Source organism: Ruegeria sp. HKCCD7303, from assembly GCF_013111185.1.
Taxonomy (GTDB): Bacteria; Pseudomonadota; Alphaproteobacteria; order Rhodobacterales; family Rhodobacteraceae; genus Ruegeria.
The window spans coordinates 1-113,534 of record NZ_WVRE01000004.1 but is presented as its reverse complement, the minus strand read 5'-3'; the positions used below and the strand labels follow the sequence as shown (position 1 = coordinate 113,534).

The following is a 113,534-nucleotide window of genomic DNA, read 5'->3' as shown; positions in this document are numbered from 1 at the left end:
TTACTGGGAAACCGCCCCGCACTCTCGGGGCGACTAAGATATTCGACAAGGGAGACCCTTTGATGGCACAATTCGACACGATCCGGACGGTATCCGGCGCGCGCGCCGCCGAGATTGACGAGGGCCTGCGCGCCCACATGAACAAAGTCTACGGCACAATGTCCGTAGGCATGCTGATTACAGCACTGGCGGCCTGGGCGATTGCAGGTCTGGCAGTAACCAGCGATCCGTCCAATGCCGTAGCACAGATCGGCGCTGATCGATATCTGACCAGCCTCGGTGGTGCGCTGTTCCTGTCGCCACTAAAGTGGGTTGTAATGTTCGCCCCTCTGGCCTTCATCTTCTTTGGCTGGGGCGCTTTGATGCGTCGTGGCTCGGCCGCAACCGTACAGCTGGGCTTCTTCGCCTTCGCAGCGGTCATGGGCGTATCCATGAGCTCGATCTTCATGGTCTTCACGCCCTACTCGATTGCGCAGACCTTCCTGGTGACTGCAATCGCCTTTGCCGGCCTCAGCCTTTACGGTTACACCACGAAGCGTAACCTCAGCGGTATGGGCACCTTCCTGATGATGGGTGTGATCGGTCTGCTGGTTGCAATGATCATCAACTTGTTCCTGCAGTCTGGCGTCATGATGCTGGCTATTTCCGCCATCGGCATCCTGATTTTTGCTGGTCTGACCGCGTTCTACACGCAGGACATCAAGAACACCTACGTCGCACATGCTGCGCATGGCGACCAGGAGTGGCTGGACAAGGCGGCCTTTGACGGCGCGCTGAGCTTGTACATCTCGTTCCTGAACATGTTCCAGTTCCTGCTCATGTTCATGGGCCAACAGGAATAACAGCTGCGAAAAGACAATGATTACAGGGCCGGTTTTCACCGGCCCTTTTCTTTGCTTCAACAAACAACTTCGGGTCGCAAGAAAACGAAAAACCCCGCCGGACCGGCGGGGTTTTATTAGTCGAGTCGAAACGTGATCAGCTACAGTTCAGCGGAACGGCGAAACCTGAACTCCGCTCGGAAGTTCCTTTGCGGAATACATTGCCAGAGGGAAGGCATCCGGTGAATCGTTCAGTCTCTTCCGCAAAGCCGACCCCTATCGAGTTATCGACTTTTACGCTGTTCGTAGATGTACGCAAAACGCCGAACAAAGTGCCGTTGACATTGACTGTACTGAGGAACAGGTCTGTGTCGCTGCCCTCTAGCTGAACAGCTGTATTTGGCGTCTGCCCACCGTTGTCGATTGCCACTGACGCGACTTTGGATGGGTCGGTCTCATCGACCCGCAGCGTTACAGTTGGAAGTTTCGCCAGCTCTGCAGGCACGTTGGTCGCATCTGGAAGAAAGGCAACGGCGCCCGGTACATCGGAGATCGTGCGTGGCTCCCCATCGATTCCGGTAAATCCGACACCTTCGCGGTTAAACGGATCTTCACAAGCCGCTAGGGTCAGGACGGCGATTGTGGACAACAAGATTTTTTTCATGGCGCTCAACATTTTGTGGCGGTTTGCTGAAGCGTACTTGCAGGTCGCCTAAAAAAGCAAGCCGCAGCCGATGCGATTGCATCACGCGCTGATGCGCCTCTGCAACGGACCCAGATCGATCTGGTCCAATCTACTCAGCAGAAGACGGCGATGCAGAATAGAAAAAGGGCTCTGCCTGACAGAGCCCTTTTAAAAAATGTCCACGTGGAACGGCAGATTACTTGATCTTGCCTTCCTTGTACTCGACATGCTTGCGAACGACCGGATCGTATTTACGAATGGTCATTTTCTCGGTCATGGTACGCGCGTTTTTCTTGGTCACGTAGAAGTGGCCCGTGCCCGCGGTCGAGTTCAGGCGGATCTTGATTGTCGTCGGCTTCGCCATGGTTGTCTCCTGCGTCCGAAAAGGCAGGGGCCTTTCGGTTGAATTCCTATGAGCGTGCGCTTTTACGCGCTGCACCGTCTATGTCAAGGCCAATCGGCCGATGCAGTCACAGGAATCCCACTCGGCGTTAGTCCGGCAGAGTTGGTGCGCCCATAAAGGTGTGAATCTGGTCCCGTTCCGCGTCTGAAAGACCCAGCGCAGTGGACAATTGCCGCAGGTATGACGCTTCACGCGCGTTATCCAGACGAATAGCCGCCAAAGACGTGGCGTAAATCTGCGCTCTCAGCGGCGCGCCAGAATCAGCCGCCAATCCCATGACATCAATCGGTGCGTTCAACTGCTCTTGTACAAACGCCCGTTCCTCGTCGCTGATGTCGTCGCCCAATTCACCCAGAATGATTTCTTTTTCGTGATCATCCAGCTCGCCATCTGCCTTGGCCGCCTGAATCATGGCGCGCAGCATCAGTTTGGCTTGTGCTTCCATCGCTGCGCCTGCAGGTGTGCCGCTGAACACCGTTTCCATCATATCACCGGCCTGCTGGTTGGCGGTTTTGGCAGCCCCTTGCATGGCGTTCAACAAGCCGCCCAAACCGGCGGCTCCGGCGGCACTGCCACCAAGTCCCATCTTGCCCATCATGTCCTGAAGTCCCGCTGCCCCCCCGGGCAAGCCAAACTGCTCGGCCATTTTGCCCAGCTGGTCCATGCCAAATCCTCCACCAGAGCCCTGCATCATGTCTTGCAAGCCCGCCATGCCGCCCATCTTCTGATACTTGTCCATACCCTTGGCCGCAGCAAACCCAATGGCCACAGACGCCAGCGTTTTCATAAAGCTCATAACCAACCTCCCGGATCAAAAAACTGCACCTCAAATCTAACATCTGAATGTAGTGACGAATACAGTGTTCAACCCCAACGCGACTAAGGCCTGCGATAAAGCCTAAAATGCACGACTAAACCGCCATCAAGTTTGTCCATATCACGGATTCGTGATACGGTCTCGCATCCAAGAAGCCGAATTCAGGCTCATAGCCGAGGCAGCATCAACAGGACCGGCCTGTGTTGAGCAGAGTTCTTTAATGCGACTTTTCTTGGGGGGCTATCATGACAGAATGGGTTATCCAGGCCGAGGAACTGGCCAATTGCAATTGCAACTTCGGCTGTCCTTGCCAGTTCAGCGTTCTGCCGTCTCATGGCAATTGCGAAGCGGTTGTGGTCTTTGACATCCATAGCGGCCACTATGGTGACACCGATCTGGGCGGCCTTCGGGCGGCAGGTGTTTATCATTGGCCAGGCCCGATTCATGAAGGCAACGGTCAGATGCAACTGATCATTGATGAAAGCGCCTCAGCCGGTCAGCGGGCCGCGTTGCAGGCGATCATGACCGGAGAAGACACCGACGAAATGGCCACGTTCTGGTACGTCTTCAGCGCGATGGCTCCGACCAAGCATGAAACCTTATTCGTACCGATCGAACTGGACTGGAGCCGGGAAGATCGCACTGGATATGCAAAAGTCACCGGTGTTTTCGACGTCGAGGTCAACCCGATACCCCACATCGTCTCTGGGGCGCCCCATCGGGCATCGATCCACTTGCCAAACGGATTTGAGTACCGCCACGCCGAGGCTGCCTCGGGCACGGCAAAAACCACCGGCAGCGAGATCAGCCTGACTTTAGATGCCACCCATGCCCACCTGGCACATCTGAACATCTCGGGTCACGGCGTATTGGGCGCATAGCTTTGGATGTCTCATGACCAAGCAGAAATCGTCAGGCCAAGCCGGGGCAGTTGAGCGGCTGTTGCGGCAGGACACTGTGATCGTTTTGAGCAGTGTTTTTCTGATCATTCTGTGTGCCGCATGGTACACGGTCGCCGGGGTTGGGATGAACATGTCCGCAATCGAGATGACGCGGATGGCTGGCCCGATAGGTGAGCCCATGACCATGGGCTCTGCCACGCCTTGGAGTACCGGTTATGCCCTGCTGATCTTTCTCATGTGGTGGGTCATGATGATCGCGATGATGACCCCAAGCGCTGCCCCTGCAGTGCTTTTGTTCACCGCGCTCAAACGCGTTGGTCCAGACAAAGAGCGCACCGCGACTTACAGCCTAAGCTTTCTGTCGGGCTATCTCGTGGCGTGGGGGGCTTTCAGTCTTGCCGCTACCGCTTTGCAATGGGGTTTAGAACTCATCGGCCTGTCTGACGGACCGATGATGACAATCCGATCCTGCATTTTTGCGGGGACCGTTCTGCTGGCCTCAGGCATCTACCAGTTTTCAGAATTGAAGACCGCGTGTCTGCGTCATTGCCAAAGCCCTGCCCGATTTTTGGCTGACCACAACCATCCCGGTCTTTTGGGGGCGTTCAGAACAGGCGGCCTGCACGGAACCTATTGCTTGGGATGCTGCTGGGCGCTGATGCTGCTTCTGTTCGTCGGCGGTATCATGAACCTCTACTGGATCGCCGGGATCGCCGCTTATGTGGCGCTTGAAAAATTGCTGCCCACTGCCCGCTGGCTGGTTCCGGTCTCGGGTGTGGCGCTGATTGGCGCAGGTGTTTGGTTGATCACTTCCACGTTTCTTAGCGGCAGCTGACACCAATCGGCCCCTGGGGCCAGCCGATGCAATGGCCCCAAATGATTATCACGAAACGGAGGTTTCAATGCCAATTTTCATTACTTATGCATCTTACTCGCAAGCTGGCGTCAAAGGCATGTTGCAGAAGCCCGAGAACCGCACCGGCCCAGTAAAAACCTTGCTCGAGAAAGTCGGCGGCAGGCTGTTGTCTTTTTACATGACAACGGGCGGCAACGACGTTGTTGTGATCAGCGAAGCCCCCGACGGAACCGACGCTGTGGCCGTAGGCATGGCTGTTGCGGCGTCGGGTGCGGTGACAAATGTCGAAACGGTCCGCGCCTGGACAGCTGACGAGTTTGTTTCAATTACTGAAAAAGCGGCCAGGCTGACCGGAGCGTACACACCGCCCGGAGGGTAAAGGAATACGCGCGGAGGGCCTGTAAGCCGGATCTTGTTCCAGGGTTGCCCCCTTCGATGACCATTCCTCTAGGCCGTGCATTGCTGCGCGGCTCAAGCTGCCAACCCGGTCCCTCTCGGCCAAGACGCGCTTAGCGGTGGTATCGGCAGACGCCGACCATCCCGCGCGGGGACCCTATTTGGCATTGCTCCCGGTGGGGCTTGCCGTGCCGCCCCTGTTGCCAGTGGCGCGGTGGGCTCTTACCCCACCGTTTCACCCTTACCACACACGTGTGGCGGTCTGATTTCTGTGGCGCTTTCCGTCGGGTTGCCCCGCCCGGGCGTTACCCGGCACCGTTGTCTTGTGGAGTCCGGACTTTCCTCTCGGGCCTTGCGACCCCAGCGGCCATCCGGCCCTCCGCGCCGGGGATGGGTAGGCTTTGCGCCCTGCGACGTCAAGAGTGGAAAGCGGGCAAAGGGGCCAGCCCCTTCTTGGCCTATGGCCAATTCAACCCCGAGGTATTTTTAGCCAGATGAAGAGCGGATCAGGTTACTGTGTCCGGCGGGGCGAGCACCTTCATATCCGCGGTTTCAAGCGAGCCACTTGCCCAGGGGCGAAATCGCAGCCGAACTGCCGCCAATAGTTCAACATCATCCACCGGGGCAGTGAAACCTGCCCGTCGCGCGGCGGCGCGGAATTCCCCCGGACTTGGTGAGGCTGACGCGATGTCTGGACCGCGTGGCTTTGCCAAAGCTTGCCGCTCTAGCCGTTGCCAATCAAAATGTGGACCGGGGTCTGATTTGCGGCCCGGAGCCATGTCGGAATGGCCGATCACACCCGATGCAGTGATCGACCAATTTTTCATAATCCGAGGCAGCAGGGCTTCGAGCGTCGTCATTTGTGGTTCGGAAAAGGGATGTGATCCTGTGTTGTCCAATTCGATCCCGATCGATCGCGAATTTATGTCGTCCTTGCCATCCCACTCCCCTGCCCCGGCGTGCCACGCGCGGTGCTCTTCGCGCACCATCTGCCAAAGCGTTCCATCATTGCCGATCAGGTAATGGGCTGAAACCTCGGCCTTCGGGTCACAGAGACGCTCCAGAGCTGCCTGCGCGCTGCCCATGGCTGTGTAATGAATCACGATCAAAGACGGCGTTAGACCGTCTCGGCGTTCGCCGAAGTTAGGCGACGGGTGCCAAATGGGTGAGAGTTCAGTTGTTGACGGCACTGCGGAACGGGCTTGGGTCCCAACCGCAGGCGTAGCCGTCCCCGTCGGGATCCAGCCCTTTGCGATCACGCTGTGGCCCGCCATTTGACAGGAACTCGATCTGTGCCTGATCGGGGGATGGGAATTGCGCGCAGTTCCTTTGAGCTTTTGCCTGCAGGTTAAAGCCTGCGCGGCTGTAGAGCTGCGTACCGACCGGGTTTGAGGTGCTAAGGGCGTATTGTACGATGTTGGGCTGACCGCTTGCGCTGCGCTCTGGCACGGCGGTCGGGGCCACAACTTGGTAGGTCTGGCGGTTTTGCTCGATCCGCGCGGCGTCGGATTCGATGCTGCGCCGTTCGGACACCGCCGCAAAGTCCTGCTCGTCGGAAATTGCGCTGTTGTTTGACGCTGGTGCCGCAGGCACAACGCCAGAGCCCTGCCCTGACGTGCTGGCCAAAGCTGCAGCGGCCTGATTGGCAATATCAGCGTTTTCACCGGTTGCGAAGCCTGCCGAACCGGGCGCGCCCAGCGGCTGCTGGGACACATCGACAGGAGCCAGCAGCGGGTTGCCTGCTGCGCCTTGCCCAGCCAACTGCGCCTCGCGCTGTGCCTGGTATTCGGGCGTATTGAACCCGGTGCTGGTCAGCGGCGCGACATCCGTACAGGCCGCAGCCAGTGTCAGGGCGGGGACCAAAAGCAAAACGCGCATCACTTGGCTCCGTATCTCGTGCTTCAGATGCCCGAGGCTTACCACCATTTCCCGGGCTTGGCCACAAAACCAACCGCGTTTTCCAGCGCATAGGCGGTGTTGAGCAGATCACCCTCTTCCCACGGGCGTCCGATCAGCTGCAGACCCAACGGAAGACCTTGTTTGTCGAGCCCTGCAGGCACTGAAATACCGGGCAAACCGGCCAGGTTCACGGTCACTGTAAAGACGTCGTTCAAATACATTTGAACGGGATCCGCCTCGGTCATTTCTCCCAGGCCAAAGGCCGCCGAGGGGGTTGCCGGGGTCAGGATGGCATCAACGCCTGCGGCGAATACATCCTCGAAGTCCTTTTTGATCAGGGTGCGTACGCGACGCGCACGGTTGTAGTAAGCATCGTAGAAACCTGCCGACAACACATAGGTACCGACCATCACACGACGCTGCACCTCGTGACCGAAACCTTCGGCGCGGGTTTTTTCGTACATCTCGGTGATGCCGTCGCCCTGTGCCAGCTGCGCGCGGTGACCATAGCGAACACCGTCATAGCGGGCCAGGTTCGAGGACGCCTCGGCCGGGGCAATCACATAATACGCAGGCAGTGCGTATTTGGTGTGCGGCAGCGAGATATCGACGATCTCGGCCCCAGCAGCTTTCAGCATCTCAGCCCCTTCGGCCCAGAGCTTTTCAATCTCGGTCGGCATGCCGTCCATGCGGTATTCCTTGGGGATACCGATCTTCTTTCCTTTGATATCGCCAGTCAGCATCGCCTCGAAATTCGGCACGGCCAACTCGGCGCTGGTGGAATCCTTGGGATCATGTCCGCACATCGCCTCAAGCATGATGGCCGCATCGCGCACATCTTTGGTCATCGGACCTGCCTGATCCAGCGAGGATGCAAACGCAACGATGCCCCAGCGCGAACAACGGCCATAGGTGGGTTTGATACCCGTGATGCCCACAAACGCGGCAGGCTGGCGGATCGAACCGCCCGTGTCGGTGCCGGTCGCGGCCAGACACAGATCTGCCGCAACGGCAGAGGCTGACCCGCCCGACGAACCACCGGGTGTCAGTTGTGCATCATCATTGCCACGGCGCCACGGGCTGACCGCATTGCCATAGACAGAGGTTTCGTTGGACGAGCCCATGGCGAATTCGTCCATGTTCAGCTTACCCAGCATCACCGCACCAGCATCAGCCAATTGCTGCGACACGGTAGATTCGTATTCAGGCTTGAAGCCTTCAAGAATACCCGACGCGGCTTGTGACGGCACGCCCTTGGTGCAGAACAGATCCTTGATACCAATCGGCAGGCCGCACATGGACGGCGCATCGCCACCCTTGATCCGCTGGTCCGCTGCTTTGGCACGCTCCAGCGCGATTTCAGGCGTCTTATGGACAAAAGCGTTCAGCGCGTCGGCCTCATCAATGGCCCTCAGGCAGGATTCGGTCAGCTCGACCGAGGTTACGTCACCTTTGCGCAGCGCGTCGCGGGCCTCGGCCAGGCCCAGTTTGTTCAGATCGCTCATGTCTTACTCCACCACTTTGGGGACTGCGAAGAACCCTTCGCGCGCGTCGGGGGCATTGGCCAGAACCTTGTCTTGCTGGTTGCCGTCGGTCACTTCGTCCTGACGGCGCTTAAGGCGCATCGGCGTGACCGAAACCATCGGCTCAACCCCTTCGACATCCACTTCGTTGAGTTGCTCGATGAAACCCAGGATAGTGTTGAATTCGGATGCCAGCGCCGGCAGGGCGTCATCCTCGACCTTGATCCGGGCCAGTTTGGCCACTTTGGCGGCGGTGCTTTGGTCAATCGACATCGGCTTCCCTCATCTACGTTATGGGGCGTTTACCCGTCTGTTGCGGCAGTCGCAAGACCGCTGCGCCACGGGCAGGTCAGAGTTTCAAATTCCCGGTCTTTCACCTGCCATTCAAAATTGAATGAGGGATATGCAAAAAAGTAAACTGATTAGTTCATTTTCGAGCTTGAAAACTAAACTATACTGTTCATTTTGAATTATGCGACACAACGCGAACCGGAGAAACCAAATGAAATCCCTGATCACAGCCGCAGTCTTGTCCGCCACGTTTTTGGCCGCACCGGCCATGGCTTTGGGTATCGACACAAGCAACCTGACACGCACGTTGACCTTCCCGTCCCCTGTCGCGGAACCCGTCACACAGGATCTGGTTAAACCTGCCAAATAAAGCGCAGGTCACGGCCGGGTTAGATTTCCCCTTGTCTGACCCGGCCCTTTGCATTTTCGAGGATGCATCTCCCATGGCGAGCCGTTAGCATGAGCGACACGACCAAAACGGCCGCGGGACTCTCGTGGTGCAGCTAAGCCAGTGGAGCTAGAAATGAGCGCGCAAAAACAAGCGGTTCTGGACGCAATCGATGCAGCCAATGCACATGACCCCAACCTCGACGACGGCCGGCCCGAAGCGCAGCTTTACGGCGAACGCATGACCGCCGAGCTGGACCGTTTGTTTCCGAACGCCTCTGACGCCTTACAGATTGCGGCGCGTGGCCAACATGTAGAGCGCTGGAAACTGGCTCGCAGCGAATACCCCGAAGGCCGCGCAGGTTATCTGGCCTGGCGCAAGGCGCAGGCGGTGCACCACGCCGAGGTGGTCATGGGTTTGATGACGCGTGAAGGTTATGACGCTGAACAGGTCGAGGCCGCAGGACGCATGTTGCGCAAGCAAGGCATCAAGCGCGATGAAGAGGTGCAAGCGCTGGAAGATGTAATCTGCTTTGTGTTCCTGAAATGGTATTTCCAACCCTTTGCCGCAAAACACTCGGCTGAGAAAATACAGAGCATCGTTGAAAAGACTGCCCGCAAGATGTCATCCGAGGGCCGTGCGCGGGTTTTGGCTGAGTTCGACCTGCCCGACCATCTGGCCGCCGCCTTTCAGGATTGAGTCAGGACCGACCTAAATACGGGGGCTGATACTCCTTGATTAGAGGATAGTTAAAAGGGATCGCCCCGCCCGGCTCTCAGGCTTTAAGACCTGCTGAAAAGCGGCCCCGTATCAGGGCCGCGCGATATACTTCGATCATCCAGCCCAGCATGATGGCGTTCAGGATGTGCCACATGAAATGCGTACCCAGTGGCCAGTGCCCGCAAACCGGCAAATCAAGTGCGCGGAACGTGATCGACAGGATCAAGATCAACGCTCCGATTGCCAACCCTTTGGCCAGGATTGGATCACGGCCCCGCAACAGGATCGCATAGATCAGAATCAACAACGGGACCGGCGCATAGGCCGCCGATCCGCCGAGCCCTGGAAAAAGCTGAAACAGTGGAACGGTCGCGGCAGCATAGGGAAAAAAGAGCATTGTTCCCCCAAGCGCGAACGGCGAAGACATCCGCCAGATGTCCCTGTTCACTGCAAAGATATAGACCAGAATGAACAGAAGGATCGGCACTATATCTGCCAACGCTGCCCAGACCTGCGCATGCGTGTGAAACAGATAGCTGCCGATTCCGATCATCGCCAAAAGCGCGACCAGAATCATGGCCAGCGGCATGTCCTGATTGCGCACCCGCCGCCCCATAAGCCAAGCAGAAATCAGAAAGGCGGCGTTTGTAATCGCATTGATTGGCTCGGCCCAATACTCCGGTGACAAACGTTCACAATAGCCATCAATTTCTCGAATCCAGTCCATGGAATTTTACATAGCCGATGCTAGGCTACTGCCAAGACACCATTTGGGAGGAAATTGGGAATGAATATTGTTTGGCTGGGACATGGCAGTTTTCGCATTGAAACGCAGGGGCAGGTTCTATTGATCGATCCCTGGCTGACCGGCAATCCGGTCTTGCCCGAAGATCAGCACGATGCCGCGCTGGACGGTGCGACTCATATCCTTCTGACTCATACACATTTTGATCATGTGGCTGATGTACTGCCCCTGGCCAAACATCTGAAAATCCCCGTTGTCGGGCAATATGACCTGATGGGGTATTGGAGCGAAGCCGAAGGAATAGAAACGATAGGCTTCAACAAGGGCGGCACAGTCAACCTGAACGGGGTCATGGTGACAATGGTCCCGGCCTCTCATAGTTCTACCTTTTCAACGCCCGACGGTTTGCGCACCGGCGGTAGTGAGGTCGGCTTTATGATCGCTGCTGAGGAAAAAATGCTCTATGCCTCCGGCGACACAGACATCATGGCTGACATGGATTGGATGGGGGATTACTACAAACCCGATATCGGGATCCTTTCAGCTGGCGGGCATTTTACCATGGACATGAAGGCCACCGCCTATGCCGCCAAGCGATACTTCAATTTCAAGACGGTTATTCCGTGCCACTACAAGACCTTCCCGATCCTCGAACAGTCTGCACAGGTGCTGGTCGACGAGCTTCCGGGTGTCGATGTGATCGAGCCAGAGGTGATGCAGCCCATCAAACTGTAGGCTGGGCTTCAGTCCGGCACGTCCTTGCGGCGGGATGCAAAGAAGTCTTTCAAAAGCGCCGCTGCGTCTTCACTGGCGATCCCGTCATAGACTTCGGGCACATGATGCGCCTGCGGGTGCGAAAACACGCGCGCGCCGTGGGCCACTCCGCCCGACTTGGGGTCAGCCGCGCCGTAGTAGATTCGCCGGATGCGCGCGGCCGCCAAGGCCGCGGCGCACATCGCACAGGGTTCCAGCGTCACGTATAGATCATGTTCTGGCAGCCGCTCAGACCCCGCCTTTGCACAGGCCTCGCGCAGAGCCAAGATTTCTGCATGGGCCGTTGGATCATTCAACTCGCGCGTCCGGTTCCCAGCCGCAGCCACGACCTTTCCGTCTGGACCAACCAGAACTGCCCCCACGGGCACCTCGCCGCGATCTGCTGCTGCGCGCGCCTCGGCCAGGGCTTGCTCCATATGCGATTTGAACACCATGCCCCTGACTGCATCAGAAACCTGCCTTTCGCAAGCGCGCCGGATGGGTTATGGGCCTGACATGAACAAGACCCCTCCTCCCGGCGACCGGATCGCCAAAGTCCTGGCCCGTGCTGGCATCGCATCGCGGCGTGAGGCTGAGCGCATGATCGAAGCAGGTCGTGTGGCCGTGAATGGCAAGACCATCAACAGCCCTGCCCTGAACGTCACGGCAAAAGACAAGATCGTTGTTGATGGCAAGCCCGTCTCGGAACCGGAACCCTCGCGCCTGTGGCTGTATCACAAGCCTGCGGGATTGGTGACAACCACGCGCGACGAAAAAGGCCGCGAAACGATTTTCGACAAGCTACCCGAAGACATGCCACGGGTGATGAGCGTCGGGCGACTGGACCTGAACTCCGAAGGCTTGCTGTTGCTGACCAATGATGGCGGGATCAAGCGCAAGCTTGAACTGCCCTCGACCGGTTGGCTGCGCAAATATCGCGTGCGGGTGAATGGCCGACCGAAAGATGAAGATTTCGAGCCACTGCGCAAAGGGCTGGTGATCGAAGGAGAGCGGTTTCAGCCGATGACCGTTACACTTGACCGCCAGCAAGGGGCTAATGCCTGGCTGACCATTGGCCTTCGGGAAGGCAAGAACCGCGAAATCCGCCGTGCGATGGAAGATATCGGGTTCACAGTAAACCGCCTTTTGCGCGTGTCTTACGGTCCGTTCCAGTTGGGCGATCTGAAACAGGGTGAAGTGGAAGAGGTGCGTCGCCGAGTGATGCGTGAACAACTTGGGCTGGACGCAGACGCGAAACCAGATGCTGCACCCAAGCGCCCGGCGCGACCGCAAAGAAAACGGGCACCGATCGGCAAGAAACCTCGCAAGTGATGCAGGTTCGTCAACCTTCCCCCTAGCGCTAAGCCCGCGCATCCCCTAAATTTTCAGGGAATGGTGCTGTTTGGGGGGCGTGATGTCCGGAAGCGGAGTGCAAAAACTCGCCTACGCTGTTTTGTTGCTGCTATTGCTTGGTGTCTGCACCGGCCTGCTCGGGGGGCTGTAGTCCATGGCAAAGCGGTTTGGCGGCAAGTACAGCCCGCAGGGCGATACCTCAGACGATACACCTGTGCCACGTGGACAGTTTGACGGTGCACGGGTCGAGCCCGCTGGTGCCCGTGCCAATCTTCTGTTTCTTCCGGCCATTCCTTTGGTGTTTTTGTCGCTGAACGATGGCGCGATCGGCATGACCATCGGTCTGATCGCAGCTGGTATCCTGACAGCTGCCGCGTTCCTGCTGCGCGAAGGTTTGCGGGCCGAAGCCGCGTATAACGCCCGAAAGACCGCCCGACGGCCTGCTTTTCCGCGCAAGATATTTGCCAGCATTCTAACGGGCCTGGGTGCAGGGCTAGCCACATACAGGACCGAGTTTCTGGATGCAGAAACTGCGGCACAAGCCAGCTTGTTGGCCCCGGTGCTTTTTGGAGTGGCGGCTACCGTTTTGCACTCGGTCTCATTCGGCATTGATCCGATGAAGGATAAGGGCATGGAAGGGATCGACACCTTTCAGCAGGATCGCGTGGCCCGCGTCGTCGACGATGCCGAGAAACATCTGTCTGAGATGACGGACGCCATCAAACGCGCGGGTGACCGCAGGGTCGAAGCCCGCGTCGAACGGTTTCAGGACACTGCGCGGGACTTGTTCCGCACAGTCGAAGAAGACCCCCGCGATCTGGCCGGTGCCAGAAAGTACCTGACCGTGTATTTGCAGGGCGCACGGGACGCGACCGTCAAGTTTGCTGACGTCTACGCCCGAACCCGCGATGCGCAGGCGCTTGCGGATTACTCTGCTTTGCTGGACGATCTGGAACAGAATTTCGCCGCGCGTACGCGCAAAATGCTATTGGATGACCGCAGTGATCTGACGGTTGAAATTGACGTGTTGCGCGAAAGACTGCAGCGCGAAGGCGTCCGGTTGGACTGACCGGCCATTATTTGAGCGAGGAACATACCCATGTCCGATGAGATCAAGAACAAGGCAGTTCAGGCTGAAACTCTGGTGCAGGAAGTCACCGCCGTTGCCTTGCCTGAACCGCAGGCCGAGGTCGTGTCGCTGGAAGACGCCGACGAACCCGTCAGTGCCGAAATCCGCAAGCGGATGGATGAAATCGACATTGGCAATACCAACTCGATCGTGTCTTTTGGGTCATCTGCACAGGCCGAGTTGCAGGAAATCAGTCAGGCGATGCTGGCGGATGTGCGCAACAAGGATGTGGGCCCCGCCGGAGACAGCCTGCGCAATATCGTCACCACGATCCGTGGCTTCTCGGTCAGTGAACTGGACGTGCGCCGCGAACGCAGCTGGTGGGAAAAACTGCTGGGCAAGGCCGCGCCTTTTGCCAAATTCACCGCTCAGTACGAAGAAGTTCAGGGCCAGATCGACCGTATCACCGACGATCTTCTGGGCCATGAGCATACCCTGCTGAAAGACATCAAATCGCTTGATCTGCTGTATGAAAAGACGTTGGACTTCTACGACGAACTGGCGCTTTACATCGCTGCAGGCGAGGAAAAGCTGACCGAACTGGACAGCCACGACATTCCGGAAAAAGAGGCCGAGGTAGAGGCCGCGCCCGAAGATCAACAGGTCATGAAAGCGCAAGAGCTGCGCGACATGCGCGCCGCACGGGACGATCTGGAACGCCGTGTTCATGATCTGAAACTGACCCGCCAGGTTACGATGCAGTCGCTGCCATCGATCCGTTTGGTACAGGAAAACGACAAGTCGCTGGTGACCAAGATCAACTCGACCCTGGTCAACACAGTTCCTCTGTGGGAAACCCAGCTGGCGCAAGCTGTCACCATCCAGCGCAGCGCCGAAGCTGCCGCCGCCGTGCGTGACGCCAACGATCTGACAAACGAACTGCTGACCTCGAACGCGGCGAATCTTCGCGAATCCAACAAGATGATCCGCGAGGAAATGGAGCGCGGCGTGTTCGACATTGAAGCCGTCAAGCAGGCCAATGCTGACCTGATCGGGACCATCAACGAAAGTCTTGCAATTGCAGATGAAGGCAAGGCCAAACGCGCTGCGGCCGAAGTTGAACTGCAAAAGATGGAAGCCGAACTACGCGACACTTTGGCCTCTGCCAAAGCGCGCCAGGACGGTGTTGGTGACAATGCCGGCACTGCAGTTCCCGGCTAAAGGCAGGATCGGTGTGCGGCACTTCAATTCTCTGAAACTTGCGTTGGGTGTGACTTCGGTTTTGGCGTTGGCCAATTGCGATGAAACCCTTACATCTACTGTTGCGCCGCAGCCTCGCCCGGAACCCGCGCCGACCGCGGCGAATGCGTATGTACCGCCTTCTGCGGCAAGTCAGGATCTGGCGCGGTTTTACCAGCGCGTTGAACGTGACCTTCTGGTTCGGGGGCTGTTGCGTACAGACGGCGGCGGACCGGACACGCCCTATGACGCCGACGATCTGGCCCGGAACTTCGAAACAATCGCGTTCTACAGCGAATATCCGACGCAGAGTGTTTCGATTGGTTCACGCCAGACGGACGGGCAGCTGAGCCGTTGGTCGGGGCCCGTTCGTATCCAGACCGAGTTTGGCCCCTCGGTTTTGCCCGAAACACGGACACAGGATGCGGAACAGGTTCGGGTGTTTGTGGGTCGTCTGGCCGGATTGACCCAGCACCCGATATCGGTTGTATCGCGAAACGCCAACTTCCATGTCTTTTTCGCAGGCAAGGACGACAGCGCCTATGTCGCGTCCCGCCTGAAGCAATTGATCCCAAATATCAGCCAGGCTTCGCTGGATCTGGTCGCCAACCCACGCGCCAATTTCGACTGTCTGGTCTTTGCGTCTGCGACCAAGGCGTCACCCTACAAATATGTGCGCGCGGTTGCATTGATCCGCGCTGAACTGACGGACCTGGTGCGCCGCAGCTGCATTCACGAGGAAATCGCCCAGGGGCTTGGCCTGTCCAATGACAGCCCGGCGGCGCGGCCTTCGATTTTTAACGATGATGATGAGTTTGCATTGCTGACCAGCCATGACGAGAAACTGCTGACGATGCTGTATGACCAGCGATTGCAGCCCGGTGTGGGCGTGGATGAAGCACGCCCTGTCGTACGTATTATTGCGCGTGAATTGATGGGGCAGCCGCTCTGACCCCAAGGACAGGAGAACCCAAATGGGAATTTTTGATTTTCTGACCGGAGAATTCATTGATGTCATTCATTGGGTGGATGACACCCGTGACACGATGGTCTGGCGGTTTGAGCGTGAAGGGCACGAAATTAAGTACGGTGCCAAACTGACCGTGCGCGAAGGTCAGGCAGCAGTATTTGTGCATGAAGGGCAATTGGCCGACGTATTCACGCCGGGTCTCTATATGCTTGAGACCAACAACATGCCGATCATGACCACCCTTCAGCATTGGGATCACGGTTTTCAGTCGCCGTTCAAGTCCGAGATCTATTTCGTCAACACAACTCGGTTCAACGACCTGAAATGGGGCACCAAGAACCCCATCATGCTGCGCGATCCCGAGTTCGGGCCAACCCGTATCCGGGCCTATGGCACCTACACGGTGCGTGTTAAGGACCCCGCGAAGTTCCTCGTGGAAATCGTCGGAACAGATGGCGAATTCACCATGGACGAAATCAGTTTCCAGGTGCGCAATATCATCGTACAGGAGTTCAGCCGCGTCATCTCGGGCTCTGGTATTCCTGTTCTGGACATGGCCGCAAACACCGCCGATCTGGGCAAGCTGATCGCTGCCGAAGTTTCGCCGGTCTTGGACAGCTATGGGCTGGAAATGCCGGAGTTTTACATCGAGAACATCTCGCTGCCCCCGGCGGTTGAGGCAGCTCTGGATAAGCGGACTTCGATGGGTTTGGCGGGCGATCTGGGCAACTTCACTCAATATTCGGCAGCAGAGGCGATGACGGCCGCGGCCAATAATCCGGGTCAAGGCGGTGGCATGGGCGCCGGTCTTGGCATGGGTATGGGGATGGCAATGGCGCATCAGATGTCGAACATGGCAGCGGGCCAGCCGAGCGGCCCTTGGGGATCGCCCGCCCCCGCTGCCCCGCAAGCGGCAGCACACGCGGCACCGCCTCCTCCGCTACCTGTCGAGCATGTGTGGCATATCGCTGTGGATGGTCAGACAAGCGGGCCGTTTTCCAAAGCCAAGATGGGGCGCATGGCCAGCGAAGGCGAACTGACACGTGACACATATGTCTGGACTGCGGGACAGGACGGCTGGAAAAAGGCAGGCGACGTGCAGGAACTGGCGCAGTTGTTCACGATCTTGCCTCCGCCGCCGCCCGGGACGTGAACAAACACGGTCTTCCTTCATATTCATCGTGACCACCGGGTAAATCATGACACACGTCACTGCTCCTGATATTGCAGAACATCGTTTCCCCTGTGACCAATGCGGCGCGGACTACCGGTTCAATCCGGGTGATGGTAACTTAACCTGCGATCATTGTGGACATTCCGAACCGATCAGTGCCGGACCGTGGGGCGGTGCAAGTCTGCGAGAACTGGACTTTGACGCCGCCATCGCTGACCGCCTGCCGGACAGCGAGATCGAGGAAACCCGCGTTCTGTCGTGCCCAAACTGTGCCGCGCAGGTAGAGTTTGACCCAAACACCCATGCAGCAGAATGCCCGTTCTGTGCCACGCCGGTCGTGACCGATACCGGGATCAACCGGCATATCAAACCAAAGGGCGTATTGCCTTTTGCGTTTGACGAACGCTCGGCCCACCAGGCGATGGGCGATTGGTTGGGACGACTATGGTTCGCGCCAAACGGGTTGAAGGAATATGCCCGCAAAGGGCGCAAGATGCAGGGCATTTACGTGCCTTACTGGACTTTCGATGCCGACACCAAGTCTTCGTATCGCGGCGAACGCGGTACTGTCTATTATGAAACCCGCACCGTGATGCGAGACGGCAAGCGGGTTCAGCAACAAGTGCCAAAGGTACGCTGGACCCCCAAGTCCGGCCGCGTCGCGCGGTTTTTTGACGACGTGCTGGTGTTGGCATCGAAGTCGCTTCCCAAAAGCTACACCGACGCGTTGGAACCCTGGGATCTGCCCGCGCTGGAGCCCTATCAGCCCGAATACCTCGCAGGCTTCCGGGCTGAAGCCTACAGCGTTGAACTGCGGGAAGGGTACGTCGAAGCGCGCGCGCATATGGCACGCGTGATCGAGCGGGATGTTCGTTTTGACATCGGCGGCGACCGGCAGCGCATTCATGCGGTCGATACAGACGTGCGCGATGTCACGTTCAAGCATATCCTGCTGCCGGTTTGGATGGCCGCTTACAAATACCGCGGCCAGACGTATCGGTTTGTGGTCAATGGCAGAACCGGGCGGGTTCAGGGCGAACGCCCGTGGTCAGCCATCAAGATAACCATCGCTGTTGTGCTGGGATTGCTGCTGGCTGCGGGTGTCGGCTATTTGGCGGCCACCGGGCAATAGGCAGACCTGCAGACAGGCTTGTGCATCCGACGAAGCGCGGCCATGTTCAGTTCGGAAAACAAAGGGATGAGCCTGTTGTGTCGTTTGCTGAACTGAATACCCTTCTGAGAGACCGCCATTCCTGCCGGGCGTTTCTGCCTGATCCTGTCCCCCGCGCGCAGATCGAGCAGATCGTCGCCAGCGCATCTCGCGTTCCCAGCTGGTGCAATGCGCAACCCTGGCAGTTGGCAATCACCAGCGCAGACGAAACGGATACTTTCCGTGAAGCGATGCAAAACGAGGCTGTCAGCGGAACGCCCGCTCCCGATCTTCCGTTTCCAACATCTTATTCTGGCGTGTACCAAGACCGCCGCCGCGCCTGTGGCTGGGCGCTTTACGAAGCTGTTGGAGTGGAACGCGGGGATCGCGCCGGGTCGGCGCAGCAGATGATGCAGAACTTTTCCCTGTTCGGCGCGCCACACTGCGCCATCCTATCAAGTCCGGCAGAACTTGGACCCTATGGCGCGATGGATTGCGGTGGTTTTGTCACGGCCTTCACGCTGGCCGCGCAGGCTTTGGGTGTGGCGACAATACCCCAAGCGGCCCTGGCCACTTACGGCCCCTTTCTGCATCGGTATTTTCAAATCCCTAAGGATCGCCTGATCCTTTGCGCAATTTCGTTTGGCTTTGCCGATCCGGATCATCCGGCAAATAACTTTCGAACAGATCGCGCCGCACCGAGTGACTTTGTGCAATGGCGCGGTTAAACGGGCGCAAGGGCAGTCCTATCGCGTTTAGGGAGGAACCACGTGCGCGCAGTATTGCAGAGGGTGTCATACGCCAAAGTGTCGGTTGATGATGCAGCCATAGGTTCGTCAGGGCCGGGCCTTATGATTCTTGTTTGCGCGATGCAGGGTGATGACGACATGAAGGCCCGGAAGCTTGCGGAAAAAGCCGCGAAACTACGTATCTTCAAGGATGACGCAGGCAAAATGAACCGCTCGTTGCTGGATGTTGGCGGATCAGCGTTGGTGATCAGCCAGTTCACGCTGGCCGCCGATACAACAAGCGGCAACCGACCAGGGTTTTCAAACGCAGCACCACCGGATCAGGGCGAGCACCTGTACAAGGAATTTGCAGCTCACCTTGGCGCACAGGGCGTTGCGGTGGAAACCGGACAGTTTGGGGCTGACATGGCCGTTGAACTTGTGAATGACGGCCCTGTCACGATCTGGATCGAGAACTGATGGACATATCAAAACAAGCGGTAGATTTTTGGCAGGCCGGGGTTGATGCGGTTGACGGATATACCGCCACCAAAGCCGCACTGCCTGGTGTTCCCAAGCCGGACCGGATACTGGCCGTCGGCAAACCCGCGGCTGCGATGGCGCGTGCAGCGCTGGCGCAATTTGGCTCGGTCCCCACGCTTGTCGTGACCAAGGACGATCACGGCCGCGACCTGCCAGACGCGGTCGAGGTAATCGAAGCCTCGCACCCGGTGCCAGACGACCGCAGCCTTGCCGGTGGGCGGGCGCTGCGCCTGGCGATGGAGCAGATGCACCCCGGGTCACATGTCCTGTTGCTGGTTTCGGGCGGGGCATCCTCATTGGCCGAGGATCTGTTGCCAGGAACATCTGTGGGTGATCTTGAGGCGTTGAATCGCAAGCTGCTGTCGGAAGGTTTGGACATCCGCGCCATGAACGCCGAGCGGCGCAAGCTGTCTCGTATCAAAGGCGGCGGATTGCTGTCTCATTTCAAAGGCGCGCGTGCCACTGTGCTGGCGATTTCCGATGTGCCAGGGGATGATCTGAATGTCATTGGCTCGGGCATCGGCGCGTTGCCGGACAACTACACCTTTACCGCCACCACGCAGATAGTGGCTTCCAATGCCCATGCGCGGAATGCGGCGGTCGCGGCTGCGGATATGGCAGGCCTTGCGGTTCTTGCAAATGAAGAAGCCCTGCATGACGACTATTTGCAAGTCGCCGCGAAACTGGGGCCAATGCTGCGCGGCATGGACAAAGGCGTTATGATCTTTGGCGGTGAACCAACTGTAGTCCTGCCGGAAAAACCCGGTCGTGGGGGTCGTAATCAGGCACTGGCGCTTGCTTTGGCCAAAGAAATCTCGGGGCAGTCTGGCCTGGCAATTGTTGTTGGCGGCACGGATGGAACCGACGGCCCAACAAACGCAGCCGGAGGAATCGTTTGCGGCACCACCTGGGCCGATGGGGCCGAAACCTATCTTCAAAATGCTGACAGTGGATCGTTTCTGGACAAAGTTGACGCGTTGCTGACGACCGGACCAACCGGGACCAACGTCATGGATCTGGTCGTCGCAATACGAGGGTAATTAGACGCCTTGCCCACATTGTGATCCACAAGCGTCTGGAAATATCAAAAATTGCCAGTTTTCTTTTAGACAGATCACGGACACTGCGTTCGTGACATCCCTTCGTGTCGTCCATGTGCAGACGATCGTTTTTGATATCGGCACGAAATATCCTTGCCCGACTAGCAGAAATAAGCCAACGTTGACTCAAGCGTCAATAAAAAGTCCGAAAAGGGCTAATACCACTCAATAGGGAGAAGATTAAATGAACGAACAAATCACACATATGGCCGGTCAGGTCACAGCAGGGAAAATGACCCGCCGCGAATTCATGGGGAAAGCAGCTGCATTGGGTGTTTCGGCTGCCATGGCCAGCACTATGTTTGCCGACGCCGCTCGTGCGGCGGGTCCAGTGAAGGGTGGAACCTTCAAAATGGGCGTTCAAGGGGGCGAAAGCACAAATACGCAGGATCCGGCGTTGTGGTCGTCCGATGTTCCGATTGCTGGTGGCCAGCAGTGGGGCGAGACGCTGGTCGAAGTAAATGGCAAGGGCGAACTTGAAGGGTTGGTTGCCGAAAGCTGGGAAGGGTCTGCGGATGCAAAGACTTGGCGCTTCAAAGTCCGACAGGGTATCGAATTCTCCAATGGTAAAACAGTCACCCCAGAAGACATCATGCGCACGATGGAGCGCCACACAAATGAAGATTCTCAGTCTGGTGCACTAGGTATCGTGCAGGGCATTGAATCGATGCGGGTCGACGGGGACACCTTTGAAGTCACAATGGAAATCGGCAATGCCGATCTACCCTACTTGCTTGCCGACTATCACTTGAAAATCCAGCCAGACGGTGGCTTTGATGATCCGAACTCGGCCGTCGGCACCGGACCTTATGTTCTGGAGAGCGACGAGCCAGGCGTGCGTATGCAGTTTGTCCGCAATCCGAATTACTGGGGCGGCGACGCTTTTGCCCATTACGACAGTGTCGAAGTAATCACGCTGAACGATGCAACAGCCCGGACCGCCGCACTTCAGTCAGGTCAGGTAGACATCATCAACCGGGTTGAGCCCAAGATTGCCCAACTGCTGGACCGGGCGCCAAATCTGTCGGTTCAGAATGTCTCGGGGCGGGGCCACTACGTGTTCATCATGCATGTGGATACTGCACCATTTGATGCAAACGAACTGAGGTTGGCATTGAAATATGCCATCAACCGCGAGGAAATGGTTGATAAAATCCTGCGCGGGTATGGCGGTATCGGCAACGACATGCCAATCAACGCTGCCTATCCGCTGTTTGACGATAGTATTCCGCAGCGTGAGTACGACCCAGCAAAAGCTGCTGAGCATTACAAGAAATCCGGGCATGACGGCTCACCGATCATCCTTCGCACGGCCGATGGAGCCTTCCCCGGTGCCGTGGACGCAGCCGCATTGTTCCAGCAAACGGCACAGGCTGCGGGGATTCCTTTGGAGGTCAAACGCGAACCAAATGACGGGTACTGGTCCGAAGTCTGGAATGTGCAACCATTCTGCGCGTCGTACTGGAGCGGGCGCCCGGTTCAGGATCAGATGTACGCGACCGCGTATCTGTCAACTGCTGACTGGAACGACACACGCTTCAAGCGCCCCGAGTTTGACGAAATGCTGCTGGCGGCACGCAGCGAACTGGATGACGCGAAGCGCAAGGAAATCTACTCGAAAATGGGCATGATGGTGCGTGACGAAGGCGGCCTGATCCTGCCAATGTTCAACGACTTCATTGACGCAGTCAGCAACGAAGTCCAAGGATATGTTCCTGACCCGAACGGCGCCATGATGTATTGGTACGCGTCGAAATTCACCTGGAAAGCCTAAGGTTCCAGGTCAATGCATCCCATCATAATACTGGTTGCTCAGCGCCTTGCGCTGAGTACCCTTCTCCTTATCGCGGCGTCAGCACTGATTTTTGCAGGGACAATGATTTTGCCCGGCGATGTGGCACAATCGATCCTGGGGCAATCCGCTACGCCGGAGTCGCTGGCCAACCTTCGTGAAGAGCTCGGGCTGAATGATCCGCCGCTCACCCGCTATTTCGACTGGCTGTTTGGGGCCCTGCAAGGCGATCTGGGGACCGCTTTGACCAACGGCCGTGACATTGCTGAAAGCATCGGACAGCGGATGTCGAACACCCTTTTTCTGGCCTTCTGGGCTGCGATCATTTCGGTGCCTCTGGCCATCATGTTGGGCCTGATTGCCGTACGCTATAAGGACCGGTGGCCTGACAAGCTGATTTCGGCAGTGACACTGGCCTCAATCTCGATCCCGGAATTCCTGATCGGCTACCTGCTTATGTATTTCATCGCGGTAAAACTGGGCTGGTTCCCATCGGTCGCAATGATTGGTGACCATATGAGCCTTTTGCAAAAGCTTCAGGCTATCGCCCTGCCCGTAATGGTTCTGACGCTCGTGGTTTTGGCGCATATGATGCGTATGACCCGTGCGGCGATTTTGAACGTCATGCAATCGGCTTATATCGAAACCGCCGAGCTTAAAGGCCTGACCGGGTTTCAGGTGATTGCACGCCATGCCTTCCCGAACGCCATCGCCCCGATCGTAAACGTCGTGATGCTGAATCTGGCCTATCTTGTGGTCGGTGTCGTGGTGATCGAGGTGGTCTTTGTCTACCCTGGAATGGGCCAATACCTGGTCGATCATGTTGCGAAACGTGATGTTCCGGTGGTGCAGGCCTGTGGTCTGATCTTCGCGGCCGTCTACATCGGCCTCAATATGGTCGCGGACATCGTCTCGATCCTGGCCAACCCGCGTCTGAGGCACCCGAAATGAAGAACATCCCTATTTCCGCACTGATCGGGTTGTTCCTGACGGCCCTCTACTTTCTCATGGCGCTGTTCGCGCCGCTCATCGCCCCCTACGGCATGGCCCAAGTGGTCGGCGATGTATGGGAACCCTCAAAGATCGAGATCATGCTTGGGATCGCTCCCGCAGGTTTCACCGAGTCAAACTTCTGGCTGGGCACCGACAATATCGGTCGCGATCTGCTTAGCCGCATGATCTATGGCGGTCGCACGACAATCTTCATCGCAACGGCTGCGACCATCCTGTCCTTCGTGACCGGCTCGGTCCTGGGCTTCTTTGCGGCTGTGATGGGGGGCTGGGTCGACCAGGTGCTGTCGCGCTTTGTCGATCTGATCATGTCGATACCGACCTTGATCTTTGCCCTTGTGGTACTGTCGGTGATGCCTGTGACAGTTCCGATTTTGATCGTCGTTATGGGCTTGTTGGACTCGACGCGGGTCTATCGTCTGGCCCGTGCTGTCGCTGTCGACATTACAGTCATGGATTATGTCGAAGCCGCCCGTCTTCGGGGCGAGAAAAACGGTTGGATCATCTTCCGGGAAATCCTGCCCAACGCGCTTTCACCGCTGGTTGCCGAGATGGGCTTGCGTTTCATCTTTGCCGTACTTTTCGTCTCAACCCTGTCCTTCCTGGGTCTTGGTGTACAACCGCCCGAGGCTGACTGGGGTGGCATCGTGAAGGAGAACAAGGAAGGCATCGTGTATGGCATTCCCGCCGCCTTGTTGCCCGCCGTTGCCATCGCGACGCTGGCGATTTCGGTCAACCTTGTGGCCGACTGGGTCTTGAACCGAACCACATCACTGAAAGGAGGCCGGGGATGAGTGATCCACTTCTCAAGGTCCGCGACCTCAAAATCGGCGCAACCGTCTACCCACCGGGTGAAAAACCCCATGACATTGAGATTGTGCATGGGGTCAGCTTCGACCTGGCACCTGGTAAGGTGCTCGGTCTGATCGGTGAATCCGGGGCCGGTAAATCCACGATCGGTCTAGCGTCCATGGCCTATGGCCGGGGTGGCGTGAAGATCACAGGCGGAGAGGTTTGGGTCAACGGGCGCGATATTCTAAAAACTTCACATCGGGATATTCGCAAGCTGCGCGGGGGCGAGGTGACTTATGTGTCTCAGTCCGCTGCTGCGTCCTTTAACCCTGCCAAAAAAATCATGGATCAGGTGGTCGAGGCTGCGGTTGAACAGAAAAAGTTCAGCCGCAAAGAAGCCGAAAGTCGCGCGCGTGAGCTGTTCGCCAAGCTGGGTCTGCCCGATCCGGACAATATCGGCGATCGTTACCCGCACCAGGTCTCTGGGGGTCAGTTGCAGCGCTGCATGACGGCGCTGGCGCTGTGTCCCGAACCTGATCTGGTGGTGTTCGACGAACCAACCACCGCGCTGGACGTGACCACCCAGATCGACGTGTTGATGGCGATTAAAGAGGCCATTGCCGACACTGGTGTTGCCGCGCTGTATATCACCCACGACCTTGCGGTTGTGGCGCAAGTGAGCGACGACATCATGGTCCTGAAAATGGGCAATACCGTTGAATACGGGAACACGGATCAGATCATCAACAATCCGCAGGAAGAGTATACGCAAGCTTTGGTCTCGGTACGCTCGATCGAGCATGAAGAGAAACAGCCAACGGCGGACCCCGTGCTCAGCGTTGATGGGATCACTGCGCGTTATAAGGGCCTGAATTTCGACGTGTTGCACAACGTCAATGTCGAGCTTCATCCGGGGCAGACATTGGCTGTTGTCGGCGAGTCTGGCTCGGGCAAGTCCACGCTGGCGCGCGTGATCACTGGCCTGCTGCCACCGCGCGAAGGAGAGATTACCTTTGCCGGGCGCAAGCTCTCGTCGGACCTCAAAGGCCGAACCCGCGAAGACCTGCGCGAATTGCAGATGATCTATCAGATGGCCGACGTGGCGATGAACCCGCGTCAGACGGTTGGTACAATCATTGGCCGCCCGCTGGAGTTCTACTTCAACATGCGCGGAGCGGAAAAGCGCAAGCGGATCATCGAATTGCTGGATGAAATCGAACTGGGCGAAAAGTTCATCGACCGATATCCGGCCGAGCTGTCTGGTGGTCAGAAACAGCGTGTTTGCATCGCGCGATCCCTGGCTGCGAAACCCAAGATGATCATCTGTGATGAGGTGACATCGGCGCTCGACCCACTTGTGGCGGATGGTATTCTCAAGCTGCTTCTAGACCTGCAGAAGATCGAGAATGTGGCCTATCTGTTCATCACCCACGATCTGGCAACTGTCCGTGCAATCAGCGACAGTATTGCGGTGATGTATCAGGGACGAGTTGTGCGGTACGGTCCAAAATCGCAGGTGCTCAGCCCGCCATTCGACGACTATACCGACCTTTTGCTCAGTTCCGTGCCCGAAATGCATCTGGGCTGGCTGGAAGAGGTTGTCGCCCATCGCAAGATGGAGAGCGCGGGGAACTGATCCACGCTTGTGACAGTTCCATGAAATCTGAAAATCCCGGCGCTTTGTCCAATGACAGGTGTCGGGATTTTGCTATTGGGGGCGTGAACAGTCGTGTTTTGAGCCGCGAATCTCCTAGGCTCGGCTGAAGAAATTACTGAAAGGCTCGGGCATGGACCGCAAACTTCTGCTCATCATTCTGGACGGCGTCCCCTACCGCAATTTTCGCCGCCTGTTTGGCAATCTGGAAGGCTGGGTCGACAGCGGCGACGCGCGGGTTTGGAAGCTGCGCGCAGTGCTGCCCTCTACTTCGGCCAGCTGCTATGCATCGATCCATACAGGTGTGACACCGCAGGAACATGGCTGCACCGGCAACGGCAATGTTTTTCGGCTGAGCCACAAGGATGTGTTCAGCCAGGTCCGCGAAGGCGGCGGTGTAACCGGAGCGGTCACCCACAGCTATTGGTCGCAGTTTTTCAACCGCCACCCCTTCGACTATGTCCGTGACATCGAATATGACGAACCCGAAAGCCAGACCATCAACCACGGTCGTTTCCACACCATGACCGGCTATGGCAAAGACAATCAGATGACACCGTCCGATGTCGATCTGTACGGAACCCTCACGAATCTCTGCCTGCGCTTCGGGCTGGATTATGGCATCCTGCACGCCTGCACGTTGGACAGCATGGGTCACCGGTTCTTCCACGATTGCGAGGAAATGGACCACGCATGCTTTGTCGCGGACGAGATGCTGGCGCCCTTCATTCCCCGTTGGCGGCAACTGGGCTACGAAGTTATCGTGACCGCTGATCACGGTCAGGATGAACGCGGTCATCACGGTGGGCGAGGACCGCTGCAGCAGGAAACGGCGCTGTATTACTTCGGCAACGCGGACGGCCCCGACGCAGATACTATAATCTACCAATTGCAGTTGGCCCCCACGATCCTGCATCGCATGGGCGCGCCCGTCGCAGAAACGATGAAGGGCGAAGTTTTCTTGCGATAACGTTCATCCGCTTTTTAGGCGGTAAAGGACTTAGTCGTAAGACCAGATCCCCTGCCCCAGCGCTTCGATAGCGACCGAGATACGCTCAAAGCTTTCTGCTGCGCGTTTCACCGAGGTACGAGCGCGCAAATAGCCATGAACCAGGCCGGACTCATTGATCCAATGGGCCTTACCTCCTGTCGCCGCTATCTTCTCGCAGTAGTTCGGCCCATCATCCCGTAGCGGATCGCAATCTGCAGTCACCACTACTGTGGGCGGCAGGTTCGAAAAATCACTGTCCTGCAAAGGTAAATAGGTTGGGTCACCTTCGGGCTGATCCCCGGCGTATCGGACGGATTCATAGAACTTTATATCGTCCAAAGTCAGCAACGGGGCGTGGGCGTGTTCCAGGTAGGAGCCATTGGTTCGGTCCCCACCAAGCAGGGGAAAAATCAGCACTTGGCCCAAAATGCCTTCCAATCGGCCCCGCGCGTGATGGGACACCGCAGCGGCAAGGTTTCCTCCGGCACTGTCACCCGCCAAGATCAACGGGTCACCATATTCACGCGCTGCCCAGTTCACTGCTGTCCAACAATCATCGAACTGCGCGGGGTGCACATGTTCAGGGCACAGCCTGTAGTCAACTGCGACCACACGATACCCTGTTTGCGCGCAAAGTTCAGCGCAGACGTCATCGTGGCTGTCCAGCCCACCCAACACAAATCCACCGCCATGGAAATAAACGACGGATCGGGTGGGCTGACCAGCGGTGTAGATGCGGACAGGAACTCCATCGGCTGTCAGATCCTGTGTTTCCACCCCGACAGGTCGCGGTTGGCGGAAATCCTGACACATGGTGTCATAGACGCGGCGCTGATCTTCGATTGAAAGATCAACCGCATCATCAGGATAGCTTTCAGCCGTGCGACGTATGAACGCCCAGGTTTCCTCGTCAATCAGGCGTTCATAATCCATTGTCCCTCCGGCTTACTCAGACCACTCCCACGGCTGGGTATATGCGCCCAGCACTTTCGAGACATCGTCTTCCGAAGATCCATTCGCGTCAAGCTGCGCGACAAGGCCACGCTTTTTATCATCGATCACCGAAACAACACGCGCCGATACCTCAGCTGTCTCAAGCGCACCATTATAGATACGTGTGATAGCCTGTTTACGCAGATCGGGCTTAAAGACCTTACCAACCGCAGTTTTGGGCAATTCGTCCAGAATGGTCATATGTTTGGGCTGCGCCGCACGTTCATGCACATGAACCTTGCAGTAGTCCATAAGCTCTTTTTCCGTGACCGAGGCGCCTTCGACCAGTTCTACAAACGCACATGGCACTTCACCGGAATGCGCGTCGGGCTGGCCAATGGCGCCGGCAAACGCGACTGCGTCATGGCCCAATAGCGCTTCTTCGATTTCGGCTGGGTCAATGTTATGGCCACCGCGAATGATCAGATCCTTGGCGCGGCCTGTGATCCAAAGGTATCCGTCTTCGTCAAACCGTCCCAAATCACCCGTACGCAGGTATTTGTCATAATAATAGAGATCTACGTTCTTATCGGCCTCGGTATAGGTGTTGCCCGCATAGACACCCGGGTTCGAGATACAGATTTCTCCGATTTGATCGGTATCGCATTCGACCGGTCCCTCCGGCCCGCTTTGCAGGATTTTCACATCCGTATAGGGGAACGGAATACCGATCGATCCGATCTTTTTTTCACCATCCACAGGGTTACACGACACCAGGCACGTGGCCTCGGTCAGGCCATAGCCTTCGACGATCTTCACACCCGTAGCTTCTTCAAAGCGACGGAACAACTCAACCGGCAGCGGGGCCGAGCCAGAGAAAGCTGTCTTCACGCTTGAGATATCGGCATCAACCGGGCGCTGCATTTTGGCCGAGATGGCAGTGGGTACAGTGATAATGAAAGACACCTTCCAGCGTTCGATCAGCTTCCAGAAGTTGTCGAAAACGCCGTCTCCGCGATACCCGGCTGGTGTCGGGAAGATCACATGCGCGCCCGAGGACACGGCTGCCATCATAATCACGTGGACAGCAAAGACGTGGAACATAGGCAGCGGGCACATGATGACGTCGTTTTCGTCAAACAGCAGCGTATGTCCCAACCAGCCGTTATAGACGAGACCAGAATACTTGTGTTGCGCCACTTTTGGCATGCCGGTCGTGCCGCCCGTATGGAAATAGCACGCAACACGGTCTTCCTTGCTGTCTTCAAATGTCAGCGTCGTCGGCTGTTTGACCAACTCTTTATTAAAGTTCTTGTAATTCGCATGGGCGAGTTTTTCCCTGTCACCCATCTTGGGGCGCAGGAAAGGCACCAACCAGGACTTGGGCGGTGTCAGATAGCGGTTCAGGTCGATTTCCAGAATGGTGCTGACCTTGGGCGCGTGGCGGACCGCTTCCTCCACTTTCTGGGCCACATCCGTTTTTGGGAAAGACTTCAGCGTCACCACAACCTTGGCGCCGGTCTCGCGCAGGATGGCCGCAATCTGTTCCGGCTCAAGCAGCGGATTGATTGGGTTCACGATCCCGGCTACCGCGCCGCCCATCATGGTGATCAGAGTCTCGTTACAGTTGGGCAGCACATAGGCCACCACATCTTTTTCGCCCACACCCAGTGAACGGAAGAGGTTCGCAGCCTGATTAACCTTGCCCTGCAATTGTGACCAGGTCAGGGTCTCGGCTTTGTCGGTTGGTCCCGACAACAGTTGAAAACTGATGGCATTGTGGTTGGGAAACTTCTCTGCCGTGCGCGACAAGAGCTGATGGAAGGTGACGGGCAGATCCCGATCCTCCCACGGCATTTCCTGTTCCATGCGCGTTTTGTCTTCCAATCCCACAAAGGCCATGTGGTTCCTCCCGTTATTTTCTCCCGCATTTTGCGCAGGCTTGTTGTTCGCCTCCAAGATGGGATCAAAAACGAGCCCGCGCAAGCGAGGGCTTAGCTGTGACAGTGAGTAAAATGTAGAATGACGCTACGGCGGAAAGGGAAATGCCCGTGCGTCACCCTTATTCCGCGGCGACACCGTCGGTGAATTGCAACCGGGCCAGACGCGCATAGAGCCCGTCCTGAGAAACCAGATCGTCATGGCTGCCTTGCGCCACGATACGGCCTTCTTCCAGCACAACAATGCGGTCGGCTTTCTTCACAGTTGCCAAGCGGTGTGCAACGATCAGGGTTGTGCGTCCGGCCCGCATCTGGTCCACCGCGCCCTGTACCGCGCGTTCGCTTTCCGCATCCAGAGCCGAAGTTGCCTCGTCCAGCAACAGAACCGGCGCGTCGCGCAGAATGGCCCGCGCAATGGCGATACGCTGCTTCTGACCGCCTGACAGCATCACGCCGCGTTCGCCAACAAAGCTGTCATACCCTTCCGGCAAGGCAGCAATAAAGTCATGCGCGGCAGCGGCACGGGCCGCGGCTTCAACTTCGGCATCGGTTGCATCTAGACGCCCGAAGCGGATGTTTTCACGGGCCGAGGCAGCAAAGATCACAGGGTCCTGAGGAACCAGAGCCATATGCGTACGGAAATCTGCCCGATCCAGTTCTCTCAGGTCGTGGCCATCCAACGTGACCCGGCCCGAATTGGGGTCATAGAACCGCTGGATCAACTGAATGACTGTCGTCTTGCCCGCGCCGGAAGGTCCGACAAAGGCAACCGTTTCACCCGGATTGACCTGAAGCGAAAGATGATCCAGCGCAACGGTGTCGGGACGCGACGGATAACGGAAGCTGACATCTTCGAAGCGGATTTCACCTTGAACATCCTTGGGCAGGATCATGGGCTTGGCAGGATCGGTCACGGTGTCTTGCGCATTGAGAAGTTCGACCAGACGCTCTGTTGCCCCGGCAGCGCGTTGAAGTTCGCTCCAGATTTCGGACAGGGCCGCGACCGAGCCGGCCATAATGACCGAATAGATCACGAACTGCACCAGTACGCCTTCGGTCATCACGCCGTTGCGCACATCATTTGCACCCATCCACAAGACGCCGACGATGCCCGAAAAGACCAGAAAGATCACAATTACCGTCAGTACCGCACGGGTTTGAATGCGGCGCAGCGATACCACGTAGGACGTTTCGGTCATCTCTCCGAATTGCTTGCGGCTTTCCTGTTCGTGGGTAAAGGCCTGCACCGTCTGAACAGCGCCCAGAGCTTCACCTGCGTTTCCGGACGAGGCTGCAATCCAATCCTGATTCTCGCGGCTGATCACACGCAGACGGCGACCCAAAACCAATATCGGAACAATGACAATCGGGATCAGTAACAGAACCAAACCCGTCAATTTGGCCGAGGTCAGCAACATCAGCACCAGCCCGCCGAAAAACATCAACATGTTACGCAATGCGATCGACACCGAAGACCCAAGAACCGACTGAATCAGGGTCGTGTCCGTTGTGATCCGGCTGAGCACCTCACCCGTCATGATGCGTTCATAGAATTCCGGGCTCATCGCGATCACGCGATCGAACACGGCCTTGCGAATATCGGCGACAACGCGTTCGCCCAAGCGCGTGACCAGCGCGTATCGGATGCCGGTGCCCACGGCCAAAACAGCGGCAATGCCCAACGCGGCCAGAAAATACCAATCCAGCAGCTCGCCGTCCTGGATGCGAAAGTTGTCGATCACGCGCCGAACCGCCAGTGGCAGAGTCAGCGTCATGCTTGCGGTCAGAATCAACGCCAATGTCGCGCCAATCATCAAAAACTTATAGGGCTTCATGAATGGCCAGAGCGAGGCCAGCACCCCAATTTTCTTTGAGCGGGCCCGCTCTTCACTGGCACCGGGTGCAGCGGCTGGCGCTGGTTTACTGGCGGTTTGTCTTGCCATGTCGGGCCCTTATGGATTGAACTCTAGGAAGTGACCGCTTTCTTGGCCTCAGCCGCCCTTTTGGTCAAGCATGACAACAAGGATCAGCACCCCGAAAGGGCCATTTGACGCAGAAAAGGTTGGGATCTTGGAGCGGGTAGACGGAATCGAACCGACATAGCCTGCTTGGAAGGCAGGGGCTTTACCATTAAGCTATACCCGCAAATGGTTTGCGTTGGTTAAGTCATGCACCCGGGCGCGTCAAGCAGGAAGTCGCAAATTTTGCGCCTCAGTTTTAGAACCACAGCGCCCCGTCGTATTCGCCCCTTCAATCCTGGTTGCGGAATATTCGTGTCGAAGAAAAAAACTGCTCCAGTTCTTCGATCCGCTCTTTGCTTTCCTCCCACCGTGCTTCCTGTACTTCGGCAATCAGAGTCTCGGAAATCAGTTGCAGTGCTATCGTCGAATCCCAGCTCGAGGGAGCCTCGACCAAGGCGTGGAATGTGTAGTTGGCGGTCTTACCGATTGGTGAACCCCACTGGTCCGTAAACAAAACAACCGTTACGCCCCGGCTTGAAGCAACTTGCGCAAGTTTCTCCAAATGCGCTTCGTATCGCCGAATGTCGAAGATCACCAGGACCGAGGACGCATCCATGTCCAAAAGGTATTGCGGCCAGACATTCGCTGAATTGCCCAGCATAGTTACGTTGGGCCGGATGATCTGCATGTGATTGAACAGATAATCCGCGTTGGATCGGGTGATGCGGCCACCCACCACATAAAGATGCCGGTCCGTTTCAGCCAATAGCTGGGCGACGGTGTCGAACATCTCTTTGTCCAGACGCTCCAGCGTGTGGCGCATGTTTGTCCAGACGGCCTGCGCAAAGCGCGTTGTCGGGTGTTCGGCATCGTCATCGACAACCCAGGCATCTCGTTTCGAGATCGGTTTCTTGATCTGCGCTGCCACTTCTTCGCGCAGGGCATCCTGCAGGTCCGGAAACCCATCGAACCCAAGCTTGCGGGCCATGCGAATAACAGTTGGCGTCGAGACCTGAGCCGCAGCCGCCAGCTTGGTGATCGATTGCAGCCCTGCCATCGGATAGTCCTGCAATAGGACAGACGCCAACTGACGTTCTGATCGGGTCAAATCGTCCAATTCGTCCTGAATCCGCTGTTTGACCAGCTTTACAACGGCGGCCATCGACACCCTCGATTTTTAAATTTGTTACAGAATATTCCTGCCTGTAGTTTTGTCTACAGTAATTTTCTTGACAGGTACGAAGTTGCTGTAACAAATGCTACCTATGCGACAAGAAACCGAGTCATCCCTGCTGCAATCTGCCGAAGCCCCGGCAGCCCGTGTGCTGAATGCACGGGGCCGCGCGCCTGCAGTGTTGGTGTGCGAACATGCCAGTCGCTTCATACCTGCGGCTTTGCAGAATTTGGGTCTGGATGACGATGCGGCCCGGTCGCATGTCGCATGGGATATCGGTGCGATGGAGCTATCGATTGAGCTGATGGGGGCGCTGGATGCACCGTTGGTGTATTCGCGCGTCAGTCGCCTTGTCTATGACTGCAATCGCCCACCGGAACGCGAAGATTCCATGCCGTGCCTCAGCGAAGTGTTCTCAGTCCCCGGCAATATAAACCTGACCGCGGCCCAGCGCGCCCAACGGCTTCACGAGGTGTACGAACCGTTCCGACAGCTGTTGTCTTCAACACTGGACGCAAGACATGAACGACCGGTTGTCATCACGATCCACAGCTTCACGCCAGTCTACAAGGGACAAAAAAGGACGGTGGAGCTGGGCATTTTACATGATGAAGATGATCGGGCAGCCCAGATCATGCTGCAACAGGCGCAAGGATCAGGGCTGAGCGTTGCGCTTAACCAACCTTATTCGGCCACCGATGGCGTCACGCACACCTTGCGGGAACATGCGATCAAACGCGGTCTTCCAAATGTCATGATCGAAGTGCGGAACGACCTGATCGACACTCCAAAAGGTGTGAACCTCATGGCAGGTTTGCTAACGCCAGTCCTGCAATCGGTCATCACGGCGTTTTCGCGCACGGAGGCCAAATTATGAAAACAGAGGTATCGAGATGAAGTTTATGCGGGGATATGTGGCGGTAATCGACCGCACGAACCGCTGGGTCGGGCGCGTGATCATGTATGGCATTTTCGTCATGATGGGCATTCTGCTCTGGTCTTCGATCTCGAAAACTTTCTTTCTGCCATCACTCTGGACACTGGAAATGGCCCAGTTCGCAATGGTGGCCTACTACATGCTTGGTGGTCCGTATTCGATTCAGATGGGGTCGAATGTACGAATGGACTTGCTGTATGGTGAATGGTCTCATCGCCGCAAGGCCTGGACCGATGCGTTTACTGTCCTGTTTCTGATCGTCTACCTTATCGTTCTGCTGTGGGGTGGTTGGGACAGTCTGATGTACTCGTTCCAATATGGCGGCGAGCGCAGCGCGACGATTTGGAGGCCTTACTTGTGGCCGGTCAAGATGATCATGGTTATCGGCATCTTCCTGATGTTGCTGCAAGCCGTATCTGAATTGTTCAAGGACATCTTGCGCCTGCGTGGCGACGACATCCCGCGTGAGGTAATCTGATGTCCTACGAAATGATTGCCTTGCTGATGTTTGCATCAATGATGCTGATGATGCTGACCGGGCAGAGAGTGTTCGGTGCAATCGGCTTTGTCGCCGTGGTCTCGGCTCTCTTCCTGTGGGGAGATCGGGGCGGCTATGACCTTGGGTTTGCAGCCGCAATCAAGGTCATGAAATGGTATCCGTTGCTGACACTGCCCATGTTCATCTTCATGGGATACATTTTGTCCGAAAGTCGGATCGCCGATGATTTGTACAAGATGTTCCATGTCTGGATGGGTGGCTTGTCAGGCGGGCTGGCCGTTGGCACCATCGGGCTAATGGTGCTGATTTCGGCGATGAACGGACTGTCCGTAGCCGGAATGGCGATCGGTGCGACCATTGCCTTACCGGAACTTCTGCGTCGGAACTATGACAAACGTATGGTGACGGGTGTCATACAGGCCGGATCATCCTTGGGAATTCTTGTACCACCGTCAGTGGTTTTGGTTCTGTACGCGATGATCGCGCGGCAACCTGTTGGCCAGTTGTGGCTCGCTGGCGTGCTTCCGGGCCTGATGATGGCAGCGATGTTCATCATCTATATTGTCATCCGTTGCCGCATAACACCTTCGCTCGGTCCGGTTCTACCCGCCGAAGAGCGCGACATTCCGTTTCCGGAGAAGCTGCGCCTGTTGCAGTCTGGTCTGTTACCTTTGGGTATTTTCGCCGTAATGATGGTTCCGTTTGTGAACGGCTGGACCTCGCTGGTGGAATCTTCCGCCATTGGAGCCATCACGGCTATGGCAGCGGCGGCGTTGAAAGGTCGGCTGACGCGTAGGGTCTTTGAAAACTCCATTCGGCATACATTGGGCATTTCCTGTATGTTCATGTGGATCATTCTGGCGGCTCTGGCGTTTGGCGCTGTTTTCGACGGGCTGGGTGCGGTCAAAGCCATTGAAAGTCTTTTCACCGAGAAACTGGGCCTGTCCCCTTGGATGATACTAATCCTGATGCAACTCAGCTTTATCCTGATGGGAACATTCCTGGATGATACTGCCATGCTCGTCATTGTCGCCCCACTTTACGTTCCGCTGGTGGGGGCACTGGGCTTCGATCTGATCTGGTATGGCGTTCTTTATACCATCACGACGCAGATCGCGTACATGACGCCGCCGTTCGGCTACAACCTCTTTCTGATGCGTGCGATGGCCCCTCCGGAGATTTCACTGCGCGATATCTACAGCTCCATCATTCCTTTTGTTCTGGTGATGGTCTGCGCCTTGGCCACTATCATAATCTTCCCGGAAATTGCGCTTTGGCTACCGAATTATGTTTACGGAAAATAAGTCACAAGACCCCGGAAAGGGGCGAAATTCTGCAAGATCAAACAGAGGAGAAAGACAATGACAACAAGACGCAGATTTCTAAGTTCCGCCGGTTTGGCAGGTGCTGCCACGTTGGCGAGCCCGGCAATTGTCAAAGCGCAATCAGCCATCAAGTGGCGCTTCCAGACCTATGCCGGCGGCGCGTTGGGAGAGCATGTAACCAAACCCGCAATCGACTACATAAACGCAAACGCCAATGGTGAGCTTGAGATCGAGCTGTTCTACGCCGACCAGATCGTCCCAACAGGCGAACTGTTTCAGGCTCTGCAGCGCGGCACGATTGACGGGGTACACTCGGATGACGATTCGATGGCGTCACCGACCCCCCTGCGTCAGTTCGGTGGTTATTTCCCGTTTGCAACCAAACACATTCTGGATGTGCCTGTGCTGTTCAATCAGTACGGTCTGGCCGATATCTGGCGTTCGGAATACGAAAAAGTCGGCGTGGCATGGTTGTCGGCTGCGGGTCAGGACCCGTGCAACTTCAACACCAAAAAGGAAATCAAAACGCTTTCCGATCTGGATGGCCTCAAACTCTACACCTTCCCGACCGCGGGTCGTTTCCTGGCCAAGTTCGGTGTGGTGCCGGTAAACATTCCTTACGAAGACGCCGAGGTCGCGGTACAAACCGGGGAACTGGACGGCATGGCCTGGTCTGGCATCACCGAGGACTACACTGTGGGTTGGGCGGATGTGACAGATTACTTCCTGACCAACAACATTTCAGGCGCGTGGATCGGATCGTGGTTCGCCAACCAGGAACGCTGGGCAGAACTGCCGGACCATCTGAAATCTGTGGTTATGGCGGGTATCGAAGCGGGCCACACGTATCGCAACCAGTGGTACTGGGGTGGTGAAGCGGCCTTGCGCGCGAATGGCGACAAGCTGCAGCTGCGCCAGGTTCCGGCCGCCGAATGGAAAGAAGTCGAAAACGCAGCCATCGAATTCTGGGACGAGGTCGCACAGGAAGGTGAAGTTCACCAGAAGATAGTCGGCATATTCCGGGAGTATAACTCGGTTATCAACCAGGCCGGTGCCCCTTACACTTTCGATTAACATCAAAATCGGGGGGCATTGCCGTCCAGTGCCCCCTTTGAGAAGCATGAGGTTTGCTCCATGACCGCTAATTTGACCTTTGAAACCCTGACATCACGAGTGGCCAACGGCGAGATTGATACTGTTCTTGTTTGCCTGGTGGACATGCAGGGACGCTTGATGGGCAAGCGCTTTCACGCAGGCCATTTCGTCGCCGGCGCATGGGAAGAAACACATTGCTGCAACTACCTACTGGCCACCGATCTGGAGATGGCGACACCCGACGGGTATGCCTCGACCAGTTGGGAACGGGGGTATGGTGATTATGTCATGAAACCCGATCTGAGCACGCTGCGCCCGGTTCCGTGGCTTGAGGGTACGGTCATGGTGATGTGCGATGTGCTGGATCATCATACACACGAAGAAGTGCCGCACGCGCCGCGTTCGATCCTGAAAAAGCAGGTCGCGCGACTGAATGCTATGGGTTTTGATGCGATGTGCGCAACCGAACTGGAGTTTTTCCTGTTCGAGAAGAGCTTTGATGAAATTCGTAAGGAAGGCTTCAGCAATCTGGAACCGATCTCGGGCTACAATGAAGACTATCACATTCTTCAAACGACCAAGGAAGAGCACGTGATGCGCCCGATCCGCAATCACCTGTGGGACGCTGGAATACCGGTCGAAAACTCGAAGGGCGAGGCCGAGACCGGGCAGGAAGAACTGAATATAAAATACGCGCCTGCGATGGACACGGCCGAGTATCATTCGATCGCCAAGAATGCCGTGAAAGAGATCGCCTGGCAGCACGGGCATGCGGCAACGTTCCTGCCGAAATGGCATCATGACAAGGTGGGCAGCTCCAGCCATGTGCATCAGTCACTTTGGGCTGATGGAAAGCCGGCTTTCTTTGATGCGAATGATGAGCTGGGTATGTCGGATCTGATGAAAAGCTATATGGCGGGTCTGCTGAAATACGCCGCCGATTATACCTATTTCATGGCCCCCTACATCAACAGCTACAAACGATTCATGAAGGGAACCTTTGCGCCGACGCGGATCATCTGGTCGGTCGATAATCGCACCGCCGGATTCCGGTTGTGCGGCGACGGCACCAAGGCCGTTCGGATAGAGTGCCGAATTCCGGGTTCAGACATGAACCCTTATCTGGCATTGGCCGGGATGTTGGCCGCCGGGATCGCCGGGATCGAGGAAAGTCTGGAGTTGCAACCGCCTACCACGGGTGACGTTTATCAAGGTGAAACGGGCATGATCCCGGGCAACCTGCGCGCGGCGCGGGATGCGCTGCATAGCTCGGCCATGTTGCGGGAGGCGATGGGAGACGACGTTGTCGATCACTACTCGCGTGCAGCGGAAGTTGAGATCGAAGAGTTCGAGCGCGTGGTCACTGACTGGGAAGTCGCCCGCGGGTTTGAGCGAGCGTAGGGTTCTGGCTGGGGGCTCTGCCCCCAGACCCCCGAGGTATTTTTGGCCAGATGAAGCAGGGATCCTGCTTATTTACTACATGGAGTGAACATGGGGCAGATGTTGAAATGTGTCTCACCGATTGATGGATCGGTTTTTGCGGAACGAGAGGTGTTGTCTCGGGACGCGGCGTTTGGGGTAGCGAGTCAGGCGCGGGGCGCGCAAGCGGCCTGGGCAGCGCGGCCCTTGCAGGAACGGATTGATCTAGTCATGGCTGGCGTAACGGCCGTGGGTGCGATGAATGACGAAATCGTGCCAGAACTGGCCCGTATGATGGGCCGTCCCGTACGTTATGGCGGTGAGTTTGGTGGCTTCAATGAACGCGCGAGCCACATGGCGGAGATTGCCGAGGCATCTCTGGCAGACATCGCGGTGGGGGAAGACGAGACATTCAAGCGTTACATCAAACGCATTCCGCATGGGGTGGTGTTTGTGGTGGCACCCTGGAACTATCCGTATATGACGGCGATCAACACAGTCGCCCCGGCATTGATTGCGGGAAACACTGTGGTCCTGAAACATGCCACCCAGACCCTATTGGTTGGCGAGCGGATGGCGCAAGCCTTTCATGCAGCAGGCGTCCCTGAAGAGGTATTCCAGAACGTATTCCTGAGCCATGACGTCACCCATGACCTTATTGCGGGCAATGCGTTTGACTTTGTGAACTTCACCGGCTCGGTCGGCGGTGGACAGGCGATGGAACGCGCAGCGGCTGGAACATTTACCGGCGTCGGGACCGAGCTGGGCGGCAAGGACCCGGGCTATGTCATGGAGGATGCCGATGTGGATGCCGCTGTCGATACGTTGATTGATGGCGCGATGTTCAATTCGGGCCAGTGCTGCTGTGGGATCGAGCGCATTTACGTGCACGAAAGCCTTTATGACGATTTTGTCGCCAAGGCGGTGGAGATCGTGAAGGGATACAAGCTGGGTAACCCGCTGGACGCTGAGACCACCATCGGACCTATGGCCAACGCGCGTTTCGCCGATGAAGTGCGGGCACAAATTGCCGAGGCCATTGAGACAGGCGCGGTTGCGCATATCGAAGCCTTCCCTGAGGATGATGGCGGCGCTTATCTGACCCCTCAAATATTGACCAATGTGACCCACGACATGCGCGTGATGCGGGATGAGAGCTTTGGACCGGTTGTGGGCATCATGAAGGTCTCGTCTGATGACGAAGCAATCGCGCTGATGAATGACAGTAAATTTGGCCTGACCGCCAGCCTCTGGACCCGTGATGTAGATCGCGCAACGCGAGTTGGCGACCAGATCGAAACCGGCACGGTGTTCATGAACCGTGCGGATTATCTGGACCCCGGTCTTTGCTGGACCGGCTGCAAGAACACCGGGCGCGGCGGCGGTCTGTCGGTTATTGGCTATCACAATCTCACCCGTCCCAAATCCTACCACCTGAAAAAGGTCACGGTCTAAGGACGATGGTCTGCTCGGGTTTGACCCCCTCCCCCGAGCAGACCTCAAATACTAAAGGAAACCTGACATGTCACTTGTTGGAAACTGGTCCTATCCGACCGCAATCAAATTCGGCGCAGGGCGTATCAAGGAACTGCCCGAAGCCTGTGCTGCGGCAGGGATGAAAAAACCCCTTCTGGTTACAGACAAGGGCTTGGCAGATCTGCCGATTACTTCGGCAACGCTGGATATCATGGACGCTGCCGGTTTGGGCCGCGGACTGTTCAGTGATGTGGACCCCAACCCGAACGAGAAGAACCTTGAAGCGGGCGTCGCCGCATATACTGCGGGAGGGCATGACGGGGTGATCGCCTTTGGCGGAGGTTCGGGGCTGGATCTGGGAAAGATGGTTGCTTTCATGGCCGACCAGACGCGCCCTGTTTGGGATTTTGAGGATATCGGTGACTGGTGGACGCGCGCCGATGCGGATGTGATTGCGCCGATCATCGCGGTGCCAACTACGGCCGGTACGGGGTCGGAAGTGGGACGTGCCAGCGTCATCACCAATTCCGTAACCCACGCCAAGAAGATCATCTTCCACCCAAAGGTGCTGCCAACCGTGGTGATCTGCGACCCCGAACTTACCGTGGGAATGCCCAAATTCATCACTGCAGGTACCGGTTTGGATGCATTTGCGCACTGCGTTGAAGCCTTCTCCAGCCCGCATTATCACCCGATGAGTCAGGGCATTGCTTTGGAAGGGATGCGGCTGGTGAAGGATTACCTGCCGCGCGCCTATGCCGACGGCACCGATATTGAAGCCCGCGCCCAATTGATGAGCGCAGCAGCCATGGGCGCGACGGCCTTCCAAAAAGGGTTGGGCGCGATCCACGCAATGAGCCACCCGATTGGTGCGGTGTTCAATACCCACCACGGAACCACCAACGCGGTTTGTATGCCCGCTGTGTTGGAGTTCAACGCCCCCGCCATCGCGGACAGGTTCCAACAGGCAGCGGCTTATCTGGGCATTGATGGTGGCTTTGACGGCTTCCGCGCTTTTGTGCAGGAATTCAACGACAGCCTCGGCATCCCGCGCACCCTTTCTGATCTGGGCGTCACCGAAGCTTCGATCCCCGAGCTGGTTGAAGGCGCGATCATTGATCCCTCTTGCGGGGGCAACCCGATCGAGTTGACGAAAGAAAACCTGACGCAATTGTTCAAAGCAGCACTTTGAAACAGAAAGGCCCGGCAATACCTGCCGGGCCTTTTACATTTGGTTCCCCAGGGCCGGATCAGTGCCCGGTCAGCACCAGAGTATTCACCGGCATCAGGATCAATCGCAGGCGCAGACCTGCGGCATGGACCACACCGATCGTGTCGACCACATGCAGGAAGGCGGCCTCCCAAAACCCAAGGTGTTCGTGCTCCAACCGCTCATGGTTGTCCGTGTAGACATTGGCCAGGCAGTTGCTGCCCGGTGGAATGTCATCGGCCATTCCTTTGTATAGCGGCTCCATATAAACAAGGATCGATCCGGGATTTTTGTTGGTCTGCACATCGCGCAGCTCGTCCGAAGGACGGAGTTGGCCGGAAGGAATGACATCCTGAACTTCGACCACAACCGTCGGGATCACGGTGAACGGCTTTGTCATACAACCCAACTCACCGATCATGCCCGGTTTGATGACTTGGGCAGACAGTTGGCTGAACGCAGCTTGGAACCGGTCATGTCCCGTATGGGACGGCACCAGAATACCAGCGGGGCGCAGCAACGGGCTCACATAGTCACCGACTTGCAAGCTAAACTGTTCAACCCGTCCAGTAACACCGGCGAGGATAACTGTTTTGTCCAGCTCGGTTTGCGCGGCGTCCAGTTGCGCAATCGCGCTGGCCAGTTGGGCTGGGATCAGTTCTTCGATCTGCTGCTCAACGGCTGCACGTTTGGCTTCAGCGGCAACAACCTGCGCCTCTCGCTCGGCGACCAGGTTTTCCAGGCGCTCAATCTCGGCGAGTCTTACCGCACTTGACCCTTCGTCCCGCAAAGTCGTGTTACGCTCCAAATCCTCGAGCGCCTGCGCAAGAGTTGCTTTGGACCCGGCAATTCCAGCTTCGGCCTCGGCCAAATCGGTTTCCGCCACCTTAAGCGAGGCCTGGACCTGCGCGATCTGTGCATTTGCCGCCTGGACCTGTGCGGTTTGGCTGAAATCTTCGATCCGGAAAATCGGCTGACCCGCTGTGACCAACTGGTTGTTCTGGACGAAAACCTCTGAAACACGCCCGCCCAGCTGAGGCAGGATCGTCACTGTGCGGAAATAGGACGCAGCCGTTTTGCTGGCCGGGTGGAAGTAAAACAGCGTGGTAATTACAGTCAGCGCCAGAATGGCACATGTCGTCAGGCCCCAACGCAGTTCGTACCACATGGTAAACAAAGTGATTTCGTGGCCTATACGTTTACCCTGTACAAACCGACGGAACAAATAATCGGGCAGCACCGTAATCAGGGCGCAAAGCATGGTCTCGATCATTTGCTTTGCTCCTGCGCTTCGCTTGCTTCTGTAACGGGTGCAGCCGGAGCAACAGTCTCGGGCACGGGGTCCGGTACAGGCGATCGGCCAAGGGACCGAATGGCATCAGCAATGTTCTTGAGTGGTGTGGCAAAGTCCGGGAATTGGAAACCCGCGACCAGAATGGCGGCAACCCAGAAAAGACCGTTATGCGTAAACAGCGCAAGCAGCGCCAAAATACCAACCAATTGAAATTGCGGGTGGTTGTTTTCATGGGCCATTTTTTCCGGCACAGAATGGAGCGTCAGGTACCCGACACCGATCAACACCACCAAGACGACAAAAAAGACGACCATAGCTGAAAACAAGTAGTCGCTTCCGTCAGCTGCGACAACGTAACGGGGAATATGCCTAGTGGCCATTGGATGAAGGTCTGCTGCAGTCACCTTGCCCTCCTTAAAATTTTGATTCGTCTTTGACCGGGTTGAAGCGTAAATTCAAGGCTGCTTATAGTCTGGAAACCAAAACGCAAGGCGAATGAAGGGCTTAGGGGGTAATTTGCAAACAATGAGCACCAAACGCATTTTTTCCAGAATGCGTGAACGTCATGATTGATTTCTTGATCATAGGAGGTGGTATCGCCGGTCTCAGCGCTGGTGCGCGCCTGTCGCAGCACGGAACCGTGATGGTGCTCGAGGCCGAGGATGCACTGGGCTACCACGCATCGGGCCGGTCTGCGGCGATGTTTGAAGAAAGCTATGGGCCGCCTTCGGTGGTGGCTCTTAACAAGGCAGGCGCTGCCTTCCTGCACACGCAGAACGGTGGGTATCTGACGCCGCGCGGCCTGATGCTGATCGGCGCACAGGATCAGTCTGACCTGTTTGCCGCCGATCGCCGTGACCTGAACATGACGCACATATCGGTGGATGACGCCATCGCACGCGTTCCGATCCTGAACCCCGACCAGGTGGGCTTTGCGGCCATCAGCGAAGCCGCTTTTGATATCGATACAGATCGTTTGCTGCAGGATTTTGCCCGAACCATTCGGAACAACGGCGGGACGATTTCGACCATGCACAAAGTCACAGCGATCCGCAAGGACGTGCATTGGATCGTCACCGCGGGTCAGAATTTTGAAGCCCGGAATGTGGTCAACGCCGCCGGGGCGTGGGTTGACCAGATTGCCGATCTTGCGGGCCTTCCCCCAATCGACATTACCCCACGCCGTCGTTCGATGGCACGATTGCCCGCCCCCGGTGGGCATGATGTTTCCGGCTGGCCCATGATGCTGGGTGTCGGTGAAACATGGTACGCCAAACCCGACGCCGGGAAACTGCTTGTGTCCCCGTCCGAAGCCGACCCGGTTCCCCCGCAGGACGCCTATGCCGACGATATGGTACTGGCAGAAGGTCTGGCCCGGTATGAGGCATTGATGACCGAAACCGTCACGCGGGTCGAAACAAATTGGGCTGGGTTGCGCAGTTTTGCACCGGACGGAACTTTGGTGCTTGGAAGAGACCCACTGGAACCCTCCTTCATCTGGAGCGCAGGTCAGGGTGGCTATGGTTTCCAAACCGCACCTGCGGCGTCTCAATTGCTTTGCGATCTGGTTACAGGAGCTCCTCCTGCCCTTGATGCAAAGAATGTTGCGATGTTGTCCCCAGACAGGTTGAAACGATGATCAAACGCAACCTCCCCTCCTCTGCCAGCGTCGCCAATGTAGCCCAAGATGGCAAACTGGTCGCGCCCGCAGCCACGCGAAACTCCGACGCTTTGTGTGCATTGCTCCGTGATTGGGCTCCGCAACGGGGACAGGCGTTAGAGATCGCCAGCGGGACGGGTCAGCATATCGCGGCTTTTGCAACCCTGCTGCCGGGTCTGACGTGGCAACCTACGGAAATCGATCCTGAACGACGCGCTAGTATCGACGCCTACACGCGCGATTTGCCAAACGTTGAGACCGCCGAAGAACTGGACGCGACCGCCTCGGGGTGGCATGCCCGCTTTCCCGAACGAAACATGATCGTTTTGGTTAACCTGATACACTTGATCAGCTGGCAAGAAACGCGAACGCTCATCACTGAGGCCGCCACGGCGCTCGGGTCCTCTGGTCGATTTGTTTTATACGGACCATTCAAGCGATCAGGCCTGCTTACAAGCGAAGGCGACAAGAGATTTCACGAAGCTCTGATCCAGCAAGACCCGGACATTGGCTACAAAGAAGACACAGATATTATTGCGCTGTTTGAGGATGTCGGCCTGAAGGTCTTGGACACAGTCAACATGCCCGCCAACAACCTTGCATTCATCACATCGCGACCAGCAACCTGATCGAGATCAAAGTCAGATCCCCGCCTCCTGCTTCATATTCCATTTGCGAAATATGAAAAGGCATCAGCAATGGACTGGCAAGAAAAACTCTCGGAAACTCGCAAGAGCCTTCGCAATCTCAACGGGTCAATTCCCGAAACAACGCGCGCCTTTGGGGCGCTTGGGAAGGCCGTCAAAGAAGGCGGAACGCTCGACTACAAATCAAAGGAATTTATCGCTTTGGGAATGTCGGTCACACTGAGATGCGAGCCTTGCATCACCCTACACACAGAAGCCCTGATCAAAGCAGGCGCAACAAGAGACGAAGTGTCGGACGTACTGGCTATGGCCATTCAAATGGGTGGCGGGCCAGCCATGATGTACGCCGCAAAGGCGCTGGAGTGTTTCGACGCGCTTTCTGCGTAAAAAAAGGCCCCGGGGTGCCGGGGCCTTTCTTCGGTCAACCGTCCTTACGGATGGTTTCGTTTTTCGGGTCGTAGGGGCTGTCGCAGGTGACAACTGCATCCCAAAGTTTGTCCTGCATTTTGACCTTCAGCTTGGTACCCTCGACGGCCAGATCGGGCTTCACATAGCCCATGCCGATGGATTTCTCGAACGCCACCGAGTAACCGCCCGATGTCAGACGGCCCACACGCTCACCTTCCGGGGTATACAGCACCTCACGGCCCCACGGGTCGGCATCTTCCGGGCCGTCGATCAGCAGGGTGCAGCACTTTACGCGTATACCGGTCTCTTCCAGCTTGGCCTTGCCGTAGAAGTCCTTGGACAGATCGACAAAGCGCGGCAGGTCAGCTTCCAGCGGGGTCGCATCACGGCCCAGTTCGGTGCCGAAGGCACGGTAGGATTTCTCCTGACGCAGCCAGTTCTGGGCACGTGCGCCGACCAGCTTCATACCGTGTTTCTCACCCGCTTTCTCCAGCAGGTCGAACAGGTAGTTCTGCATCTCGATCGGGTGATGCAGTTCCCACCCCAGCTCACCTGTATAGGCCACGCGGATCGCGTTGACCGGGCACATGCCCAGTTCGATCTGACGGGCCGACAGCCACGGGAAGCGCTTGTTGGACAGCGCGGTTTCTGGATCGGCGTCCTTGATGACCTCTTTCAGAACGTCGCGGGACTTGGGTCCGGCGATGGCAAAAACGCCCCACTGAGTGGTCACGTCCTGGATTTCGATATACCCGAACTCCTCCATCTTGTCCTCGGCCGCCTTGCGCAGATAGTCGGCGTCGTATTCGGTCCAAGCACCGGCAGAGACGATATAGTAGTTGTTCTCACCATTGCGGACGATGGTGTATTCGGTGCGGGTGGTGCCGTGCGAAGTCAGCGCGTAGGTCAGGTTGATGCGACCGACCTTGGGCAGCTTGTTGCAGGTAAACCAATCCAGAAACTGGGTCGCGCCGGGGCCTTTGACGACATGTTTGGTGAATGCCGACGCGTCGATCAGGCCAACGCCTTCGCGGATCGCCTTGGCTTCTTCGACGGCGTATTGCCACCAGCCACCACGGCGGAACGACCGGCTTTCCTTGTCGAAATTGTCAGGTGCATCGACGGGGCCGAAATAGTTCGGACGTTCCCAGCCATTGACCCAGCCGAACTGTGCGCCGCGTGCTTTCTGGCGGTCATAGGCCGGAACGGTGCGCAGCGGACGGCAGGCTTCACGCTCTTCATCGGGGTGGTGCAGGATGTAGACGTGTTCGTAGCACTCTTCGTTCTTGCGCGCCGCAAACTCGGTTGTCATCCAGTTGGACGAATACCGTTTGGGGTCCAGCGAGGCCATGTCGATCTCGGCTTCTCCATCGACCATCATCTGCGCCAGATAATAACCGGTGCCACCAGCAGCGGTGATACCGAAGCTGAAACCCTCGGCCAGCCACATGTTGCGCAGACCCGGAGCCGGGCCAACCAGCGGGTTGCCGTCGGGGGTATAGCAGATCGGGCCGTTGAAATCATCTTTCAGGCCGGAGTCAGCGCAGGAAGGCACCCGTTCCGCCATCGCCATATACTGATCTGCGATACGATCAATGTCCAATGGAAACAGATCGGCACGGAAGCTGTCCGGCACGCCGTATTCGAAGCGCGCTGGTGCCCCGTGCTCGTAGATACCCAGAATCCAGCCCCCGCGCTCTTCGCGCGCGTAGGATTCGTTGTCGGCGTCGCGCACAACGGGGTGCTCGGGGTTGCCGGCTTCACGCCATTTGACCAGCTCGGGGTCTTTGTCCATGACGATGAAGGTATGCTCGACCGGGATTGCAGGCATCTTGATACCCAGCATCTTGGCGGTGCGCTGCGCATGGTTGCCCGATGCAGTCACAACGTGTTCGGCCGTGATGACGACCTGCTCGTCGGATGGGACAAGGTTGCCGCCCTGTTCGACCATCTTGGTGCAGGTGACTTCCCAATGGGTACCGTTCCAGTGGAAGGCATCAGCCTGCATTTTGCGGACGATATCCACGCCGCGCTGGCGGGCACCTTTGGCCATGGCCTGCGTGACGTCTGCGGGGTTAATATAGCCGTCCTCGGTGTGATAGATCGCACCTTTCAGATCGCCGGTTTCAATCAAAGGCCAGCGCTCTTTGATCTGATCCGGGGTCAGCCATTCGTATTTGACGTCACACGTCTCAGCCGTTGAGGCATAGAGCATGTATTCGTCCATACGATCCTGCGTCTGTGCCATGCGCAGGTTGCCGACCACCGCAAAGCCCGCGTTCAAGCCGGTTTCTTCTTCGAGCGTCTTGTAGAAGTCGACCGAATACTTGTGGATGTGGGTCGTCGCGTAAGACATATTAAACAGCGGCAACAGGCCAGCTGCGTGCCATGTCGAGCCCGAGGTCAGCTCGTCCCGTTCGATCAACATCACATCGTCCCAGCCTGCTTTGGCCAGGTGATAGGCAATCGAGGTTCCAATGGCGCCACCGCCAACGACCAGTGCTTTGACTTGGGTTTTCATAACCGGGCGTCTCCCCTTGAATTCAGCTGACACCATATGGCGCAGTTAAGGGGCGACGCGCGACATTCATCCGACCAGTGATGGGAAAAAAACGACCCTAAACCCGAATGCAGGTCCAAGATCGGTCATTCCGCCGCAATGTTCACCCGCTTGAACTGCAGCGTTTACTGGTTCCGACTGTAATGCAGACCAGTTTGCCTCGGTCCTCGTTGGGTTTCTGCGCTGCGGGTTCCTTTGGTTTGGAAACACGGGCTTCTGCCTCATCTACGCTGTCTGCGAGACCAACACGCGATGACACCGAATCCAGATAGCCTTTCATGTTCAGACCGTTTTCCGATGCTTTGGCCTGCTGATGATAGTCCAGCCCCGCGACGGCCAATCCGCAGATTGCCACAAAGCCTGCCAAGTATTTGCACTCATATCGACCACCTGTTTGCGTTCGGCTTTTAAAAACCAAAACAACTGGACGTTTTGACGGCACAAAACGGACCAGATCAGGAAAATTATTATGGACGACCAGACAGTATCTTGCCGGGGTTCATTATGTTGTCAGGATCCAACGCGGCCTTGATCGCTGCCATATACCGCGTTGCACCCCCTAGTTCTTTTATCAGATAAGGCTGCTTGCCCTGCCCAATGCCGTGTTCACCAGTGCAGGTGCCTTCCATTGAAATGGCCAGATCATTCAACCAGCCAACAAAGGCGTCGGCCTTAGCGACCTCTTCTGTATTTTCCATATCGATCAGCAACAGCGTGTGGAAATTCCCGTCCCCCACATGGCCCACAACCGGAGCAAGCAAGCCAAGTTCGGCTGCCTTTCTTTGGGTCTGGGTCACACATTCGGCCAGACGTGAGATCGGCACACAAACATCCGTAGAGATTCCCTGCGCACCGGGACGCAGTTGTAGACACGCCCAATACATATCATGCCGCGCCTGCCACAGCTTGTTCCTCTCTTCGGTGGTCGATGTGGCGGCAAAGTCTGTACCCCCGAATTCTTCTGCGATCTGGCCAAACGTTTCAGCCTGTTCAACCGCGCCGCTTTCCGAGCCATGAAACTCCAGCAACAAGAGCGGCGTAGCGGGAAGGCTGAGCCCCGAATAGGCATTGGCAGCCTGAACCGAAAGCTCATCCAAAAGTTCGATCCGAGCGACCGGAATGCCATACTGAATGGTCATCATCACAGCACGGCAGGCCGCGTCCACCGTTGGAAACGAGCATCGGGCCGAACTGATGGCTTCGGGGATGCCTTGCAGCCGCAAGGTCAGTTCAGTGATGATCCCAAGCGTGCCTTCAGCTCCGATCAAAAGGCGGGCCAGGTCATACCCCGCTGACGACTTCTTGGCCCGGTGCCCGGTACGGATGATTTGACCGTCCGGCATGACCGCCTCAAGGCTCAGAACATTGTCCTTCATTGTTCCATACCGCACCGCATTGGTGCCCGAGGCGCGGGTAGCGGCCATCCCACCCAGCGAGGCATTGGCCCCGGGGTCTATCGGAAAGAACAGACCCTGATCCCGTAGATGCGTGTTCAGCGCCTCGCGCGTCACGCCTGGTTGTACGACGCAGTCCAGATCTTCGGCATGAACAGCAAGCACGCTGTCCATTTGCATCAGATCGACCGAAATGCCCCCTGCGGGCGCATTCACGTGCCCTTCCAGCGACGTGCCCGTGCCAAAAGGGATCACAGGCACCCGATGCGCGGCACAGGCTTTAACGATGTCTGAAACCTCTTGCGTGTTCTGCGGGAAAACCACGGCATCCGGACTTTGGTTTTCGATCCATGTCGTGGTGTGACCATGCTGTTCGCGGATTGCGGTGCTTGTTTGCAGCCTGTCACCGAAACGTTGTTTGAGAATGCTGATCGCCCTTTCGATGCCTGTTTCATTTCTTGGCAAGACTTTTGCTTGTACCATCGTCATCCTCTCTGCCCCAACGCATGGCTTGCCTTTCAGGACATGACTGAAAGGCTCGCAAACGGTGGCAATCCTCATACATACCCGGGGCTTATTCGCCCAGCGCAATACCTTCGCGGCGCGGGTCCGCCCCGCCGCTTAGCCCTTCACCGATTTCAATAGCGTGCAAACCCGATGTCAGATCGCGCGGACTGACCTCAAAACCTTGCAGCACCAGCGCGTCCGTGAACCCTTCTGCTGCGGTGCCTGCCTCGACGTCATAGGTTCCGAAGCGATTGACTAGGTGTGGCAAGGAAAGCGCTTGCTGTACGTCCATATCCCAATCGGCCCAGGCGATAATCGATTTCGCGACATAACCGATGATGCGGCTGCCGCCTGGCGATCCAATCGCTAGAACCGGCGCACCGTCCTGCATCACGATGGTCGGGCTCATGGACGAACGCGGGCGTTTTCCGGGTTCCAGCCGGTTGGCAATCGGCACACCGTCGCTATGGGTTTTGAACGAGAAATCCGTCAGCTCGTTGTTCAAAAGGAACCCATTCGTCATCAACCTTGAGCCAAAGCCGTTTTCGATGGTCGTCGTCATCGACAGAACGTTGCCATAGCTGTCCACGATCGAGATATGCGAGGTCGAGGGAAACTCGAGCGAGACATCATCCGCCCAGTTCAGCGCATGGTCGAATTCGGGTTGGCCCGGCGCGATTTCGGCCAACGCAGCTTCGGTGTTCAACAAAGCCGCACGCTGCGCAAGATAATCCGGATCAACCAACCCCTTTGTCGGCATGGGAACAAAATCACTATCGGCCATGTAACGACCCCGATCCGCAAAAGCGAGGCGCGAGGCGTCTCCGATCAGCCGCCAGGCTTCCGCGCTTTCAGCACCCATCGCTGCCAGATCATAGTTGTTCAGCATCCCCAAAATCTGTCCCACGGTCAGCGCACCGGAAGATGGCGGGCCCATTCCGCAGACCTCGTAAGCTCGGTATTCAGCACAAACCGGTTCGCGTTCGATCACCTGATACAGCGCCAGATCAATGCCGGACAGAACACCGGGATTGCCCGGAGCGTTGCGCACTGTGCGGACAATATCCGCAGCAATCTCACCACCATAAAACCCTGCGGCCCCGTCGCTGGCCAATACACGCAAGGTATTAGCATAGGCCGGATTGGTCAGCCGTTGCCCTTGCTGCAAAAGCTCTCCGCCCGGCAGAAAGTAAGCGGCCGTTTCGGGAAAGCGCGACAAACGCTCAGCGTCGTTTTCAACAAGGCTGGCCAAGCGTGGCGAGACCAGGAAACCTTCATCTGCCAACCGAATGCCATCGGCGAACAAGCCGGGCCAGGACGAGCGGCCCCAGCGGCGATGCGCCTCTTCAAGCAGGGCTGGCGTGCCCGGCGTTCCTACGGACAATCCTCCGACGACCGCATCAAAGAATTTCAGCGGTTCGCCCTGTTCATCCTGAAACAGCCTTGGTTTGGCTGCCTGCGGTGCGGTCTCGCGCCCGTCCAGCGTTGTCATCCGACCAGTAGCTGCGTCGTACCAAACCAAGAACGCGCCGCCGCCCAGGCCAGAGGATTGCGGCTCAACCAGACCCAACACAACCTGCACGGCCACCATTGCATCAGCAGCGGACCCGCCTGCGCGCAGTACTTTGGCCCCGGCTTCAACGGCCAGTGGATTGGCGGCGGCCACCATCCAGTTCTCAGATGTAACCGGGACGCCGTCCAACTTGGCTTCAAGCGCAGCGATGACCTCTTCGGTCAGAGCCTTCACCTGCCCTTGTGTGGCGGTTTCGGGCGCAACGGCATCAGCTGCTTCCTGAGCAAAGCCTGGCGCTGAAAAAACAAATGCCGAAAGCAATAAAGCGGAAAAACATCTCATTTGGTCAAATCCTCCAATACTTTATTTATTTTCAGCCTAGTAAGCAATGCAACCGAACTGCAAGAGTTGGCCGCACAAGCGCAGGGTTGCGGCAGAGATTCGCGAAAGTAGCTATGCTTCAGCCTCATCCCGATCCTTCTCAAACCGATCCATTCCCATGAATTCGGGCAACCAGCATTCGCGCCGCGACACCCAACATTCATAGGTCGGCGTCAATTGGTTAGGCTCATCGAGGCATCCCAAATGCACCTCAACCTCGGAACCGCTGCGCGCAAACACCGGAGAGCCGCAAGTTGGGCAAAAGAACCGATCTGCATAGCCCTGTGAGGGGCCGGAAATCTTGACCGCACCGCTAGGGAATATTGCTGCGGCATAAAACAAAGCCCCATGATGCTTACGACAGTCCACGCAATGGCAAATCCCAACCCGAAGGGGACGGCCCGAAGCAGAAATGCGCAAACGTCCGCAGCGACATCCCCCTTCAAACAGGTTCATTCAGGCTCCTTTCCGGCGGCTCACAGCATTGAGGGCACAACCTGATCTGGCGGACGGTGGCCATCTTCGAAGGTCTTGATGTTGATGATAACTTTCTCACCCATTTCGATCCGCCCTTCCAGCGTGGCCGATCCCATGTGCGGCAAGAGCACAACATTGGGCAGCTGACGCAGCCGCGGGTTCACATCAGTACCCTGTTCGTAGACGTCCAGCCCTGCCCCTGCGATTTCGCCCGCACGGATCATCCGCGTCAGGGCGTTTTCGTCGACAACTTCACCACGTGACGTGTTTACGATTACGGCTGACGGCTTCATCAGCTTCAGTCGGCGTGCATTCATCAGGTGGAAGGTCGATGGGGTCGATGGGCAGTTGACCGAGATCACATCCATTCGCGCCACCATCTGGTCAAGGCTTTCCCAATAGGTCGCCTCTAACTCCTGCTCGATTTCGGGCCGCAGCCGGCGGCGGTTATGATAATGCACTTGCATTCCAAACGCACTTGCTCGCCGCGCAACGGCCTGTCCAATTCGACCCATACCCAGAATTCCCAAACGCCGCCCCCCGATGCGCCCGCCAAGAAAGGCGGTTGGAGCCCAGCCGGTCCAATCACCCTGCTGCATCACGCTCAACCCTTCGGGAATGCGGCGCGTGACGGCCAGGATCAGGGCCATTGTCATGTCGGCGGTGTCATCAGTCAGCACACCCGGCGTGTTCGAAACCAGAATGCCGCGCTGCCGGGCTGTGGACACATCAATATTATCGACGCCCGCCCCATAATTGGCGATCAGCTTAAGGTTTTCACCTGCCTGCCCCAGCAGGCCGCCGTCGATCGTGTCGGTCACCGTAGGCACAAGCACATCGGCTTCCTGTACCGCGGCCACAAGCTCATCTCTTGTCATGGGCGTGTCGTCATCGCGCAGGCGCACATCGAACAACTCGCTCAACCGGGTTTCAACTGCTTCGGGCAACCGTCGCGTAACGACAACACTCAGACGTTCTCTTGGCACCTCGGCCCTCCCACTGCTTTGCAAACAGACGCGCGCCATGTCATCGTGGCGCAGGATAAGGCGGGGCACAAGAACCCCAGTGGCATTGAGTCGACCTTTTTTCAAAACCGGATCAACAGGCATAAGAGCAGGCAGTCAGTGAGTGGTATTCGACCGGTAAAACGCCAATGTCTGGCGGCGATATCCGTATTTCTGGTCATGTTCAGCTCTTGGGCTGCGCATGCCGAGGACAAGCGCGGATCGGTTACCAACCTTCCCCTGCCCCGCTATGTTTCAATGAAAGCCGCTGAAGGGAACGTTCGGCGCGGGCCGTCGCTGAGCCATCGAATCGATTGGGTATTCAAGCGGCGCGGGATGCCGCTGCAAGTCACGGCTGAATACGGCAACTGGCGCAAAGTTCAGGACCGCGACGGCGCCGGTGGGTGGGTTCACTATGCTTTGTTGTCTGGTGTGCGCACGGTGCTGATCGAATCCGACATGCTGCCTGTATATGTGCGCCCCGATCCGGATTCGCCTGTGAACGCACATTTCGAGACTGGCGTCGTGGCCCGCCTTGGCACGTGCTCGCTGGATTGGTGCCGGATCACGGCCGGTGGCTATCGGGGCTGGACGCTGAAATCGAATCTCTGGGGCGTCGATCCAGCCGAAATCCGCGAATAAAGCACCTGCCGCTTGTTGCACAGGTCACGAAGCACAAGCGGTTTGAATTCCCCACTCGTTTGCGATGTAACTAGGGCAAACGGAGGACCCTATGCGCGCAGTGACCTATTCCGCTTTCGGAGACGCAGCCGAAGTTCTGAAGCTGAAAGACCTTCCTCCGATACCTCCCGGACCGGGTGAGGTCACCGTTGAGTTGGCGTTTTCGGGCGTCAACCCTTCGGACATCAAGGCCCGGTCTGGGACCCGGCCAGGCGTGACGGAACCTCCTTTTCCGCTGATCATCCCGCACAGTGACGGATCCGGTGTGATCACTGCCGTCGGCGATGGCGTACCCACATCCCGGATAGGTCAGCGCGTGTGGGTCTGGAATGGACAATGGAAGCGCGCATTTGGAACAGCTGCAAGTCACATCACGTTACCCAGCGACCAGGCTGTTGATCTGCCGGACGCGGTGTCGCTTGAGACCGGAGCGATTCTGGGCATCCCCGGACTGACCGCCTGCCACGCCGTATTTTCGGGTGGGCTATCCAAAAACCAAACAATCCTGATTCATGGCGGGGCTGGCACGGTTGGGTATCTTGCCGTTCAACTGGCAAAATGGGCAGGCGCGCGCGTTATCACAACGGCAAGCCCACGCAACTTTGACAGAGTACACGCAGCAGGCGCGGATGTCGTACTCGATTATGCCAGCCCAGATCTTACGGAACTGATTCTGGACGCAAACGGCGGACAAGCGATCCATCGTATCGTAGATGTCGAATTAGGATCAAACATCGAAACAAACGCCACTGTGGTCGCCGAGAACGGCCGGATAAATGCGTATGGGTCTGCCCAAAACATGGCACCGGTTTTTCCGTTTGGAGCGATGATGTTCAAAGCTGCAACGCTTGAGACGATCCTGATCTATCTGCTGCCTGCTAACTTGCGCGCTGCCGCTGTTGAAACCCTTCATCGTGCGTTGGTCGAAGGAGCGCTGACCTGCCCGGTCCAGAACGTCTTTGCACTGGAGGACTGCGCTGCTGCTCATGACGTGGTTCAGGGTGGAAATCGCGTAGGGGCCGTCTTGATCAGCACCAAATGAGTGCTCGAAATTATTTTCTGGCGCTCACATTTTTTTGCCAAATAGCTCTTGAACACCGCCAACAACAATCGTAGATAGCCGCTCACCGTTGGGGTGTAGCCAAGTGGTAAGGCAGCGGTTTTTGGTACCGTGTATCGTAGGTTCGAATCCTACCACCCCAGCCACCCACTCCTCCATATCGAGACCGCGCAAGGTGTGCTCTGATTAGTCACGTGTTATCCGCGGGTTAGCGGCGTGGCGCAATTGCGCAGACCGTGGACCGTGCCAGAGCAGCGCCGCAAATCTCCGAAAGTCTGCGTTCGGCATTTTCGCGGTAGCAGGTGTGGATGTGGTGGATCAGAGAGTCGCGAGAAGCGCGCGCTGGTCCTGCCAGTCTGATGGCAGGGTTCGCGATTTGCACCAGTCGGACGTAAAGCCGAGGGGCTGTTCGCCTTCCAGTACATTTCGCACGAGATCCGGCGCGAGGAAGGCGAGATCGATCATGTGCTGAACGCGGCGTTTGGAGATATTGCTGGCTTCTGCAATGTCGCCGAAGGTTTCGCCCGCCTTGATCCGCTCCAGCCAGTGATGCGCAAGCGCGATGTTTCGGATCAACGTCTCGTCTCTTGCGGCGGTCGTATCAGCGAGAATGATCTTGGTTTCGACACCCCGCTTTCGCACCTGGAACGGCGCTTCGATCCGCAGGGCGTTTGCGTCCAATGCATCAGCGTTGGTATCCAGCATCGCCGCTACGCCTTTGATATCTAGCCTGAGCATAATCTTTCCCGGCGCAATCTCGATGCGTTCTACAAGCGGCAAGATGTCTTTGCGCTCCGGCTCTGAGATCAGCTCCGTCAGTTTGCTTCGAACGCAGGCGATCTCACTGGCGTCGGACTGTAGGCAGAGACACCCTGCAAATGTAGGGTTAGCAAGATGGCTGCGCGCAAGAGTGCCGATCTGTGCCTCAAGCTGGTCCGCCGGCAAGCGCCAGCCATCGAGGTTCTCCTCGCCGCTGCGCGCGATCAGCCGGTGCGAGACGTAGTAGCGCAAACGGGTGCCCTTCTTCGTTTTAGAATGCGATGGCGTCAGCCGGTCTCCGGTTTCATCAAAGATTTTCCCGCAAAGTAGCGACTCGTGGCGCGGCGTCTTTTTCAAGCGTATCCGGGAGGCCATCCCTTGCAGCCTGAGCTGAACCGCATCCCATCGGTCGGGATCGATGATCGGGTCGTGCTGGCCGTCATGCACTTGATCTTTGTGCCGGATGCGCCCGGCATAGACCGGGTTTGTCAAAACGTGATGGATATGCCCGCGGTCGAAAGCGCCGCCGCCGCGCGTCTCGCCCGATGACAGTGATCTGCGCCGGGTGCGCAGTAACAAAGCGTCGGCCTTTTCCTTCACCTGCCGGATCGTCCCGTGTTGTTCGTAAAGCGCGTAGAGCGTCCGGATCGTCTCGGCCTCAGGTTCATTAATCTTCAGCGTCCGGCCATCCGGATCATACCCCATCGGCACCTGCCCGCCCATCCAGAGCCCCCGACGCTTTGAGGCAGCAATCTTGTCCCGGATCCTCTCCGCCGTCACTTCGCGCTCGAACTGGGCGAAGCTGAGCAGCATGTTCAGTGTCAGACGTCCCATGCTGGTCGCGGTATTGAACGACTGCGTGACCGAGACGAAGGAGGCACCGGTGGCATCCAGGATATCGACGATCTTCGCGAAGTCCGCCAGCGACCGTGTCAGACGATCGATCTTGTAAACGACGATCTGGTCGATTTTTTCATCGCCTATATCCGCTAAAAGCTGCTGCAAAGCAGGGCGGTCCAGTGATCCACCAGACAACCCACCATCATCATATTGGTCCGGTACCAGCACCCAGCCTTCATGTTTCTGGCTGGCCACATAGGAGGCACAGGCCTCCCGCTGGGCATGGAGCGAGTTGAACTCCTGCTCCAACCCGTCTTCCGAGCTTTTGCGGGTGTAGATGGCGCAGCGGATCTTCTTCATCTGCTGCTTCCTGACCTGCTGGTAAGGCCAAAGAACCGTGGGCCTGACCATGTCGTGCCGGTGATATGCTTTGCAATCGCGGAGAGCGACGGCCAGTCCTTGCCATCCATTCGATAGCCGCCTTCGGTCACCTCGACCTGGTAGGTTCGGCCGTTCCATTCCCGCACGAGGTGCGCGCCGGATCGAAGGTCGCCGCATGTGGTGACGGCAATCGGCTTGCCTTCTGCGATTTGTCGCAGCTTGCGCCGTGTCGCCGCCGGCAGACCGCCCGAAGAGCGGCACTGCGCGTCATAAGCTACTGCCTTGCGCAGGAACGCCACCGACAAATACGGCGGTGGAGGAGACCGAAAAGCCTCCTCCCACGCGGCAATCGCCAGCGGTCGACCCGGATCCGGCTTACCGGGCATCAGACTTTTCGGCTGTTGAAGTCACACCAGTTTGGGCGGGCATCGCCAAGATCCGATAGCGCTTGGGCTTGCCCTCATCTGGCTTCGCGCCCAAAACCTCGTAGCCCGCCTTGCGCAGCCCAGTCAGCGCCGCCCGCGTCGTGTGCATCTGCCAGTCGAGTTTTTCGCTGATCGTGGCAACATCTGCCCCGGCCTTGCGGCTGAGCATCTGAATGAGCAGCGCTTTCTTGGTTTTGGGTTTCGGCGATCGTGTCATTTGGCCTTCTCCTTTTGGTTCACGCAGGCTGAAAGTGACCCTACTACCGAGGAGAGCCCGGAGACCCGGGCGGAAAAGGCGCGGCGCAACATTGGGTACGTCGCAACATGGACAGTACCGCTCTGTTTGGCTCACAAGTCCAGTGGAAGAATGACCGCTTAACGCAGAAAAGCCGTCATCTGATAAAAATAGTCAGATGACCGAGTCGAGCCCGAAGGAGACGTTTATGGTGTTGCCTCAGACGTACGCATCGGCAGGGCAAGCAACATTGTCCCCAAAGATGAGCGCTGTTCAGACGTCCCGAGCGAAGAAGTACGTGATCGTGGGCCATTCCAAACCGTCAACGCAGCAAGCACTATGAATTTTTCTGAAAAATTAACTAGTACCTTTGAATTCTCTTGCTTTCAATTTGAGGTTCATCGCACGGTGTCGGGCTTCTTCCTGAGGCAGTCCCGGCCAACTTGGTCAGAGAAGACTTATCCCTAATTGGATTGGTCGGGACTACAAGCTTGGAATGACCAGTTGCAGGCACCATGCCCATTTGAACAGCCGAAGGGAAGATGAAGACGTAGCTTGTAATTCGTATCTCTTGCCGTCATACACCAATAGCGACCGTTATCGCACCTCGACCAGCTGTCTCCATTGAAGGCTTCAGTCTCGATTGCTCTGACTGACGCCAAGGCCACCGCATTACGCGGGTGGCACAATTCAAAAGGAGACGACGGAATGGCCAATGGCACCGTGAAATGGTTCAACACCACCAAAGGGTTCGGATTTATTGCGCCGGAGGACGGCGGCAAGGATGTGTTCGTTCACATCTCGGCCGTCGAACGCTCCGGGCTTACCGGTCTCGCGGACGACCAGAAAGTGACTTTCGATGTCGAGGCTGGCCGCGACGGTCGCAGCAACGCGACGAATATCGCTCTTGCCTGAGTAAGACCAGGCGGGACGGCTGCGCTAGTTGTCCTGCCAAGCCATTTATGTCCCGTGTGCGAAAGTTGTCGTTTATGACAGAAAAGAAGCAACCCTTTTTACCGAACAAACGGATTTCCAAAGACGAGCAAACTGACAGAGTAGCGCGCGAGATAATCAGCGATGAAAAAGCGGCTCGCGAGGAAAAAACCAAACGGTTGAAAGAAGCCCGTCTTAAACGCGATGTGTAACACTGCGTAGAAGACTCAGCTTAGAAAACCGATGCCAATCTCCGCACCTGTTGGACGTTGATCGTATTTATTGTTGGCCAAACGTAAGTTCCGCCGGATCACGTCCTACGAGACTCTACCTGCATCAAGGAAGACAAAAACAACAGCGAACCGGAAAGAATGAGCCAATTTGGTAGGGGCAAATAGGCTGCAATATTTTTGCGAAAGAATGCCGAGGCTCTCCTTACGTCCCGATCACACGACTTCACTCGAGGTCATGCGACCGGAACCACCCCATAAAAATGGTTTAGAGAATTATGAGGCTTGCGACACTGCGCAGGTATGAGGTCTACAAGCAAGCACAATTGTTTTTTGAAAGGCAGTTTTCCCGTGCAACCTTCACAATTTCAGGAGAGCCGGATGAGAGAGCAGCGTTGACCACGATTAGTGGCTTTCACTGCGTGCCGGGCTAGAAATTCGCAATTGGATTTCGAAAGTTGACTTTCTTTCACAGTCTGGACTGTCCGCTCTTCGGTTGTTTGGATTAGCTTTCGCTAACGGCGGCTTCGTCCGCATGCCGGTCGTTCAGCAGATTTCTGCGAACGTCCGCTGTCGTTCAATGCAGACTTTCAGGCAAAAATTCTCGGAATGACCACCAACAATGACCGCTATCCGTTCCTAAGCCGTCATCTGACGAAAAGACTCAGATGACTGCCTTGAGCCCAAAGGCGACTTAGGTAATGGGCTTAGCATTTGTCGTTTTGGGCGGGATCCGGCCATTCGCCGCCAGTGCGATGAGATGGTGCCAGGACAGTGAGAGCGGACGTTCAGAATGGCCTGAAACCGAGCATCTCGCCGCACGACCGCATGGCAACTCCGAGTCCAACTCGGACATAGCATAATTGTTTTGCGTGCGCTCGCGGCGCAGATTTCGCTGCAAGCCGATCTGGGAGAATGGCTGCACCACTACAACCAAGAGCACACTCATCATTGCAAAATGTGTTGCAGAAGAATACCCTTCCAGACCATGATCGAGAGCAAAGAGATCAGGAAGGAAAAGATCCGGAACCAAACTTAATCTGGCATACACCACAGGAAAAACGGCCAACTGTCAGATCACATCGGAACCACTACATGTCAGTACATCAGCGACGCCGAGCAAACCCAGGGCTTTCCGATACGCCATTTCGCCACGCGTTCAACCCCTTGCAGCGTCGACAAATCCGCTCTCCGAACCCTTCGCTCCAGAATGGAGTTCTGCAACGAAGACACGGGCGTTCTTGCGGCACGTCATTGTGGGCGCGAGCCATGATCGTATCTGCTTCGTCGTCGGAGTCTTCCATCAGTTCTTAGCCTCGATTTCTGTTTTGGTTTATACAGCGACTGGAAAAGAAAGTTCCGAGCCCTAAGCCTTGAGATTGAAGGAGCTGCCCATTTCAGTCTGTCCAATGGGACGGCCTGTAATCCGAGGGGTTTTAATAGGACGAACCGGCATTCCTTCGTTCTCAGCAGCTTGGACAGCGAAAGTATACCGAGAACCGTTTCCGCATCCTCGCGGTAGGGCTCGTTGATCTGATGATATGTCGTCTGCCTCAGAGATGAGCGACTCCGAGTAGAGGTGCCGAAGTTGAGTCTCTGAAACGCCATCCGCTTCCATAATCAATTGCACCATGGGATCGGCCAAAAGTTGGTCGAGCAAGAACTGCGACAACTGCTTTGAAGACAATTTATCCTTTGCGCGGGCTCTCTCCAAATCAGTAAGAGAAACGGTCAAGGTACGCGCCAGACCGGGGTGAGATTTCCGTGGATGCAGACAGATTAACACCGAGGCCTTCCAGGCTTCTGGGTCCGAATAATCTGGTGGTGCGGAAAGCTCAGTTTCTATGTCGTACTCGCCTGCCGGGAGTAATTCGTCGAAGCCAGGGAAAGTAAACGGCCTGGAAAAGACTGCGATTGTCTTGCTGATTATCTGGTTCATTTGGGTAATTCTCCTTTGCTGATACCGCTCGCTCGGAGATGCAGACAAGAACAAGCCACCCACTCCCGGCAGGGTATTATCAGTTTTGAGGTTTAGGCTTTGGTTTTTCGGGGACGACGTCAGGCGCTTCAGACGTAACTTCTTTTTTCGGCGCGTCCGCATCGTTTTCCTTCAGTGCGGCAGCCGCTCTGGTCGTCAGGTCTTTGAAAGACATCATTTTGATCCTTTGATTGTCCGCAACACCCACGAGCCCAGATAGGGTGTGAAAAGTGAATGCGGCTACGTCCAATATAGGGATTGGGTGCCTCATTTACTACGTAAAGCCGTAGAATAAGACGGATGGCTGAAGCAGAACCGAGGCGGCGGCACCTTGGCGCGCTATTTTCGATTCGAGTATGGGCGATCAGTGTTCGCTGCGTTGCAGTCAACCAAAGCGCTATCACCATGGAAGACTTTTGCTACATCGGGTGCAGCCATGCCGCGCGAGAGCGCGCTATACTTCATTCTCAGCTTCACCTCGCCACCAGGGCGAAGCAGCCAATTGGTGTTTTCTACAACGATATGATCACTGGTGGCTCCGACGAACGTGACGCCAGCAGGGAATATTAGACCCGCCGCATCAGTGTCCTGGAGTCCGATCGCAAGGATCGACCGAGTATTCGAAGGACTGTCTAAAGTCACACACTGCATTGAAGGTATAGGATAATTCATTTGCAAGGGATTTGGATTTGACTTGGTCTTCGTTTCGATCACTTCCGCCCAAAGCGTAAAAACATCTGTGTAAAGCCCGTCGATCGCGTATCCCGAAACGGGATCGGTACCCAGCAGGATGGCCTCACCCAGACGCAGGTTGTTGATCTTTCCGGTCGCCCCCTTGCCAAGCGCCCATGGCAAACTGGCAGAGCCGCCGCCTGACACTGTTTCCAGAGCGGGTCCACTTGCAAGTTTGGTGTCGGCGGAAAGCGACGAAAGCAATTCCATTGCTCCTGCAGAGGGTGCCACATGACCCAGACAGGCAAAATTTGCGCCAATCCCCTTCAGAGAAATTCCTTCCATTCTAAGAATTTGAGACACAGTGCTTTCAAGGTGTTCAGGCAAGATGCCATCCCGCATATCCCCCATTTCCACCATCAGGATAATATTGTGAGTAATGTTCTTCCCCAGCGCCTCGATGGCCAGGCTGGCGATAATGTCCATCTCAGTGTTGAAGCTGACATCGCAGTTATCAAGGACTTGCGCGACCTGGCTCAGCATGGGCGTTCGGATCAAGGATATGGAGCACGAGATTCCAGCATCGCGCATACGCATGATATTGCTAATCCGCGCGTCCGCCAGCCCTGTCACGCCACCTTCAAGCATAGCATTCGCAATCTCAGGATGACCGCAAACGGCTTTTGTCACACCTGTCACCGATATTCCGCGGGGTCTAAGGTGGTCTACCAGGAACCGTGTGTTGTACCGAATTTTGTCCAGATCAACGTCGATACGCAGCTTGCTCATTCAATCGTCGTAACACGTACGGGTTGCAAGCGCGGAAAGGCAGATAGAACCATATTCACCAAGTTTTTTGGAGGACGGTTCAATGCGTCAGTGACCGGGAGATACAATTTGCAGTTGTAGTCTGTGATGGCCTTTGAAATCTCAACATCATTCATTCCTTCATGGTTGATCGTCATACCAATTACCTCTGTGTTCGCAAAAGCCTCGATCAGGGTGATTTCATCGCAAGGGTCGGGCATAGTCATGTTGGGGAAATCACATCGACGTTTTCGTTTAGGCGCGTGTTGAAGAATAACTGCATGTGGCTGACTGCCTCGCAGAATGAAGGCTGATGTGCAAAAAGCCGGATGGCTTAGCGCGCCCTGGCCCTCGATCACTATTACATCCGGGTGCTCACCCTCGGATGCCGCAACGACAGCGCGCTCAAGTTCGCCACAACAAAATTGCGGCGGCACCGAATCCATCGCGACACCATACTTGGCGCCCTGCATCAAACCAGTTTGGCCGGTGCCGACCAAAACTGTTTGGATCCCATGCGCGTTAAGTGCGCCTGTCAGGATTGTCGCGGTTGTACGCTTTCCAATTGCACAATCGGTGCCGAACACCGCGATGCGGATCGCCTGGACGTCTCCAATACTGCCATCTAACAGGCGCAGGTCGGGATTTGGCCGCGGCTTGCGAATGTCGCGTATCGTGACATCGTGAATTTTGGCAAATCCGGCGAGCTCCTTGTCATCGCTAAGAAATTCATGCAGCCCGCTGACGATGTTCATTCCGAGCGTTATCGCATCCACAACAACTTCGCGATCCTCAAGGGACATTCTGCCGCTGGCCGGCGCCATTCCGTAAATAAAAGTGTCAGGGATCGTAGCTTCATTAGCGACGGCGGCATCAAGATCATCGAAGATGGGAACCTGATTTGCGAAATTATCAAGCACTTTGCCACTGTCACAACCGCCATACGTGCTGTCGATCACCGAAAGAACGCGATAGGCCTGTGAATGTCGAACGAGACCATTAGCCGTCTTGCCATCGATCTTTGCGAAGTTTCCTTCGCAATACACAATTGCAGTCGGTGTATCTGTCACGAGTGTCTTGCGGTGAAGCTCTGGAAAAACTGCTTGTTCAGGCGCCAGCTTTTGCGCATCGCTGGCAATGAACTGCTTGGCATCCGACGCAATGGGTACGGGTTTCATATTTGTTCCTTTTTAGAGTGTGAAACGCGCGTCCTTGGTAAGGACGGGCAAAAATTGTGAAGTTTGGGAAAGTGGGCTTTCTGTCTGAATTCTCACTGGTTCAGAACACACAGCCCTTCTGATCTATGATAGTTTTTGTGGCATTGCCACCCATTGCCGGATCGGTCGATATGGGCATTTGCCGGTAGCTCGATTGCATTGCAGCGATCACCGGACGCCTCGTAGCCACGTTCGCATTTCCATCCAACTCCATGGATCGCGTCATCGTAGAAAGCATTTTCAGGCACAAACACGGCATCGCACCGTCCGTCGCGCTCAAAATACCCACGCTCGCACGTCCAGGGACGCCCGCTGGTTGATGCGTTCAGAAAAGCGTTTTCCGGCACCGCTACTGCCACGCATGCTTCTCCGTCTTTTTCGTAGCCACGGTTGCAACGCCATGCAGATCCATAAGTGCTATTCGTCAGGTAAGCATTATCCGGCACCACGATTTTCTGGCAGCTATCGTCTACTCTTGTGTATCCACGCAGGCACCGCCACCTCTCACCTGATGGATCGAGATATCCACCCTCAGGCACAATCACTTCAGTGCATGAGGTGCCGCCAACTTCAACAAAGCCATGCATACATGCCCACCCTGAGCCATAGGTTCTGTTTGTGGGGTAGGCATTTCCCGGCACGACAATGGCCACGCATTCTTCGCCTTTCAACCGATAGGACAAATCGCATTCCCAACCGTCGCCATACTTTTTGGGAGCCGCGTTATCCGGGATCGAATTTGTTTCGGCCGATGCGGGACTTGATGAGATAAAGGAGCCCGCCAAACTGCTGAAGACGACTACAAACAACGCAGCCATTAAGTGAGCGCAAAACCGGTACTGATTTTTTCGATTTGCCCTGATGCAAACGGCGTTGTCCGAATGTTGAGTGATTGAGTTACGATCCATCCAGGTTCAGCCCCTCGATACAGGCCTGCGCCAGGTCTTTGTTAGGAGTTTGGGATCCCGGCACCGTTGCCCAGCCAGCCGCCATGACGGCATCCTTCTGCTTGAAAGAAGAAGCCTCTTTGATCGTCGTTATTTTTTCGGCGCGTTGGGCGTCAGTTCTCGCCATGTCGACGCAGACCGGAACCAACGCAGCGATTACATTGTCGCGGGACATGGCGTTGGCCATCTTGTCCGCGCTACCGCCGGTCATCCATCCACCCCATGAAAATCCAACGACGCCTACGAAAACCCCGCCGATCAGAGCACCGTAGATTCCGGGTTTAAGCCATTCGGGCGTGTTCATAATCTATTCCTCCTGCGGGGAAAGCGCCGCATCGCTGTCATTGTTAGATGTGGCCAAGGTCTGGTCGTGCTTAAGCGCCAGTTCAAAATCTTCTGGGTCAATTGGGCGCATTTCCGTGCGGCCTGGCTTGCTGCCTTTGCCCCGAACTGTCAGGTAGGTTCCGGTTCTGCGATATGCTTCGAAACTCAGGCCCTGCAGTAGCTCTTCTTCGACAACTACTTCATACTCGCCTGCAGGAAGTACATCCGGGTAGCCGGACAAAGAGAACGGATTTGAAAACGTCACCAAAGAACTGGACGATCTTGTGCTCACCTTTGTCCTCCATTTAGTTTGTTGGATCTTCCCCGCGCAGTCTGCCGCGGTACACGCTCGTAAGCGCCGCGGTAGTACTGGCGTTGTAATTTAGAATAATGTGCAAATGGCAGGCGCGCGCTGATCGGTGTTAGTCGGCGGCCAATGACCTGAGATTTTATTGGAATCTCAAATGCATTTGGTGCCCGAGGATCAGGCACACTGCCAAAAATTGACTAACCTGCGTCAGTGCAACGATGTTTGGATTCCGGCAACGTGATGTGTGTTGGCGGGATATTTGCTGGCGTGTTCTTAACGAGTAATTGAGAAGCGCAGGAAATCCAGTACCGCAATCGGACTGTATTTATCTTGCGCTTCTTTTTCAGTGAAATCCCAAATCTGCCGAAGCGAATTCCGTCTCTAACAGGCAACGATCATCAAAATCCCGGCATCGCTGTAGGGGTGAACTTATTGCTTCAACAGTGGCCCGGCCTGATCCAGATAAGTGGGGTCAAAACCGGCCAACGTCACCAGTCCTTCATAATCATCAAATACCACTTGCCCGGATTGAAAAGTAACCAGCCCCTTCTCCCGCAGTTGCCGTAGGACACGATTAACATGTACGGCACTCAGTCCCAGTGCATCGGCAAGGTGGTATTGTGTCAGTGGGCAGGCGTATCCCGTCTTGCTTGCCATCCCGATCTGAGTCAGCCTCACACCAAGTTCCAATAGAAAATGCGCCATGCGCTCACCCGCATCTCGCCGTCCTATGTTGACCAGGTGCTCAACCACCATCGCTTCATCTCGAGAGACCGCCCAAAGAATTGCTGTCGCCAGCCGGGGCGTTTGCGCAAATGCTTCCAGGAGATCATCCACTACTACTTCAATGGCTTGGATTTCCATGATTGGTTCTATGCTGTGATCCGAGGTGTGCAGCAGAACGCTTCGCAAGCCCAGAAAGTCACCCGGTATTTGGAAATCGACGATCTGACGCGACCCGTCAGTCTGGGTTTTGTAGGAACAAACCCAGCCCGAGGCCAGAATGTAGGCAGCCTGCTCTGATTGCCCTTGATGCACAAGGTCACGTCCGGCTTCAAAGGTTCTGCGACGCTTGTGCAGGCGTGCCAATGCCGCAAGTTCAACCTCAGTCAGAGCGACGAAGTTTGAAAGCTTTCGGGTGAGTGGACTGTTTTTGATAGTGCGCAAGTGTTCTTCCTTCATCGATGAGCAGCCCGCGAAACTATCCGACGCCAAGACTGCTTTCGATCAGTTAAGTATACAGCAATCTATACCAGTATGATGCAATTCATTGTGGCGCTTCCTTGCTTGGACGCCTGTTAAAAAAGGACGTCTACCATGGCTGACCGGCAAGACCACTCAGGAATGGCCGCACTCTCAATTTGTGAAGCGCTTTTGCTTGCAATCAAAGATCGTGAGCTCCTGCCCGAACATGAAATTGTGGGAGTTCTGCGTGACGCAGCTGCTGCCCACGAAGCAGCGGTCGGCAATAACGATGAAAAGGATATGCACCAGGCCGTCGCCTTTCTCATTAACCGGATCATTGCTTCCGGCTATCGGGTTCGGCAGTAGCGTAAAGTCCCGTATCGGAAAAACAAGATTATGCTTGTCAAAAAAGCTTAACAGCAAGAAGACACAAAATTGGCGTCTCGTTTCTAATCAGTTCAAACACGAAGCAAAAACCAATGTTTCAATACTTGCCATATCCCGCGTCTTGCTCGTCCGACCGAGCCGCGGCGAAGGTACGGTTCCCGTTAACGCAAATACAACGGCTGCGAATGACCTGATTGGTGACACTTGCCGCGACGCAACAATAAGTATGCCGCGACCGCGAGCAAGTGCTGCTTTAGCGAAGGCTCCAGATCGAAAGACGGCAAAGTCAGCTTACCGTGAGTTCACCAAAGCCCAGATTTCGCTTGCGCAGCGAACGGCAGGAACGCAGGCAGCAGCAGCATCCGAGGGGTGCACTGGATGTCTCCTTTGGGCCGTTTTCACACATCCCAACAAACTGACTTATCGGCAGCTTTGTCCGCTTGGCAGACGTGCAGCAGATTTCAGCGAACGTCCGCTGTCGTTCAATGCAGACCTTCGGGCGAAATTTCTCGGAATGACCACCAACAATGACCGCTTTCCGTTCCTAAGCCGTCATCTGACTGAAAGACTCAGATGACTGCCTTGAGCCCAAACCTGCCGTTGTTCCAGCCTGTGGGCACCGCTACGCAGCGAATGGCTGCTGTGAGCCCAAAGGAGCCAGTCGACAAACGTTTATGTCCCTGCCGCGATCAGGTAGCGTTGGATTTAAAGGATAACTCTGTCGAAGGATTCAATCGTACATGACCAATGGGCAAACAGGCCGCTGTCTTTGTGGGAACGTAGAGTACAACACAGGGGGTGAACCTTTGTGGGTTACCATTTGTTACTGTCGGTTCTGCCAGCGCGCCACAGGCTCTGATAAGATGATCGAGCCGATATTCGAACACGAACCCTTCAGTTTTACTCATGGAAACCCGTCAATTTACACGCTTCCTTCAGATGGAAGCGGTAAAGACATAAATGTCCATTTCTGCTCCGAATGTGGGACAAAGTTGGCTTTGACCTTTGAGCGTTGGCCGGACCGTCTGGGAATTTATGTTGGCACCCTTGACAGACCCACATCCATTTCGGTGACTCCAGAAAACAGCAAGCACATATTTCTGTCCGAAGCGCGGCCCGGAACCATTGTGCCGCCAGGCTTCCCTTTTTACGAACGGCATGCAGCTGAGAACGACGGTACACCCATCGAACCGAACGTTCGAAAAGAACCATACGTGGTTGAGGGTTGAGTCAGGGCACCTTCGGATTTCTTTGGGCTGCTCTGTCCGCAAGCCGGTCGTTGCCAAGATTTAGGAGAGCGACCGCTTTTGGTTATAGCGGTCGTTCCTATTCGAAACTCCGAGTTTTAGGGGGTGAACGTCCGCTCAAGGCCGCTTTTCGGTCATCTGAGTAAATACGTCAGGTGACTGCGTTGAGCCCAAATCGGACGCCTAAGGGCATCCACCTGGTCATCTTTCAGAGCTTTCACATTCCGAAGCGATAGTGGGAAACGGATGTACAGCATTACAGCAATGCGGATGATCTCGGGACTGGGTTTAAAGTATCTGAAAAAAGAAGGTTTGGTCATGGACAAAAGCTACGCAACCGCTCTGCCCCGCTCAAGCAAAGTTAATCTGACAAGACCCAGATGGCAGGACGCCTATGCTTGCTTCAGACCAACCAAATCAGAATAAGATCGCTCACCGCGAGTAATTTGCCGTTTGAGCGTGTTCACTGCTGCTTTTACTTTACCCTCGCCGAGTAGCGATGTGATCGCTTGATGTTCCTTAAATGATTTCGTCGTTCGATCGGAACGCTTAGACAGATGCGTCCGCATAGTTTGGACGATATCACTGACTTTTTGATATCCATCCCGCAGGTAACTGTTTCCGCAGGACCTGAAAAACGCGTCGTGAAACTCGGCGTCAAGTTCCAAGTACTGCTCGAATTCATCCGCTTCCTGCGCTTCTGACATCTTCGAAACAATTGTAGCCAGCTCATTGATCAGAACCGACGGGTTCTTTTCAAGCGCCTGCTCCAAAGCTGCAGATTCTAGGATGAGCCTATACTGACAAAGCTGCACCACGTCCTCTTGAGAAAGGGAGAATACAAAGGCTCCTCGATGAGGAAATATCTGAACGAGCCCCTGAAGATTCAAAGCTGACAGAGCTTCGCGAATCGGAGTTTTGCTAATGCCCATGGCATTTGACAGCTTCACTTCCGGCAACGATTCACCCAATTGAAACGTGCCATTGATAATGCCTTTTCGTATGTGCTCTTCAGCAGTTTTACTCAACGAATCCGGTCGCTTAATCTGCAAGATCTCGGTCATTTTCACTTTGTCCTATTTCGTCTCTCTAACACAATACCACATGTGAGCTTGATTTCTATATTATATCTGATATCTCAGATAATAGATCGAAAATAACTAAATCCATGGGAGGATACCTTGTTCAAGAAATCAACATTGGCGCTTGGCGTCGTCATGTCAGCCGGGCTTGCTTTTGCAGCATCCGCTGAAACAGTCATTAAGGTTGGGCATGGCGCAGCAGAAGCGTTTCATATGCATCGCGCACTACTGAAATTTGAAGAACTGGTCGAAGCTGGCTCGAATGGTGAGATCGACGTACAGATATTCCCTTCATCGCAGATGGGCCCTGATCGCGAGATGATCGAAGGTGTTCAAACCGGCGTTCTGGAAATGGCAATTCCTCCTTCCTCTTTCTTCGCGGGCTGGGATCCGGCTTTTGCAGTAATTGAACTGCCCTACATGTATTCCTCCAAAGACATAGCCTTTGATGTTCTTGATGGTGATGCTGGTGATGGCATGCTTGCACGGGTCGAAAACCAGGGATTGGTAGGTCTTGGCTGGCTTGAATTGGGTGTACGCAATGTGACCAACAATGTCCGTCCGGTTGCAACCCCTGCAGACCTCGAGGGTGTCAAACTGCGTACCATGAAGGTTCCGGCGCATGTGGCGACATTCGAAACGCTCGGGGCCAACCCGACGCCAATGAACTTTGGTGAGGTCTATTCTGCTCTCCAGCAAGGCGTGATCGACGGCCAGGAAAACCCACTGGCGATCATTACCTCACAGCGTTTCTACGAGGTGCAGAAATACCTTTCGACCACGGGCCATGTCTTTGCCGTCTATATGCCCGTCATCTCCAAACCGTTCTTTGACTCGCTGTCCGTAGAGCATCAGCAACTGGTGCGGGACTCGATGGCTGCCGCACGTAACTATCAGGCCGAGTTGGTCGCCAGCGAAGATGCAGCACAGCTGGAACAAATCCGGGCCGCTGGTGTCGAGGTTCTGGAACTGACAGCAGAGCAGCGACAGGCCTTTGCCGACAAAACCGAAAGCGTCCGTCTGCAGTATCGCGACGAGGTTGGCGCCGAAGCCTATGACGACTGGGTAGCAGCGGTTTCCGCAGCGAGCGGAAGCTGACCCTCGGACTACTCAGCCAATACGGGCACCCGTGCAATGAAGGTTCGGGTGCCCCTTTCGTTCAACGGGAGGTGAACGGTGTCGGTTATCAAATGGATCGATATGAATGCCGAAAAGGTCTTAGCCAGTGCACTTTTGACCGCGATTGTCTTATTGATCTTTGGCAATGTGTTCATGCGCTACATTCTGAATGCCTCTCTTTCATGGGGCGAAGAGCTAACGCTTTGGCTATTTGTATGGTTTGTCTGGCTTGGCGTCAGCTATGCTTTCCACACTGGCGATCATGTGCGGATCACGGTCCTGCGTGATGTCCTAAGCGAGCGGGCACGGCTTTACGCGGATGTTGTGATCGCGCTTCTTGTCCTTGGATTTCTGGTCGTTCTGACAATTGAATGCATCAAGCTTATCCGACAGCCTTTTGTGGCCAGCCAGACGTCGGTCGTTTTGGGACTACCAATTCCGATCTTTTATGCTTCGGCGCCGATTGGCGCGGGCCTGTCTGCGATCCGCGTCACTCAACATCTAATCCGAACCCTGCGTCTGATCGCAGGAACCAAAGCGTGAGGAACCCGGCATGCTTGCGACAACGCTTTTCTTGACGCTCTTTGCCCTGTTGCTCTCCAGCGTGCCAATTGGCATCTGTTTGGGCTTAGCCACTATGTTCGTGATGGTCTTTGTGGATGGCACGCCACCTATGGTTCTTCTGGCACGGTCGGTGGTAACAGGCGCGGACTCGTTTCCTCTAATTGCCGTCCCTCTGTTCATTTTGGCAGGCGACCTGATGCAGCACGGCGGAATGTCTCGTAGACTGGTTGGGTTCGCCAATGCGCTGATTGGTCATATCCGGGGTGGGCTGGCTTATGTGAACGTTCTCGCCTGTGTGTTCTTTGCCGCCATATCCGGCTCATCTCCTGCGACCGTAGCCGCCATCGGGTCGAACATGATCCCAGAGATGGAAAAGGTCGGCTATACGCGCAAATTCAGCGGCGCATTGACAGCATCCTCAGGAATGATCGGTGTAATGATCCCGCCAAGCATTCCCTTCATCATCTATGGTGTTACTGCCGAGGTTTCGATCGGCAAACTGTTTCTTGCAGGCGTCGTTCCTGGCATCCTTTTTGCCCTCATGTTCATGTTGGTTGCTAGGGTTCTGCTGCGAAAGGACGAGGTTGTACACCAATCGACGATTACGTTCTCAGGTCCGGGTGTCTGGCAGAGTTTCCGCTCTTCTATCTGGGCGCTACTGGTGCCTGTGATTATCCTTGGGGGCATCTACAGCGGTATCTTCACCCCTACCGAAGCCGGAGCCGTGGCAGTGGTTTATGCCGCCTTCATCGGGATCTTTGTTTATGGAGACATCTCCCTCAAGGACCTGCCAGAGGTATTGGCGGGCAGTGCAAAGACCAGCGGGACTATTCTGATATTGGTGATCATGGCGACCGCCTTTGGCAGGCTGATCACACTCGCAAGAATCCCGACAGAACTCGCAACAACGATCACCAGCCTGTCCGACAACCCCATCATCATCTTGTTGCTGATCAATCTGCTGTTGTTGGTGATCGGAATGTTCATGGAGACGATTTCGTCGATCATCATCATGACACCTATCCTGCTGCCGGTTGCAACCGCGCTGGGTGTCGATCCGATTGTTTTTGGTGTCATCTTGACGGTCAACTTGGCCATTGGGTTTTGCACACCACCTTTGGGAGTAAACCTGTTCGTGGCTAGCAGCATTTCGAAGGTTTCCATCGAAAGCCTCAGCCGGGCGATCCTGCCATTCTTTGTAGGCATGCTGATCTTGTTGATGTTCATCACCTATGTGCCCGCAATTTCCTTGGCCTTGCCGTCCCTTTGGTGACCGGCCGAGGGCCTACAAACATTAGACGATAAAACCAGAGGACCCGGATGGATTTGGACCTATCCCACCCGTCGATAGAAGACCTTCGGCAAACCGCGCAAAAGCGCATTCCGAAGTTTGCTTTCGAATACCTCGACAGCGCGACTGGCCGGGAGCTGGGGTTGAAGGTCAACCGGGACGCACTTGATGCCATCGGATTCATGCCGCGTGTACTATGCGGCCGAACAAAGGCCGACCTGCAGACTACATTGATGGGTCAAACTTACGATCTGCCATTCGGGATAGCACCGGTAGGCATGTCCGGCCTAATGTGGGCGGGAGCAGAACGGATGCTTGCAAAGGCAGCGGTTGCTCACAACATTCCGTTTTCGCTGTCGAGCGTGGCGGTTGCTTCACCGGAAGATGTGGCACCTTACATTGGCAAAAACGGATGGTTTCAGCATTACCCGGTGAACTCCAGCGATTTGCGCCGCGCGATGCTGCCCAGGATTAAGGCAGCGGGATTTCATACGCTGATCATCACGGTGGACGTACCAGAAGAAAGCCGGCGCGAACGACAACGCCGCGCCAACCTGACCGTGCCTCCAAAAGCTGACCTGCGCACGCTGACTGAAATGGCGTCACGACCCGCCTGGTGCCTTGCGCATTTGCGCGAGGGCATCATGCCACGTATGCGGTTCTTTGACGATTACGTCCCCACGCGCGGGCGAGAAAGTTTTACCCATGCAGGCGCTCTGATCCGTGGGATTCCAGATTGGGACTACCTGCGCGAACTACGGCAGGAATGGGAGGGTCACTTGATCGTCAAGGGTGTCCTGCGGCCGGAAGACGCGCAAAAAATGGTGGCCGAGGGCGTGGATTGCATCTGGGTCTCAAACCACTCCGGGCGTCAATTCGAAGCCGGGCCCGCCGTGATTGACCAACTCCCGAACATCCGCGAGGCGGTCGGAACAAATGTGCCACTGATCTACGACTCTGGCGTTGCCTGGGGATTGGACATCATGCGTGCCCTGGCGAAAGGTGCAGATTTCGTCATGGTCGGACGCGCCTTTCAATATGCCGTTGCAGCGTTCGGAGCACGAGGGATCGACCATCTCGTTCACATCCTAAAAGCTGACATAGAGGCCAACATGAGCCAGCTTGGCAGCGAAAACCTCGGCAATCTGGGAGAGCACCTTCTGATAACTGACTGATCGGCGCTTGCGGCGTCCGGGGTATCAGAGAAGCGTGTTGTCACCCCCGTCAATCAGTCCCTTCACGATCAGATCCGCAGTTGAGCGCGAACATGCCATTGGCAGATCATATACCGTCGCGAGACGGGTCAGAGCCTTAACGTCGACGTCGTGTGGCATAGGCGACAGAGGGTCGACAAAGAAAACCAGTGCATCCAGTTTCTCTTCACAGATCATAGCGCCGATCTGTTGGTCGCCTCCGAGTGGTCCACTTTTCAGGCTGGTCACGTCCAGTTCTGGATAGGCTTGCTTAATGCGACTGCCGGTGGTCCCTGTCGAAAAGATTTGTACTCTGGACAGGCGGGCCAATTGCAGACCCACCCATTCAACGATTTCGTCCTTTCGAGCATCATGGGCCACGAGCGCGAAACGCGGCGCATCACCTGATGAATTGTTCAACGTAATCTTCTCCAAGACCGACTTCCGCGAAATGTTTTCGGCACAGATCAATCTTAGTAAAGACATCTTCGTAGCCAGTGACCTTGCCCCACGGATCAACATAGCACATCACGCCATTGACCTGGAAATAGGTAACCATCTCTTCGACATCGTCGGGAACGACCAAAGTATGAGTCTCACCCGGCGGCTCAAAGACATATCCTCCTTCTTCTGCAACCCAATCATGTTCCAGATAATGCCAGCGCCCTTTCAAAACGAAGCCATGGACTGGCTGGGGATGGCGGTGCCGCGAAAGAACACCAGCTTTGCGCACTTTGAGAAGGTTCATCCAATAACCTTGCGAGCGGTTCAGGCAGAGCGGTCGGAACCAGACGTTCTCTGCCTGCGGAACCCACAGTCTGTCGTCCTCGCTCATGGCATTCGGGATCACGATCTCGTCTTGCGCATCCTTGGGGAAAGGCAACTGATAGGGCATTCGGGCGGTGTCATGGTCATTCATTGATTTTCCTCACATAGCGAGATAGCCGCCATCGACCGGATAGACCGACCCGGTCACAAAGCTGGCGTTTTCACTCAAAAGCCATTGCACAAGCGTACCGACTTCTTCGGGTTTCCCCCAGCGTTTCATGGGCGTACGCGCCATGATCCCCGCTGTTCGTTCAGGGTCTTCCCGAAGGCCCTGGGTCATCTCTGTCTCGATCCAGCCCGGCGCGATGGCATTGACCCGGATACCGTCTTCGGCCCAGCGGCCTGCCAGTGCCTTCGTCAATTGTGCCACGCCGCCCTTGGAAGCGGAATAGGCCGGCACCAACGGTCCACCAAAAGTGCTGAGCATAGAGGCCGTATTGACGATAGCCCCACCTGTTTCCGCTAAGAAAGGATGCGCGGCGAGACAGCAGCGCATGGTGCCGGTCAGGTTCACATCGAGCACCTTGGCGAATACGTCGATGTCGTATTCTTCGCCACGCTGAAGAATACCTGCGCAGTTCACCAAAGCATTCAGACCCGTGAGTCCACTGAATACATCATTGATTGAAGCTTGGTCGGTGACATCCAAGATCTGCACCTTTATCCCGTCTCGAGGCTCGAATGCATCCAATTCGGATTGGGAGGCGGATGCAGCAATGACGGACCAACCTGCATCCGCCAACGACCGCGCAACACCCGCACCGATCCCTCGCGTACCGCCCGTTACAAGGGCCTGTTTCATCCAAGTTCCTCCAATACACTGGTGAAGGCGCGCGCGCGCTTGCCGATATCATCCAATGTATAGCTCGGTTTGAAAAGTGCAGAGCCCAGCCCATATCCATCCGCACCTGCGGCATGATACGACGCCACCGTGTCTGGCGTTATGCCCCCTACAGCAGCGATCACTGCGTCTGCAGGCAATACGGCGCGCATGGCCGCAATAGCAGCTGGTGGCACCATTTCCGCCGGAAAGAATTTAAGGACCGATGCCCCGATATCCAATGCCATAAAGGCCTCGGAGGGGGTCATGACACCTGGACACCAATACAGATCACGGGCGACAGCCGCGCGCCCGACATCTCGGTTCATATTGGGCGACACAATGATCCGCCCGCCTGCATCTGCAACCGCCGCGACCTGATCCGCAGATAACACTGTACCAGCGCCAACGATGGCTTGAGCACCATGTTTCGCAACAATCTGTGTAATCGATTCCAGCGGGTCCGGTGAGTTGAGCGGCACTTCGATTATCCGAAACCCGGTATCGAAGAGTACATCAGATACCGGGCGCGCATTTTCTGGTGCCAGCCCCCGCAAAATCGCAATCAGCGGGTTCTCAGCCAGAGCTGCAGTGAGGTCAATCATCCGACCAACCCCGCAGCGCGAGCAATCAGAAAATGCCCTTTCGCAACGATATCATCAGGCGCGCGACGGCTGTCGAAACCAGCAGTTCGAAGCGCTATTTCGTATCGGTCGGACAAATCGCTACGTCCAACAACTGTGATCGAACCAACGTCTTCTAATTCGCCGATCGCGGCAGCAACCTCCGTCCCGATCAACAAGCCCGACAAGTAGTCGGCCGTAGCTACCTTTGAGATTTTTCCCATGAGAGGAAGCGTCCGAACATGAAACAGGCTGTGCAGCAGGTTCGACTCACCACTGAGGCCCGCTTCGACGCCCATCACGAATGCGTCTTCGCTGAAGACGTCCTCCTTCATCAAGGTGCCAAGGATTGTGTGTTCTTTCAGCGCCGAAAAAATCTCGCCGGTCATGTAGGTCGAGAAATCCACGATCTTCCCATCCGCAACCTGAACCCATTTGCTGTGCGTTCCCGGCATCACGAACACACCTTCGCTCAAGCCTAGTGAAGATGCCCCGATGATCTGGGTCTCCTCGCCGCGCATTACGTCAGGTCCACCGGCATGTTCCGTTGAAGCACCTGTCACAAAATGAATACGCGCTCCGTTGGCCGCTTCGTGCGGGACCAACGCTCGCGCAAGACCGCCAGCACCCAGAGGCATTTCGGCATATTGCGTTTCTACCCAGCCATTGCGGCTGGTGATCATGCCAGATGCCAGGATCGGCAGGTTAGCTTTTGCGACCCAAGGGCCGATGAGACGATCAAGGACCGCGTCAAAGGTTTGCCCCGCAACCTGCATGATACCTTCAGGCGACGAGACCCCTTCGATCACCTCGCCCTCCGCGCCAATTAGAAATGCACGGAACGATGAAGTGCCCCAATCTACGCCGATCAGCGCTGGCTCAGATGCGACCGAATTCATTCAGCAGATCCTCAACGGTTTTGCCTTGGGCCACCCATTTACGGGTTTCCTCCTCACGGTCAGCTTGCTCTTGAGCAAGGCGCACGGTTTCCTCGGCAATTTCCTGTGGAACCACGACGACGCCCATAAGATCAGCTACAATGAAATCACCGGGGTTTACGACGACGCCCCCACAGGCGATTGGCACATTGATCGAAAGTTCTTCTTTACGTTCCGAGAACATCGTGTGCGTTCCGCGCGGCGTGATCGCGCGCGTCCATATTGGCCAGTTGATGTCTTCCAACTCATCTGTGTCACGGCCGGTGCCATCTACGATCATACCACGAATGCCACGATTCTTGGCCAGACCACCCATTAAACCGCCGCAGACTGACGTTTGACGATCACCACCCGCGTCCACAACGATCACGTCCCCGGGTTGTCCCATTTCAAGCGCTCGCAATGGGTCGACCAGATCGCCTTTTGAAAGCTGAACCGTCACGGCCTGGCCTGTCACCTTGGCGCGGAAAGCGGGCTTGATGGCGCTGTCCATCACGCCTGTTCGGTACTGCACATCCGCAAAAATGGCAGCAGCAGAATACGCCTCCAACACCTTGTCGAATTTTTTGAGAAGTTCCGGGTTTCTTTCAAAATCATTGAAAACCCTAAGGTCTGTGCTGACGTCTGGCATTCTTGTCTCCTGTTATGCGGTAGATACGGCCAATGCCTCGGCATTGACTGTGTAGTCGGGGTTTTGTCCTGTCAGAACCTTGGCCACTTGCGTGGCCGCGGTAACCCGCGCTGCGTGTATGGATTCCTCGGAATAGTAGGCGGCATGCGGCGTTACGAGGACGTTGGGCAGTGTGAACAGCGGGTTGTCATCAGGTGTCCAGTTGGCGCGCTTGGCCGGCTCTTCTTCGGGGTCGTCGAGCCCTGCAGCAGCCAGATGGCCTTCGGTCAGCGCCCGGAACAGGGCTTTGTTGTCGACCGTTGGTCCGCGTCCAGTGTTCACGAGTATCGCACCGGGTTTCATGACCGAGAATTCGGCATCCGACAAAAAGTGGTGCGTGTTCGGCGTCATCGGCGCCTGCATCAGGATATAGTCGGACCTTGCCAGCAATTCAGGCTTGCTCACCAGCTCGACCCCAATCTTTGCCGCGACTTCTCTTGGCAAATACGGATCGTAGGCGATGACCGTAACTCCGAAAGATTGCGCCCGCGTTACGATGGCTTGCCCTATTTTTCCCAGCGAGACGACACCCATCGTCCGCCCGCGCAACCGGTAGACCGGCTGCCCGCTTTGCCACTTCCAGACCCCTGCATGAGTGGCCCGATCATAGTCGGGCAACTTGCGCGCCAGGGTCAGCCAAAGAGCAATCGCGTGATCGGCGACTTCCTCCGTGCAATAGTTTTGCACGTTGGTAACGAGGATGCCTTTTTCCGTTGCCGTGCCGACATCCACGATATCTACGCCCACGCCATAACGCGCGATGACCTCGCAGTTTCGCATCCGCGCAATCGTTTCCTTCCCGATCCGGGCATATTGATTCATCATCGCTGAGCAATGCGGCGCGACATCAAACAGGTCTTCCTGGCGTTTGGCCTGAAGCGCAATCACCTCGGCTCCGGCGGCTTCCAGAATTTCCGTCTCAACGGCAACATCACCAAAGTCGTAATCGGTTATCACGACCTTAGGTTTGTCCGTTCTGGGGGAAAAGTCGGCGCGATCAGTCATAGGCACCCGCCGAATAGGTCAATTCGTACGAGTGGCTATAGAGCTCGAAGATGTTGCCAAACGGGTCTTCCATATAGACCATGCGATAAGGCTTTTCACCTGGGTAATACTTGCGCACTTGGCTCATGCGCTGGCGCCCGCCCAGGTCTTCGATAACCTTGATGCGGCCTTCCAGATCCTCGTCCTGTACGCAGAAATGAAACAAGCCACGCCGCCAATATTCAAACGGGCGTTCTTCTTCGACGGTCTTCGGGAACTCAAACAATTCGATGCCAACACCGTCGCCCATCGACAAATGTGCGATGCGGAAGCTTCCCCAGCCTTCCCCAAATACATCGTCGCACATCTGACCGATGGCGCTTTCGTCATGCAGGATTTCAGTTGGTTCCATCAGCACGTACAGGCCGAATGCCTTGGAATAGAACTCCACGGCTTTTTCGAGGTCGGGAACTGTGATGCCAATGTGAGAGAAAGTGAGAGCGGCCATGTAGGGCTCCTCCAGTTAGAAGTTAAAGAATGTTACGAACTATGCCGCCTTCGATCCGATGCGCAGAACCATTGGAGGCTGTACTTGCAGAGATCGTGACGATCATGCGGGCGACTTCGTCTGGTTGGACAAAGCGCTGTATGAGCGATGTGGGTTCATCTGATTTGAAGTAATTGCCCACGATCGTGTCGAGCGGCTCACCCTTTTGATCGGCGAGGCCGTCAAAATAGGCTTCGACACCTTCGGTCCAGGTTGGACCAGGCAGGATCGAGTTAACCCGGACTTTTGTCCCCTTTGTCAATTCTGCCATGCCACGTGTCAGACCTAACATGGCAGTTTTAGTGACAGAATAATGCACCATCTGAGGTAGTGGCTTCACTGCCGCTTCGCTGGCCATGTTGATGATAGATCCCTTATCGCGGCCAAGCATGTCAGGCAGGAAAATTCGGCTCATCCGAACGGCGGACAGGACATTGATGTTGAAATAGTGCATCCAGTCGTCATCCGTGAGATCCTCGAACGGCTTAACCGAGAAGATGCCGACATTGTTAACAAGAACATCCACCGCCCCGCGCGCTCGCGCAAACTCCGCCAGAGTTTCCGCATCAGACGTCTTGGTTAGATCGGCCGCAATGCCTTCAACGTCACCCAGAGATGACAGGTCATCGACGCAGTCGGACACCTCCGCCTCGGTCAGGCCATGCACGATGACCCGCGCGCCTTCTTCCAGATAGACCCGGGCAGTGGCTTTGCCGATGCCGGAACCTGAGCCAGTCACCAGGACCAGCTTATTTTTGAGCCCCAGATCCATCTCAGGCCTCCTTCTTAACGTTAGATGACTGCTGTGATGAAGGGCGGCCGAACATTCGACCCATCAAGCCCGAAATTTCCGCGCGCCACATGTCTATGCCAACGGCCAACAGAATGATCAGGCCCAACACGATGTTCTGAACCGAAGATGGCGCAGCGTTTAGGTTCAAACCATTCTGGACGATAACGATTGTCATCGCCCCCATCAGCGTGGCGAGGATGTTGCCGCGGCCGCCTGCAAGGCTGGCTCCGCCAACAACAGCAGCGGCAATGGCCTGCAGTTCCAGCGTCTGGCCATAGTTGGGCGAACCAGAGTTGAGGCGCGCTGACATCAGGATCGCACCAACCGCAGTCATAAAACCCGCGATGACAAATGTCGTCGTCTGAACTTTACGTACGTTGATACCCGTCAGAACGGCAGCGGATGGGTTACCACCCACGGCATAGATCTCGCGGCCGAGTTTCGTGAAGTTCATAGTGAACGCGGCAAGGACGTAGAAGAACACGAGGTAGAAGAAAGGCATCGGAACGCCGAACAGCTTGCCGTAAAAGATTGGCTCCAGCGCCGGATCCAGCGAGAAGATCGGAGACCCATTGTTGAAGGTCAGGGCAAGGCCCCTGAAGGCAATCAACGCCGCCAATGTTGTGATGAAAGATGGGATACGCCCATAGGCTGTTATCAGCCCAATGAATAGACCAAGCAATCCGCCCATGAGGAGAATGAGTGGCAATGCCAGAACCAGTGGAATGCCAACAAATTTCAACATTTGCGCAAGGATCATGGTCAGCAAAGCCACCATAGACCCGGAACTCAGATCGATGCCCGCAGCGAAGATCACGATAGTAGACCCGATTGCGATCAAGGCCACGATGCTCACCTGTAGGGACAGGTTTGAAAGGTTACCCGGGTTCAGGAAGCGTTCGGTCGTAAGTGCCACGATCAGTGCGACGATCACCATTGCTGCAAATGGTCCGATCAACTGGGTGTCAAAGATCCGCTTCATGCGAAAGCCTCCTTAGGCTTGGATTGAGGAGTGTCGGCGGACGCGCGCACAAGGTCGTCATGCGTAAGGTCGGATGCATCGACCGTGCGCATTATCGTTCCGTGCTGCACGACGGCAATCCGATCGCTCATGGCAAGCAACTCATCGTGGTCTGAACTGATCAGAATGATCGATTTCCCCTCCCGCGTGAGCCTGTTAATCAGCTTGTAAACAGCGATCTTAGCGCCGATATCGATCCCCTGCGTTGGCTCATCAAGGATCAGGATGTCCGAGGCTGAAAACAGCCAGCGTGCAATCACGATCTTCTGCTGATTACCACCAGACAAGAAGTTGACCGTCTTTTCCTCGGCCTGGGTCGAGATTTCCAAATCGCGGATCAGGTCATGGGTGGCTTGCTCTTCCGCCTTGAGATTCAACACGCCGAACCGACTAAGCCCGCCGAGGGAGGCTGCGGTTACGTTCCCGCTTGCGCGGAAATTGAAGAACAACCCGTCAAACTTACGGTTCTCAGGAACAAGGGCCAATCCAGCACGGATCGCATCGATTTCGCGGCGGAAGCGAACCGGCTTGCCGTTAAGTGTTATCTGTCCGCCCGTCAGCTCGTCTGTCCCGAACAGAGCGCGAGCGATTTCTGTGCGGCCACTGCCCAATACGCCGCCCAAGCCCAGAACTTCACCCCGGTGCAACGAAAACGATACATCTTTCACACCCGAATTGGTGGCCAGACCCGCCGCCTCTAGCACAATATCCTTGGTCGCGTTCTGCTCCTTAGGATAATGCTCACCAATGTCCTCACCGACCATTGCGCTGACAATCTCAGAGACGTTGATCTTGGTCTCGCCACTTGCACGCACAACACAACCGTTGCGCAGGATCGTAACTTCATCAACGATCCGTTCAACCTCATCTAGCCTGTGCGACACATAGAGAATAGCGGTGCCGCGCTCACGCATATTGCGCAATAGCTGGTGCAAGCGCTCGATTTCATCTTCACCCAATGCCGCCGTCGGCTCATCCAAGATGATCATGCGGGCGTCCATAGCGACCGCTTTCGCGATCTCGACCAGTTGTTGCTCGCCGACCGATAGCGATCCGGTTATGGTTTCGGGAGAAACATCGACATTCATTTCAGCTAAAACGCGCGCGGCTTCGTTGTGAACCTTGGCCCAGTCGATCACACCAAAACGAGACCGAGGCATATTGCCAAGGAAGATGTTTTCGCCAACCGACAAGGTGGGCACGATCGAGAATTCCTGAAAAACTGTTGCGACGCCCAGCTCACGTGCCGCCTGCGGATCGCTGATCGTGACCGGCTTGCCATTGTGCAGGATTTGACCGCTATCGGGTTGCTGCACGCCGGAAAGTGTCTTGATCATGGTCGATTTGCCACAGCCGTTTTCACCCAGCAGCCCATGAATGGAACCGGGCATAAGCCGGATGCAGACTTTGTCATTCGCCAATACACCAGGATAGGCCTTGGTGATATCGACAAATTCCCAAAGTGGCGTTGCGGGTGTCATTGCGATTGCCTCGACAAAAGGGGAACTCGGTTGAATTGCGACCCGGCAGCACGCGGACGCGCCACCGGGAAGCGGGGAGAAAGTTCAGTACTCTTTGGACGGCTGCGGGAAGAGCTTTTCTGGCTCTTGCAGCACGCTGATCGCACCGTCTTTGTCTTCAATTGATGTGGGCGTTTCGATCCAGCCGCCGGGATAGGACCCGTTGAGCGCATCAATGGTTGCGTGCATAGCCGCTTTACCCATTAAGAACGGTGAGGTGTTGACGGTTGCCGTGATGTTGCCAGCCGCAATCTCTTCAAGGCCAGACGTGTCTCCATCATTACCCAAAAGAACGATATCATTGCGGCCGAGTGCTTTCGCAGCAAAGGATGCCCCAATGATCATGTAGTCGTTCGCCGCGAAGATCATGTCGAGATCGGGGTTCGACTGTAGGATGTCCATACCAGCAGTGTTGCCGCCCTCAACGTTCCATTTACCGTCAATAGACACCACAACGTCGAAGTTTTCGTTGCCCTCGATACCGTCGAGGAAGCCGCCCACACGTTCGGTCGAGTGATAGCCAGGCTGCCCTTCGATAATGCCGACCTTCAACGGTTGATCGCCATAAGTTTCAATGGCCCAATCAGCGATAGCATGTGTGCCGTTGCGCTGGGAGTACCCGACAACGCCATGAATTGGTGTCGGGAAGTTCGGGATGTCCGAGTTGATCATCAAAACTGCCATGCCCTTGTCGACGGCTTGCTTCAGCAGTGGTGCGGCAGCAAATTCATCGTGGGTACCAAAGATGATTGCATCCACATCCTGCGTCAGCACATCCTGGATCATTCCCATTTGGCCGTTGATGTCCGCACCGGACTGGGGAGCAAGCATGAAGACTTCCACCCCGGCCTCAGCGGCAACCGCTTTGATACCTTCACCAATGGCAATGTAGTAGTTGAACTCCGTAGCCGGCGGCATATACGCGATCCGGAACGTTTCGTTTTTGGGTTCTATCGCGTCGATTGGCGCTTGTGCCCCGTCCTCAAGCGGAACCGGCGCTGGATAGTTTTCGGCCAGAGCGACCGTTGCCAACGTGGCGAACCCCGCGGTAAGCGTAGTGCTCATTAGCGTTTTCAACATAGTTTTCTCCTCCAGAATTTCGTTGGTTATCCTTTGAATGGCGCGTCGATCACGCCACGAACGCCGGGTTTCACAGCAAAGAGGCCGCCGGATTCCGGTTCTTTTGTTAAAGCTGCTTCGTCACTCATCAGCCTTGAGGTCGTGATGAACAGCGCGTCGAGATCAGGGCCACCGAAAGCGCAACAGGTGGGCTTCCAGACCGGCACCTCGATCACGCGGTCTATCGTGCCGTCAGGTGCGACGCGAACAACGCGATGGCCTTCCCATTCGGCGTTCCAAACGCCCCCTTCGACATCGACACAGGACCCATCAGGCAAGCCAGGCTCATCATAGAAAGAAGCATGCTGCCGACGGTTCGAAACGGTTCCACTGCGGGTGTCGTAATCAAATGCGACGACTTCCCGAGCGGGGGTATCAGCAAAGAACATCGTGGTACCGTCGGACGTAAAGCAAGTCGAATTGGCGCAAGACACTCCTTCGATGATCGTCTGTACACTCAAATCCTTATCGACGCAGATGACCGACGAATCGGCCTTGCCAGAAACTTCGTTCATGCCTCCAACAATCAATCGCCCCTGGCGATCGGTTCGCCCATCGTTCAGCCGTGTCTCCGGATTGTTCGGCTCGAATCGCGTCACGAGGGTTTCCTCGCCCTGGGGCGAATCCAGCAAGACAACTCGGTCCGCATAAGCAACGATCAGTCCGCCAGACGCACGCGGTGCAAAGCAACACACACGCTCTGGCATCTCATGAGATGCGGATTCTGACGTTGCAGGATCAAATGACCAAAGCGCGCAGCCCTCGATATCGGTCCACCAGATAAGGTCATCGGCGGGATTCCAGAAAATCCCTTCCCCGTGCTGGTTCTTACAATCGACGACCAACTCTGCGCGCACTTTTTTGATCTCCCAAGTACATTCTGATATCTGATATACCAGCTTGCCTAATCTGGTGTATCAGATATCTTGCATCTGGCAACACCTTTTTTTGGAGATATCCTCAGATGGCGCTTGAGAGACCCAAGTCTTTGCGTGAACTCGCACTGGAACATTTGCGGAATAGTATTATCGATGGCTCCCTGAAAATGGGTCAGGTTTTGTCGGAGCGAAAAATCTCCGAAGAGCTGGGCGTATCGAAATCGCCAGTCCGCGAAGCACTCGCTCAATTACGTGACGAAGGGTTGGTCAGTATCGAGCCTCAAAAAGGCGCACGCGTTTTTTCGCTGTCTGAGCCGGAAGTGACTCAGATCTGCGATTTCAGACAGGCTATCGAAACTGCCGCCTTTGAACTTGCGTTGTTGCGGAGCCCGGAAGGTCTTGCCGACGACATGCAGCGTGTCGTGAAGGACATGGAGAAAGAACGCGGGCGAGGCAATGAAAAGGGCTACCTTTCACTGGATACCACATTTCATCAGTTGATTTTTGAACATGCCGGTAACGATTATCTGACGGCCAGCTATACACGCTACATCGGTAAGATTGCCGCATTGCGGACCCATTTGGCGAAGCTGCCACTGCATACTGAGCTTTCCTTCGATGAGCATTCGAAAATCGCTATTGCCGTTCGCGAAGGCGACATGGCCAAAATCAAATCTCTTCTCACTGCGCATATTGACCGCACCAGACAAGCCTACAAAAGCGCCGCCATCGTCCTCGAAGGAGCGACCGCATCCTAGCAAAAACGTAGTTTTGTTGTGACGGGGGCGGGCCAAAACGGCGCCGCCCCTTTCTCTTGGGCACCTCCCGGTCTTTTCTTTTTCAGTTGACATCTGAGATATCAGATGCCAATCAAAAGGCGGGAGGAAGCTTGAATGACGCCAGCAATGAAACCTGAATCACCGGGGCTACAGCCACTGATCCAGCTGGATCGGGTTGGCAAAAGCTTCGGCACGAACATTGTTTTGGATGGCGTCGACTTTGAATTGAGACCCGGCGAAGTTCACGCGCTTTGTGGGGAAAACGGCGCTGGCAAATCCACCTGTCTCGGCCTGTTTTATGGGCTTCACCAACCTTCTGCTGGGCGCATCCTGTGCGACGGTAGGGAGCAGCGGGTCGAAAGCCCGTCGCATGCGCAATCCCTGGGCATCGGCTGTGTTTTCCAAGAGCTCAGCCTCGCTGGCGCGCTCTCTGTTGCGGAAAACATCTACGCGGGCCGCGTACCCACCCGGTTTGGTGTAGTTGACTGGCCTGAACTGCGCCGTCGAGCGGAGGCGTTGCTGGCGGAATTCGGTCTGAATATCGACGTTTCAACACCCGTGGAAAACTTGCCGATCAGCTCCCGCCAGATTGTTGAAATCGCCAAGGCGTTGTCGTTGAATTCCCGCGTCCTTTTGCTGGATGAACCGACGTCGGCATTGGCACCCGACGAAGTAGACGCACTATTCGATGTCCTAAAGTCCCTGACAAAAAAAGGGATTGGCATCGTCTATGTCAGCCACCATATGGCTGAGATTTTCCAGATCTCGGATCGCATTACCGTTTTGCGAGATGGGCACCACATCAGCACTTTACCGGTTTCGGAAACTTCTCAGGAACAAGTCGTTGCCGAGATGATCGGTGGCGCTCACCCCGGTGATGTCACGCGGTCAGGTAAGGTTAACGGCGAAGAGGTTTTGCATGTCCAAGACCTAACCCATCCAGGTGAATTCGAAGATATTTCTTTCTCCATTAAAGCCGGAGAGATTGTAGGGATGGCAGGGTTGATGGGCGCTCGCCGCAGCGAGATCGTTCGATCGATTGTCGGGCTGATGCATGGCGAGACCGGGGAGATCAGACTTCACGGCAAGTCTGTTAACTTTGCGTCCTTGCGGCAGGCGATGCGTGCTGGGGTCGGATTTGTTCCCGAGGAACGCAAGACTGAAGGCCTCTTTCTGGAACAATCACTCAGCGACAACCTGATCGCGGCCAGTCTTTCCGATCATTCGTCTGCTGGGCTCATGCGTTCGGGCTCGATCAAAGCAGCCAGCCAAGCAGCCATTGACGCCTTCAGTGTCAAAACCAGCGGGATTAACGAACTTGTTGGTGATCTGTCAGGGGGCAATCAGCAAAAGATCATGTTGGCCAAGTGGCTCAAACGCGCGCCAGCTCTTCTGATCATCGAGGAGCCCACAAAAGGGGTCGACGTCGGAGCCAAATTCCAAATCCACACGGAGCTTTTGCGTCGAGCAGCCGAGGGAATGGCCATCCTCGTCGTGTCATCCGATTTTCCCGAACTTGTCTCTCTCTCAACCCGCATCCTTGTCGTCCACGACGGTCGCCTCATGGGAGACATCGCAGCCGCTGAGGCAACCGAAACCACGCTTCTTCAAATGGCCGCCGGAAATTCCGTTCCAATTGTGGACGCACCCCAAACCAATCAATCAGGAGTCGCGACGTGACCATGACCGCTCAAGCCAACTTGCCCATGAAGCGTCCGCTGCTGCGCCGTGTTTTACAAGCTTTTGTCGATATTCGTGAACTGACGCTGATCGTTCTGATCGCCGCCATCATCATCGTGATGTCCAACGTTAATCCCTATTTCCTCAGCTTCTCGAACTTTCGAGCCGTGGCCGTGGGCATGGCCCCCACCGCGATCATCGTGATCGGTATGGCGATACTACTTGCATCCGGCGGGTTCGATCTTTCCGTTGGATCGGTTATGGCTTTGTCTTCTACCGTCGTGGCCATGCTACTTTTGACTGGCATGCCAATTCCGCTTGCGGTGGTATGCGGATTAGTGCTGGGTGGAATTGTCGGCGTAGTGAACGGTTTACTGGTGACCGGACTCGGGATCAATCCGCTTATCGCGACCCTCGGCACGATGTCGATCGCGCGAGGCATCGCTCTTGTCTTGACCGAAGGTTTTTCTGTTTCAAGCCTGCCGGCATCATTTGCCTGGATCGGGAAGGCCGACGTAGGCGGTTTTCCGGTAATCGTCTTGTTCACCATTCTGCTGGTCGTCCTGTTTGACCTAGCCGTCCGCCATACACGCTTTTTCCGTCAGGTCTATTTCATCGGCGCCAATGAAAAGGCCGCGATGTTGTCAGGCATACATGTAACACGCGTGCGTATCATCCTGTACGCACTGACCGGTATTCTGGCTGCTTTGGCGGGTGTATTGCTGGCGTCCCGCCTGATGAGCGGTACGCCCACGGCAGGCAACGGTATCGAACTTCAGGTTCTGGCTGCGGCTGTCATCGGTGGCGCATCCCTACGCGGCGGGGAAGGTACTATTCTTGGTGCTTTCCTCGGCGTCGTTTTCGTCGCGTTGATCAACAACACCATGACGATGCTGGCCGTATCGATCTACTGGCAGATGATCGTCATCGGCGGTGTACTCGTTACAGCGGTCGCCTTGGACATGCTGATCCGAAGCAAACGGGGCTGAGCCCGAAGCTTTCCAAATCTCAACAACAACCAAAGATCCAAAACAGGGAGACTACGATGACTGAATTGAATGTGAATCGGCGCAGGCTGCTGACAGCGGGCACCACCGCTGGATTGGCCGCAGCGTTCGGACTGCCCATGCTGTCCAAAGAAGCCATGGCACAAGCGGCCGGCAAGGAGTATGTGTTCCTGTCCATCGTCACGCAGGTGCCTTTCTGGGTGGACTATCGAAATGCGATGGAAGACCTTGAGGAACTGATGGGCATCAAGGCCACATTCACGGGCCCGTTGGATTTCGACACGGCCGCACAAGCACGCCAATTGGATGAACTGATCGCAAGACGTCCCGCAGGCATCCTTATCTTCCCGGGTGATCCAGCCACTCTGGCACCCGGCGTTGAACGTGCGGTGGAGGCTGGCATTCCAGTCACATGTTGTATTGGCGATATTCCCGACAGTCCCCGGTCCACATTCCTTGGTATTAACGGCGTTCAGGCAGGTCGAGTCGGCGGCGAAATGCTGGCGCAAGCGATTGGCGGTAAAGGCAAAGTTATCCTCGGCACTTTCCCTGCCCCTTCCACATTGGAGCGTGTCGAAGGGTACAAACAAATCTTTGCCGAGAAATACCCAGATATCGAGGTCGTCGACGTCGTCAACGACAAGGCCGACCCGTCCTATGCGCCGACAGCCTACCTTCAGGCAATTCAGGCGAACCCTGATATTGTTGGCATTGGCGGCACGGACGGCGACAGCGGCAAAGGCGCGGCAATTGCAGTCAATGAGGCGGGACGAAAGGACATCAAGATCGTCGCGATGGACCGAAATGATGATATGCTTCCCTATATCGAAGACGGCACAATTCACGGCGCAGTGGCTCAGAAATCCTATCTTGAGATCTTTCTCGCCTTCCACATGATGCATTGGCAGAACACTGACGCGCTGAAGGTCTTGCCCGATTGGAAGGCGGCTGGCATCAATCCTCTACCCGAGCGCGTTGAAACCGGGGTTATGCCGATTACTGCCGAGAACGTCGTCCAGTTCAAGCACACCTAAGCGATTGTCCCGGTGCATTCTACCGCGCCGGGAAACCGATAGGAGGGGGTTACATGTCGGACAGATGGAGCGTTCTTCACCTGCAGCAAAATGATCTGCAACTGACACTCCTGCCCGGCATCGGGGGCCGCCTATGGGATGTAAACTTCCAAGGGCGCTCCCTCCTATTTCAAAACGCGGATCTCAACGGTTTGGATGTCGATAGTACCCAGCTTACTGATCTGCCCACACGCTCTCCACAATTTGGTTTTCCGCTCTGGGGCGGCGAGAAGACTTGGATCGCCCCGGATGCATCATGGGTAAACGGCGCTCCGTTTCCCGTGTTGGACAGCGGCTCTTACCAGATCACTTCAAGAAGCAGCACTCGTATCGAAATGACCAGCGCATTATGCCCGACCTCGCAATTGTCAGTGTCGCGCCGCATCACGCTGACCTCCGCGGAAAGCTGGGAAATAGAACACATCGTGGTCAACCATGGGACCTCCTCGCGCCTGACCGGCATTTGGTCAGTCATGATGCTTAACACCCCCACCAAGGTCGGTGTCGAATTGGAAGACCCTGCATTTTATCCTATTTTTGGCTCTGCCGAAGGGATGATAACTACGCACGGCAATGGCATTGTCTTGGATTGCAACAGACAGCAGGAATTCAAGGTCGGGCTACCGAACCCCAACGGTCGTACATTGATACGGTGCGGCGCTGATGCCCCGTTGCTAATGTGCTCGGTACCAGAACCTCAAAAGGGCGATCAATTTGCACACGACTATCCGTTTGAGGTCTTTAATTCAGCCGACTACGCCTATTGCGAAGCGGAGTGGCACTCCCCGGCACGCAAGCTCGCACCGAATGAAACGCTGAGTTTTCGGCAGACGTTCCGCGTCTTGACGGATGAAGATGCAACCCAAATGCCATTGGGGCTCACAAACAACAAGGAGTTCCTGTCATGCATGTCTTGATTACAGGCGCAGGCGGGCATCTCGGACGCAAACTCTTCAACGCGCTAGAAAGCGACACCGATTACACCGTCTCTGGCATCGACATCCGTCCCGTTGATCATCCCGACATTCACACAGCAGACCTGTCCGAAGACAGCAGTTGGGTCAGTTTGCTAAAGGGAGTCGACGTTATCGTGCATCTTGCCGGAGACCGAGAGCCCTCCGCCACTTGGGCCTCCGCGATCAAACACAATATGGATGCAACGCTTTCCCTCTATCACCATGCGGCGGCCATGGGCGTCAGACGAGTAGTACTTGCCAGTTCCAACTGGGTCCACGGCGACAAAAGGTTCACGCATGATGTGCTTAAAAGCACGACACCACCAGGACCAGTAAACGCCTACGGCATGTCAAAGCTGTTCTGTGAACGGACAGGGGCCTACTTTGCTGAGCATCACGGACTGTCGATCATCTGCTTGCGCATCGGCTGGACACAATGGACTCACGACAACCAACCCGGCACACATATGGCGATGGGCCGGTGGGGCCAGGAAATGTGGTTGAGTGATCGGGACTTTCTAAACGGAATGCGCGCCGCAATAGATGCCAAGGATATTTCCTTCGCAGTCCTGAACCTAATGTCAGATAACCCGGGGATGCGCTGGAATATCACCGAAACACGGCAAGCGATTGGCTACTCTCCAATGGATGGAAGCCCCGCGAAAATAACAGTGGGCATTGTACTAAGATCCACTCTGAAACGGCTGTTTTCAGTCTGGCTCCCCAGCTACGTCACGACACGTTTTCCAGATTGGTAAAGTACAAGGTCCGGGCATTGTTGTTGCGTTGCGCAATCATTTTCCGAAACCTCGCATCGAAGTAAGCGCTGAAAAGGTCAGCTTTGTCCGCTTTGCAGTCGACGGAGATCCTGGCTCTTCTCCGTCACCGTCTTCAGGTTCGGTCGCAGCGTGGCCTCGGCAATCGCTTCGACGTCGTTGTAGTCATTCTTCTGCCCCTTGATGAACGGTCTCACGTAGATCGCCGGGATGATCCGCGGTTCAAATCCCAAACCTCGCAACGTTCGGCTGACAAAATGCGCGCTGAGACACGCCTCCATCCCGATCACGCATCTCGGCAAGGCTTCAAAGGTGGCGTTCAGCGCCAGACGCTTGATCCTTCGTCGCAGGACCAGAGTGCCCTCCGCATCGAACCCAACCAAATGAAAGACGTCCTTGCCGATGTCGACGCCAATCACCGACAGGTCAGAAAGGTCTTCGGCTTTAGGTGTGCTCATGACTGCTTCTCCTTCTGCTTCGGGTACGGCGTATGGAAATCGCGAGACACCGTCGGGCGTGTCTGCAGGGACCACCATTTCTCCGGCGGTAAAATTTTCAGCTTCAACAACTGGAAGAAATGCAGCCAGAGCCTGCAACCTTTCGCGATCTTCCGACGAGATTTCCATTTGCACCCTCCTTCGCTTTTCAGAAACGCTGCCTTTGTCGTTCAGCGGTCAACGTGACCTCTGACGCCTAGCATGTATCCAGGCTCGTTTTCACACGAGAAGAACAGATCACCACTATTTCAAAACACGCCCTCGCCCCCTGTATTCCGGGTTGAAGCGGCTCACGAGCAGCTTGCGAAAAAATTCAATGGCGTGTGAGAAAGCGTCCACCTGATCATCTTTTGACCCTGCAGGAAATGCGCTAAACTCGGCTAAAAGATCATTTAGCCAGAGCGTTTCAAGGGGTATGTGAACCAAGCCTTGTTCCACGAGGACCATGGCTTTGCCAGCCCGGTCTTCCTTCGACAAACCTTTATGTTTGAGCCCCTGCACTAAAGTACGCCGAATATTGTCAGGGTAATGCTCCCAAAGGACATCAATAAGGGCCAGACCAGAGCTGGCACGCTCTATCGCTACGAAGTTAGCTTTCCAAAGGGTCTGAGTATCAACCACACGTTTCGTCAATTGCGGAAAGGTCCAATATCCACGTTGATTGTCCGCCAGATAGACGTTTCCGTTCGTCATTTGCCAGACCTGAATGACACTGTATGACCCTGACCGGCAGCTTGAAGCTGCGTCAACACTCAGGAACCGAACATCATATAGTTTTGGCAGGGTTTTGTAGCGCTGGAAGAGGCTTATATCGATCTCGCCGCCACCCGGGGGAACAGGGCGTTGTTGATACTGAGCAAGGAAATTTGCCGTACCCAGCTTAGCCCTCTGAACGTCAAGGGTATCCATTGGCAACCGCGCCGCATCCAGAAGCTCGCCCTTGTTGAAGTGATATTCTTCGACATCGCTGATGGGAACAATTTGGTCCTCCTCGGCGATTGCCGGCAGGGTGACACAGTTCCAATCTTCCTGGGTTTGTAGGTGTGCGGCCGGATCATTTATAGCCAGCCGCTGCATCACAAGAACCATTGCGCTGCTTGCCGGATCATTCAGTCGCGTGGACAGTGAAGTATCGATCCAATTATTGACCTTTGCACAGCCGTTTTCGGTCGCAACCTCCGATGCGTCCAGTAAGTCGTCCATAATGCAAATATCTGCTCCTTTCCCAATAACAGCCCCGTTGACTGAAATGGCTTCTCTGAAGCCTCCAGCGTCAGTCAAGAAGATCCGCTCGTTGTCTTTTTGTGGTGCCCCAGACATTGTCGGGAACGCGGCCTTGTACCAGTCGGCATTCACGATCTGTCGGAATTTGTTGGAAAGACCGATCGCCAGATCGAGATTGTGCGAAACAACAAAGATTTGCAGTCCTGGATTGTGCCCAAGCAAGAAGGCGGGCCATGCCACGGAAACGATGATCGACTTCAGACTCCGCGGAGGAATGTTGATCATAACACGTTTTTCGGTTCCCTTTTGGACTTGCCCGAGCGCATGACAAATCGCTTGGATGTGCCAGTTGTCTTGCATCTCCCGTCCGTTAAGCAAGGTCCTAAAAACCTTCTCTACGAAGGCCACAAAACTTAACCGTAGAAGAGCGTAGACTTCAGAATTTGTTGGATTGGTCATCGGACTCTCCGTTTTGAACCTTGGTCTTTATTGCTTTCTCAGCGTATTTGAGAAGCAGACGCACATCTGCTTCACTGGCGGGCAAATCCTTTGCTTCGACTGGTGTCACATCGCCAAAGTACTTATTGAGCTGCCGGAGCAATTCGCCCAAAGCCTTGGGATTTCCTGCCAGGGCGTCCGACACGAGGCGTTTAGCGAAAGCCTCCATTTTGGTAACTTTCAATTCGACGCCCTGTTCCTTCAGGCCAATCTCCGTGCTGAGCTCAGCCTCAATGACGGTTTTCCATGATTTTGAGCCCTTTGGTCGCCCGCCAGGATTGCCACTCTGACCGGGCTTGAACTTATGGGCATCTGGAGGGTTGCCATACCCAATGTTGGAACGGTTCTTGTCGTTGGTCATCAGAACTGTTCCTCCGTTCCAGTATCGTTTTCCAGAGGTATTGGTTCGGCGCTCTTATCGGTCTCGGCCGCAAGTTCTGCGGCCCTCTCAGCAAAGGTTTGGCCGGTTTTTAGAAGAGTTGCCTGGTTGCCGGTCAGCCCTTGCCAACGGCGGATCGCTACGTCCACGTAAGCAGCCGAGATCTCCAACCCAATACAGACACGTTTGGTTCGTTCTGCGGCCAGAAGCGTTGTCCCGCTCCCCAAAAATGGATCCAGAACAATTTGCCCAACGGCCGACGCGTCGAGGATGGCATCCTGTACGAGGCGAACCGGTTTGACGGTGGGATGCAACGTGAAGTCGTCTGCTTCATCCGCCCCACCGCCTGTGGCGCCAGCATATTCCCAGACATTTGTTCGATATCGACCGTTTGAACCTAATTGAACGTTGTTGGTGTGCGGAGCGCCAGGCTGCTTCAGTACAAACACCGTTTCGTAACGTGAGCGATAGAACGAACCCATCCCGCCATTTGGCTTCACCCAAATGCATTTGTTCAGCAGCTCGAGACCCGTCGCCTGGATCGCCTGGTGGAGTTCCCACTCGTGCCGCCAGTCCATGCAACAGTATATCAAGCCACCGGGTTTCAGCCTGGACAACACGCTCTTCAGAAAGGCAATCAGAAACAGGATGAATTCTTCGATCGACATCTCTCCTGACGCTTCGGCAAATTCATCAAATCCTGAGTTGCCGACGCGGATGTGACCGTTGACCTTCGTGTTGTAAGGAGGGTCCGCAAAGACGATGTCGGTCACCTTTCCATCAAGCAGCTCCGACAAAAGTTCAGTGTTTCGCATATCGGCGCACGCAATGAGGTGCGTTCCGGCCCGCCATACATCATTGACCTGAGTGACAGAGGACGCAGAATGAATCGAGGAAGCGATCTGATCAGCGAGGTCTGGATCGCTCCCCTCTTCAGGCAGCGTCTCAAACAGCCCATCAAGTTCTGGCGGTTCAAATCCAAGGTCCGTCAGATCCGTGTTGAACTCGAGCTGGCAGGCCAGTTCGAGAGTCAGCTTGGGCAGGTCAAACTCGCCGGTTGTTTGTATCTGGTTCAGGGCAATTCTCAGGCCTCGAACTTCTAAGTCGGTGAGATCCGCCACTCGAATACACGGGAGGTCCGTCAGCCCCAGTTGACGGGCCGCTTCGACGATCGCGTGACCGTCGATGATTTCGTTGTCCGCTGTAATCAAAATCGGTCGATTCAAGCCATATCGCTTGATCGACGCTCGGCACTTGGCTATCTGCCGATTACTCTGTTTTCGAACGTTGCGTTTTGCCTGCTGCAAATCGTTGATCGCAACGGTTTCAATACTCAACTCGGGCAGCAGATCGTTTTTCTTAGCGATTGAATGCTCCGGACTCGCCGGCTTTGGATAGGTCGTCATCACGCCCTCCTTGAAATCCAGTTTCAGGAAAGTCGCGATGGGGCGTCGACCAGGCCGAGACGGGAATACCAAAAAGGTCGTCCATCACAGTTTTAACGAGACACCGAATCCTCGGCCGGGCATCCCGCCACGTAGGTTCGATACTAAATGTGGTGGCGCAAGTCAATTTTGAAACCCGATTTGGTTGACAAACGCAGCGAAGGTCCTCAAGTCTCGTTCTCTTTCGAGTTGACTAAAGCGGTGCCTTGAGCGTTCTAGTAGACAGGAATTCGGCCGATGAAGCGGTGAGGTCGCAATTCGGAACACAGTGCTCTGGTACAAGAGAATACCCCCTGCCCCGACGTAGGAATGTGCTTTCGAAATTTCCCTGTTAATTTCCCTGTTCTCAGGGAAATCGCGAGACTGGATAGCTGGAGACTGCGAGCACAGCCATCTCATCAGAACATGGAACAACGACAGGCGCTTGGGTCACCGATACCAGAGAAATGCCCCCGTTTATGCCCCAGTCACCCGAACCACCCGTTAACAACTATAACGGGTTCTGCGGGGGTGCCCCTCCCACTTTACGGGAGGAGCGGGTTAGCGTGTTTTGACCCGAGAGTTTTGCATAGCCACAGGGCTAAAGCAGACCCCAATCGACACCATTCGCCTGCCGATCACGCTCATCCTGAAGGTTATCTCGCCGGTCGCCGATGGTCAGATGGCGGGGATTGATACAGCGACGGTTATGGCAACGGTGGCGGATTACCTGATCGCGGGTGGCGGCAAGCCGGTGGGTGATGCAATAAACGAACCTGTAAGCTCGGTCTTGCTCCCCCCGGAGTCGTAGCTTTCTCGGTTCAACTGTTGGCGTGACCCAGCAGCCGTTCTCATCTTGTTCAGTTTCATTCAGTAATTCCTCTACTTTTTGACTGGCTTCTTGGTGATGGTTGGCGATTAGGTTTTCGTACCAAGCCTGCAATTGGCTTCGTTCACGGAAGTATGGAGTTCGCATCAGATGATCTCCACCTCATCTTCTCCAGGCTCAACAGATTGGTCATAGCCGTTTGGTCCAAGCACACGACCATTGGACACTCGATAGTCAGGATGAACCCACAGAGCACGGGCATAGTCGACACCACCCCACTTAACCCTGTCGGGTATCCAACCCAATTCGTTCATGAAGTGAGTAATTCTGTTCGGGTTGGCCTTCAGCGTATCAGCAAAAATGCGACGCAACTCTCCCTGCGGAACTGCAAACACCCCTTTCTCGGCAATTATCTCTGCCAGTTCCTGCTGTAGAACCTCGCCCGAAGCGGCATGCAATCGCCTCATAGTCGGAGTGTGTCTGCTGTCAGCACCCATGGAACAGACTAGTTTGATTGCGTAGCGGAGGATTTCAGGCTCATCGTAACCATCAGAGAGTGGAGATGAGAATGAAGTCCGGGAAACAGAAAGCGTCAGCAGAGAGAGTTGTCAAAGACATCCGCAGGAAGACACGGCGCCAGCATTCGGCAGAGGAGAAGATCCGTATTGTGTTGGATGGGCTTCGTGGTGAAGACAGCGTAGCGGAGCTGTGTCGCCGTGAAGGAATAGCTACGAGCCTGTATTATAGCTGGTCGAAAGAGTTCCTTGAGGCCGGTAAGAAGCGGTTGGCTGGCGATACCGCACGCCAGGCTACCAGCTCTGAGGTGAAAAATTTGAGAGCGGAATCGTCGGCGCTGAAAGAGGTAGTCGCCGACCTGACCCTTGAGAACCGGCTGCTCAAAAAAAGCATGTTCGAGGATGGGGGAGACGACGAATGAGATATCCCGCATCCGAAAAGCTTGAGATCATCCGGCTGGTTGACGGTTCGCACCTGCCGATCAAACGCACACTGGAAAAACTCGGCATTCCCAGAACGACCTTCTACCGCTGGTACGACAGGTATCTGTCTTTCGGCGAGGCCGGGCTTGAGGATCGCCATTCCCGGCCAGGCAGGGTTTGGAACCGCATCCCCGACAAGGTGCGCAAGCAGATCTTGGAACTGGCTCTGGAAGAACCCGAGTTATCGCCCCGCGAGCTTGCGGTGCGGTTCACCGACACCAGGCGCTACTTCGTTTCTGAGGCCAGTGTTTACAGGCTTCTGAAGGCACAGGATCTGATCACCAGCCCAGCCTGCATCACCATCAAAGCGGCGGATGAATTCCATGAGAAGACTGTGCGGCCGAACCAGCTTTGGCAGACCGACTTCACCTATCTCAAAGTCATTGGTTGGGGCTGGTTCTATCTGTCTACGATCCTGGATGATTACAGCCGTTACGTTGTCTCTTGGCGCCTTTGCACCACGATGAAAGCTGACGATGTCACAGGAACGCTGGAAGACGCTTTGGCTGCATCAGGTTGTGACAGTGTCACCGTTGCCCACAAGCCCCGGCTGCTCAGCGACAACGGCAGCAGTTACATCTCTGGCGAGTTGGCGAAATGGCTGGATGAGCAGGGTATGGATCATGTTCGGGGAGCGCCCAACCATCCGCAGACCCAGGGCAAAATTGAGCGATGGCATCAGACGATGAAGAACCGTGTCCTGCTGGAAAACTACTATCTGCCAGGAGCGCTCGAACAGGCCATCGGCAACTTCATCGATCACTACAACCACAACCGATACCACGAGAGCATCAGCAATCTGACACCCGCCGATGTCTATTTCGGTCGAGCCGAAACAATCCTCAGACGCAGAAAGGAAATCAAACACCAGACAATCCAGAAACGCCGCTTGCTGCATCATCAGAACGCGGCGTAGATAGAAACTACAGCGAGCCTGATCCACCAAAACCAATCAAACGCCCCTGTTCCAAATCATTCGATGACGGACACTCGGCACGCCGGGCGGAACCGTCGACTTACGCACCGGTGAAATGCGCGCAGCACGCCGGGATGACATGATCACGAAACAGACCGCCGTTGAACCAGCTCCCGCCGGTATAGAACCGTCGCTTTGGTTGCAGTTTTTGCGTGACGTCTTTGATGGCGACGCGGAAGTGATCTCTTTCATACAGCGTGCGGCTGGTTACGCGCTGACAGGCATGACCAGCGAGCATAAGATGTTGTTTCTCTACGGCACCGGTCGAAACGGCAAATCTGTCTTCCTCAACACGCTCTTCGATCTTTTCGGCGACTACGCGCGTCGCGCTCCGGCGTCGATCTTCCTCAACTCCAAGTTTGAGCAACACTCCACTGGTATTGCCGGTTTGCAGGGTGCGCGCCTCGTCGTCGGCTCCGAACTGCCTAAGGGTAAAAGCTGGGATGAAGCGACAATCAAAGATTTGACCGGTGGCGACAAGCTGACGGCGCGCCTGATGAAGCAGGATTATCTCGACTTCGAACCGCAGTTGACGCTCTTCATTGCCGGAAACAATATGCCATCCTTCGCAGGTATCGACGAAGCGATCCGCGCCCGGGTCGCACTGGTGCCGTTCACTGTGACGATCCCGCCCGAAAAGCGCGATAAGACGCTGCCGGATAAACTGCGCGCAGAAGCGCCCGCCATTCTGCGGTGGGCGATCGACGGAGCGCTGCAATGGCAGAAGAGTGGGTTGGACGTACCGGCCAGCATTACCGCGGCATCCAACGCGTATTTCCACGACGAGGACATTCTCGGCCAGTTCCTCGAAGACGAGACCGCAGCCGACACGGGCAATTTCGTCACAACCAGTACCTTGCATCATCGCTTCGGACAGTGGTGCGAACAGCAAGGACTGCAGCCCTGGACACAACGCACGCTGCAAAAGGAGATGAAGAGCCGGCAATTTGTCACCACGCGGCGCAACACCGGGCGCGGGTTTCTGCACCTCAAATTGAAGCTTGGGTGACGAAAGTGACGGAAGTGACGCTTTTCCCTTTATGCGACGTACGCGCGAGACTCCGAAAGACTCTCAGATACGTCCCACATAGGAAGAAGCGTCACTTCCGTCACTTTTGCCAAACATTGGAGAATGGACGATGAGTGAAATTGAAAAAGACAAACGACCTGAACACGATCTGTTCACCTTCCGCCAAGACGAAGACGGCGGATTGCATGTGACGCAGCACGGGGAAGATGCCCTAACCAAGATCTTTGGCAGTGACAGCCCTGCCGTGAATGAGGGCTTGTTCCTGCAGGCCTATAAAACGCTCAAACCTTCTGAAGTTGAAGATGGATCAGAGGACATGCGGGGCTTCATGCCTGCGATCGTCAGAGAGATCGCGCCGCGTGACGGCGTCGAGCGCATGTTGGCGGTGCAGATGGCAACAACGCACGTGGCAATGATCCGGCAAGGCGGCCGCATGGCGAATGCCGAGCAACTCCCTCAGTTCGAGGCGCACGAACGGGCGTACAACAAACTGGCCCGAACCTACACGTCTCAGGTTGAAGCCTTGCGCAAATACCGAAATGGCGGAAAGCAGACAGTCACCGTGCAGCACGTCAACGTCGAAGATGGCGGGCAGGCCATTGTCGGAAACGTCGAGGCCAGGGGGAGGGTCGCGCATGAAAAGTGACGACAACCCCATGAGCAGGGCGCACGCAGCTCCGAGATGCACTGCGAAATCAAAACGAACTGGAGAGCGCTGCAAAGGCCCGGCCGTGAAAGGGTGGACGGTGTGCAGGTTCCACGGTGCCCGCGGCGGTCATGGCCCCGGTAAAGCCAACCCGGCTTACAGGCACGGCATGCGGACGCGGGAATGGCAAGAAATGCGCAAGGCGATCAACGATCTGGTGCGGATGGAAAGGGAGATCGAGGATTTGATGTCCGATTGATTGCGATCTCTCAATGGCGGCTTAGCGTTCCAAACCAGTCATCTGACAAAATGACTCAGGTGACTGCTTCGAGCCCAAGGCAGACCTTCTCGACCAGTAGACCTCGCCGCTGCAGCATTACTTCTCGTTAACCGGAGCGTCGCCGCGCAGATTAAAGACCCGACATTCATGCAGGCTGCGGCGAAATTCGGAGGCACTACGTCTCCATCGCGGACAAAACACTCGTTGTCTCTGGGGCCGCTGCATGGACTAAACCCACTCGATCGAAACCGTCTTCAACACCGCATCGAATAAGCCGTCGTTGCGCGCAACAGCGGCTCATTGTAGACTTCAAACAGGGGAGGTAGATCCATGCGTTGGATTATTGCCATCTTTACAACGGTATTCTTTATACTTGGGCCCGCTCAAGCAGGTCAGTTATTCGATGCTGCAAAGCAGGGTGATACAGCGACCGTTAAGGCTCTGTTGGAAAGCGGTACCTCGGTTGATGAGCGGGGGCCGAACAAGGCTACGCCCTTGATTGCTGCTTCGTTGGCTGGAAACACCGAAACCGCTGCGGCTCTGATCGAAGCAGGGGCTGACGTGATGGCGCGTAACCACAGCGGTTTCACTCCACTTCACGCGGCTGCCTTCGGCGGTAAGATTGAGACAGCGCAGCTGCTTCTCGCCAAAGGCGCAGACGTGAATGGACGCATCAACAGGGCCGAAAAGTCACCCATCTTTATGGCGGCCGATGAGGGTCATATCGAGATGATCGAGCTACTGCTCGACAACGGTGCGGATATTGTGACACTCGATAACGATGGCTTTTCGGTTCTAATCCGAACGATGTTCCGTAAACACTATGATATCGTTGGGCTGCTGAAGCAGAAAGGAGCCACTTGCCCCCCGCCTGATGCCTTCGGCCCGGAATTTCACCGCCTGTGTTTGGAGGCAGGCACATAAGGTAAGGTCAAAAAATGAACTTTCGACTTCTGATGAGCGGGCTGTTTATTGCAGGCATGACCACGAGTGCGCTGGCGGATGAGCCCATCAACACTGGGCCTTTCGGCGATGTTGCAATCAAGGGTTATGATACTGTTGCCTATTTCACCGAAAGCCGTGCGGTAAAGGGATCAAGTGAGTTCGCATATGATTGGCTTGGCACGCCATGGCACTTCAACAGCGCGGAGAACCGCGAACTGTTTAAGTCTGACCCAACCAAATACGCTCCGCAATACGGCGGGTATTGCACATTGGGTGTCGGCATTGGGGCCAACGCGTCCGAAAACATCGACCCAGTAAATTCCTGGCGGATCATCGATGGGAAGCTTTACTTTATATCGGACCCGACCGGAGCAGAAATGCTTGACCACCCAGAAGGGGAAGCGGTGATCGCCAAGGCGGATGCGAATTGGGAGAAGACCAAGCCGCTGGCAGCCAAGGATTACTCCAACTGACGCGCACCTCGGATGATGGTCATCCGCCAGGGCTAAAGTGAAACAGAATATGCGGGTTGATGTAGCTGTAAGGCGCGCTCGCCCCGATCTCTTCTTCCGCATTTTTGTAGACCATGCCACAAGCCGGGCGACCAAGCGAAAGACCGGGTTGTTGTAAGCACAATGTGTCATCTTTCACAAATGCCGATCCAGTGACAAACAATGTGGATGCGCGCAGGGCCATACTTCCGTTCTCTGAAATCTGCATCAAGCCGGGTCCGCGGCCTTCGAAGTTTCCCTGCCATACGTTGCCGTCGATCAGAGCGGTAACCGCGTCGGCAGATAGCTTTTCGCGCGCGCCAGGTTGAAAGTCGAAGGGCCATTCCTGCACGCCCGCGGTCAACATCGCATCAATGATCCGATCGAGTTCTTCCTGCTTCCGAAAATGCGCAAACAAGACCTTGTAGAGTTGCGCCGAAGTATGCGGAGCAAATTCGGCCACCTCGTCTGCAGTTGCTTGCGCCTTTTGCGTATGGCCAGCCTCTCCATAGGCGGCCGCGAGGATGTTAAAGTAGTCCTCAATACCTTGAGAATTGCCTTTTATCTCCTCAAGGATTTCGACGGCACGTTGGGGACGCCCTGTCAGAATATAGGACAAGCTTGCGATCTGACGTGCATAGCCCGGCAATAGTGGGTTGAGACGCAGAGCCGTTTCGAAATTCTCGATCGCCTCTTCATGTCGGCCGTAGAATGTCTGCGCAAAGCTCAGCGCAAGATAGGCAGATGCTTCACCGGGGGCCTTCTCGACAGAAAGCTGCGCCGAGCGCATCGCTTCCTCATACCTTCGATCCACAGTCTGCAACTCGCTTAATACGGCAAAAGGCATCGCCGCATCGGGATCAATTTCTAAGGCACGACCGGCATGTTCGTAGGCGCGTTTCCGGGCGACCGGAAAGGGCAGCACATCGTCATAGTTACGGCGCATGATCAATGCCTCGGTGCGGGCCTGTGCCGCGAATGCCCTCGCAAAAGTCGGGTCGATTGCGGTTGCGTCCGAATAGAGGCTCAACGCTTCGCGCAGCCCGGGCCGAAAGCCGCTGCGAGCGGCTTCTTCGGCTCTGAGAAAGAAGTCATATGCTTCCAGATCCGTTGTAGGTAGGCGTTCGATCCGCTCCTTTTCGGACACACTCACATCCACACCAAGTTGATCAATGATCTCGTTTATCAGGCCAGATTCCATGGAGAAAATATCGGCTTCGTCTCGCTCCAACCGCTCGGCCCATACTGTCTGCCCGCTGCTCACATCTGTCAGCCGCGCGTTGACCAAAAGCCGAGTTCCCGCTCTGCGCACGCTGCCTTCTAGAACATAGCCCACCCCCAACTCGCGACCGATGGCCCTGCTGTCGATTGTCCGGTCCCGATAGGAAAACGCGGTGTTGCTGCCGATCACCATCAGCCCGGCGACTTTCGAGAAATCTGTAATCAGATCGTCCGTGAGCCCATCTGCGATGTAGCGTTCCGCGTCTGGCAGCCCGAGGTTTTCAAAGGGCAACACGATGAGAGAAGGTAGCCCGTCCTCTGCCGCGATAATTTCACTTTCAGCGCCGCCGAAAAGGGCAACTATGCCATCACGCAATATAAAAGCGGCACCTGAAAGAATCGCAATTACGGCCATCGCCGTGACAGCGCCTCGAACTTTGAAGCGAAACAGTGAAGTGTATTTCGAGCCATTCGGGTCCGCCATCCGAAATACCGTGAGAGGCTCAGGTATATTTTTGACTCGGTGGACACCCGCAGATTCAAATGGCTTACTGACTTTGCCGCGCGTGTGTTCGTAAACCTCGCGCGAGATGCAGATGCCTCCGGGCGTAGCTAGGGGTTCCAGGCGCGCCGCAATGTTAACACCGTCTCCGTAAATGTCGTCACCATCGATGATCAGATCTCCCAGGTTGATACCGATCCGCAATTCGATACGCAGGTGGGGATCAATGGTGTCGTTTCTGTCCTTAACCGCCTCCTGTATCTGGATCGCAGCCTCCACGGCATCAACAACGCTTGCAAATTCGGCCAGCATTCCGTCGCCGATAAGCTTGACGATCCGCCCGTTCTTTTCATCTATCAAACGGATGAGGATGTCTTGGCGCACCGTGGTCAAACGTTCGAAGGTGCCCACCTCATCCTCGGCCATCATACGGCTGAAACCGACTACGTCTGCGGCGAATATGGCGGCAAGCCTGCGTTCCAAGGTTTGCCCCTTCCTCCAAAATGCGGGCAGTACTGCGAAGGTAACACTGAAAAAACGTGACGGAAACTGCGCTCGCTCAAAATATTCTGCTGGGCGAGTGCTTGTCGTTCAAAGGAACGGTGGCGCAAAAAGCCAATTGTCTACGCAGCAGCATAAGGCAGCTTGCTCCGCATTTGAGACATTAAATCCGAGCGAAGCGAACGGCCTGATTAAGTTTTGGCCTATATGCATGATTTGAACGTCCTGTATTGAGAAATCGTGCTGCGCCGTCGCGGGCGATACCGTGACCCTGTCGAGCAATCGATTTGATTTTCGCTGCGCCAGCATCGGGCGGCTTTGTCCGCAAAGCGGAACTTGCGCAAGTATTCCGGAGCGACCGCTTTCGGCATAAGCAGACATTCAAGTCCACGAAATCGGTCCTTCTGTGTACGATGTCTGCTTTCAACAGGACCGGACGTTCGGCAAAATTGGGTCAACTTCCGGTATGCGGGACAAACCCGATCTCCAACTTCGCGCAGGGATTGTCCGCTTCTTGGGTTTTATCCTGTAGTCAGATGTTTTGGCTAAACGCCATTCAACTATAGACTGAGATATTAGACCGCTCGAACTCCACACTTTTAACTCCGATATTGCCCATGTGGAGAGTAATTTGCTCTGCGAGCCTCTGCTTGCACAATTCCGCAACGGCCGCTGGCAAGCCTTGCAACTCCTCTTTCCTCGCAACTACCGTCAACGTGCGCGACAAACCCGAAACAGGCAATTCTTGCAATCGCAAAGCCATGTTTTCCACGAGACCATCGATCAACAGCGTCGGGGTCAAAAGGCTAAACCCCTGTCCTGTCGAAACGCAGGAAGTCACCATGCTGGAGCGATCTGCCTGTATGACCTTGTCAGGCTCGAACCGCAGTCGGCGCAGGTGCTGGGCAATCTGGCGTCCTGCATTGGTCGTATCACCGAAACGTACCAGAGGCAGCCGCGTCTGGATCGCCTCCAGGTTTTCGGTTGGTCCGTCGTATGCTTCAGGAAGAACCAAGAGGTATTTTTCGGTCAAAATGTGGTGCCGCTCCAGCCCGTCCATGTCCAAGAAAGGGTTCGATGTAATTGCCAGATCCGCCTGCTTGGTGCGCAAGAGATGCTCATGGTTGCCGCTTTGCCCGGCGTGCAATGTAATGTCTTCGACTTTGAACCTTTTTTGCGCAAGATCGATCAATGGCGGCGTAAGGGTCGTTGCAATGGAGGCTTGAATGCCCACCCTTAGCAGCGTCAGGGACTGGCCACCGACATGGCGCAACTCGGTTTCCATATCCGACAACGCATCTAGTATCTTTTGTGTTTTGCCGTGCAGTCGTGCGCCAGCATATGTCAGTTTTGCAGGTCGTGTGCTGCGGTCCAGCAGCGTCGTGCCGAACGCCTTTTCTAATGCTGAAATGTGCTGAGATGCGGCGGGTTGTGACAGGCCCAGCAGGCTCGCTCCAGCCCGCATTTGACCTGTTTCAGCTACCGCGAGGAACACCTCAAGCGAGCGCATAAGGCTTGGTGACATTTTGTAGCGATCAAGCAAGTCTCATCCTTAATATAAGAATTTCTGATACTATTTAGATTTTCTTGGGTTTGGTCAATCGCTGCGGCATCGTAGTCGCATGTCTCCCACAAGTACCTCTCGCCGCCGTAAAGCAGCTAACAAACGCACACGAACCGAAGCGCGTGCGCCGTTCATTTTGCGCAAGCTTTCAACCTTCGGTGTCCTCAGTGATGCCGGGCTTGAGCAGATTGAGGCAAATGCCGACACCATCCTTTCCGAGACGGGTATGGAGTTTCAAGACGATCCTGAGATCCTCCGGATTTTTGCGGATGCAGGGTGCGATGTTGACGGAACACGGGTACGGTTCGCGCCCGGCTTTTGCCGCCGGACCATCATGGCAATCGCGCCAAGCCAGTTCATACAGCATGCCCGCAACCCCAAAAACAATGTCCAGCTTGGTGGCGATGCGACGGTCCTGTGCCCGTCCTGGGGTCCACCTTTCGTGCATGATCTGGATCGCGGTCGGCGTTATGCGAGCCATGAAGACTTCAACAATCTGGTAAAGCTACACCACACGCTGCCATGGCTGCATCATTCGGGCGGTGTGGTTTGTGAACCTGTTGATCTGCCCGCCAACAAGCGCCATCTGGATATGCTCTACGCTCATATCCGCCACTCTGACCGCGCGTTTATGGGGGCCTTCATCGGCGCTGAACGGGCGGGTCATGCAATTGACATGGCACGGATCGTCTTTGGCGACATCTCAGAGAAGCCCGCGTTATACTGCGTGTCTAACACCAATGCGCCTTTGGTGATGGACAGCCATATGTCTGGCGCGCTGAAAACCTATGCGCGCGCGGGCCAGCCCGTTGCCTGCACACCTTGGGTGCTGACCGGGGCGATGTCGCCTGCGACTGTTGCTGGGACGCTTGCACAAGTGTTGGCCGAAACCATGGCGGCAATGGCTCTGACCCAATTGGTGAATCCAGGCGCTCCCTGTCTGATGGGTAGCTTTGCCTCGACCATGTCGATGAAATCCGGCGCGCCAACCTTTGGCACACCAGAGGCTGGCCTGATGGTTTTGGCAGCCGGGCAACTTGCGCGCAGGCTTGGGGTGCCTTTTCACACCGTGGGCACGCTCAGTTCTTCCAAGCTGCCCGATGCACAAAGCCAGCAAGAGGCCGCTTGGGGTTTGATGATGTCGATGTTTGCCGGTGCCAACTTGATCAACCACGCGACCGGCTGGCTCGAAGGCGGGCTGGTGACCTCGTTCGAAAAAACTGTGATTGATCATGATCTTTGTGGCAAGATCGGACGCTTTTTTGACGGGATCGATATGAGCGAGAATGCTCAGGCGATGGAGGCAATTGCTAGCACTGGTCCTGGGGCACATTTCCTTGGATCTGAACATACGCAGGCCAATTTCATGACCGCGCTCTTCCGCCCATGGACACCTGATGACAATTCGTTTGAGCAATGGCATGCGGCTGGGGAACAGGACGCGGCAGCGCGGGCCAACGCCATATGGAAGGAACGTCTAGAAGGGTATAAGGACCCCGGTCTCGACCCTGATATTGACGCGGCCCTCAAGGACTACATCGCCGCACGCAAAGCGGAAAAACCCGATCAGGACTATTTCTGATGGGCCTGGCGTTCCGCAATTTCGCGCATCCGCTCATAGAACGGCACGTGATGCGCAGCGTGGTCGGGATAGGGTTCACCGAGCCGATCAAGTTCTGCTTGGCAGTCGATGAGTTTAGGCGCTTTGATCGCACCGCTTTCCAACACTTCGGTATGCCAGCTTTGCACCGAATCCCAACCGGCCGGCACAGCGTCGTTCCACGTGAACGCGTGATCCAGGAACGCAAGCCCGGCATGCGCCCAGTAGCGGCGCAACGTTGTCTGCGGGGACGTGCGCAACTGATCTGCGGTGATCACCAACGGGTTATGTCCCAACTCGATCAATGCGCTGTAGAGTCGGTATTGCGCCTCATGGCCCAACTCCAATCGCGTGAATTTGGGGTCGCGTTTTGCATAAGACAGCGCAGCTTCGATGGGGTCACGTACCAGAAAGGCATGGGTCATTTCGCTCGCAAACCCTGCGTCGCGCGGCAACCGGTCCGCGACGTAATACGCCATATCCTTGAGAAAAACCGAGGCGCTCTCCGCCGTCTCGCGGATCATCGCGCGGATCTCATCATAGGTGACAGGATGTCCCGGCGCAGGCGAGAAGCCCGGAAAAAGCCGGTCTGTGGTCGTCAGATAGTGGTGGTACATGAACGGTTCGTGCAGGACCGACAGATCGCCGCGCTCGCGCATGATCCGTTCAAAAGCAGTCGAAACCGAACGCGGGTGGCACCACAAAGCATGTATCCTCATGCGGCCAGCCTAGTGGCGCCTCTCAGCGTGCGTCAACGGAGGCCAATGTGAGCCGTATCCTGATCATCGGCGGCGGCGCAATTGGCTTGAGCGTGGCCTATCATCTTGGGAAACGTGGCGCAGCTGAAGTTACACTGCTCGAGCGCAACCAGCTGACGTCTGGGACCTCTTGGCATGCGGCCGGGATCGTGGGACCGCTGCGCGCCACACCAAATATGACTGCGCTTGCCTCGGCGGCACTGGAGGTTTTCCCGACACTGGAGGCTGAAACCGGCATGTCCACCGGATATCGGCGCACTGGGGGCTACTGGCTCGCGCGCGACCCGGCACGAATGGATGAACTTCACCGGATTTCTGACCTGGGTGCGACGCAAGGGCTGACACCAGCGGTAATCGCCGCGTGTGACGTGCCCATGCCCATGCTAGACCTTTCAGAGCATGTCGGAGCGTTGCATGTGCCCGAAGACGCTCATGTTAACCCTGTGGACCTCTGCATGGCCTATGCCCGTGCAGCAAAGACCCTCGGTGTGACGATCCACGAAGGCGTCGAGGTGAAAAGCCTGATCACCGAAAACGGGAGGGCAAAGGGCGTCGCACTCGCCGACGACACTACCTTGGAGGCCAATCAAGTGGTCATCGCCACAGGAGCATGGTCCCGGGAGTTAGCCGCCACAGCAGGCGTTGCGCTGCCGCTCCAAGCGGTTGAACACATGTATGTGGTCACCGAACCGATCCCCAATCTGCCAGACCCTTTCCCTGTGATCCGCGATCTGGATCGGGGTATCTATATCAAGGGTGATGCTGGAAAACTCGTGATTGGAGGTTTCGAACCGCACGCCAAATGCTGGAACCCTTACGGGCCGGAAGGCAATCGGCCCTTCCTTGAGATGGCTGAAGACTGGGACCAGTTTGCGCCCTTTGTGGAGGCCGCGTTGGAACTATGTCCGACGCTGGAGCAGGTGGGCGTACAGCATTTCATGAACGGCCCCGAGAGCTTTACTGCCGACACACACCCTCTTGTCGGGGAAACCGACGTTGATGGTCTACTCGTTGCTGCGGGCATGAACTCAGTGGGCATAATGTCGTCCGCCGGGATTGGACGCGCCTTGGCAGATTGGATAGTTGATGGCCAACCGCCGATGAACATGTGGGAGGTCGATGTCGCTCGGGTTGATCCACTTACGGCTGCGCCTGCACACTTGGAGGTACGGATGGAAGAGGCCGTCGCGGACCTCTTTAATCTGCATTGGCCCTACAAACAGCCAAAGGCCGGGCGCAGGATGCGCAAGTCAGCGCTGCATGATCGATGGGCTGCCCTTGGGGCGCAGTTTGGGCAAACCGCCGGGTGGGAGCGAGGGCTTTGGTATGGCGAGGAGCAGGCGTATTCTGTTGGCGCTCAAGGATGGTGGCCGATTACCCAAAACGAAGCCGCGTCTATGGCCAAGGGCACGGCCCTGATCGACCTCAGCCCCTTTACCAAGATAGATGTCACGGGTCCGTGTGCTCTTGACGCGCTGAACCAGCTTTGTACCGCGCAGATGGACGTCGCTATCGGCAAAGCAGTTTACACCCAAATCTTGAACGACCGTGGCGGGATCGAGATGGACATCACCGTCTCTCGTCTCGCCGAGAGCCGTTTCCATATCACATCGGGTGCCGCGACCCGTGCCCGTGACTTTGCGTTCCTGCGACGCAATCTGGCCGATGGCGTGACGCTGACGGATGTGACCGAGGAGTTTTGCACACTGGGTGTCATGGGCGCAGGCAGTGGCGCGGCGCTACAGCACCTAGACGACGGAGTCTCATGGACAAACGCGCCGATGGGTCAGGTGCGCGAGTTTATTGCCGAAGGCCAACCCGCGCGCGCCACACGCGTCAGCTTCGTCGGCGAATATGGCTGGGAGTTGATGCTTCCCAACGCTGTCGCCGCACCCGTGTTCGACGCGCTCGTCGCAGCAGGCGCAGCGCCTTTGGGTCACTATGCGCTCGATGGGTGCCGGATAGAGAAGGGGTTCAAACACTGGGGCCATGACATTGGTCCGACGATCACACCTTTGGAAGCGGGGCTTGGCTTCACCATCGACTGGAGCAAGGACTTCTCGGGTAAAGCTGCCTTGCTCGAGCAGAAAGCACAGGGCGTCCGCAAGCGTCTGATCCTGGTGCAGGTCAAAGGCGACGCGTTGATGCTGCACGACGAGCCAGTCTTCGAATGTGGTCAGCATGTCGGATTCACAACCTCCGGCGCGCGGGGGCCGCGCACAGGGCTGAACCTGTGCTTTGCTTTGGTGTCCACCGATCCGGGTGAGACGAAAGCGCAGACCTGCGCACGTAGCTTCACCGTGAGGGTCGCGGGCAAAGACCACGCCGCCAGCCCGTTGCAACGCCCGCCCTTTGACCCGAAAAATGAAAGGATGCGTGGACAATGAGCAGCGTGACCAAGGCACAGGTTGTCATCATCGGCGGCGGCGCGATGGGCGTCTCGCTGATGTATCATTTGGTCAAAGAGGGTTGGTCTGATGTGGTGCTGGTCGAGAAGAACGACCTCACCCATGGCTCGACCTGGCACGCTGCGGGGCTTTGCACCCATTTCGCACATAATCCGACAATTCAAGAATTGCGCGCCACGTCCGTGCGGCTCTATCGCGATATTCTGCCCCAAGAGACAGGCCGTGATTGTGGATTTCACACCTCTGGTGCAATGCGGATCACGCGCAACCCGGACCGGATGGATGAGTTTCGCCACGTTGCAGGCCTGTCGGATTTCACCGGCTATCCGCTGGAAGTCCTGACGCCGGAGCGCATCGCCGAGTTGCACCCATTGGCGCAGCTTGATGGTTTGATAGGGGGCATTTTTGAGCCCGACGATGGCCACGTGGACCCGACATTGGCCACCCAAGCCATGGCGGAGGTCGCGCGCAAAGGTGGCGCACACATCTGGCGCAACTGCCCAGTAACCGCGATCCGGCGCGAGGGCGATCACTGGCTGATCGCCACGCCCAAGGGTGAGATCACCTCGACCCATGTGGTCAACGCCGCTGGCACTTGGGGTTGGGAAATTGGCCTTATGATGGGGCTGAACATCCCATCGGTCCCGGTGCTCCACCAATATCTGGTGACCGATACAGTGCAGGTGGTGGCAGACCGGGTTGCGCAGGGGCTGCCCGAACTACCGATCATCCGCGACCCCGAAGAAAGCTGGTACGTCCGGCAAGAACGCGATGGGCTGATACTTGGACCGTATGAGAAAGAGGCGCAGGTCTGGTCCGTGGATGGCGTCCCGCCCGAGTTTGGCGCGGACCTGATGCCGCCCGACCTAGACAGGGTCGAGCACATTATCGAGGCGGCCATGGCGCGCATCCCGGCGCTGGAAACGGGCGGCGTCAAATCCGTGATCAACGGACCAATCACATTTACCCCGGATGCCAATCCGCTTATTGGACCTGCTCATGGGCTGCAGAATGCCTGGCTGCTGACCGGCTCGTCCATGGGCGTGATGGAGGGCGGTGGCGCAGGCTGGTTCCTGGCCCATTGGATGACACATGGTGCCCCACCCATGGACGCGCTGGCGGTAGACAGCCGTCGCTTCGGGTCCTGGGCAGATCGCGGTTACCGCGTTGCTAAAGCCATCGAATGCTTCGGCCTTCAATTCGGGGTGCATTACCCGCACGAGGAGCGCCCCGCAGGACGTAACTTGCGCCTCTCTCCGCTGCATGACCTGATGGTCGAACGCGGCGCGGTCATGGGCGCGGCACATGGTTGGGAGCGGCCCAACTGGTTCACCGACACACCCGGTGCAGAACCTGAGGAGACGTTCCGCCGTGCCAATTGGTTCCATGCCGTGGCCGCTGAAGTCGACGCGGCCACCAACCGCGTGGCGATGGCCGATCTTTCGGTGTTCTCCAAATTCGACGTCACTGGCCCGGATGTGGCGGCATTCCTTGAGACGCTCGGGGCCAACCGCGCGCCAGAACCAGGGCGCATCGGCCTGACACATGTGCTGACACCGGCAGGTGGGGTCTTGTCGGAGTTCACCGTCACGCGGTTGGCCGAGGATCACGCCTACCTGACCTCCGCGGCCGCGGCCGAGGAAATCGACCTCGACCAGTTGACCAAGGCTGCAGCGGCGTTCGACGTCACCGTCACAAACCGCTGCGAAGAACTGGCGGTGATCGGCGTCATGGGCCCAAAATCACCCGAGGTGCTGTACGAACTCACCGTCACGCCCTGGCTCACTGTGCAGGAATCCGAGGTTGCGGGCTTCCCAGTACGCGCCCTGCGGGTCTCCTACGTTGGGGAATGTGGATGGGAGCTGCATGTCGCGCGCGATCAGGCCGTTGCGCTTTTCACTAAATTGGAAGAGACCGCCAAACCCCATGGCCTTGGCTTCTATGGCGCCTATGCCGCCAACTCGATGCGGTTGGAAAAAGGCTATCGCGGTTGGGGCAGTGACCTGACCACGGAGCGCAGCCCGCTGGAGGCTGGACTGACATCCTTCGTGCGCAAAGACCTGCGCGACGTGCTGGCTTGCGAAACCGGCTGGGACATGGTCCTGCTGGAGATTGAAGCAGGCGAAGTGGACCCGTTCTATGCCCACACGATTTGGCAAAGCGGGAATGCTGTCGGTATCGTTACCTCCGGTGCCTATGGCCATCGCACCGGCAAGGTGCTCGCACTGGCCTACCTGCGCGAACAGGACGCGCGCGAAAACCTGACCGTTTCCATACTTGGGCAGCATAGGCGAGCCAACATTCTGCCTCGCCCACCGTACGATCCTGACAACACTCGCTTGAAAGCCGGAGCCGCGAAATGATCGAACATCCCCTACACACCGATTGGAACTTTGACAGCACCGCCGCACGGCGTGACCAATATTACGCGGCCTCACTGACCCGTTTCACACCGTTCCGGGACCCAATCGTGTTTCAGAAGGGGCAAGGTCAGTATCTGTGGGATACGGACGGGCGGAAATACACGGACCTTCTAGGAATGAATGTCTGTATCTCTGTCGGCCATTCGCATCCCCGGGTCGTCGCGGCGGCGATGGAGCAGGCGCAGGAGCTCACCCATTGTACGACAATGTTCTATCACCCGACACCTGCGCATTTGGCAGAGGAACTCGCGGCCACAATGCCAAAAGGTCACGAGTGGGTGGTGCATCTAACCAATTCGGGGTCAGAAGCCATTGACCTGGCCATGACAATGGCGCGGACCTTCACCGGTAATCTTGATCTGCTTGCCCTGCGCACAGCTTACCATGGACCAACTGCCGCTGCTCAGTCAGTCACGGGTATCTCTGGATGGCGGCACCCGGGCATGCCCGGAAATGTCGCCTTTGTCGCAGATCCGAACCAGTATCGCGGTATCTTTGGCCCAGGCACTGCGCCTTATCTCGATGAGATCACCCACACCATAAACGCCGCCACTTCCGGTAGCGTGGCCGGGATTTTGGTCGAAAGTGTGCAGGGATATGGAGGCATTCATCAGATGCCGCCGGGCTATATGTCTGGTGCAGCAGAGCGGGTGCGCGCCGCCGGAGGGCTTTATATCGCGGATGAGGTGCAATCCGGTTTCGGTCGTACCGGCGATCACTTCTGGGGATTTGAGGCGGACGATGTCGTCCCCGACATCATTGTTATGGCTAAAGGCCTGGGCAATGGCTTTCCCATCGGCGCTGTCGTCGCCAAGAAACATATCGCCGAGCCCATGGCCGAGAAGTTCATGTTCCACACCTATGGAGCAAATCCAACCTCTGCCGCCGCCGCGCGTGCAGTCCTCGCCGTCATGCGCGACGAGGGCTTGCAGGAGAACGCCAAGACAGTTGGCGCAAAGCTGCTGGAGCGTCTAAACGATCTCAAAGACAAGCACATGGCCATCGGCGACGTGCGGGGGCACGGTTTGATGCTGGCGTTGGAATTTGTAACTGACCGCGAGAGCAAATCGCCCGATAAGGCCATGACGACAGAGGTTTTTGAGGCCTGCCGCGCGCAAGGGATTATCCTGTCGAAATCCGGACCATTCCAGCAATGCCTGCGCATGGTGCCGCCGCTTTGTCTGTCGATGGAGGACGTGGACCAAGTCACAACGAGTCTTGATCAAGCGTTACACGACGCGGCGCTCTAGGGAATTGGAATGCCCCAGGACCTGTACCGGCTCAAATACATTGGGTTCAGGCATACTTTTCGCCCACGTCTTCGCGAACGGGATACGGTCGTGACGGAGCCAAAGGGCCGGTGGCAGTACCATACTACACTAACATGCATATCGGTGATCAGGGCATGCAGTCGCTGATTTCCATTGGTGAAGCTTACGCAGACAAGATCGTGCAGCCGTCTCTGACCATCTACAGCAGCACGGCCTTCACCGCGCCCTGTTCTACCCAGTTTGTCGAAAAACTGACGAATGAGCACGAGGAACTTGCGTTCGACGAGTTCTACCATGTCGACTTCTACTACAAGCCTGAAGCCGTGAAGGCATCGACAGATGCTGTGGCAGAGTTCTTCAACAAATGAACCAACAAGGCAGAGGCTATTTTGTGACCTCTGCCAGCACGACCGATAAGCGGACATTGGTTTTTCAGCGCAGCATTCGAGAGTTTGGGCTCAAAGCAGTCATCTGAGTCTTTTGGTCAGGTGACAGCTTAGGAGCGGATAGCGGACGTCCAAATTTACAAACTCCTAATTTCGACCATGTAAGAATTTGGCTATCTACGCGGTCTAGTGCCTTCATGGCCTATTGTTAGACCCGCCCTACGGCCATCTTGAATCGGCGAGAGTCGATTGTTCAATCGATAGAAGCCAAATCTCGGAAACAACGGCGCTGGTGGGAATATTGGTGGGAATGAAAAACTCGACAAGTAACTTAGTAAATTAAAAACATGTACTTAATGGATAAAGGTGGCTGGGGTGGTAGGAATCCTTGCCGTCCGATGAAACCTAAGAGCTTTTCCAATCGGTGGCCGGAACTGGGGCGGTTTCGGGGGCATTCGCTAAGCTCTGCGACGGGCATTTCTGACCGCTGGAGAGGCCGTTCACTGGTGCTGACAGAACCGCTGACGAGATCGCTAACTGGCTCTGGTGGCGTCCGTAGGTCTGGACCGCTGACGACTAGCCAGGGGGCTGACGACTGTTTGTTGGCATTGATGAAGTGGCTGACCGTTGGCGCAGAAGCGGACGTTCGAGCGGACAACGGCGAATGACCGTATCGAGCCCAGTCCGGAAGTACTTCGGTACCGATGCTCGCACCTGCAGCAACGCGAACGCCAAAATTGCTAGCCACGCCGCAGAAATTTAAGCGGCCGTTTAGTCACGCTGCAGCTAGATTTGCAACGCCCATTGCGGCTTTGCGAATAGAACTGCCGGTTGCTTTGGATCCAAACAAAGCGACCGCAAGATGCGGTCACTCTTAGAAATTTGTTCAAAGACTAATTGCTTCAGCCGCCCTGGTTCCTTTGCAAGCTCTCCAGCACTTGGTCGATCGAGAAACTCGCAGGCTTTTGTCGGGGCGGATAATTCTCGAATGTTGACAAGAATTGCGCAACAAACGCCTGAGCAGGGACCAAGAGATAGGTCCGGTCGAGCCGCCATCTTGAGTACCCGATTGACTCGTGCTCCGCCCGTTCGAACGGATCGGTGTAAAGGTCGATGATCTTTGGTAGCCGCAGGAACGTCAGGGGCTCCTGCCAGACGTCAAACCCATGAGCGCGCTGTTCCGCAAAGACGACCTTCCAGCGATTATAGCGGAGGTTCATCAGGT

Annotated in this window: 112 protein-coding genes, 2 tRNA genes, 1 other RNA gene and 5 pseudogenes; 61 read left to right on the top strand and 59 right to left on the bottom strand. The window is 56.0% G+C overall.

Annotated features, from left to right (window positions below; genetic code table 11):
• Nucleotides 1-62 precede the first annotated feature (62 nt).
• A complete protein-coding gene (locus tag GS630_RS12380; protein ID WP_171175511.1) occupies nt 63-842 on the top strand; it encodes a Bax inhibitor-1/YccA family protein in 780 nt (259 codons plus the stop codon).
• 136 nt (nt 843-978) lie between these two features.
• Here GS630_RS12380 and GS630_RS12375 read toward each other — a convergent pair whose 3' ends face one another.
• The 3 genes from GS630_RS12375 to GS630_RS12365 form a co-directional block, all read right to left on the bottom strand.
• Complete coding sequence (locus tag GS630_RS12375) at nt 979-1,485, bottom strand: hypothetical protein (protein ID WP_171175513.1); 507 nt, start codon at nt 1,483-1,485, stop codon at nt 979-981.
• A gap of 217 nt (nt 1,486-1,702) precedes the next feature.
• The gene (gene rpmG / locus GS630_RS12370) at nt 1,703-1,870 is read right to left on the bottom strand and encodes a 50S ribosomal protein L33 (RefSeq protein ID WP_037309480.1); all 168 of its coding nucleotides are present in this window, start codon (nt 1,868-1,870) and stop codon (nt 1,703-1,705) included.
• Nucleotides 1,871-1,997: 127 nt separating this feature from the next.
• Nucleotides 1,998-2,705 (bottom strand): DUF533 domain-containing protein, encoded by a 708-nt coding sequence (locus GS630_RS12365; RefSeq protein WP_171175515.1) that lies wholly within the window; start codon nt 2,703-2,705, stop codon nt 1,998-2,000.
• A 266-nt stretch (nt 2,706-2,971) separates the two neighbouring features.
• Between GS630_RS12365 and GS630_RS12360 the strand changes: the two genes are divergently transcribed.
• The 3 genes from GS630_RS12360 (at nt 2,972) to GS630_RS12350 (ending at nt 4,863) form a co-directional block, all read left to right on the top strand.
• A complete protein-coding gene (locus GS630_RS12360; protein ID WP_171620569.1) occupies nt 2,972-3,607 on the top strand; it encodes a DUF1326 domain-containing protein in 636 nt (211 codons plus the stop codon).
• 13 nt (nt 3,608-3,620) lie between these two features.
• The gene (locus GS630_RS12355) at nt 3,621-4,463 is read left to right on the top strand and encodes a DUF2182 domain-containing protein (RefSeq protein ID WP_171620567.1); all 843 of its coding nucleotides are present in this window, start codon (nt 3,621-3,623) and stop codon (nt 4,461-4,463) included.
• Between the two features lie 67 nt (nt 4,464-4,530).
• Nucleotides 4,531-4,863, top strand: coding sequence for a GYD domain-containing protein (locus tag GS630_RS12350; protein ID WP_171175521.1), 333 nt, complete (start codon nt 4,531-4,533; stop codon nt 4,861-4,863).
• A gap of 6 nt (nt 4,864-4,869) precedes the next feature.
• Here GS630_RS12350 and rnpB read toward each other — a convergent pair.
• The 5 genes from rnpB to gatC all read right to left on the bottom strand — a co-directional run bounded on the left by rnpB (nt 4,870) and on the right by gatC (nt 8,575).
• Nucleotides 4,870-5,263, bottom strand: an RNA gene (rnpB, locus tag GS630_RS12345) — RNase P RNA component class A.
• 123 nt (nt 5,264-5,386) lie between these two features.
• Nucleotides 5,387-6,070 (bottom strand): N-acetylmuramoyl-L-alanine amidase, encoded by a 684-nt coding sequence (locus GS630_RS12340; RefSeq protein WP_348540105.1) that lies wholly within the window; start codon nt 6,068-6,070, stop codon nt 5,387-5,389.
• Nucleotides 6,054-6,758, bottom strand: a complete 705-nt coding sequence (locus GS630_RS12335; protein WP_171620565.1) for a hypothetical protein — start codon at nt 6,756-6,758, stop codon at nt 6,054-6,056. The genes GS630_RS12340 and GS630_RS12335 overlap by 17 nt, the downstream gene beginning before the upstream one ends.
• A 38-nt stretch (nt 6,759-6,796) precedes the next feature.
• Nucleotides 6,797-8,284: an Asp-tRNA(Asn)/Glu-tRNA(Gln) amidotransferase subunit GatA gene (gatA, locus tag GS630_RS12330; RefSeq protein WP_171620563.1), complete on the bottom strand. Its 1,488-nt coding sequence runs from the start codon at nt 8,282-8,284 to the stop codon at nt 6,797-6,799.
• Nucleotides 8,285-8,287: 3 nt separating this feature from the next.
• Nucleotides 8,288-8,575, bottom strand: coding sequence for an Asp-tRNA(Asn)/Glu-tRNA(Gln) amidotransferase subunit GatC (gene gatC / locus GS630_RS12325; protein WP_171092525.1), 288 nt, complete (start codon nt 8,573-8,575; stop codon nt 8,288-8,290).
• 229 nt (nt 8,576-8,804) lie between these two features.
• Here gatC and GS630_RS12320 point away from each other — a divergent pair, with 229 nt between their 5' ends.
• The gene (locus GS630_RS12320; RefSeq protein WP_171620561.1) at nt 8,805-8,963 is read left to right on the top strand and encodes a hypothetical protein; all 159 of its coding nucleotides are present in this window, start codon (nt 8,805-8,807) and stop codon (nt 8,961-8,963) included.
• Nucleotides 8,964-9,116: 153 nt separating this feature from the next.
• On the top strand, nt 9,117-9,680 hold the full coding sequence (locus GS630_RS12315; protein ID WP_171620559.1) for a DUF4202 domain-containing protein: 564 nt from the start codon (nt 9,117-9,119) through the stop codon (nt 9,678-9,680).
• Between the two features lie 76 nt (nt 9,681-9,756).
• Here GS630_RS12315 and GS630_RS12310 read toward each other — a convergent pair whose 3' ends face one another.
• Complete coding sequence (locus tag GS630_RS12310; RefSeq protein WP_171620557.1) at nt 9,757-10,428, bottom strand: ceramidase domain-containing protein; 672 nt, start codon at nt 10,426-10,428, stop codon at nt 9,757-9,759.
• 60 nt (nt 10,429-10,488) lie between these two features.
• On the opposite strand from GS630_RS12310, the gene GS630_RS12305 reads away from it, so the two are divergent.
• Nucleotides 10,489-11,181: a metal-dependent hydrolase gene (locus tag GS630_RS12305; RefSeq protein ID WP_171237199.1), complete on the top strand. Its 693-nt coding sequence runs from the start codon at nt 10,489-10,491 to the stop codon at nt 11,179-11,181.
• Nucleotides 11,182-11,189: 8 nt separating this feature from the next.
• On the opposite strand, the gene GS630_RS12300 is transcribed toward GS630_RS12305, so the two are convergent.
• Nucleotides 11,190-11,654, bottom strand: a complete 465-nt coding sequence (locus tag GS630_RS12300; protein WP_171175534.1) for a nucleoside deaminase — start codon at nt 11,652-11,654, stop codon at nt 11,190-11,192.
• Between the two features lie 61 nt (nt 11,655-11,715).
• Here GS630_RS12300 and GS630_RS12295 point away from each other — a divergent pair, with 61 nt between their 5' ends.
• From GS630_RS12295 to GS630_RS12230, 16 genes and pseudogenes are all read left to right on the top strand, one after another.
• Nucleotides 11,716-12,531 carry a pseudouridine synthase gene (locus GS630_RS12295; RefSeq protein ID WP_245223222.1) on the top strand — a complete coding sequence of 272 codons (816 nt, stop codon included), beginning with the start codon at nt 11,716-11,718 and terminating at the stop codon, nt 12,529-12,531.
• Nucleotides 12,532-12,706: 175 nt separating this feature from the next.
• A complete protein-coding gene (locus GS630_RS12290) occupies nt 12,707-13,621 on the top strand; it encodes a 5-bromo-4-chloroindolyl phosphate hydrolysis family protein (RefSeq protein WP_171175538.1) in 915 nt (304 codons plus the stop codon).
• 30 nt (nt 13,622-13,651) lie between these two features.
• The gene (locus tag GS630_RS12285) at nt 13,652-14,842 is read left to right on the top strand and encodes a toxic anion resistance protein (protein ID WP_171175540.1); all 1,191 of its coding nucleotides are present in this window, start codon (nt 13,652-13,654) and stop codon (nt 14,840-14,842) included.
• A complete protein-coding gene (locus tag GS630_RS12280) occupies nt 14,817-15,812 on the top strand; it encodes a DUF2927 domain-containing protein (RefSeq protein ID WP_171620746.1) in 996 nt (331 codons plus the stop codon). Before GS630_RS12285 ends, GS630_RS12280 begins: the two co-directional genes overlap by 26 nt.
• Before the next feature lie 22 nt (nt 15,813-15,834).
• A complete protein-coding gene (locus GS630_RS12275; protein ID WP_171620555.1) occupies nt 15,835-16,983 on the top strand; it encodes an SPFH domain-containing protein in 1,149 nt (382 codons plus the stop codon).
• 46 nt (nt 16,984-17,029) lie between these two features.
• Nucleotides 17,030-18,136 (top strand): TFIIB-type zinc finger domain-containing protein, encoded by a 1,107-nt coding sequence (locus tag GS630_RS12270; RefSeq protein ID WP_171620553.1) that lies wholly within the window; start codon nt 17,030-17,032, stop codon nt 18,134-18,136.
• A 77-nt stretch (nt 18,137-18,213) separates the two neighbouring features.
• A complete protein-coding gene (locus tag GS630_RS12265) occupies nt 18,214-18,882 on the top strand; it encodes a nitroreductase family protein (RefSeq protein ID WP_171620551.1) in 669 nt (222 codons plus the stop codon).
• Between the two features lie 42 nt (nt 18,883-18,924).
• A complete protein-coding gene (gene dtd / locus GS630_RS12260) occupies nt 18,925-19,362 on the top strand; it encodes a D-aminoacyl-tRNA deacylase (protein ID WP_171620549.1) in 438 nt (145 codons plus the stop codon).
• Nucleotides 19,362-20,465 (top strand): glycerate kinase, encoded by a 1,104-nt coding sequence (locus tag GS630_RS12255; RefSeq protein ID WP_171620547.1) that lies wholly within the window; start codon nt 19,362-19,364, stop codon nt 20,463-20,465. The genes dtd and GS630_RS12255 overlap by 1 nt, the downstream gene beginning before the upstream one ends.
• 244 nt (nt 20,466-20,709) lie before the next feature.
• Nucleotides 20,710-22,299, top strand: a complete 1,590-nt coding sequence (locus GS630_RS12250; protein ID WP_171175554.1) for an ABC transporter substrate-binding protein — start codon at nt 20,710-20,712, stop codon at nt 22,297-22,299.
• 12 nt (nt 22,300-22,311) lie between these two features.
• Nucleotides 22,312-22,536, top strand: a pseudogene (locus tag GS630_RS22610) (ABC transporter permease); the annotation flags it as partial.
• Nucleotides 22,537-22,573: 37 nt separating this feature from the next.
• On the top strand, nt 22,574-22,675 hold the full coding sequence (locus GS630_RS22605) for a hypothetical protein (RefSeq protein ID WP_371732307.1): 102 nt from the start codon (nt 22,574-22,576) through the stop codon (nt 22,673-22,675).
• Nucleotides 22,663-23,268, top strand: a complete 606-nt coding sequence (locus GS630_RS22600) for an ABC transporter permease (protein WP_371732306.1) — start codon at nt 22,663-22,665, stop codon at nt 23,266-23,268. The genes GS630_RS22605 and GS630_RS22600 overlap by 13 nt, the downstream gene beginning before the upstream one ends.
• The gene (locus tag GS630_RS12240; RefSeq protein WP_171175559.1) at nt 23,265-24,122 is read left to right on the top strand and encodes an ABC transporter permease; all 858 of its coding nucleotides are present in this window, start codon (nt 23,265-23,267) and stop codon (nt 24,120-24,122) included. The genes GS630_RS22600 and GS630_RS12240 overlap by 4 nt, the downstream gene beginning before the upstream one ends.
• Nucleotides 24,119-25,756 carry an ABC transporter ATP-binding protein gene (locus tag GS630_RS12235; RefSeq protein ID WP_171175561.1) on the top strand — a complete coding sequence of 546 codons (1,638 nt, stop codon included), beginning with the start codon at nt 24,119-24,121 and terminating at the stop codon, nt 25,754-25,756. The genes GS630_RS12240 and GS630_RS12235 overlap by 4 nt, the downstream gene beginning before the upstream one ends.
• A gap of 151 nt (nt 25,757-25,907) precedes the next feature.
• On the top strand, nt 25,908-26,744 hold the full coding sequence (locus tag GS630_RS12230; protein WP_171620545.1) for an alkaline phosphatase family protein: 837 nt from the start codon (nt 25,908-25,910) through the stop codon (nt 26,742-26,744).
• Between the two features lie 30 nt (nt 26,745-26,774).
• On the opposite strand, the gene GS630_RS12225 is transcribed toward GS630_RS12230, so the two are convergent.
• The 5 genes from GS630_RS12225 to GS630_RS12205 form a co-directional block, all read right to left on the bottom strand.
• Nucleotides 26,775-27,698 (bottom strand): alpha/beta hydrolase, encoded by a 924-nt coding sequence (locus GS630_RS12225; protein WP_171620543.1) that lies wholly within the window; start codon nt 27,696-27,698, stop codon nt 26,775-26,777.
• Nucleotides 27,699-27,710: 12 nt separating this feature from the next.
• Nucleotides 27,711-29,600, bottom strand: coding sequence for an acyl-CoA synthetase (locus GS630_RS12220; protein ID WP_171620541.1), 1,890 nt, complete (start codon nt 29,598-29,600; stop codon nt 27,711-27,713).
• 160 nt (nt 29,601-29,760) lie between these two features.
• Nucleotides 29,761-31,581: an ABC transporter transmembrane domain-containing protein gene (locus GS630_RS12215; RefSeq protein WP_171235432.1), complete on the bottom strand. Its 1,821-nt coding sequence runs from the start codon at nt 31,579-31,581 to the stop codon at nt 29,761-29,763.
• Nucleotides 31,582-31,709: 128 nt separating this feature from the next.
• Nucleotides 31,710-31,783: transfer RNA gene (locus GS630_RS12210), tRNA-Gly, on the bottom strand.
• A gap of 105 nt (nt 31,784-31,888) precedes the next feature.
• Entirely contained in the window at nt 31,889-32,761 is an 873-nt protein-coding gene (locus GS630_RS12205; protein ID WP_171175586.1) for a MurR/RpiR family transcriptional regulator, read from the bottom strand.
• Between the two features lie 103 nt (nt 32,762-32,864).
• Between GS630_RS12205 and GS630_RS12200 the strand changes: the two genes are divergently transcribed.
• From GS630_RS12200 to GS630_RS12170, 7 genes are all read left to right on the top strand, one after another.
• A complete protein-coding gene (locus GS630_RS12200; RefSeq protein WP_245223221.1) occupies nt 32,865-33,650 on the top strand; it encodes an N-formylglutamate amidohydrolase in 786 nt (261 codons plus the stop codon).
• 16 nt (nt 33,651-33,666) lie between these two features.
• Nucleotides 33,667-34,188, top strand: a complete 522-nt coding sequence (locus tag GS630_RS12195; RefSeq protein ID WP_171175590.1) for a TRAP transporter small permease subunit — start codon at nt 33,667-33,669, stop codon at nt 34,186-34,188.
• Nucleotides 34,188-35,513: a TRAP transporter large permease subunit gene (locus GS630_RS12190; protein WP_171175593.1), complete on the top strand. Its 1,326-nt coding sequence runs from the start codon at nt 34,188-34,190 to the stop codon at nt 35,511-35,513. Before GS630_RS12195 ends, GS630_RS12190 begins: the two co-directional genes overlap by 1 nt.
• A gap of 57 nt (nt 35,514-35,570) precedes the next feature.
• On the top strand, nt 35,571-36,608 hold the full coding sequence (locus tag GS630_RS12185) for a TRAP transporter substrate-binding protein (RefSeq protein ID WP_171175595.1): 1,038 nt from the start codon (nt 35,571-35,573) through the stop codon (nt 36,606-36,608).
• A gap of 60 nt (nt 36,609-36,668) precedes the next feature.
• On the top strand, nt 36,669-38,030 hold the full coding sequence (locus GS630_RS12180) for a glutamine synthetase family protein (protein WP_171620539.1): 1,362 nt from the start codon (nt 36,669-36,671) through the stop codon (nt 38,028-38,030).
• A 90-nt stretch (nt 38,031-38,120) separates the two neighbouring features.
• A complete protein-coding gene (locus GS630_RS12175) occupies nt 38,121-39,503 on the top strand; it encodes an aldehyde dehydrogenase family protein (protein WP_171620536.1) in 1,383 nt (460 codons plus the stop codon).
• Nucleotides 39,504-39,570: 67 nt separating this feature from the next.
• Entirely contained in the window at nt 39,571-40,716 is a 1,146-nt protein-coding gene (locus GS630_RS12170) for an iron-containing alcohol dehydrogenase (protein ID WP_171620534.1), read from the top strand.
• Between the two features lie 58 nt (nt 40,717-40,774).
• On the opposite strand, the gene GS630_RS12165 is transcribed toward GS630_RS12170, so the two are convergent.
• Entirely contained in the window at nt 40,775-42,007 is a 1,233-nt protein-coding gene (locus tag GS630_RS12165) for an HlyD family secretion protein (RefSeq protein ID WP_171620532.1), read from the bottom strand.
• Nucleotides 42,004-42,408 carry a hypothetical protein gene (locus GS630_RS12160; protein WP_216599800.1) on the bottom strand — a complete coding sequence of 135 codons (405 nt, stop codon included), beginning with the start codon at nt 42,406-42,408 and terminating at the stop codon, nt 42,004-42,006. The genes GS630_RS12165 and GS630_RS12160 overlap by 4 nt, the downstream gene beginning before the upstream one ends.
• Nucleotides 42,409-42,593: 185 nt before the next feature.
• On the opposite strand from GS630_RS12160, the gene GS630_RS12155 reads away from it, so the two are divergent.
• The 3 genes from GS630_RS12155 to GS630_RS12145 all read left to right on the top strand — a co-directional run bounded on the left by GS630_RS12155 (nt 42,594) and on the right by GS630_RS12145 (nt 44,722).
• Nucleotides 42,594-43,667, top strand: coding sequence for an FAD-binding oxidoreductase (locus GS630_RS12155; protein ID WP_171620528.1), 1,074 nt, complete (start codon nt 42,594-42,596; stop codon nt 43,665-43,667).
• Complete coding sequence (locus GS630_RS12150; protein ID WP_171620526.1) at nt 43,664-44,317, top strand: DUF938 domain-containing protein; 654 nt, start codon at nt 43,664-43,666, stop codon at nt 44,315-44,317. Before GS630_RS12155 ends, GS630_RS12150 begins: the two co-directional genes overlap by 4 nt.
• A gap of 69 nt (nt 44,318-44,386) precedes the next feature.
• Nucleotides 44,387-44,722 carry a carboxymuconolactone decarboxylase family protein gene (locus tag GS630_RS12145; protein ID WP_171620524.1) on the top strand — a complete coding sequence of 112 codons (336 nt, stop codon included), beginning with the start codon at nt 44,387-44,389 and terminating at the stop codon, nt 44,720-44,722.
• 34 nt (nt 44,723-44,756) lie between these two features.
• On the opposite strand, the gene GS630_RS12140 is transcribed toward GS630_RS12145, so the two are convergent.
• The 6 genes from GS630_RS12140 to GS630_RS12115 all read right to left on the bottom strand — a co-directional run bounded on the left by GS630_RS12140 (nt 44,757) and on the right by GS630_RS12115 (nt 52,561).
• Nucleotides 44,757-47,264 carry an FAD-dependent oxidoreductase gene (locus GS630_RS12140; protein ID WP_171620522.1) on the bottom strand — a complete coding sequence of 836 codons (2,508 nt, stop codon included), beginning with the start codon at nt 47,262-47,264 and terminating at the stop codon, nt 44,757-44,759.
• A 142-nt stretch (nt 47,265-47,406) separates the two neighbouring features.
• Nucleotides 47,407-47,670 (bottom strand): hypothetical protein, encoded by a 264-nt coding sequence (locus tag GS630_RS12135; RefSeq protein ID WP_171620520.1) that lies wholly within the window; start codon nt 47,668-47,670, stop codon nt 47,407-47,409.
• Nucleotides 47,671-47,770: 100 nt separating this feature from the next.
• A complete protein-coding gene (locus GS630_RS12130) occupies nt 47,771-49,180 on the bottom strand; it encodes an FAD-binding oxidoreductase (protein WP_171620518.1) in 1,410 nt (469 codons plus the stop codon).
• Between the two features lie 91 nt (nt 49,181-49,271).
• On the bottom strand, nt 49,272-51,059 hold the full coding sequence (gene ggt, locus GS630_RS12125) for a gamma-glutamyltransferase (RefSeq protein WP_171620516.1): 1,788 nt from the start codon (nt 51,057-51,059) through the stop codon (nt 49,272-49,274).
• A gap of 111 nt (nt 51,060-51,170) precedes the next feature.
• Nucleotides 51,171-51,554: a GFA family protein gene (locus tag GS630_RS12120; RefSeq protein ID WP_171236950.1), complete on the bottom strand. Its 384-nt coding sequence runs from the start codon at nt 51,552-51,554 to the stop codon at nt 51,171-51,173.
• Nucleotides 51,555-51,574: 20 nt separating this feature from the next.
• On the bottom strand, nt 51,575-52,561 hold the full coding sequence (locus tag GS630_RS12115; RefSeq protein ID WP_171176248.1) for a D-glycerate dehydrogenase: 987 nt from the start codon (nt 52,559-52,561) through the stop codon (nt 51,575-51,577).
• Nucleotides 52,562-52,759: 198 nt separating this feature from the next.
• Here GS630_RS12115 and GS630_RS12110 point away from each other — a divergent pair, with 198 nt between their 5' ends.
• From GS630_RS12110 to GS630_RS12100, 3 genes are all read left to right on the top strand, one after another.
• Entirely contained in the window at nt 52,760-53,221 is a 462-nt protein-coding gene (locus GS630_RS12110; RefSeq protein ID WP_171620745.1) for an SH3 domain-containing protein, read from the top strand.
• 91 nt (nt 53,222-53,312) lie between these two features.
• Nucleotides 53,313-54,302, top strand: a complete 990-nt coding sequence (locus GS630_RS12105) for an NADPH:quinone reductase (RefSeq protein ID WP_171620514.1) — start codon at nt 53,313-53,315, stop codon at nt 54,300-54,302.
• An 89-nt stretch (nt 54,303-54,391) separates the two neighbouring features.
• Nucleotides 54,392-54,466, top strand: a tRNA-Gln gene (locus tag GS630_RS12100).
• Nucleotides 54,467-54,638: 172 nt separating this feature from the next.
• Here GS630_RS12100 and GS630_RS12095 read toward each other — a convergent pair.
• The 3 genes from GS630_RS12095 to GS630_RS12085 are packed head-to-tail and all read right to left on the bottom strand — an operon-like array spanning nt 54,639 to nt 56,942.
• Nucleotides 54,639-56,279: a recombinase family protein gene (locus GS630_RS12095; RefSeq protein ID WP_170614866.1), complete on the bottom strand. Its 1,641-nt coding sequence runs from the start codon at nt 56,277-56,279 to the stop codon at nt 54,639-54,641.
• Nucleotides 56,276-56,686, bottom strand: coding sequence for a DUF2924 domain-containing protein (locus GS630_RS12090; protein WP_170614867.1), 411 nt, complete (start codon nt 56,684-56,686; stop codon nt 56,276-56,278). Before GS630_RS12090 ends, GS630_RS12095 begins: the two co-directional genes overlap by 4 nt.
• A complete protein-coding gene (locus GS630_RS12085) occupies nt 56,676-56,942 on the bottom strand; it encodes a DUF3489 domain-containing protein (protein ID WP_170614868.1) in 267 nt (88 codons plus the stop codon). The genes GS630_RS12090 and GS630_RS12085 overlap by 11 nt, the downstream gene beginning before the upstream one ends.
• A 726-nt stretch (nt 56,943-57,668) precedes the next feature.
• Here GS630_RS12085 and GS630_RS12080 point away from each other — a divergent pair.
• Together GS630_RS12080 and GS630_RS12075 are read left to right on the top strand one after the other, a co-directional pair.
• Complete coding sequence (locus GS630_RS12080; protein ID WP_170482233.1) at nt 57,669-57,875, top strand: cold-shock protein; 207 nt, start codon at nt 57,669-57,671, stop codon at nt 57,873-57,875.
• Nucleotides 57,876-57,949: 74 nt separating this feature from the next.
• Nucleotides 57,950-58,105: a hypothetical protein gene (locus GS630_RS12075; RefSeq protein WP_170482236.1), complete on the top strand. Its 156-nt coding sequence runs from the start codon at nt 57,950-57,952 to the stop codon at nt 58,103-58,105.
• 712 nt (nt 58,106-58,817) lie between these two features.
• Here the strand turns inward: GS630_RS12075 and GS630_RS12070 are convergent.
• From GS630_RS12070 to GS630_RS12035, 8 genes are all read right to left on the bottom strand, one after another.
• Nucleotides 58,818-59,192 (bottom strand): hypothetical protein, encoded by a 375-nt coding sequence (locus tag GS630_RS12070; RefSeq protein WP_171712040.1) that lies wholly within the window; start codon nt 59,190-59,192, stop codon nt 58,818-58,820.
• Between the two features lie 297 nt (nt 59,193-59,489).
• Nucleotides 59,490-60,062: a hypothetical protein gene (locus tag GS630_RS12065; RefSeq protein ID WP_170329083.1), complete on the bottom strand. Its 573-nt coding sequence runs from the start codon at nt 60,060-60,062 to the stop codon at nt 59,490-59,492.
• 378 nt (nt 60,063-60,440) lie between these two features.
• Nucleotides 60,441-61,562 carry an alanine/ornithine racemase family PLP-dependent enzyme gene (locus GS630_RS12060; protein ID WP_170614870.1) on the bottom strand — a complete coding sequence of 374 codons (1,122 nt, stop codon included), beginning with the start codon at nt 61,560-61,562 and terminating at the stop codon, nt 60,441-60,443.
• Nucleotides 61,559-62,758, bottom strand: coding sequence for a DUF1611 domain-containing protein (locus tag GS630_RS12055; RefSeq protein WP_170614871.1), 1,200 nt, complete (start codon nt 62,756-62,758; stop codon nt 61,559-61,561). Before GS630_RS12055 ends, GS630_RS12060 begins: the two co-directional genes overlap by 4 nt.
• Nucleotides 62,759-62,850: 92 nt before the next feature.
• Nucleotides 62,851-63,384, bottom strand: coding sequence for a hypothetical protein (locus tag GS630_RS22395; protein ID WP_253740673.1), 534 nt, complete (start codon nt 63,382-63,384; stop codon nt 62,851-62,853).
• A 310-nt stretch (nt 63,385-63,694) separates the two neighbouring features.
• Nucleotides 63,695-64,048 carry a hypothetical protein gene (locus GS630_RS12045; protein ID WP_170329075.1) on the bottom strand — a complete coding sequence of 118 codons (354 nt, stop codon included), beginning with the start codon at nt 64,046-64,048 and terminating at the stop codon, nt 63,695-63,697.
• 3 nt (nt 64,049-64,051) lie between these two features.
• Nucleotides 64,052-64,360 (bottom strand): hypothetical protein, encoded by a 309-nt coding sequence (locus GS630_RS12040; RefSeq protein ID WP_170329073.1) that lies wholly within the window; start codon nt 64,358-64,360, stop codon nt 64,052-64,054.
• 447 nt (nt 64,361-64,807) lie between these two features.
• Nucleotides 64,808-65,560, bottom strand: a complete 753-nt coding sequence (locus tag GS630_RS12035; protein ID WP_170614872.1) for a Crp/Fnr family transcriptional regulator — start codon at nt 65,558-65,560, stop codon at nt 64,808-64,810.
• A 135-nt stretch (nt 65,561-65,695) separates the two neighbouring features.
• Between GS630_RS12035 and GS630_RS12030 the strand changes: the two genes are divergently transcribed.
• Together GS630_RS12030 and GS630_RS12025 are read left to right on the top strand one after the other, a co-directional pair.
• A complete protein-coding gene (locus GS630_RS12030) occupies nt 65,696-65,929 on the top strand; it encodes a hypothetical protein (RefSeq protein WP_170614873.1) in 234 nt (77 codons plus the stop codon).
• Nucleotides 65,930-66,690: 761 nt separating this feature from the next.
• Nucleotides 66,691-67,179: a GFA family protein gene (locus tag GS630_RS12025; RefSeq protein ID WP_170614874.1), complete on the top strand. Its 489-nt coding sequence runs from the start codon at nt 66,691-66,693 to the stop codon at nt 67,177-67,179.
• Between the two features lie 227 nt (nt 67,180-67,406).
• Here the strand turns inward: GS630_RS12025 and GS630_RS22390 are convergent.
• Both GS630_RS22390 and GS630_RS12020 read right to left on the bottom strand, forming a co-directional pair.
• Nucleotides 67,407-67,517: pseudogene (locus GS630_RS22390) on the bottom strand (IS6 family transposase); the annotation flags it as partial.
• A 72-nt stretch (nt 67,518-67,589) separates the two neighbouring features.
• Nucleotides 67,590-68,261 (bottom strand): GntR family transcriptional regulator, encoded by a 672-nt coding sequence (locus GS630_RS12020; RefSeq protein ID WP_170614875.1) that lies wholly within the window; start codon nt 68,259-68,261, stop codon nt 67,590-67,592.
• Between the two features lie 117 nt (nt 68,262-68,378).
• On the opposite strand from GS630_RS12020, the gene GS630_RS12015 reads away from it, so the two are divergent.
• The 4 genes from GS630_RS12015 (at nt 68,379) to GS630_RS12000 (ending at nt 72,428) form a co-directional block, all read left to right on the top strand.
• Nucleotides 68,379-69,377: a TRAP transporter substrate-binding protein gene (locus GS630_RS12015; protein WP_170614876.1), complete on the top strand. Its 999-nt coding sequence runs from the start codon at nt 68,379-68,381 to the stop codon at nt 69,375-69,377.
• A 78-nt stretch (nt 69,378-69,455) separates the two neighbouring features.
• The gene (locus GS630_RS12010) at nt 69,456-69,941 is read left to right on the top strand and encodes a TRAP transporter small permease (protein WP_170614877.1); all 486 of its coding nucleotides are present in this window, start codon (nt 69,456-69,458) and stop codon (nt 69,939-69,941) included.
• 10 nt (nt 69,942-69,951) lie between these two features.
• Nucleotides 69,952-71,235, top strand: a complete 1,284-nt coding sequence (locus GS630_RS12005; RefSeq protein WP_170614878.1) for a TRAP transporter large permease — start codon at nt 69,952-69,954, stop codon at nt 71,233-71,235.
• A gap of 47 nt (nt 71,236-71,282) precedes the next feature.
• Nucleotides 71,283-72,428, top strand: coding sequence for an alpha-hydroxy acid oxidase (locus GS630_RS12000; protein WP_170614879.1), 1,146 nt, complete (start codon nt 71,283-71,285; stop codon nt 72,426-72,428).
• Between the two features lie 24 nt (nt 72,429-72,452).
• Here the strand turns inward: GS630_RS12000 and GS630_RS11995 are convergent, their stop codons facing one another.
• The 13 genes from GS630_RS11995 to GS630_RS11935 form a co-directional block, all read right to left on the bottom strand.
• Nucleotides 72,453-72,866 (bottom strand): methylglyoxal synthase, encoded by a 414-nt coding sequence (locus GS630_RS11995; RefSeq protein ID WP_170614880.1) that lies wholly within the window; start codon nt 72,864-72,866, stop codon nt 72,453-72,455.
• Entirely contained in the window at nt 72,847-73,365 is a 519-nt protein-coding gene (locus GS630_RS11990) for a 2,4'-dihydroxyacetophenone dioxygenase family protein (protein ID WP_170357704.1), read from the bottom strand. Before GS630_RS11990 ends, GS630_RS11995 begins: the two co-directional genes overlap by 20 nt.
• Before the next feature lie 9 nt (nt 73,366-73,374).
• Nucleotides 73,375-74,076, bottom strand: coding sequence for an SDR family NAD(P)-dependent oxidoreductase (locus GS630_RS11985; RefSeq protein ID WP_170614881.1), 702 nt, complete (start codon nt 74,074-74,076; stop codon nt 73,375-73,377).
• Nucleotides 74,073-74,699, bottom strand: coding sequence for a 2-dehydro-3-deoxy-6-phosphogalactonate aldolase (locus GS630_RS11980; protein ID WP_170614882.1), 627 nt, complete (start codon nt 74,697-74,699; stop codon nt 74,073-74,075). The genes GS630_RS11985 and GS630_RS11980 overlap by 4 nt, the downstream gene beginning before the upstream one ends.
• Nucleotides 74,696-75,616 (bottom strand): 2-dehydro-3-deoxygalactonokinase, encoded by a 921-nt coding sequence (locus GS630_RS11975; RefSeq protein WP_170614883.1) that lies wholly within the window; start codon nt 75,614-75,616, stop codon nt 74,696-74,698. Before GS630_RS11975 ends, GS630_RS11980 begins: the two co-directional genes overlap by 4 nt.
• Nucleotides 75,597-76,286, bottom strand: coding sequence for an RraA family protein (locus GS630_RS11970; protein ID WP_108861947.1), 690 nt, complete (start codon nt 76,284-76,286; stop codon nt 75,597-75,599). Before GS630_RS11970 ends, GS630_RS11975 begins: the two co-directional genes overlap by 20 nt.
• A gap of 12 nt (nt 76,287-76,298) precedes the next feature.
• Nucleotides 76,299-77,330 (bottom strand): C-terminal binding protein, encoded by a 1,032-nt coding sequence (locus GS630_RS11965; RefSeq protein WP_170614884.1) that lies wholly within the window; start codon nt 77,328-77,330, stop codon nt 76,299-76,301.
• On the bottom strand, nt 77,323-77,817 hold the full coding sequence (locus GS630_RS11960) for a lactoylglutathione lyase family protein (RefSeq protein ID WP_108861949.1): 495 nt from the start codon (nt 77,815-77,817) through the stop codon (nt 77,323-77,325). Before GS630_RS11960 ends, GS630_RS11965 begins: the two co-directional genes overlap by 8 nt.
• A gap of 22 nt (nt 77,818-77,839) precedes the next feature.
• Entirely contained in the window at nt 77,840-78,628 is a 789-nt protein-coding gene (locus GS630_RS11955) for an SDR family NAD(P)-dependent oxidoreductase (RefSeq protein ID WP_170614885.1), read from the bottom strand.
• 1 nt (nt 78,629) lies between these two features.
• Nucleotides 78,630-79,631 (bottom strand): ABC transporter permease, encoded by a 1,002-nt coding sequence (locus GS630_RS11950; protein ID WP_170614886.1) that lies wholly within the window; start codon nt 79,629-79,631, stop codon nt 78,630-78,632.
• Complete coding sequence (locus GS630_RS11945) at nt 79,628-81,151, bottom strand: sugar ABC transporter ATP-binding protein (protein ID WP_170614887.1); 1,524 nt, start codon at nt 81,149-81,151, stop codon at nt 79,628-79,630. The genes GS630_RS11950 and GS630_RS11945 overlap by 4 nt, the downstream gene beginning before the upstream one ends.
• An 84-nt stretch (nt 81,152-81,235) precedes the next feature.
• Nucleotides 81,236-82,270: a sugar ABC transporter substrate-binding protein gene (locus GS630_RS11940; RefSeq protein ID WP_170614888.1), complete on the bottom strand. Its 1,035-nt coding sequence runs from the start codon at nt 82,268-82,270 to the stop codon at nt 81,236-81,238.
• Between the two features lie 26 nt (nt 82,271-82,296).
• Complete coding sequence (locus GS630_RS11935) at nt 82,297-83,166, bottom strand: SMP-30/gluconolactonase/LRE family protein (protein ID WP_170614889.1); 870 nt, start codon at nt 83,164-83,166, stop codon at nt 82,297-82,299.
• 107 nt (nt 83,167-83,273) lie between these two features.
• Here GS630_RS11935 and GS630_RS11930 point away from each other — a divergent pair, with 107 nt between their 5' ends.
• The 6 genes from GS630_RS11930 to GS630_RS11905 all read left to right on the top strand — a co-directional run bounded on the left by GS630_RS11930 (nt 83,274) and on the right by GS630_RS11905 (nt 89,440).
• Nucleotides 83,274-83,945 carry a GntR family transcriptional regulator gene (locus tag GS630_RS11930; RefSeq protein WP_170614890.1) on the top strand — a complete coding sequence of 224 codons (672 nt, stop codon included), beginning with the start codon at nt 83,274-83,276 and terminating at the stop codon, nt 83,943-83,945.
• Between the two features lie 147 nt (nt 83,946-84,092).
• Nucleotides 84,093-85,646 (top strand): sugar ABC transporter ATP-binding protein, encoded by a 1,554-nt coding sequence (locus GS630_RS11925; protein ID WP_253740669.1) that lies wholly within the window; start codon nt 84,093-84,095, stop codon nt 85,644-85,646.
• A 2-nt stretch (nt 85,647-85,648) separates the two neighbouring features.
• Nucleotides 85,649-86,635, top strand: coding sequence for an ABC transporter permease (locus tag GS630_RS11920; RefSeq protein ID WP_216604511.1), 987 nt, complete (start codon nt 85,649-85,651; stop codon nt 86,633-86,635).
• A 56-nt stretch (nt 86,636-86,691) separates the two neighbouring features.
• Complete coding sequence (locus GS630_RS11915; protein WP_010437236.1) at nt 86,692-87,687, top strand: substrate-binding domain-containing protein; 996 nt, start codon at nt 86,692-86,694, stop codon at nt 87,685-87,687.
• A 53-nt stretch (nt 87,688-87,740) separates the two neighbouring features.
• Entirely contained in the window at nt 87,741-88,643 is a 903-nt protein-coding gene (locus tag GS630_RS11910) for a hypothetical protein (RefSeq protein WP_170614893.1), read from the top strand.
• Entirely contained in the window at nt 88,631-89,440 is an 810-nt protein-coding gene (locus GS630_RS11905) for an NAD(P)-dependent oxidoreductase (RefSeq protein WP_170614894.1), read from the top strand. Before GS630_RS11910 ends, GS630_RS11905 begins: the two co-directional genes overlap by 13 nt.
• A gap of 89 nt (nt 89,441-89,529) precedes the next feature.
• Here GS630_RS11905 and GS630_RS11900 read toward each other — a convergent pair.
• The 6 genes and pseudogenes from GS630_RS11900 to GS630_RS11875 form a co-directional block, all read right to left on the bottom strand.
• A pseudogene (locus GS630_RS11900) lies at nt 89,530-89,916 on the bottom strand (transposase); the annotation flags it as partial.
• 282 nt (nt 89,917-90,198) lie between these two features.
• The gene (gene terL, locus GS630_RS11895) at nt 90,199-91,638 is read right to left on the bottom strand and encodes a phage terminase large subunit (protein ID WP_170614895.1); all 1,440 of its coding nucleotides are present in this window, start codon (nt 91,636-91,638) and stop codon (nt 90,199-90,201) included.
• Nucleotides 91,616-92,038 (bottom strand): DUF5681 domain-containing protein, encoded by a 423-nt coding sequence (locus tag GS630_RS11890; protein WP_170614896.1) that lies wholly within the window; start codon nt 92,036-92,038, stop codon nt 91,616-91,618. Before GS630_RS11890 ends, terL begins: the two co-directional genes overlap by 23 nt.
• Entirely contained in the window at nt 92,038-93,462 is a 1,425-nt protein-coding gene (locus tag GS630_RS11885) for a DNA methyltransferase (protein ID WP_170614897.1), read from the bottom strand. The genes GS630_RS11890 and GS630_RS11885 overlap by 1 nt, the downstream gene beginning before the upstream one ends.
• A 619-nt stretch (nt 93,463-94,081) precedes the next feature.
• Nucleotides 94,082-94,456, bottom strand: coding sequence for a hypothetical protein (locus tag GS630_RS22595; RefSeq protein ID WP_371809129.1), 375 nt, complete (start codon nt 94,454-94,456; stop codon nt 94,082-94,084).
• Nucleotides 94,456-94,776, bottom strand: a complete 321-nt coding sequence (locus tag GS630_RS11875; protein ID WP_171620510.1) for a hypothetical protein — start codon at nt 94,774-94,776, stop codon at nt 94,456-94,458. Before GS630_RS11875 ends, GS630_RS22595 begins: the two co-directional genes overlap by 1 nt.
• Nucleotides 94,777-94,871: 95 nt before the next feature.
• Between GS630_RS11875 and GS630_RS11870 the strand changes: the two genes are divergently transcribed.
• The 6 genes and pseudogenes from GS630_RS11870 (at nt 94,872) to GS630_RS11845 (ending at nt 99,657) form a co-directional block, all read left to right on the top strand.
• Nucleotides 94,872-96,223 (top strand): IS3 family transposase gene (locus GS630_RS11870; protein WP_171620744.1). Its coding sequence is split into 2 segments (ribosomal slippage): nt 94,872-95,208 and nt 95,208-96,223, totalling 1,353 coding nucleotides; the frame shifts between segments, so codons are not numbered across the junction.
• An 85-nt stretch (nt 96,224-96,308) separates the two neighbouring features.
• A pseudogene (locus tag GS630_RS11865) lies at nt 96,309-97,292 on the top strand (phage/plasmid primase, P4 family); the annotation flags it as partial.
• 130 nt (nt 97,293-97,422) lie between these two features.
• Nucleotides 97,423-97,959 (top strand): hypothetical protein, encoded by a 537-nt coding sequence (locus GS630_RS11860; protein WP_171620508.1) that lies wholly within the window; start codon nt 97,423-97,425, stop codon nt 97,957-97,959.
• Nucleotides 97,949-98,218 carry a hypothetical protein gene (locus GS630_RS11855; protein ID WP_171239094.1) on the top strand — a complete coding sequence of 90 codons (270 nt, stop codon included), beginning with the start codon at nt 97,949-97,951 and terminating at the stop codon, nt 98,216-98,218. Before GS630_RS11860 ends, GS630_RS11855 begins: the two co-directional genes overlap by 11 nt.
• A 351-nt stretch (nt 98,219-98,569) precedes the next feature.
• On the top strand, nt 98,570-99,163 hold the full coding sequence (locus GS630_RS11850; RefSeq protein ID WP_171620506.1) for an ankyrin repeat domain-containing protein: 594 nt from the start codon (nt 98,570-98,572) through the stop codon (nt 99,161-99,163).
• Nucleotides 99,164-99,177: 14 nt separating this feature from the next.
• On the top strand, nt 99,178-99,657 hold the full coding sequence (locus tag GS630_RS11845) for a YHS domain-containing (seleno)protein (RefSeq protein ID WP_171620504.1): 480 nt from the start codon (nt 99,178-99,180) through the stop codon (nt 99,655-99,657).
• A 19-nt stretch (nt 99,658-99,676) separates the two neighbouring features.
• Here the strand turns inward: GS630_RS11845 and GS630_RS11840 are convergent, their stop codons facing one another.
• Both GS630_RS11840 and GS630_RS11835 read right to left on the bottom strand, forming a co-directional pair.
• Nucleotides 99,677-101,881, bottom strand: a complete 2,205-nt coding sequence (locus tag GS630_RS11840) for an adenylate/guanylate cyclase domain-containing protein (protein ID WP_171620502.1) — start codon at nt 101,879-101,881, stop codon at nt 99,677-99,679.
• A gap of 574 nt (nt 101,882-102,455) precedes the next feature.
• Nucleotides 102,456-103,442, bottom strand: a complete 987-nt coding sequence (locus GS630_RS11835) for a LysR family transcriptional regulator (RefSeq protein WP_253285899.1) — start codon at nt 103,440-103,442, stop codon at nt 102,456-102,458.
• Between the two features lie 79 nt (nt 103,443-103,521).
• Here GS630_RS11835 and GS630_RS11830 point away from each other — a divergent pair, with 79 nt between their 5' ends.
• The gene (locus tag GS630_RS11830) at nt 103,522-105,045 is read left to right on the top strand and encodes a trimethylamine methyltransferase family protein (RefSeq protein ID WP_171620500.1); all 1,524 of its coding nucleotides are present in this window, start codon (nt 103,522-103,524) and stop codon (nt 105,043-105,045) included.
• Here GS630_RS11830 and GS630_RS11825 read toward each other — a convergent pair.
• On the bottom strand, nt 105,036-105,782 hold the full coding sequence (locus tag GS630_RS11825; RefSeq protein ID WP_171620498.1) for a hypothetical protein: 747 nt from the start codon (nt 105,780-105,782) through the stop codon (nt 105,036-105,038). The genes GS630_RS11830 and GS630_RS11825 overlap by 10 nt on opposite strands.
• Nucleotides 105,783-105,829: 47 nt before the next feature.
• On the opposite strand from GS630_RS11825, the gene GS630_RS11820 reads away from it, so the two are divergent.
• The 4 genes from GS630_RS11820 (at nt 105,830) to GS630_RS11805 (ending at nt 112,291) form a co-directional block, all read left to right on the top strand.
• Complete coding sequence (locus GS630_RS11820) at nt 105,830-108,208, top strand: FAD-dependent oxidoreductase (RefSeq protein WP_171620497.1); 2,379 nt, start codon at nt 105,830-105,832, stop codon at nt 108,206-108,208.
• Nucleotides 108,205-110,592, top strand: a complete 2,388-nt coding sequence (locus GS630_RS11815) for an FAD-dependent oxidoreductase (protein WP_216599795.1) — start codon at nt 108,205-108,207, stop codon at nt 110,590-110,592. Before GS630_RS11820 ends, GS630_RS11815 begins: the two co-directional genes overlap by 4 nt.
• Nucleotides 110,589-111,902: an aspartate aminotransferase family protein gene (locus tag GS630_RS11810; RefSeq protein ID WP_171620496.1), complete on the top strand. Its 1,314-nt coding sequence runs from the start codon at nt 110,589-110,591 to the stop codon at nt 111,900-111,902. The genes GS630_RS11815 and GS630_RS11810 overlap by 4 nt, the downstream gene beginning before the upstream one ends.
• A 155-nt stretch (nt 111,903-112,057) precedes the next feature.
• Complete coding sequence (locus GS630_RS11805) at nt 112,058-112,291, top strand: hypothetical protein (RefSeq protein ID WP_216599794.1); 234 nt, start codon at nt 112,058-112,060, stop codon at nt 112,289-112,291.
• A 920-nt stretch (nt 112,292-113,211) separates the two neighbouring features.
• Here GS630_RS11805 and GS630_RS11800 read toward each other — a convergent pair.
• Nucleotides 113,212-113,534, bottom strand: a pseudogene (locus GS630_RS11800) (arylsulfatase); the annotation flags it as partial.

What these genes read in the sequence shown, in the direction of transcription:
- GS630_RS12280 (WP_171620746.1), top strand. Translation starts at nt 14,817, where the DNA reads ATGCCGGCACTGCAGTTCCCGGCTAAAGGCAGGATCGGTGTGCGGCAC.
- GS630_RS12355 (WP_171620567.1), top strand. Translation starts at nt 3,621, where the DNA reads ATGACCAAGCAGAAATCGTCAGGCCAAGCCGGGGCAGTTGAGCGGCTG.
- GS630_RS12235 (WP_171175561.1), top strand. Translation starts at nt 24,119, where the DNA reads ATGAGTGATCCACTTCTCAAGGTCCGCGACCTCAAAATCGGCGCAACC.
- rpmG (WP_037309480.1), bottom strand. Translation starts at nt 1,870, where the DNA reads ATGGCGAAGCCGACGACAATCAAGATCCGCCTGAACTCGACCGCGGGC.
- GS630_RS12065 (WP_170329083.1), bottom strand. Translation starts at nt 60,062, where the DNA reads ATGAACCAGATAATCAGCAAGACAATCGCAGTCTTTTCCAGGCCGTTT.
- GS630_RS12130 (WP_171620518.1), bottom strand. Translation starts at nt 49,180, where the DNA reads ATGGTACAAGCAAAAGTCTTGCCAAGAAATGAAACAGGCATCGAAAGG.
- GS630_RS11910 (WP_170614893.1), top strand. Translation starts at nt 87,741, where the DNA reads ATGTCGGACAGATGGAGCGTTCTTCACCTGCAGCAAAATGATCTGCAA.
- GS630_RS11955 (WP_170614885.1), bottom strand. Translation starts at nt 78,628, where the DNA reads ATGGATCTGGGGCTCAAAAATAAGCTGGTCCTGGTGACTGGCTCAGGT.
- GS630_RS12290 (WP_171175538.1), top strand. Translation starts at nt 12,707, where the DNA reads ATGGCAAAGCGGTTTGGCGGCAAGTACAGCCCGCAGGGCGATACCTCA.
- GS630_RS11825 (WP_171620498.1), bottom strand. Translation starts at nt 105,782, where the DNA reads ATGAGGATACATGCTTTGTGGTGCCACCCGCGTTCGGTTTCGACTGCT.
- GS630_RS12035 (WP_170614872.1), bottom strand. Translation starts at nt 65,560, where the DNA reads ATGAAGGAAGAACACTTGCGCACTATCAAAAACAGTCCACTCACCCGA.
- GS630_RS11830 (WP_171620500.1), top strand. Translation starts at nt 103,522, where the DNA reads ATGTCTCCCACAAGTACCTCTCGCCGCCGTAAAGCAGCTAACAAACGC.
- GS630_RS11850 (WP_171620506.1), top strand. Translation starts at nt 98,570, where the DNA reads ATGCGTTGGATTATTGCCATCTTTACAACGGTATTCTTTATACTTGGG.
- GS630_RS12365 (WP_171175515.1), bottom strand. Translation starts at nt 2,705, where the DNA reads ATGAGCTTTATGAAAACGCTGGCGTCTGTGGCCATTGGGTTTGCTGCG.
- GS630_RS12230 (WP_171620545.1), top strand. Translation starts at nt 25,908, where the DNA reads ATGGACCGCAAACTTCTGCTCATCATTCTGGACGGCGTCCCCTACCGC.
- GS630_RS11980 (WP_170614882.1), bottom strand. Translation starts at nt 74,699, where the DNA reads ATGATTGACCTCACTGCAGCTCTGGCTGAGAACCCGCTGATTGCGATT.
- GS630_RS11890 (WP_170614896.1), bottom strand. Translation starts at nt 92,038, where the DNA reads ATGACCAACGACAAGAACCGTTCCAACATTGGGTATGGCAACCCTCCA.
- GS630_RS12045 (WP_170329075.1), bottom strand. Translation starts at nt 64,048, where the DNA reads ATGAACACGCCCGAATGGCTTAAACCCGGAATCTACGGTGCTCTGATC.
- GS630_RS12145 (WP_171620524.1), top strand. Translation starts at nt 44,387, where the DNA reads ATGGACTGGCAAGAAAAACTCTCGGAAACTCGCAAGAGCCTTCGCAAT.
- GS630_RS12175 (WP_171620536.1), top strand. Translation starts at nt 38,121, where the DNA reads ATGGGGCAGATGTTGAAATGTGTCTCACCGATTGATGGATCGGTTTTT.
- GS630_RS12285 (WP_171175540.1), top strand. Translation starts at nt 13,652, where the DNA reads ATGTCCGATGAGATCAAGAACAAGGCAGTTCAGGCTGAAACTCTGGTG.
- GS630_RS11855 (WP_171239094.1), top strand. Translation starts at nt 97,949, where the DNA reads ATGAAAAGTGACGACAACCCCATGAGCAGGGCGCACGCAGCTCCGAGA.
- GS630_RS12085 (WP_170614868.1), bottom strand. Translation starts at nt 56,942, where the DNA reads ATGACACGATCGCCGAAACCCAAAACCAAGAAAGCGCTGCTCATTCAG.
- GS630_RS11950 (WP_170614886.1), bottom strand. Translation starts at nt 79,631, where the DNA reads ATGAAGCGGATCTTTGACACCCAGTTGATCGGACCATTTGCAGCAATG.
- GS630_RS12030 (WP_170614873.1), top strand. Translation starts at nt 65,696, where the DNA reads ATGGCTGACCGGCAAGACCACTCAGGAATGGCCGCACTCTCAATTTGT.
- GS630_RS12190 (WP_171175593.1), top strand. Translation starts at nt 34,188, where the DNA reads ATGTCCTACGAAATGATTGCCTTGCTGATGTTTGCATCAATGATGCTG.
- GS630_RS11860 (WP_171620508.1), top strand. Translation starts at nt 97,423, where the DNA reads ATGAGTGAAATTGAAAAAGACAAACGACCTGAACACGATCTGTTCACC.
- GS630_RS12095 (WP_170614866.1), bottom strand. Translation starts at nt 56,279, where the DNA reads ATGAAGAAGATCCGCTGCGCCATCTACACCCGCAAAAGCTCGGAAGAC.
- GS630_RS12025 (WP_170614874.1), top strand. Translation starts at nt 66,691, where the DNA reads ATGACCAATGGGCAAACAGGCCGCTGTCTTTGTGGGAACGTAGAGTAC.
- GS630_RS12255 (WP_171620547.1), top strand. Translation starts at nt 19,362, where the DNA reads ATGGACATATCAAAACAAGCGGTAGATTTTTGGCAGGCCGGGGTTGAT.
- GS630_RS11970 (WP_108861947.1), bottom strand. Translation starts at nt 76,286, where the DNA reads ATGCCAGACGTCAGCACAGACCTTAGGGTTTTCAATGATTTTGAAAGA.
- GS630_RS11985 (WP_170614881.1), bottom strand. Translation starts at nt 74,076, where the DNA reads ATGAAACAGGCCCTTGTAACGGGCGGTACGCGAGGGATCGGTGCGGGT.
- GS630_RS12335 (WP_171620565.1), bottom strand. Translation starts at nt 6,758, where the DNA reads ATGCGCGTTTTGCTTTTGGTCCCCGCCCTGACACTGGCTGCGGCCTGT.
- GS630_RS12055 (WP_170614871.1), bottom strand. Translation starts at nt 62,758, where the DNA reads ATGAAACCCGTACCCATTGCGTCGGATGCCAAGCAGTTCATTGCCAGC.
- GS630_RS12005 (WP_170614878.1), top strand. Translation starts at nt 69,952, where the DNA reads ATGCTTGCGACAACGCTTTTCTTGACGCTCTTTGCCCTGTTGCTCTCC.
- GS630_RS12185 (WP_171175595.1), top strand. Translation starts at nt 35,571, where the DNA reads ATGACAACAAGACGCAGATTTCTAAGTTCCGCCGGTTTGGCAGGTGCT.
- GS630_RS11945 (WP_170614887.1), bottom strand. Translation starts at nt 81,151, where the DNA reads ATGACACCCGCAACGCCACTTTGGGAATTTGTCGATATCACCAAGGCC.
- terL (WP_170614895.1), bottom strand. Translation starts at nt 91,638, where the DNA reads ATGACCAATCCAACAAATTCTGAAGTCTACGCTCTTCTACGGTTAAGT.
- GS630_RS12140 (WP_171620522.1), bottom strand. Translation starts at nt 47,264, where the DNA reads ATGAAAACCCAAGTCAAAGCACTGGTCGTTGGCGGTGGCGCCATTGGA.
- GS630_RS11885 (WP_170614897.1), bottom strand. Translation starts at nt 93,462, where the DNA reads ATGACGACCTATCCAAAGCCGGCGAGTCCGGAGCATTCAATCGCTAAG.
- GS630_RS12310 (WP_171620557.1), bottom strand. Translation starts at nt 10,428, where the DNA reads ATGGACTGGATTCGAGAAATTGATGGCTATTGTGAACGTTTGTCACCG.
- GS630_RS12250 (WP_171175554.1), top strand. Translation starts at nt 20,710, where the DNA reads ATGAACGAACAAATCACACATATGGCCGGTCAGGTCACAGCAGGGAAA.
- GS630_RS11940 (WP_170614888.1), bottom strand. Translation starts at nt 82,270, where the DNA reads ATGTTGAAAACGCTAATGAGCACTACGCTTACCGCGGGGTTCGCCACG.
- GS630_RS12195 (WP_171175590.1), top strand. Translation starts at nt 33,667, where the DNA reads ATGAAGTTTATGCGGGGATATGTGGCGGTAATCGACCGCACGAACCGC.
- GS630_RS11990 (WP_170357704.1), bottom strand. Translation starts at nt 73,365, where the DNA reads ATGAATGACCATGACACCGCCCGAATGCCCTATCAGTTGCCTTTCCCC.
- GS630_RS11915 (WP_010437236.1), top strand. Translation starts at nt 86,692, where the DNA reads ATGACTGAATTGAATGTGAATCGGCGCAGGCTGCTGACAGCGGGCACC.
- GS630_RS12270 (WP_171620553.1), top strand. Translation starts at nt 17,030, where the DNA reads ATGACACACGTCACTGCTCCTGATATTGCAGAACATCGTTTCCCCTGT.
- GS630_RS12215 (WP_171235432.1), bottom strand. Translation starts at nt 31,581, where the DNA reads ATGGCAAGACAAACCGCCAGTAAACCAGCGCCAGCCGCTGCACCCGGT.
- GS630_RS11960 (WP_108861949.1), bottom strand. Translation starts at nt 77,817, where the DNA reads ATGGCCGCTCTCACTTTCTCTCACATTGGCATCACAGTTCCCGACCTC.
- GS630_RS12315 (WP_171620559.1), top strand. Translation starts at nt 9,117, where the DNA reads ATGAGCGCGCAAAAACAAGCGGTTCTGGACGCAATCGATGCAGCCAAT.
- GS630_RS12170 (WP_171620534.1), top strand. Translation starts at nt 39,571, where the DNA reads ATGTCACTTGTTGGAAACTGGTCCTATCCGACCGCAATCAAATTCGGC.
- GS630_RS22595 (WP_371809129.1), bottom strand. Translation starts at nt 94,456, where the DNA reads ATGCGAACTCCATACTTCCGTGAACGAAGCCAATTGCAGGCTTGGTAC.
- GS630_RS12375 (WP_171175513.1), bottom strand. Translation starts at nt 1,485, where the DNA reads ATGAAAAAAATCTTGTTGTCCACAATCGCCGTCCTGACCCTAGCGGCT.
- GS630_RS12110 (WP_171620745.1), top strand. Translation starts at nt 52,760, where the DNA reads ATGTTCAGCTCTTGGGCTGCGCATGCCGAGGACAAGCGCGGATCGGTT.
- GS630_RS12225 (WP_171620543.1), bottom strand. Translation starts at nt 27,698, where the DNA reads ATGGATTATGAACGCCTGATTGACGAGGAAACCTGGGCGTTCATACGT.
- GS630_RS12120 (WP_171236950.1), bottom strand. Translation starts at nt 51,554, where the DNA reads ATGAACCTGTTTGAAGGGGGATGTCGCTGCGGACGTTTGCGCATTTCT.
- GS630_RS12360 (WP_171620569.1), top strand. Translation starts at nt 2,972, where the DNA reads ATGACAGAATGGGTTATCCAGGCCGAGGAACTGGCCAATTGCAATTGC.
- GS630_RS12165 (WP_171620532.1), bottom strand. Translation starts at nt 42,007, where the DNA reads ATGATCGAGACCATGCTTTGCGCCCTGATTACGGTGCTGCCCGATTAT.
- GS630_RS11975 (WP_170614883.1), bottom strand. Translation starts at nt 75,616, where the DNA reads ATGAATTCGGTCGCATCTGAGCCAGCGCTGATCGGCGTAGATTGGGGC.
- GS630_RS22600 (WP_371732306.1), top strand. Translation starts at nt 22,663, where the DNA reads ATGTTGGGCCTGATTGCCGTACGCTATAAGGACCGGTGGCCTGACAAG.
- GS630_RS12240 (WP_171175559.1), top strand. Translation starts at nt 23,265, where the DNA reads ATGAAGAACATCCCTATTTCCGCACTGATCGGGTTGTTCCTGACGGCC.
- GS630_RS12180 (WP_171620539.1), top strand. Translation starts at nt 36,669, where the DNA reads ATGACCGCTAATTTGACCTTTGAAACCCTGACATCACGAGTGGCCAAC.
- GS630_RS12275 (WP_171620555.1), top strand. Translation starts at nt 15,835, where the DNA reads ATGGGAATTTTTGATTTTCTGACCGGAGAATTCATTGATGTCATTCAT.
- gatA (WP_171620563.1), bottom strand. Translation starts at nt 8,284, where the DNA reads ATGAGCGATCTGAACAAACTGGGCCTGGCCGAGGCCCGCGACGCGCTG.
- GS630_RS11925 (WP_253740669.1), top strand. Translation starts at nt 84,093, where the DNA reads ATGAAACCTGAATCACCGGGGCTACAGCCACTGATCCAGCTGGATCGG.
- gatC (WP_171092525.1), bottom strand. Translation starts at nt 8,575, where the DNA reads ATGTCGATTGACCAAAGCACCGCCGCCAAAGTGGCCAAACTGGCCCGG.
- GS630_RS12150 (WP_171620526.1), top strand. Translation starts at nt 43,664, where the DNA reads ATGATCAAACGCAACCTCCCCTCCTCTGCCAGCGTCGCCAATGTAGCC.
- GS630_RS11930 (WP_170614890.1), top strand. Translation starts at nt 83,274, where the DNA reads ATGGCGCTTGAGAGACCCAAGTCTTTGCGTGAACTCGCACTGGAACAT.
- GS630_RS12220 (WP_171620541.1), bottom strand. Translation starts at nt 29,600, where the DNA reads ATGGCCTTTGTGGGATTGGAAGACAAAACGCGCATGGAACAGGAAATG.
- GS630_RS12160 (WP_216599800.1), bottom strand. Translation starts at nt 42,408, where the DNA reads ATGGCCACTAGGCATATTCCCCGTTACGTTGTCGCAGCTGACGGAAGC.
- GS630_RS12000 (WP_170614879.1), top strand. Translation starts at nt 71,283, where the DNA reads ATGGATTTGGACCTATCCCACCCGTCGATAGAAGACCTTCGGCAAACC.
- GS630_RS11810 (WP_171620496.1), top strand. Translation starts at nt 110,589, where the DNA reads ATGATCGAACATCCCCTACACACCGATTGGAACTTTGACAGCACCGCC.
- GS630_RS12060 (WP_170614870.1), bottom strand. Translation starts at nt 61,562, where the DNA reads ATGAGCAAGCTGCGTATCGACGTTGATCTGGACAAAATTCGGTACAAC.
- GS630_RS11805 (WP_216599794.1), top strand. Translation starts at nt 112,058, where the DNA reads ATGCAGTCGCTGATTTCCATTGGTGAAGCTTACGCAGACAAGATCGTG.
- GS630_RS12350 (WP_171175521.1), top strand. Translation starts at nt 4,531, where the DNA reads ATGCCAATTTTCATTACTTATGCATCTTACTCGCAAGCTGGCGTCAAA.
- ggt (WP_171620516.1), bottom strand. Translation starts at nt 51,059, where the DNA reads ATGAGATGTTTTTCCGCTTTATTGCTTTCGGCATTTGTTTTTTCAGCG.
- GS630_RS12380 (WP_171175511.1), top strand. Translation starts at nt 63, where the DNA reads ATGGCACAATTCGACACGATCCGGACGGTATCCGGCGCGCGCGCCGCC.
- GS630_RS12090 (WP_170614867.1), bottom strand. Translation starts at nt 56,686, where the DNA reads ATGCCCGGTAAGCCGGATCCGGGTCGACCGCTGGCGATTGCCGCGTGG.
- GS630_RS12075 (WP_170482236.1), top strand. Translation starts at nt 57,950, where the DNA reads ATGACAGAAAAGAAGCAACCCTTTTTACCGAACAAACGGATTTCCAAA.
- GS630_RS12300 (WP_171175534.1), bottom strand. Translation starts at nt 11,654, where the DNA reads ATGGTGTTCAAATCGCATATGGAGCAAGCCCTGGCCGAGGCGCGCGCA.
- GS630_RS11905 (WP_170614894.1), top strand. Translation starts at nt 88,631, where the DNA reads ATGCATGTCTTGATTACAGGCGCAGGCGGGCATCTCGGACGCAAACTC.
- GS630_RS12205 (WP_171175586.1), bottom strand. Translation starts at nt 32,761, where the DNA reads ATGGCCGCCGTTGTAAAGCTGGTCAAACAGCGGATTCAGGACGAATTG.
- GS630_RS12305 (WP_171237199.1), top strand. Translation starts at nt 10,489, where the DNA reads ATGAATATTGTTTGGCTGGGACATGGCAGTTTTCGCATTGAAACGCAG.
- GS630_RS11845 (WP_171620504.1), top strand. Translation starts at nt 99,178, where the DNA reads ATGAACTTTCGACTTCTGATGAGCGGGCTGTTTATTGCAGGCATGACC.
- GS630_RS22395 (WP_253740673.1), bottom strand. Translation starts at nt 63,384, where the DNA reads ATGCATGGCTTTGTTGAAGTTGGCGGCACCTCATGCACTGAAGTGATT.
- GS630_RS12105 (WP_171620514.1), top strand. Translation starts at nt 53,313, where the DNA reads ATGCGCGCAGTGACCTATTCCGCTTTCGGAGACGCAGCCGAAGTTCTG.
- GS630_RS12155 (WP_171620528.1), top strand. Translation starts at nt 42,594, where the DNA reads ATGATTGATTTCTTGATCATAGGAGGTGGTATCGCCGGTCTCAGCGCT.
- GS630_RS11920 (WP_216604511.1), top strand. Translation starts at nt 85,649, where the DNA reads ATGACCGCTCAAGCCAACTTGCCCATGAAGCGTCCGCTGCTGCGCCGT.
- GS630_RS12200 (WP_245223221.1), top strand. Translation starts at nt 32,865, where the DNA reads ATGCGACAAGAAACCGAGTCATCCCTGCTGCAATCTGCCGAAGCCCCG.
- GS630_RS11815 (WP_216599795.1), top strand. Translation starts at nt 108,205, where the DNA reads ATGAGCAGCGTGACCAAGGCACAGGTTGTCATCATCGGCGGCGGCGCG.
- GS630_RS12320 (WP_171620561.1), top strand. Translation starts at nt 8,805, where the DNA reads ATGAAATCCCTGATCACAGCCGCAGTCTTGTCCGCCACGTTTTTGGCC.
- GS630_RS11965 (WP_170614884.1), bottom strand. Translation starts at nt 77,330, where the DNA reads ATGACTGATCGCGCCGACTTTTCCCCCAGAACGGACAAACCTAAGGTC.
- GS630_RS11875 (WP_171620510.1), bottom strand. Translation starts at nt 94,776, where the DNA reads ATGAGGCGATTGCATGCCGCTTCGGGCGAGGTTCTACAGCAGGAACTG.
- GS630_RS12295 (WP_245223222.1), top strand. Translation starts at nt 11,716, where the DNA reads ATGAACAAGACCCCTCCTCCCGGCGACCGGATCGCCAAAGTCCTGGCC.
- GS630_RS12020 (WP_170614875.1), bottom strand. Translation starts at nt 68,261, where the DNA reads ATGACCGAGATCTTGCAGATTAAGCGACCGGATTCGTTGAGTAAAACT.
- GS630_RS12080 (WP_170482233.1), top strand. Translation starts at nt 57,669, where the DNA reads ATGGCCAATGGCACCGTGAAATGGTTCAACACCACCAAAGGGTTCGGA.